This is a genomic window from Chitinophaga jiangningensis (genome assembly GCF_900142605.1).
GTDB classification, from domain to species: domain Bacteria; phylum Bacteroidota; class Bacteroidia; order Chitinophagales; family Chitinophagaceae; genus Chitinophaga; species Chitinophaga jiangningensis.
In genome coordinates, this window is the sequence record NZ_FRBL01000009.1 from 288,358 (window position 1) to 403,700 (window position 115,343).

95 protein-coding genes, 1 tRNA gene and 1 riboswitch (2 of these 97 only partly in view) are annotated in these 115,343 nt (G+C 47.4%); of the genes, 39 read left to right on the plus strand and 57 right to left on the minus strand.

Annotated elements, in window-relative coordinates:
* The 3 genes from BUB18_RS23435 to BUB18_RS23445 form a co-directional block, all read left to right on the plus strand.
* Positions 1 to 1,488: the 3' end of a hypothetical protein gene (locus BUB18_RS23435; RefSeq protein ID WP_073085718.1), read on the plus strand. 4,080 nt of this gene lie to the left of the window's left edge; the window shows 1,488 of its 5,568 coding nt (coding positions 4,081-5,568); the start codon falls outside the window, past its left edge; the stop codon is at positions 1,486 to 1,488.
* 1 nt (position 1,489) lies between these two features.
* Positions 1,490 to 3,349, plus strand: a complete 1,860-nt coding sequence (locus BUB18_RS23440; protein ID WP_073085719.1) for a hypothetical protein — start codon at positions 1,490 to 1,492, stop codon at positions 3,347 to 3,349.
* Positions 3,350 to 3,460: 111 nt separating this feature from the next.
* Complete coding sequence (locus tag BUB18_RS23445; protein WP_245805728.1) at positions 3,461 to 5,344, plus strand: 7TM diverse intracellular signaling domain-containing protein; 1,884 nt, start codon at positions 3,461 to 3,463, stop codon at positions 5,342 to 5,344.
* Position 5,345: 1 nt separating this feature from the next.
* On the opposite strand, the gene BUB18_RS23450 is transcribed toward BUB18_RS23445, so the two are convergent.
* The 11 genes from BUB18_RS23450 to BUB18_RS23500 form a co-directional block, all read right to left on the minus strand.
* Positions 5,346 to 6,212, minus strand: coding sequence for a hypothetical protein (locus tag BUB18_RS23450; protein WP_143160072.1), 867 nt, complete (start codon positions 6,210 to 6,212; stop codon positions 5,346 to 5,348).
* A gap of 60 nt (positions 6,213 to 6,272) precedes the next feature.
* Positions 6,273 to 8,087, minus strand: a complete 1,815-nt coding sequence (locus BUB18_RS23455) for a glycoside hydrolase family 30 beta sandwich domain-containing protein (protein WP_073085723.1) — start codon at positions 8,085 to 8,087, stop codon at positions 6,273 to 6,275.
* 410 nt (positions 8,088 to 8,497) lie between these two features.
* Positions 8,498 to 10,702, minus strand: coding sequence for a peptidase domain-containing ABC transporter (locus BUB18_RS23460; protein WP_073085725.1), 2,205 nt, complete (start codon positions 10,700 to 10,702; stop codon positions 8,498 to 8,500).
* A 1-nt stretch (position 10,703) separates the two neighbouring features.
* Positions 10,704 to 12,005: a radical SAM/SPASM domain-containing protein gene (locus tag BUB18_RS23465; RefSeq protein ID WP_073085727.1), complete on the minus strand. Its 1,302-nt coding sequence runs from the start codon at positions 12,003 to 12,005 to the stop codon at positions 10,704 to 10,706.
* A 70-nt stretch (positions 12,006 to 12,075) separates the two neighbouring features.
* Positions 12,076 to 12,258: a hypothetical protein gene (locus tag BUB18_RS23470; RefSeq protein WP_073085729.1), complete on the minus strand. Its 183-nt coding sequence runs from the start codon at positions 12,256 to 12,258 to the stop codon at positions 12,076 to 12,078.
* Positions 12,259 to 12,340: 82 nt separating this feature from the next.
* Positions 12,341 to 14,704 (minus strand): TonB-dependent receptor domain-containing protein, encoded by a 2,364-nt coding sequence (locus tag BUB18_RS23475; RefSeq protein WP_073085731.1) that lies wholly within the window; start codon positions 14,702 to 14,704, stop codon positions 12,341 to 12,343.
* Between the two features lie 474 nt (positions 14,705 to 15,178).
* Entirely contained in the window at positions 15,179 to 17,971 is a 2,793-nt protein-coding gene (locus tag BUB18_RS23480) for a hypothetical protein (RefSeq protein WP_073085733.1), read from the minus strand.
* The gene (locus BUB18_RS23485) at positions 17,968 to 21,003 is read right to left on the minus strand and encodes an ankyrin repeat domain-containing protein (RefSeq protein WP_073085735.1); all 3,036 of its coding nucleotides are present in this window, start codon (positions 21,001 to 21,003) and stop codon (positions 17,968 to 17,970) included. Before BUB18_RS23485 ends, BUB18_RS23480 begins: the two co-directional genes overlap by 4 nt.
* Positions 21,004 to 21,123: 120 nt before the next feature.
* Entirely contained in the window at positions 21,124 to 21,903 is a 780-nt protein-coding gene (locus BUB18_RS23490) for a succinate dehydrogenase cytochrome b subunit (protein WP_073085737.1), read from the minus strand.
* A 39-nt stretch (positions 21,904 to 21,942) separates the two neighbouring features.
* Complete coding sequence (locus BUB18_RS23495; protein WP_073085739.1) at positions 21,943 to 22,950, minus strand: bestrophin family protein; 1,008 nt, start codon at positions 22,948 to 22,950, stop codon at positions 21,943 to 21,945.
* Between the two features lie 217 nt (positions 22,951 to 23,167).
* The gene (locus BUB18_RS23500; protein WP_073085741.1) at positions 23,168 to 25,912 is read right to left on the minus strand and encodes a glycoside hydrolase family 2 protein; all 2,745 of its coding nucleotides are present in this window, start codon (positions 25,910 to 25,912) and stop codon (positions 23,168 to 23,170) included.
* Between the two features lie 195 nt (positions 25,913 to 26,107).
* Here BUB18_RS23500 and BUB18_RS23505 point away from each other — a divergent pair, with 195 nt between their 5' ends.
* The 8 genes from BUB18_RS23505 (at position 26,108) to BUB18_RS23540 (ending at position 36,967) form a co-directional block, all read left to right on the plus strand.
* Complete coding sequence (locus tag BUB18_RS23505) at positions 26,108 to 26,518, plus strand: VOC family protein (protein WP_073085743.1); 411 nt, start codon at positions 26,108 to 26,110, stop codon at positions 26,516 to 26,518.
* Positions 26,515 to 27,438 (plus strand): helix-turn-helix domain-containing protein, encoded by a 924-nt coding sequence (locus tag BUB18_RS23510; protein ID WP_073085745.1) that lies wholly within the window; start codon positions 26,515 to 26,517, stop codon positions 27,436 to 27,438. The genes BUB18_RS23505 and BUB18_RS23510 overlap by 4 nt, the downstream gene beginning before the upstream one ends.
* A 226-nt stretch (positions 27,439 to 27,664) precedes the next feature.
* Positions 27,665 to 28,225 carry an RNA polymerase sigma-70 factor gene (locus BUB18_RS23515; RefSeq protein ID WP_073085747.1) on the plus strand — a complete coding sequence of 187 codons (561 nt, stop codon included), beginning with the start codon at positions 27,665 to 27,667 and terminating at the stop codon, positions 28,223 to 28,225.
* A gap of 98 nt (positions 28,226 to 28,323) precedes the next feature.
* Positions 28,324 to 29,304, plus strand: a complete 981-nt coding sequence (locus BUB18_RS23520; RefSeq protein ID WP_073085749.1) for a FecR family protein — start codon at positions 28,324 to 28,326, stop codon at positions 29,302 to 29,304.
* 94 nt (positions 29,305 to 29,398) lie between these two features.
* Positions 29,399 to 32,809 carry a SusC/RagA family TonB-linked outer membrane protein gene (locus BUB18_RS23525; protein ID WP_245805729.1) on the plus strand — a complete coding sequence of 1,137 codons (3,411 nt, stop codon included), beginning with the start codon at positions 29,399 to 29,401 and terminating at the stop codon, positions 32,807 to 32,809.
* A gap of 24 nt (positions 32,810 to 32,833) precedes the next feature.
* On the plus strand, positions 32,834 to 34,618 hold the full coding sequence (locus tag BUB18_RS23530) for a RagB/SusD family nutrient uptake outer membrane protein (RefSeq protein ID WP_073085751.1): 1,785 nt from the start codon (positions 32,834 to 32,836) through the stop codon (positions 34,616 to 34,618).
* A 322-nt stretch (positions 34,619 to 34,940) separates the two neighbouring features.
* Positions 34,941 to 35,750 (plus strand): hypothetical protein, encoded by an 810-nt coding sequence (locus BUB18_RS23535; RefSeq protein ID WP_073085754.1) that lies wholly within the window; start codon positions 34,941 to 34,943, stop codon positions 35,748 to 35,750.
* Positions 35,751 to 35,806: 56 nt separating this feature from the next.
* Positions 35,807 to 36,967: a hypothetical protein gene (locus tag BUB18_RS23540; protein ID WP_073085756.1), complete on the plus strand. Its 1,161-nt coding sequence runs from the start codon at positions 35,807 to 35,809 to the stop codon at positions 36,965 to 36,967.
* Between the two features lie 22 nt (positions 36,968 to 36,989).
* Here the strand turns inward: BUB18_RS23540 and BUB18_RS23545 are convergent, their stop codons facing one another.
* The 6 genes from BUB18_RS23545 to BUB18_RS23570 all read right to left on the minus strand — a co-directional run bounded on the left by BUB18_RS23545 (position 36,990) and on the right by BUB18_RS23570 (position 41,416).
* Entirely contained in the window at positions 36,990 to 37,151 is a 162-nt protein-coding gene (locus BUB18_RS23545; protein ID WP_083550660.1) for a thioredoxin family protein, read from the minus strand.
* A 271-nt stretch (positions 37,152 to 37,422) separates the two neighbouring features.
* Positions 37,423 to 38,346 carry a lipase family protein gene (locus BUB18_RS23550; RefSeq protein ID WP_083550663.1) on the minus strand — a complete coding sequence of 308 codons (924 nt, stop codon included), beginning with the start codon at positions 38,344 to 38,346 and terminating at the stop codon, positions 37,423 to 37,425.
* A 28-nt stretch (positions 38,347 to 38,374) separates the two neighbouring features.
* Positions 38,375 to 39,043, minus strand: a complete 669-nt coding sequence (locus BUB18_RS23555; RefSeq protein WP_073085760.1) for a hypothetical protein — start codon at positions 39,041 to 39,043, stop codon at positions 38,375 to 38,377.
* Between the two features lie 244 nt (positions 39,044 to 39,287).
* The gene (locus BUB18_RS23560; protein WP_073085762.1) at positions 39,288 to 39,644 is read right to left on the minus strand and encodes a hypothetical protein; all 357 of its coding nucleotides are present in this window, start codon (positions 39,642 to 39,644) and stop codon (positions 39,288 to 39,290) included.
* 863 nt (positions 39,645 to 40,507) lie between these two features.
* Entirely contained in the window at positions 40,508 to 40,915 is a 408-nt protein-coding gene (locus BUB18_RS23565) for a zinc-binding dehydrogenase (protein ID WP_073085764.1), read from the minus strand.
* 414 nt (positions 40,916 to 41,329) lie between these two features.
* Positions 41,330 to 41,416: transfer RNA gene (locus BUB18_RS23570), tRNA-Leu, on the minus strand.
* Positions 41,417 to 41,520: 104 nt separating this feature from the next.
* Here BUB18_RS23570 and BUB18_RS23575 point away from each other — a divergent pair.
* The gene (locus tag BUB18_RS23575; protein ID WP_083550669.1) at positions 41,521 to 42,423 is read left to right on the plus strand and encodes an adenine nucleotide alpha hydrolase family protein; all 903 of its coding nucleotides are present in this window, start codon (positions 41,521 to 41,523) and stop codon (positions 42,421 to 42,423) included.
* Here the strand turns inward: BUB18_RS23575 and BUB18_RS23580 are convergent.
* Both BUB18_RS23580 and BUB18_RS23585 read right to left on the minus strand, forming a co-directional pair.
* Positions 42,420 to 42,905: a pyridoxamine 5'-phosphate oxidase family protein gene (locus tag BUB18_RS23580; RefSeq protein ID WP_073085766.1), complete on the minus strand. Its 486-nt coding sequence runs from the start codon at positions 42,903 to 42,905 to the stop codon at positions 42,420 to 42,422. The genes BUB18_RS23575 and BUB18_RS23580 overlap by 4 nt on opposite strands.
* Before the next feature lie 46 nt (positions 42,906 to 42,951).
* On the minus strand, positions 42,952 to 43,791 hold the full coding sequence (locus BUB18_RS23585) for a universal stress protein (RefSeq protein WP_073085768.1): 840 nt from the start codon (positions 43,789 to 43,791) through the stop codon (positions 42,952 to 42,954).
* Between the two features lie 188 nt (positions 43,792 to 43,979).
* Here BUB18_RS23585 and BUB18_RS23590 point away from each other — a divergent pair, with 188 nt between their 5' ends.
* On the plus strand, positions 43,980 to 44,204 hold the full coding sequence (locus tag BUB18_RS23590; protein WP_073085770.1) for a dodecin family protein: 225 nt from the start codon (positions 43,980 to 43,982) through the stop codon (positions 44,202 to 44,204).
* Positions 44,205 to 44,230: 26 nt separating this feature from the next.
* Positions 44,231 to 44,677, plus strand: a complete 447-nt coding sequence (locus tag BUB18_RS23595) for an Hsp20/alpha crystallin family protein (RefSeq protein WP_073085772.1) — start codon at positions 44,231 to 44,233, stop codon at positions 44,675 to 44,677.
* A gap of 114 nt (positions 44,678 to 44,791) precedes the next feature.
* Here the strand turns inward: BUB18_RS23595 and BUB18_RS23600 are convergent, their stop codons facing one another.
* Positions 44,792 to 46,396 (minus strand): YbhB/YbcL family Raf kinase inhibitor-like protein, encoded by a 1,605-nt coding sequence (locus BUB18_RS23600; RefSeq protein ID WP_073085774.1) that lies wholly within the window; start codon positions 46,394 to 46,396, stop codon positions 44,792 to 44,794.
* An 18-nt stretch (positions 46,397 to 46,414) separates the two neighbouring features.
* Positions 46,415 to 46,822 (minus strand): hypothetical protein, encoded by a 408-nt coding sequence (locus tag BUB18_RS23605; RefSeq protein ID WP_073085776.1) that lies wholly within the window; start codon positions 46,820 to 46,822, stop codon positions 46,415 to 46,417.
* A gap of 247 nt (positions 46,823 to 47,069) precedes the next feature.
* On the opposite strand from BUB18_RS23605, the gene BUB18_RS29730 reads away from it, so the two are divergent.
* From BUB18_RS29730 to BUB18_RS23625, 5 genes are all read left to right on the plus strand, one after another.
* Positions 47,070 to 47,243 carry a hypothetical protein gene (locus BUB18_RS29730; RefSeq protein WP_178372195.1) on the plus strand — a complete coding sequence of 58 codons (174 nt, stop codon included), beginning with the start codon at positions 47,070 to 47,072 and terminating at the stop codon, positions 47,241 to 47,243.
* 45 nt (positions 47,244 to 47,288) lie between these two features.
* Positions 47,289 to 47,804: a hypothetical protein gene (locus BUB18_RS23610; RefSeq protein WP_143160073.1), complete on the plus strand. Its 516-nt coding sequence runs from the start codon at positions 47,289 to 47,291 to the stop codon at positions 47,802 to 47,804.
* Positions 47,805 to 47,847: 43 nt separating this feature from the next.
* Positions 47,848 to 49,053, plus strand: coding sequence for an NAD(P)-dependent oxidoreductase (locus BUB18_RS23615; RefSeq protein WP_073085780.1), 1,206 nt, complete (start codon positions 47,848 to 47,850; stop codon positions 49,051 to 49,053).
* A 96-nt stretch (positions 49,054 to 49,149) separates the two neighbouring features.
* Entirely contained in the window at positions 49,150 to 49,713 is a 564-nt protein-coding gene (locus BUB18_RS23620) for an NUDIX hydrolase (RefSeq protein ID WP_073085782.1), read from the plus strand.
* Between the two features lie 19 nt (positions 49,714 to 49,732).
* On the plus strand, positions 49,733 to 50,422 hold the full coding sequence (locus tag BUB18_RS23625) for an aspartyl/asparaginyl beta-hydroxylase domain-containing protein (protein ID WP_073085784.1): 690 nt from the start codon (positions 49,733 to 49,735) through the stop codon (positions 50,420 to 50,422).
* Here BUB18_RS23625 and BUB18_RS23630 read toward each other — a convergent pair.
* The 4 genes from BUB18_RS23630 to BUB18_RS23645 all read right to left on the minus strand — a co-directional run bounded on the left by BUB18_RS23630 (position 50,417) and on the right by BUB18_RS23645 (position 55,614).
* Entirely contained in the window at positions 50,417 to 51,139 is a 723-nt protein-coding gene (locus BUB18_RS23630) for a tRNA1(Val) (adenine(37)-N6)-methyltransferase (RefSeq protein ID WP_073085788.1), read from the minus strand. The genes BUB18_RS23625 and BUB18_RS23630 overlap by 6 nt on opposite strands.
* Before the next feature lie 4 nt (positions 51,140 to 51,143).
* Positions 51,144 to 53,267 (minus strand): alpha-L-fucosidase, encoded by a 2,124-nt coding sequence (locus BUB18_RS23635; protein WP_073085790.1) that lies wholly within the window; start codon positions 53,265 to 53,267, stop codon positions 51,144 to 51,146.
* Positions 53,268 to 53,337: 70 nt separating this feature from the next.
* Positions 53,338 to 54,342: a tRNA (adenosine(37)-N6)-threonylcarbamoyltransferase complex transferase subunit TsaD gene (tsaD, locus tag BUB18_RS23640; protein ID WP_073085792.1), complete on the minus strand. Its 1,005-nt coding sequence runs from the start codon at positions 54,340 to 54,342 to the stop codon at positions 53,338 to 53,340.
* 18 nt (positions 54,343 to 54,360) lie between these two features.
* Positions 54,361 to 55,614 carry an ABC transporter permease gene (locus tag BUB18_RS23645; RefSeq protein ID WP_073085794.1) on the minus strand — a complete coding sequence of 418 codons (1,254 nt, stop codon included), beginning with the start codon at positions 55,612 to 55,614 and terminating at the stop codon, positions 54,361 to 54,363.
* Positions 55,615 to 55,718: 104 nt separating this feature from the next.
* Here BUB18_RS23645 and BUB18_RS23650 point away from each other — a divergent pair, with 104 nt between their 5' ends.
* Positions 55,719 to 57,302 carry a peptide chain release factor 3 gene (locus BUB18_RS23650; protein WP_073085796.1) on the plus strand — a complete coding sequence of 528 codons (1,584 nt, stop codon included), beginning with the start codon at positions 55,719 to 55,721 and terminating at the stop codon, positions 57,300 to 57,302.
* A 132-nt stretch (positions 57,303 to 57,434) separates the two neighbouring features.
* Here BUB18_RS23650 and BUB18_RS23655 read toward each other — a convergent pair whose 3' ends face one another.
* The 6 genes from BUB18_RS23655 to BUB18_RS23670 all read right to left on the minus strand — a co-directional run bounded on the left by BUB18_RS23655 (position 57,435) and on the right by BUB18_RS23670 (position 60,969).
* Positions 57,435 to 57,941, minus strand: a complete 507-nt coding sequence (locus tag BUB18_RS23655; protein WP_143160074.1) for a DUF6265 family protein — start codon at positions 57,939 to 57,941, stop codon at positions 57,435 to 57,437.
* Positions 57,942 to 58,042: 101 nt separating this feature from the next.
* Positions 58,043 to 58,360: a hypothetical protein gene (locus BUB18_RS29500; RefSeq protein ID WP_143160075.1), complete on the minus strand. Its 318-nt coding sequence runs from the start codon at positions 58,358 to 58,360 to the stop codon at positions 58,043 to 58,045.
* 281 nt (positions 58,361 to 58,641) lie between these two features.
* Complete coding sequence (locus BUB18_RS29735; protein WP_178372196.1) at positions 58,642 to 58,782, minus strand: hypothetical protein; 141 nt, start codon at positions 58,780 to 58,782, stop codon at positions 58,642 to 58,644.
* A gap of 260 nt (positions 58,783 to 59,042) precedes the next feature.
* Positions 59,043 to 59,867, minus strand: a complete 825-nt coding sequence (gene porG, locus BUB18_RS23660) for a type IX secretion system protein PorG (protein ID WP_143160076.1) — start codon at positions 59,865 to 59,867, stop codon at positions 59,043 to 59,045.
* Between the two features lie 218 nt (positions 59,868 to 60,085).
* The gene (locus BUB18_RS23665; RefSeq protein ID WP_073085802.1) at positions 60,086 to 60,430 is read right to left on the minus strand and encodes a DsrE family protein; all 345 of its coding nucleotides are present in this window, start codon (positions 60,428 to 60,430) and stop codon (positions 60,086 to 60,088) included.
* A gap of 122 nt (positions 60,431 to 60,552) precedes the next feature.
* On the minus strand, positions 60,553 to 60,969 hold the full coding sequence (locus BUB18_RS23670) for a hypothetical protein (protein WP_073085804.1): 417 nt from the start codon (positions 60,967 to 60,969) through the stop codon (positions 60,553 to 60,555).
* A 335-nt stretch (positions 60,970 to 61,304) separates the two neighbouring features.
* Here BUB18_RS23670 and BUB18_RS23675 point away from each other — a divergent pair, with 335 nt between their 5' ends.
* A complete protein-coding gene (locus tag BUB18_RS23675; protein WP_073085806.1) occupies positions 61,305 to 62,231 on the plus strand; it encodes a helix-turn-helix transcriptional regulator in 927 nt (308 codons plus the stop codon).
* Between the two features lies 1 nt (position 62,232).
* Here the strand turns inward: BUB18_RS23675 and BUB18_RS23680 are convergent, their stop codons facing one another.
* Positions 62,233 to 63,327 (minus strand): family 20 glycosylhydrolase, encoded by a 1,095-nt coding sequence (locus BUB18_RS23680; RefSeq protein ID WP_073085808.1) that lies wholly within the window; start codon positions 63,325 to 63,327, stop codon positions 62,233 to 62,235.
* A gap of 133 nt (positions 63,328 to 63,460) precedes the next feature.
* Between BUB18_RS23680 and BUB18_RS23685 the strand changes: the two genes are divergently transcribed.
* A complete protein-coding gene (locus tag BUB18_RS23685; protein ID WP_073085810.1) occupies positions 63,461 to 64,549 on the plus strand; it encodes an AI-2E family transporter in 1,089 nt (362 codons plus the stop codon).
* Between the two features lie 75 nt (positions 64,550 to 64,624).
* On the opposite strand, the gene BUB18_RS23690 is transcribed toward BUB18_RS23685, so the two are convergent.
* The 5 genes from BUB18_RS23690 to BUB18_RS23710 form a co-directional block, all read right to left on the minus strand.
* The gene (locus tag BUB18_RS23690) at positions 64,625 to 67,741 is read right to left on the minus strand and encodes an efflux RND transporter permease subunit (protein WP_073085812.1); all 3,117 of its coding nucleotides are present in this window, start codon (positions 67,739 to 67,741) and stop codon (positions 64,625 to 64,627) included.
* Between the two features lie 12 nt (positions 67,742 to 67,753).
* Positions 67,754 to 68,848 (minus strand): efflux RND transporter periplasmic adaptor subunit, encoded by a 1,095-nt coding sequence (locus BUB18_RS23695; protein ID WP_073085814.1) that lies wholly within the window; start codon positions 68,846 to 68,848, stop codon positions 67,754 to 67,756.
* A gap of 9 nt (positions 68,849 to 68,857) precedes the next feature.
* Positions 68,858 to 70,135 (minus strand): TolC family protein, encoded by a 1,278-nt coding sequence (locus tag BUB18_RS23700; protein ID WP_083550673.1) that lies wholly within the window; start codon positions 70,133 to 70,135, stop codon positions 68,858 to 68,860.
* A 64-nt stretch (positions 70,136 to 70,199) separates the two neighbouring features.
* Entirely contained in the window at positions 70,200 to 71,567 is a 1,368-nt protein-coding gene (locus BUB18_RS23705) for a sensor histidine kinase (protein WP_073085816.1), read from the minus strand.
* A gap of 1 nt (position 71,568) precedes the next feature.
* Positions 71,569 to 72,252, minus strand: a complete 684-nt coding sequence (locus BUB18_RS23710; RefSeq protein WP_073085818.1) for a response regulator transcription factor — start codon at positions 72,250 to 72,252, stop codon at positions 71,569 to 71,571.
* A gap of 115 nt (positions 72,253 to 72,367) precedes the next feature.
* Here BUB18_RS23710 and BUB18_RS23715 point away from each other — a divergent pair, with 115 nt between their 5' ends.
* The 3 genes from BUB18_RS23715 (at position 72,368) to BUB18_RS23725 (ending at position 73,944) form a co-directional block, all read left to right on the plus strand.
* Positions 72,368 to 72,916 carry a GNAT family N-acetyltransferase gene (locus BUB18_RS23715; RefSeq protein ID WP_073085820.1) on the plus strand — a complete coding sequence of 183 codons (549 nt, stop codon included), beginning with the start codon at positions 72,368 to 72,370 and terminating at the stop codon, positions 72,914 to 72,916.
* Positions 72,917 to 72,934: 18 nt separating this feature from the next.
* Positions 72,935 to 73,435, plus strand: a complete 501-nt coding sequence (locus BUB18_RS23720; protein WP_073085822.1) for a GNAT family N-acetyltransferase — start codon at positions 72,935 to 72,937, stop codon at positions 73,433 to 73,435.
* 92 nt (positions 73,436 to 73,527) lie between these two features.
* The gene (locus tag BUB18_RS23725; RefSeq protein ID WP_073085824.1) at positions 73,528 to 73,944 is read left to right on the plus strand and encodes an EamA family transporter; all 417 of its coding nucleotides are present in this window, start codon (positions 73,528 to 73,530) and stop codon (positions 73,942 to 73,944) included.
* A 72-nt stretch (positions 73,945 to 74,016) separates the two neighbouring features.
* Here the strand turns inward: BUB18_RS23725 and BUB18_RS23730 are convergent, their stop codons facing one another.
* Positions 74,017 to 74,661 carry a helix-turn-helix transcriptional regulator gene (locus BUB18_RS23730; RefSeq protein ID WP_073085826.1) on the minus strand — a complete coding sequence of 215 codons (645 nt, stop codon included), beginning with the start codon at positions 74,659 to 74,661 and terminating at the stop codon, positions 74,017 to 74,019.
* A gap of 250 nt (positions 74,662 to 74,911) precedes the next feature.
* Between BUB18_RS23730 and BUB18_RS23740 the strand changes: the two genes are divergently transcribed.
* From BUB18_RS23740 to BUB18_RS23785, 10 genes are all read left to right on the plus strand, one after another.
* Positions 74,912 to 75,238: a HesB/IscA family protein gene (locus BUB18_RS23740; RefSeq protein ID WP_073085830.1), complete on the plus strand. Its 327-nt coding sequence runs from the start codon at positions 74,912 to 74,914 to the stop codon at positions 75,236 to 75,238.
* A gap of 56 nt (positions 75,239 to 75,294) precedes the next feature.
* A complete protein-coding gene (sufB, locus tag BUB18_RS23745) occupies positions 75,295 to 76,740 on the plus strand; it encodes a Fe-S cluster assembly protein SufB (RefSeq protein ID WP_073085832.1) in 1,446 nt (481 codons plus the stop codon).
* 78 nt (positions 76,741 to 76,818) lie between these two features.
* Positions 76,819 to 77,583: a Fe-S cluster assembly ATPase SufC gene (gene sufC / locus BUB18_RS23750; protein ID WP_073085835.1), complete on the plus strand. Its 765-nt coding sequence runs from the start codon at positions 76,819 to 76,821 to the stop codon at positions 77,581 to 77,583.
* Positions 77,584 to 77,636: 53 nt separating this feature from the next.
* Complete coding sequence (gene sufD, locus BUB18_RS23755; RefSeq protein ID WP_073085837.1) at positions 77,637 to 78,944, plus strand: Fe-S cluster assembly protein SufD; 1,308 nt, start codon at positions 77,637 to 77,639, stop codon at positions 78,942 to 78,944.
* 11 nt (positions 78,945 to 78,955) lie between these two features.
* A complete protein-coding gene (locus BUB18_RS23760; RefSeq protein ID WP_073085839.1) occupies positions 78,956 to 80,203 on the plus strand; it encodes an aminotransferase class V-fold PLP-dependent enzyme in 1,248 nt (415 codons plus the stop codon).
* Between the two features lie 10 nt (positions 80,204 to 80,213).
* A complete protein-coding gene (locus BUB18_RS23765) occupies positions 80,214 to 80,636 on the plus strand; it encodes a SufE family protein (RefSeq protein ID WP_073085841.1) in 423 nt (140 codons plus the stop codon).
* Between the two features lie 2 nt (positions 80,637 to 80,638).
* Positions 80,639 to 80,950, plus strand: a complete 312-nt coding sequence (locus BUB18_RS23770; protein WP_073085843.1) for a DUF59 domain-containing protein — start codon at positions 80,639 to 80,641, stop codon at positions 80,948 to 80,950.
* 614 nt (positions 80,951 to 81,564) lie between these two features.
* Entirely contained in the window at positions 81,565 to 84,471 is a 2,907-nt protein-coding gene (locus BUB18_RS23775; RefSeq protein ID WP_073085845.1) for a DUF4132 domain-containing protein, read from the plus strand.
* Between the two features lie 67 nt (positions 84,472 to 84,538).
* The gene (locus tag BUB18_RS23780) at positions 84,539 to 86,113 is read left to right on the plus strand and encodes a beta-N-acetylhexosaminidase (protein WP_073085847.1); all 1,575 of its coding nucleotides are present in this window, start codon (positions 84,539 to 84,541) and stop codon (positions 86,111 to 86,113) included.
* A gap of 249 nt (positions 86,114 to 86,362) precedes the next feature.
* Complete coding sequence (locus BUB18_RS23785; protein WP_143160077.1) at positions 86,363 to 86,611, plus strand: hypothetical protein; 249 nt, start codon at positions 86,363 to 86,365, stop codon at positions 86,609 to 86,611.
* Positions 86,612 to 86,708: 97 nt separating this feature from the next.
* Here the strand turns inward: BUB18_RS23785 and BUB18_RS23790 are convergent, their stop codons facing one another.
* The 7 genes from BUB18_RS23790 to BUB18_RS23820 form a co-directional block, all read right to left on the minus strand.
* Positions 86,709 to 87,647, minus strand: coding sequence for an endo-beta-N-acetylglucosaminidase H (locus tag BUB18_RS23790; RefSeq protein ID WP_073085851.1), 939 nt, complete (start codon positions 87,645 to 87,647; stop codon positions 86,709 to 86,711).
* 468 nt (positions 87,648 to 88,115) lie between these two features.
* The gene (locus BUB18_RS23795; RefSeq protein WP_073085853.1) at positions 88,116 to 89,696 is read right to left on the minus strand and encodes a RagB/SusD family nutrient uptake outer membrane protein; all 1,581 of its coding nucleotides are present in this window, start codon (positions 89,694 to 89,696) and stop codon (positions 88,116 to 88,118) included.
* Positions 89,697 to 89,707: 11 nt separating this feature from the next.
* On the minus strand, positions 89,708 to 92,941 hold the full coding sequence (locus BUB18_RS23800) for a TonB-dependent receptor (protein WP_073085855.1): 3,234 nt from the start codon (positions 92,939 to 92,941) through the stop codon (positions 89,708 to 89,710).
* Positions 92,942 to 93,053: 112 nt separating this feature from the next.
* Positions 93,054 to 94,115, minus strand: a complete 1,062-nt coding sequence (locus BUB18_RS23805) for a FecR family protein (protein ID WP_073085857.1) — start codon at positions 94,113 to 94,115, stop codon at positions 93,054 to 93,056.
* Positions 94,116 to 94,187: 72 nt separating this feature from the next.
* Complete coding sequence (locus tag BUB18_RS23810) at positions 94,188 to 94,799, minus strand: RNA polymerase sigma factor (protein WP_073085859.1); 612 nt, start codon at positions 94,797 to 94,799, stop codon at positions 94,188 to 94,190.
* Positions 94,800 to 95,073: 274 nt separating this feature from the next.
* On the minus strand, positions 95,074 to 95,937 hold the full coding sequence (locus BUB18_RS23815) for a pirin family protein (protein WP_073085861.1): 864 nt from the start codon (positions 95,935 to 95,937) through the stop codon (positions 95,074 to 95,076).
* Between the two features lie 3 nt (positions 95,938 to 95,940).
* Positions 95,941 to 97,248 carry a hemolysin family protein gene (locus BUB18_RS23820; protein WP_073085863.1) on the minus strand — a complete coding sequence of 436 codons (1,308 nt, stop codon included), beginning with the start codon at positions 97,246 to 97,248 and terminating at the stop codon, positions 95,941 to 95,943.
* Between the two features lie 176 nt (positions 97,249 to 97,424).
* Between BUB18_RS23820 and BUB18_RS23825 the strand changes: the two genes are divergently transcribed.
* Positions 97,425 to 98,396 (plus strand): sulfite exporter TauE/SafE family protein, encoded by a 972-nt coding sequence (locus BUB18_RS23825; RefSeq protein WP_073085865.1) that lies wholly within the window; start codon positions 97,425 to 97,427, stop codon positions 98,394 to 98,396.
* Between the two features lie 4 nt (positions 98,397 to 98,400).
* Here BUB18_RS23825 and BUB18_RS23830 read toward each other — a convergent pair whose 3' ends face one another.
* Entirely contained in the window at positions 98,401 to 98,739 is a 339-nt protein-coding gene (locus BUB18_RS23830) for a NirD/YgiW/YdeI family stress tolerance protein (RefSeq protein ID WP_073085867.1), read from the minus strand.
* A 138-nt stretch (positions 98,740 to 98,877) separates the two neighbouring features.
* Here BUB18_RS23830 and BUB18_RS23835 point away from each other — a divergent pair, with 138 nt between their 5' ends.
* Positions 98,878 to 100,104 (plus strand): dicarboxylate/amino acid:cation symporter, encoded by a 1,227-nt coding sequence (locus BUB18_RS23835; protein ID WP_073085870.1) that lies wholly within the window; start codon positions 98,878 to 98,880, stop codon positions 100,102 to 100,104.
* Here BUB18_RS23835 and BUB18_RS23840 read toward each other — a convergent pair.
* The 3 genes from BUB18_RS23840 to BUB18_RS23850 all read right to left on the minus strand — a co-directional run bounded on the left by BUB18_RS23840 (position 100,101) and on the right by BUB18_RS23850 (position 104,209).
* Complete coding sequence (locus BUB18_RS23840) at positions 100,101 to 101,291, minus strand: trans-sulfuration enzyme family protein (protein ID WP_073085872.1); 1,191 nt, start codon at positions 101,289 to 101,291, stop codon at positions 100,101 to 100,103. The two genes, BUB18_RS23835 and BUB18_RS23840, sit on opposite strands and share 4 nt — an antisense overlap.
* Positions 101,292 to 101,461: 170 nt before the next feature.
* Positions 101,462 to 101,568: riboswitch (SAM riboswitch) on the minus strand.
* Positions 101,569 to 101,647: 79 nt separating this feature from the next.
* Complete coding sequence (locus tag BUB18_RS23845) at positions 101,648 to 102,592, minus strand: NAD-dependent epimerase/dehydratase family protein (RefSeq protein ID WP_073085874.1); 945 nt, start codon at positions 102,590 to 102,592, stop codon at positions 101,648 to 101,650.
* 357 nt (positions 102,593 to 102,949) lie between these two features.
* Complete coding sequence (locus BUB18_RS23850) at positions 102,950 to 104,209, minus strand: YdcF family protein (RefSeq protein WP_083550677.1); 1,260 nt, start codon at positions 104,207 to 104,209, stop codon at positions 102,950 to 102,952.
* A gap of 229 nt (positions 104,210 to 104,438) precedes the next feature.
* Between BUB18_RS23850 and BUB18_RS23855 the strand changes: the two genes are divergently transcribed.
* Entirely contained in the window at positions 104,439 to 106,562 is a 2,124-nt protein-coding gene (locus BUB18_RS23855) for an ATP-binding protein (RefSeq protein ID WP_073085878.1), read from the plus strand.
* 4 nt (positions 106,563 to 106,566) lie between these two features.
* On the opposite strand, the gene BUB18_RS23860 is transcribed toward BUB18_RS23855, so the two are convergent.
* The 8 genes from BUB18_RS23860 to BUB18_RS23895 all read right to left on the minus strand — a co-directional run bounded on the left by BUB18_RS23860 (position 106,567) and on the right by BUB18_RS23895 (position 114,661).
* Complete coding sequence (locus tag BUB18_RS23860; protein ID WP_073085879.1) at positions 106,567 to 106,806, minus strand: hypothetical protein; 240 nt, start codon at positions 106,804 to 106,806, stop codon at positions 106,567 to 106,569.
* Positions 106,807 to 106,856: 50 nt separating this feature from the next.
* Entirely contained in the window at positions 106,857 to 107,144 is a 288-nt protein-coding gene (locus BUB18_RS23865; RefSeq protein ID WP_073085881.1) for a DUF6881 domain-containing protein, read from the minus strand.
* Positions 107,145 to 107,150: 6 nt separating this feature from the next.
* Positions 107,151 to 107,450: a hypothetical protein gene (locus BUB18_RS23870; RefSeq protein ID WP_073085883.1), complete on the minus strand. Its 300-nt coding sequence runs from the start codon at positions 107,448 to 107,450 to the stop codon at positions 107,151 to 107,153.
* A gap of 119 nt (positions 107,451 to 107,569) precedes the next feature.
* Positions 107,570 to 108,442: an NAD-dependent epimerase/dehydratase family protein gene (locus BUB18_RS23875; protein ID WP_073085885.1), complete on the minus strand. Its 873-nt coding sequence runs from the start codon at positions 108,440 to 108,442 to the stop codon at positions 107,570 to 107,572.
* A 168-nt stretch (positions 108,443 to 108,610) separates the two neighbouring features.
* Positions 108,611 to 109,633 (minus strand): pyridoxal phosphate-dependent aminotransferase, encoded by a 1,023-nt coding sequence (locus BUB18_RS23880; RefSeq protein ID WP_073085887.1) that lies wholly within the window; start codon positions 109,631 to 109,633, stop codon positions 108,611 to 108,613.
* A gap of 10 nt (positions 109,634 to 109,643) precedes the next feature.
* Entirely contained in the window at positions 109,644 to 111,104 is a 1,461-nt protein-coding gene (locus BUB18_RS23885; protein ID WP_073085889.1) for a cobyric acid synthase, read from the minus strand.
* 24 nt (positions 111,105 to 111,128) lie between these two features.
* Positions 111,129 to 113,744, minus strand: a complete 2,616-nt coding sequence (locus BUB18_RS23890) for a M1 family metallopeptidase (protein ID WP_073085891.1) — start codon at positions 113,742 to 113,744, stop codon at positions 111,129 to 111,131.
* A 341-nt stretch (positions 113,745 to 114,085) separates the two neighbouring features.
* Positions 114,086 to 114,661 carry an HdeD family acid-resistance protein gene (locus tag BUB18_RS23895; RefSeq protein ID WP_073085893.1) on the minus strand — a complete coding sequence of 192 codons (576 nt, stop codon included), beginning with the start codon at positions 114,659 to 114,661 and terminating at the stop codon, positions 114,086 to 114,088.
* Between the two features lie 160 nt (positions 114,662 to 114,821).
* Here BUB18_RS23895 and BUB18_RS23900 point away from each other — a divergent pair, with 160 nt between their 5' ends.
* Positions 114,822 to 115,343, plus strand: partial view of an acyl-CoA desaturase gene (locus tag BUB18_RS23900; protein WP_073085895.1) — the 5' portion only. 390 nt of this gene lie beyond the right edge of the window; 522 of the gene's 912 nt are visible here — the first part of the coding sequence; its start codon is at positions 114,822 to 114,824; the stop codon falls past the right edge of the window.

The window sequence follows — 115,343 nt, forward strand, 5'->3', positions numbered from 1 at the left end:
CAACAACTCAATCCGCAGCGGATTCATACCTGGCGAAATGCCCTGCAATCGCTCGTGGATAATCAACTGAAAGCTTATCTAACGCATATGGATACCCTGTTGTCGGATATGGTGGCTAACCGTAGTCAACAACTCAGCGAAGTGGATCAGCTGATGAATGGGTATGCCGCTATCCTGAATATTGCCGGCGCTGCCGGGCTGCCGCAAACTGGCATCGGCTTTATTTACGAAACAAAGCGCAGTCTCTTCACTTCCCTGCTCACTAAAATAAATGAGCTGGTAACGCGCTGGACGAAAAAGGCAGCCGACTTTGAACAGCTGATGACAGATTATGATGCACTGCCGCTCTCCACTTCTACTGAAGAAAAATTCAACCTGCTGGAACAGGCAAGAGTACTGGTTTCTACGGTAGCCTTAACCTTACCGCCAGACCCAGATACCTATAAAACGCAGCTCATCCCAGTGAAACTGAGCTTCACTGACAAACTGAAAGTATTTCAGGACCTGCTCAGCATCAATACCGACAAGGTATTTGACTTGCTACAGCAAACCAATGCGGCGCTACCAGTGATTGCTTACGATACAGAAGCATTTGAAGTGGCCAGCGTGGAAACAGCTGTTATCAATGCCGTAGAAGACCTGGCAGTAAAGGCACTGGCGCTTTCGACCGACCTGAAAAAACGCCTGCTGAAATCCGGCGACCTGCTCACTGCCTCCGCCGCACTGCCAGACAGCAAAAAGAAAGTAGACCTGTTGCTGGAAGCTGCAAAGCAACTCTTCCAGGAAGATTTCAAACTGGTACCGGAATTTACACCCGGCCATACCAGTGCACAGGAATGGGCCAACAGTCACGCGGCACAAGCCCAGCTGTTGTTGCATAGCCAGGCCAGCACCGACTTCCCGGTAGACGATTGGTTGTACGGTATTGCACGTGTGCGGGAGCATATGCACCATTGGGAAAACACCGTGTTGCTGACAGAAGCATTAGTGAACAAGGAACTGACACTGCATCCGGTGCAGTTCCCCTATAAAAATGCGGACCACTGGCTGGCTGTACCTTACCCGGAAACATACGAGATTGAAAGTGAAAGGTTATTATACACCGCACACTACGCCACCGCTTTTGATGCATCCAAACCACAATGCGGACTGCTGCTGGACGAGTGGACCGAATTGATACCGGCGAAAAAGGAAACTGCCGGCATCGCATTTCATTATGATAAGCCGAATGCGGAACCGCCGCAGGTGATGCTGCTGGCCATGCCGCCGGTGTATACCGGCGCCTGGAATTGGAGCGACCTGCAGGAAATTGTTCATGAAACATTTCAAGCAGCCAAGGCACGGGCAATTGAGCCGGAACAGATAGATACCACCAACTATGCGCGCTTCCTGCCGGCAGTAGTGTCGTCTATGAGTGTGCATCCGATTTCGATTTCACTGAACTACGGGTTCAATAATTCTATTCACGAAATACTGCAAAAGCCCTGATATGAATAAGTATGTAGTTACTGATAACCTTGCAGAAGTATTGGCCAAAAGGAGTCTGCGCACTATTACGCTGTGGAACCGGCTGGAAGGGCGTCCACGTACCGACAACCTGGAACGGGCGCTGAGGGCCGAAGTGCGTGATCCGCTATGGATGCTCACCCGCCAATGGCAGATGGGTGAATTTATTGGCGATGATGCCGGCTCCCCCATATTTTCAAAAATTCATATGGGCAGCACCCACCTCACAAAATACCTTGCCGGAGAAGGGCCGGTACAGGCGTTTACAGACGCCGTGCCGTTGGAAGCACAGGTGGAGCAGCAGCCAATTCCTTTCATTAACGGCACCCAGGAGCTGTCGCTGGACATTCGCCTGCTCATGGGCAGGCAATGGCTGAAGATGGTAGCTGCGGTGGGTGATTACCGTAATTCCTATATTGGTAACTACCCCGTGACTGCTCCGGACAAAGACAAAAAGGAGGATGCTCCCCGCACTGCCCACAAGGAAGTATGGCAGCAGTTTAATGCCGTTGCGGGCAGAAGTATGGATGGCGTTAAGTTGCTATTACACTTGCAAAACCCTGCGCATCATGCATGGGATAATATTCCGGAACTGGCGGGCGACGGAACGAAACAGGCAGCCGTAGATGCGGTGGCCGGGAGGTTTATTGCCTGGTTCCGCAAGTTATTTTATCAACCTGAGGATCCTGCTACCACTGCATGGAAACCTTCCAGCCTGGAATACCAGTTTGCCTGCTCTGCACCAGTGGAGGGCACTGAAAAAGTATTAACGGCTGATCAATACTATCATGGCCACCTGGACTGGTACAACCTCGACATAGACCCCAAACAAACTACATTGGGTGATACTCCACCCCCGCCGCCGGATACAGAGTTGCCGGTTACCAATACCTTTCTGCCAGTGCCGGTGCAGTTCGACGGTATGCCTAACACGCGTTGGTGGGCGTTTGAGGATGGCCGCACAAACCTGGGGAAACTAAATCCAGGCCCTACCGACCTGGGCAAGCTCCTGTACATTGAATTTGCGCTGGTATATGCCAATGACTGGTTCCTCCTGCCCTTTACACTGGATGCAGGTAGTATTGCCCGCATCAAAGGCATGACGGTGACCAATGTATTTGGTGAAAGAACATGGATAGAAGCCGCTGGCCGCGGCCTGGACGATGCCTGGAATAAGTGGAGCATGTTTACCCTGAACACCAAAGGAAAAGGCCCTGAAAAAACGGATAATAGTCTGCTGATACTACCTGTTGCTCCTAAAATGCTGGAAGGTGCGCCACTGGAAGAAATCCACCTTATCCGCGATGAAGTAGCCAATATGGTATGGGCGGTAGAAACCACGGTTCCATTAGCTACCGGCTGGGGCAAATCCGGCGGGGAAGCTGCCGTGGAGCTACGCCGCAAATATCAGCAATTACTGGACGCCTCCGGTCCACTGCCGCCAGCCGTACCACTGATTCCCAATGAAGCGGCCATTCGATATGAGGTGATGAACACCGTACCGGAAAACTGGATTCCGTTCATCCCTGTGCAAAAGGATGCAGGTAAAAGGGCCGTACACCTCCAACGTGCAGCGATGCCAAGAATACTGGATAATGATACTTCCGGTAAACCGGAAAAAATAAAACCACGTACCCCCTTGTTGCGCGAAGGCCTGGATAAAGGGCTGGGCTATTTTATTAATGAAGAAGAAGTACCGCGCGCAGGCAGTAACGTGTACCGGGCGTATCAGCGTACACGGTGGTATAACGGCGGGATATTCACGTGGCTGGGGACACGCAAACAGACCGGCAGAGGCGAAGGAGCGAGTAATTTGGCGTTTGACAGGATATTGAAGAAATAAATAACTTTAAGATACCTGACATGTAAAGGCTCTCCACAAGAGAGCCTTTTTTTATAGCAGAAATCCCAGCGTTTCATTAATTTAGGATTTTAACACAGTTATTCCACGTTCATGATGCTTCCAGGAGTCACGATGCATTCCACCAAAACCGCCCCTGCCATCTCCCTAAAAACCTTTTTAACAGCATTACTCTGCTGCATACTCACCTGCATGAAAGCCCAGCAACCGGTAACTATTCACCCCGGCACCAACGAGTATATCTTTACCTATTCGCAGATCCATTGGCTGGAAGACACATCCGGCAACCTGACATTCCAGGAGGTAAGGCGACTGGATACTGCAGCTGCATTTCAACCCAACACCGGCTATTATCCAAAGAACGTACATCAGTCCTCCGCATACTGGTTTAAAGTAAGAGTAACGCTGACTGACTCTATTGCTGCCAACCAGCGCATCATCGAATTCTTCGACCAAACCATAGACGATCTTACGGTTTACCTGCCGCAGGCCAATGGGGAATATATATCCTCGCACTCCGGTGCCGGCGTGCATTTCAGCTACCGGCTGTACCGGCATAAGAATTTCGAATTTCAGATTCCTGATTTGTCAAAGGGTACCTATACCTACTATGTGCGGGTGAAGTCGTTGAATGAGATCAATTTTATCATGGTTTACCGCAGCATGGTGCGGTTTATTAACTATGCCCTGGTGGAGTATATCACGTATGGACTCTTCTACGGCATGATCCTCGTTTTCTGTTTTTACAACCTGCTGATGCTGCTGGCTACCGGCCTTAGCCACTACCTGTATTACGTGCTGTACATCGTTAGTGTGGGACTCTTTGAAATGAGCACCGACGGGATAGCATTCCAGTTTATCTGGCCGGGCTACCCGGGGCTGAATGTATACATGTATGGCATATCGCTATATTGCATGAGCATATTTGCGCTCATTTTCGCCAGAACACTGTTGCGGGTTAAACGACAAAGCCCTGTGCTATACAGGGTTTTAAACGGGATTATCCTCCTGCGCACCATTTATTTCCTCATCTGCCTGCTATTGAAAAAAGAATGGTTTATCTATAAATTTCTGGATTTTATCCCGCTGTTTGCGTCCTTTATTGCCGGTTTAATCATCTGGTACAAAGGCTTTAAGCCTGCGCGCTTTTTTGTGCTGGGATATGCGTTACTGTTTGCAGGGGCTATTGTAAAACTGGTAAATGTATTAGGACTGGTAAGCGGAAACCTGGCAGTAGCGGCCCACTATGGACTGGTGCTGGGGTTTGTACTGGAAATGGTATTCCTTTCTTTTTCCATTGGTGATCAGGTAAGGTTACTACGAAAAGAGAAAAAACAAGCCCAGGATGACGCGTTTTTCCATATACAGCGCAACCTGAAACTACAGGCCAACATCAACCAGCAGCTGGAAGAACAGGTAGCCGCACGCACCGAACAACTGGCGCTTCAGGCACAGGAAATTTACGAGCAGGCGCAGGAAATTGCCCGTATGAATAAACTACTTGAAAAAGATAACGAAGTACTTAAAACTAATATTGAAAAAATAACGGATGCCCGTATAACCGCTACCGAGCTTACTTTTGAAGAGTTCAGCCATAAGTACCCGGACCAGGAGAAATGTTACCAGTTCCTGGCAGATTTAAAATGGAACAATGGCTTCTCCTGTAAAAAATGTAATTACACTAACTTCAGCAAAGGCCGCAGACCTTACAGTCGCCGCTGCAACAAATGTGCTTACGAGGAATCCCCCCTTAACGACACTATTTTTGAAAACAACCGGATACCGATCAATAAAGCTTTTTATATCGTGTACCTGGTATTCATCACAAAAGGTAATATCTCTTCCTACCAGATTGCTGAAAAAACCGGTATGCGCCAGGGCACTTGCTGGGCATACGCTGTACGGATTAAAAATCTCCTGGATGCTACCAAAAAAAATAAAAAAACCAGTTGGACGGATTTGATCAGGAAAACATAAATCAGAACGCTATGCGCGTACCAACCAAAACTTTCCGCGCATTTGCAAAGGCACCATTGAATCGCGTGGTTTGTACAGCGCCGGAAGCAAGGTACAACTCATCTGTACCAGTCCCGGTAGCAGCATGATTGTACGCACCGGCAATATATAACGACAGATATTGATTCAATTTAAATACCGTGGCAGCATTTAAGCGTAACTCGAATCCTTTAGCCCGTTGCTTAAAACTAACCGGATGCTGAAAGGCGTCAATCAGGTTCCAGTCCGCTTCAGCAGCGTAGTGCATTTGACTGTATTGCAGTTCAGCCTGTACATCCATCCAGGAAGTTACCTGATAGCAACCATTCACACCTCCCGACAATCCTTTCCAGCTGGTTTGATAGGTACAACGCAGATGCTTTTGTCCGGGTACCGGTGCGGTGTAATTAAGCAGCAATAAAGCTTCCCTGTTTGCCGTATAACCGGCAATTGCCGACAGCTGCAGCCGCTTACGCAGCAGAAAATTAAAACCGCCAAAAATACGGCAGGTCCATATCGAACCCTCGTCACTTCTCAATTCCGCCTGGTATGTTGGCAGGCTGCGGTTATTATCTCCATAATCTGTATCAGTAGCACTTCCGGATGTAATAAAGCATTTGGAAACCTCCGCGCCTGCAAACACCCGCCTGACAGGACTAAATTTCAGCCTACCCTGCAGCAGTGGACCGCTTAATGCACGCCACTTCACTTCCGACAGTACGTTCCTGTTGTTTCCCGCAATCGACCAGCGAAGGTTTGTCACCTGATAGCCACCAGATAATTCAACCTCCTGTGACCGTACGGCCATACAACTAACCAATAAAATAGCGGTTAGAAAAAATAATTTCATGGGCTGAAAATTGGTTTACCCACCGCAGTATGCTGCGGTGGGTAAACTGAATGGAAATAATTATTGATTCACACCAAATGCTTCCCATCCGGAAATACTGGTACGGTTACACGTCATAGGCTGCGTTCCATTTTCAGAACTTACATACAGCCCATTGTTGCCCCGCAGGGATATTTTACCGTCCGCATTCACCACCCAGTCAAACTTCTCCCAGTCGCCTATGGTAGTGCGGTTACAGGTGATAGCCTGGGCACCATTTTCGGACGACACATATTTTCCCATGGCCTGCAAGGCAATTTTTCCGCCGCCGGCATCCACCACGGTAAATGTTTCCCAACCGGAAGCGGTAGTCCTGTTACAGGTCATGGCCTGGGTACCATTTTCGCTGCTTACATACCCGTTATTAAAGCCTTTCAGGGTAATACTCTGGCCAACAGGCGCAGTTGGCGTAGTGCCGCCACCGTTACCTGACCATTTGAAGGTAGTAGCGGCCCCACCGGGGATGGTATAGGTAAACGACTGACTTCCCCATTTCACTTTGAAAGAAACGCTGGAAGAGCTGTTGTTGAAAGCCAGTAGCACTTTAGAACCATCGCTGTTTTTAAACGCAGTTGTCTGAATGCTACCTGAACTGTTGGAGCCAATGCGCACGGCGCCCGGTTGTACAAATTTTGACACGTGTGCAATGATGTAATAACCCACCCTGCGGGTAATAGTGCTGCCGTCGATCGTCACCGCACCCCGGGATACCGTACTGCCGCCAGGGGTATGCGGTCCTCCCTGCGAATCGCTCACCAGGTTCCATTCCAATACAGCCTTGGACCAGTTGTTAATAGAGCCGATTACCACATTCTGAATATGCCAGGACAAGTCACCAGAGAAGCTGCCGGTAGTGGAAGTATACTGCTCGGTAAAATATACATTCTTGTTGGTGGCATTTTTCACGGTGGTCATGGCGGAAATATTACCACCATACAGGTGAAACGCGGAGCCATCCACATAGGAGCTGTTGTTAGCCACATAAATCGGGAACTCCGTATTATCACAATTGTGGTCGTAGCAAATGATTTTACAATTGAAGCCGGCACCCCGCAACTTAGGACCCATATAGCTGTTGATCAGTCCCAGTTCATTTTCTTTGGTAAGCGTCATACTGGGCTCGTTATAGGGGTTCAGCGGCTCATTCTGCGGCGTTACTGCCCATATTTCAATACCCTGTGCACGCATGGCGTTCATATAGTCCAGCCAGTACTGTCCGTAGCTTTCATAGTTTTCTGCCTTCAGGGTACCGCCTACAAAGGAGCCGTTGGTTTTCATCCAGGTAGGGGCACTCCAGGGTGTTGCCAGCACCTTGATGGCCGGGTTAATCGCCAGGATCTTCTTTAAAATCGGGATAGTATAAGTAAGATCGGGGCCTGCCAGGCTAAAGGACGCACCATCCCGATAGGTGTAGGAATAGTCACTCAGGTCAGTAGCGCCCACGCCTATACGCACTACGGAGAGGCCTATACCGCTGGAAGGACTGAACAATTCGTTTAACAGGGAGTTTTGAGCGGTGGCCGACAGATTACTGATTAACTTGGCACTGCCCTGGGTGAGGGTAAATCCGAATCCGTCCATACTCTGATAGGTGGTGGATTCATTTACCGTGATGGTAGTGGCCGCGGTGCCGGCATCAGGCGCAAAGGTAACATTGCCCTGCTGTTGCAGCAGCTGGCTCTGGCTGCCGGTAGTTTGCCAGATGCTCACGGATTCATTGGCCCTGACGGTAGTGCTGCCCGCCCCTTCTTCAGGTGTATAGATATTCTTTTTACAGGCAAATAGTGCAATACATAGCATGCCCACGGCGGCAAGCCGCAGATAGTTTTTCTTCATAATGTGGAATTTTTATTGGTTATAAACTGGGTATGTGCTTCATCTTGTGGTGATGGTTATCGGGTGTTTCATCATCGTGGTCTTACTATCAAACTTTTGACTTAACGGGAAAGGCTATATGAACGTTTCTGCTCATCTAATTCACCAAATTTATCAAAATAAAAGGCAAAAAAACAAGGAAATTTTGTCACAAACACATGATTTTCAATATGTAAGAAAGGTATTTAATTCACTTAAATCACATATCACATCAGTAGGCAGGTGCTGAACAGCACCGTATTGCAGGAAAGTTTAGGTGTAACGCCATTAACTTTAATACACTAAAAAAACATGTAAATTTTCCCAATTGTAGTGGACTTGCTCTAACCTTCGCGACATCTTTTGGGATTCAAATCCAGGCCCGGCTGCTTCTACCCCCCCAACTCCAACTGATTCTTTACCAAATCAAAATAATTATTCTTCCTGGCCACCAATTGCTGATGGGTGCCAAATTCAACGATCTGGCCTTCTTTCAAAACAATAATCTGGTCTGCATTTTTTACGGTCGACAACCGGTGGGCAATGATCACCACCGTTTTCCCTTTAAAGAAGGTCTGCAAATTATCGTGTATTACTTTTTCATTCTCGGCATCCAGTGCGGAGGTAGCCTCATCGAAAAAGAGGAACTGGGGATTTTTATAAACGGCCCGCGCAATTAAAATCCGTTGTCGCTGCCCCCCGGAAATACCGCTGCCAGCGGCGCCAATCTTCGTATTCAGCTGCAGCGGCAGCTGCTCCACAAAGGAATTGATGTTCGCGATGCGCATGGCATGTACTAGCCGCTCCATATCAATTTCTTCAGCTCCGCATACTATATTGCGCAAAATAGTATCTCCAAAAATAAACCCATCCTGTAACACCACCCCACTGTTGCGCCGCAGCCATAGGTGCGTGACTTCCTGCAAGGGCCTTTCTCCCAGATAAATCTGCCCCTTTACCGGCTCATAAAATTTCAGCAGCAGCTTCATAAGCGTGGTTTTCCCGCTACCGCTGGCCCCCACTATCGCTGTTACTTTTCCCTGGGGTATATGCAGGTTTATATTTTTTAAAACATAGGGAGATGCTGGTCCCTCGTACTGAAAATCTATACCGGAGAGTCGGAAATCAAGGCCGGGGTCAGTGTATCCACTACCGTTACTATGAACGGATACGGTCTCCCCTGCGTCCTCTTCCTGGTGCTGCTGCACTTCGTTTAGTCGCGCCATACTTAGCCTCGCATCCTGTAAAGATCTGAAGAAGTTCACCAGCTGATTGATAGGCGTATTCATTTGTCCAATAATATAGGACACGCTGAGCAAGGCCCCCAGCGTCATATGGCCGGTTACCACCAGCGATGCCGCCATAAAAGTCACCAGTATATTTTTCAGCTGGTTAAGGAATTCAAAGCCGGACAGCTGCACCTGGTTTAAACGCAAACTGCGGATATTGATTTTAAAAATCTTATGCTGAATCTTCTCCCACTCTGTCCGCTTATAATCCTCAAACTGGTTCAGCTTCATCTCTGTAACGCCATTGATGATCTCAAATATTGACTGCTGGTTTTCACTCCTCAGCTGAAACCGGAAATAATCCAGTATTTTGCGCTGTTTCATCCAGTACAGCGACCATCCAACCGCTACAGCACTGAGCCCCAGGTAAATCAGGAGCAATTGTGGATGGTAATACCACAGCACACCAAAAAACACCAGGAAGGTAATCATGGAGAAAAAAGTCAGCAAACTCTGCGAAGTCAGGAAAGTTTCTATCCTATCGTGATCGGCTATACGCTGGTTGAAATCGCCCATTAGCTTGGTGTCAAAAAATTTAATGGGCAACTTCAATAACTTCCGCAGGAAATCTGATATTATCTGAATATTCACCTTCGTGGCTACCACCATCATCATCCAGTTGCGCAGCAATTCCATCCCCAGAGAGCCCAGGTACAAGCTTAGCTGTGCCAGCAATATCAGCGTAATAAAATGCAGGTCCTTACCATTTACACCACTGTCAATAAGGCGCTGCGTAAGAAACGGAAACGTCAGCGAAATACAGGACCCAAACAACAGCAGCAGCAACATCCAAACCAACGGGCGTTTGTGAGGTACCAGGTAATTAAACAGGTACCGGATAGAGGCATTATTTTCCTTTGGCGGATCAAAGTTATCGAAGGCTGGTGTGGGGTGTAAAAACAAAGCTACGCCCTCCTCCCCGTCTGACAACCACTGCCGCTCAAAGCGCTCTTTGGATAAGGTGATAAATCCATGGGCCGGGTCGGCAATGGTAAACAACAACTTTCCGGTAAATAACTGCCGCTGCACCTTACTTAGTACCACAAAATGATTCTGGTTCCAGTGCAGGATGGCCGGCAACGGTGTATTTTCTTCCGTCAGCATATCCGTGGTCAGTTTCCCTGGCAGTACCTCCATCCCTATTCGCTGCGCTGCCTCGCTGATTCCGAGCAGGGAAACCCCTTCCCTGGAAAGAAAGGAATGTTCCCGCAGGTAGGTCAACCCATAGGTTTTACCGAAATAAGAAGCCACCATGGCCAGGCAGGCAGGCCCGCAATCCATCTGATCATGCTGAGGAAAAAATTTCATCTTATATACTTGTAGTCTGTTGGTCTAAAAACATTTCCAGCACCAGTTGCTTTTTACTGTTTTCATCAAATTCATGTACACAATACTCCTTATCCAGGTTTTCCAGTACCATCTGGCTGCAACCACCGCCACAGATAGGCATGATAGAACATTCCTGACAAGGCTTGTTGGTGAGTTTTGGGGTAAGCCTGCGCGTATGCTGCTCATTCCAGATGATTTCGCCCTGCTCGTTTAACACCCCTTCCTTATTCTTCTGGTTGAAGTCACGGGCGTTACACTTATATACGTCCCCGTTATAATTGATCACCGCTTCGTTTACTTTGTCCGCATAGCAGGAGCTGCGTACTGTATCCGCCAGGATAGCGCTTCTGTGGAAAATATGACGCTGTTTGGCATATTCTTTAAATTCGGCTACCCGTTGTACCAGTTCAGGCGTACCCGGCTCCTGGAAAACTTTTTGCATAGAAAGTGAGATCAGGCTTTTTTCCTCCACCGTCAGATCTTCCAGGTCGTTGATCACATCTTCCAAGCCATTTAAATTGGCTGCGGTGAAATTGATGCGCAGGGTCACAATAAATCCATTTCTCGCAAGGTCCTTTATGTTGGCAATAATCTTATCATAAGAGCCCCTGGATTTAGATACAAAGCGTACCTGGTCGTGCTGATCGCGGTTGCCGTCCAGTGTAATCTGAAACCCGGAAACGATATATCCTTTCAGCTCTTCAATGATTTCCTTGTCGATCAGCAGGCCGTTAGAGGTGATGGATATTTGCAACTCCTTACCCAGCCTGTCGGTAATCGCTTTGGCCCGCTTCATTAAAATACTCATCTTATCGTAAAACAGCAAGGGTTCACCACCGAAAAACGAGAGACTGAATATTTCAATACTGGGGTTTTGCTGAAAGATATTTTCTATCAGCAGTTCAATCTTATCAATCACATCATCTGTTATTTTTGATTTCCGCTCGTGATTTTCATAGCAGTACCAGCAGCTGAAATTACAGTTCATGGTGGGGTTTACAATCAAATGGAAATAGTGATTCTGGTTGTCAATACTGCTGATCAGATCGCGGGCACGCTGCAATTCGTCTATTTCCTCTTCCACAATAAATCCCAGCTGTACCAGGGCGTCATAAAAATCTTCATGAATTTCGTGGAGTTCTTCGAGGTCCGCCGGTGTTTTTACCACCATCAGCATATCATACAGGGAGCTATCCAGCAACAGAAATTTATTGGCAAAGGAATTATGATAAACAATGGCTTCACCATATGGAACGGCGGTGTTAAATCGACTTAATTTCATACGATTGGGTTTAGAAGGCTTACTTAAAGAGCCGGTTTTAGCATGCTAAAACCGGCTTTAACGATTGAAATCATTTGCAAGCGCAAGCACAGGTATGACCAGAAGCCACATCCACGTTTACGTTTACTGGTTCTGTTTTAATAGGCTCAGTGGCACCAAATGCAGAGAATCCACCTTTCAGTTTGCCCTGTTCGTTCTGTTTCAGCGGAGTTACTTTTTTCTCCAGACCTTTTAAATTGTTTTTTGCTTTCATGGTTTTAAGTTTTAAGTATCATGCTTACTCTCTTCAGGATTTTCAGCAATCTCCTTGTTGCAACGAGTTTCACTGTATAGTGCTAAAGTCTTTGTCGGCTTTCATTATCCGTACTCACGCGCTGGTTACTTACTTTCCGCTTGTTGTCGAAAGTATATTGTACGGAAAATAGTATGCTGCGGGTGAGGCGTTTCATGTAGAAGTAAGAAGTAAAATCCCGGTAATACGACAGGTTCTCATCAATGCGGGTATTAAAAATATCATTGCCACGCATCATCAGTATGAGTCCAGCCCGCGGAATAGTCTTCCTTAATACCACATCTGTCTTGTATTTCGGCTCTCCCAACAAGTTTTTGTTACGATACCGGTGCTGATAGTTGTTAAACAAATCAACTGACCAGCTATTGGAAAGATTAAAATGGAAGTAGATATTATTGTAAAAAGACAGGCCGGCGGTATTCACCCCATCGATCGCTTCAAAGTCATTATAAAAAATACCGGTACTGATGCTGGCATAAAACCATTTGGTCACATTACCGCTGTAATTATGGTCGATCCCCGTTTCATAAAATCGTCCAAAGTTTTGGGGCTGGAAATAATTCACCAGGTTATTGTCCGTATAGTAAGCGCCCTGAATAGTGTTCACCGTTTTTCTTCCAAAAATGGTCAACGATTGGGCGGGCAAATCCAGGCTCAGCTCACCTATATCTGTCAAAAATGGTTGCAGGTAAGGGTTCCCTACCTGGTACAAATAATCATTTTGCTTAACCGTATAGGGGTTTAAATCCGCAAATGAAGGACGGGTAATGCTACGTTTATAATTAACGGAAAAGCTCTTATTATCTGTCCAATTATATTTATAGTAGATGTTAGGGAACAGCCTGGCATAATGCTGACTCACCTCTTGATGATTTATCCTGTTAAACCCGTTAACAGCCGTACGCTCTCCTCTAAGCCCGGCTTTTATAAAGTGGTGCTTCCATTGCCTGCTGGCCATGGCATATCCGGCAAGAATGCTTTCCTGGTTGTCGAAGTCCTGGTGCTGATTTTGGTCAATCACCCATTCGTTATCTTTGAGGAACTGCGGGATTAATACGTTGCTGCGCCGTACGTTTCCATATTTTATCCCAGCCTGCAGGTCCATACCATTGCTCATTTTCCGGGTCCAATCCAGCTGCAGGGTATAATAATCGGATAAAGCAGTAGTATGGTAGATGTAATGGCCGTTTCTGCTCGCATCCCCGGGATAGCTGGTTTGTACGTTGTTAAAGGGTACGCTGTTATCTCTTCCAATATCACCAATAAACTGCAGGCTACTGCCCAGGGTATCGGGTTTATAGCCATAGTTCAATGTAACGTACCAGGGCTTATTCTCAAACCCGGAAACGGAATGGATATTACTATTTACCGGCGCTGTATTCTTCACCGTCAGCTGCTGGGTACCGTACTCATTGAAGTTGAAGTCGTTTTTATTAAAGTAGGCCTCTGCGCCAAACTCATTTCTGTTATCCGGATAGTATACCAGGCCGGTTCTGAGGTCCAAACTGTTATCCTGCTGCACAAAGGTGGCTGTATTGGTATTGGTAACGCCGGATTGATAGGCAAAAGTTCCGTTTGTTTTACCGAGGTCACGGTTACGGCTATATCCAAGTACCGAATATACTGCCAGCTTTTCTGAACCGTAATTCAGGTTCAGGTTACCATTATAGGTACCATAATCCTCTTTCCGGAACAGGTAGGAAGTTTTAGCAATTGCTCTGAAGCCGTTCAGCTTCTTTTTCAGCACGAGGTTTACCATGCCTCCGCCTGCATTGGCATCCTGCTCTGCCGACGCGGCATTTTGTATTTCGATGCGTTTAATATCTTCCGAATTAAGACCTGACAAGAAACTGCCCAGCGCCGCACCCTGTAAGGTGGATTTCCTGCCGTTGATAAGGAGCGTCACCCTCCTGTTGCCCATGATCACCTCTCCGTCAGCTCCTACTGTAAGCTTAGGGCTACGCTGCAATACTTCCACCGCACTAAATCCTTTTGAGAGGAAACTGTTTTCAACATTAAAGATCAACTTGTCGCCCACCTGTTCCACCAGCTTACGATTAGCCGTAATAGTTACACCTGATAGGTTACTGCCGGCAACGGCAAATATTCGTATATCCATGACCGTATCCCGGCATATCTGCATTGTATTTGCCCAAATTTTATCACCCAGGTATTTCACCACCTGCTGATATTTGCCAGGTGAGATATCAGTGAGTGTATAACTCCCGGTACTATCAGCAAAGCCAATACGAACGGGGATGCTATCCTGCAGCAACTCGACAGTAGCAAAAGCAATAGGGTGGAATGTGCTGTCTGTAATTTTACCGGCAATGCGGTGCTGGCCCCAAAGTGGCTGGCAGCAATACATCACCAGTACCAGTGTAACTAGTGCCGTCTGTTTACTCATTATTCGAATATTTACATGGTTATCCGGCTGGACTTAACACCAGGAAAAGTTAGGGCAAAGAATTACAGGAGGAGTGTTCACTCCAAAAAAGTGCTGTTAGTAATACTCGACAAAACTGTAACCCGAAAAAGTGAACTAAACTCAGTTAGCCGGACAGTCAGAATGATTTTAATTTTAAATAAACAGGTTAATACTAATGGTTATTTGAGTCCTTTGATTCGTCAGCCGTTTCTAGGTAGTAGGAGGATTAACGTTGGGTCTTCACTACTTTCTCTCCTTCAGATTTTCTTCTATGCAAATGAAGATAAAATAATTTTTTTATTATATAGAAATTTTTCCTGCTGAATTTTTTATTTTTTTTTGCAGCATGCACCTTACATAATTTGCGGCAGATGTAATACCACCGCAGTTATCAGCAACCATATGATAAGTCGCAATCCTAATCAATGTATCACTGCAATATGCCAGCAATACCTATTTAGGCTCCCACACAAAAATCATTACATCCCTCGGATTTGACCAGGCGTAGGAAATAGGCCGGTTATAAAAGCTGGCTTCCGGGCGTCCCAGGAAAAAGCTCGTCACTCTTGGCAACTTCAATCCTGCGTATGCAGCGCCGCTGCTCACATCTTCGCAGAGGGATGGCATACCAATAGCCACATGACCATGCGGGTTACCGGGACTCACATACACCACTGCCCTACCCTGACTGGCATAGAATGCAGCATCATAGAGGTTTTGCTGCATAGTTGCCGGGCCAATCATCTTCCAGCCCCTGGGGTCACCAGTCAGGTAATTATAGATTTCATTTGCCGCCATATAGCGTTTGGTTCCGTTAGGATTGGTGGTATAAAAACCTTCCAGCCCATACACACGATTCAGTGCCAGCGATACATACAAATTACAAGGCGTATCGCCATTAGCATCCGCTGCATTACAACTATTACCAAACTCTTTCAGCATGTTGCCAATCTCATAGGCGTAGAGCTCCGGATTGAGCACGGATGCGTCATTCAGCACCGCTTCCGGAATTAAGCCCTGACTATAGAGGCGGAGTAATTTTAAATTATCAGTATGATGCTTCGCGGCCATTTCACATTGCAGCGGGAATTTGGTATAGGTACTGGACGATTTGTCGTTAAACACCGAGGCATAGCGACTCACCTGGTTCACCCGTTGCCCAAACGATTCAAAATCTGCATTGGAGGTAAATACAGGATGTGGCTTCCCCTGCCTGTAATAATCCAATATTTCCAGCCTGATTTTGGTAATGTTTAAATCACGTTTAAACATTTCATACTGCAGCCCGTCGTTTGTCAGGATTTGCTTTAACGGATTATCCGCACCAATAGTACCCACTCCCGGAATACCCTGCTGCAAAGCAGGTGTGGTCATTAACCGGAAGGGTATTACATTCGGCAGGTTAACCGTCTGGCTACCATTATTCCCCCACTCATGCATCACGCGTGAGGCATTATAGTCATATTGCTTCAGCATCTTAGCGGAGTAAGCCAGCTTTTCCGTCAGTGCTGCAGTATTTCTTTGCTCCCATTGGGTGGTAATTTCTTCCAGCTGTTGTTTGCGCTGTTGCAGTAATTCCACCCGTTTGTTTATGTTGCTTCTGGCTTTACCTATCTCCGTTACGCCATAAGGGCCACCCCGGTTATCCGTAGAAAAGCCGCCATCGCGAACAGAACCGAGGATGTCCGTCAATGGACTGGCGCCCCCGTTATTCAGCTGCTGGTGATAAGTACCATAACTATAACCCAGGCCAAAATTGGAACCATCGTAATTGATGTAATAAAACCCGGGCCTGTCGGAAATTTGCGCTGTCATCGGTATAACCTGCTGGAACCTGAGTACCGGAGCTACCTTCATTTTTTGCTTTGCCACCTGTTTTTCAACCATCTTATTTATCATCACCAAAGCGGCATTATTGTCTTTCAAAAAATGCCCGCTCACCAAGCCTGCCCTCACATCCACACTATCTTTTTCCAGCTGCACCTTCAGGAAATTCAGGTAACTGGAAATAGGGATTAACTTACGGTTGCTGATCCATTCATTTACTAACAGACTTAATTTCTCCCTGTTTTGTTCATATTGATCTAACCGGAGAAAGTCCTGCTGGCTTTTGTTAAAGCCACGCAGCGCATCACCTTTGAATTGCTGCAGCTCGCGGTAGCTCCTGCTGGAATATAGCAGCACTTCATTAAGCAGCGATTGATCAAAGATGGCTTTAATACTATCTGAAATATTATACTGTTGTTCGATGGCTTTGAGCTTTTCAGCAGTCAGGATATGCGCAGCCGCATTGTTTCTGGCATTGTTATATACGATTGCCTGTTTCCAGTGCATAGCAAGTGTATCCAGGAAAAGCGTTCCCTGGGTAAGAAAGGGTTTCCTCTTTTCATATTCCTCGTAAAATATCCTGTTGGAGAGGCGATGCAAACTATCAGCCTGAATGATCTTATCTTTCAGCATATGCAGGCCGTCAAACACCTTCTGCATCTGCTTCAGCTCCTGATCACTCTGATAAAACTGGTAGGCCATTACGGCTACAAAAACATAGGGGAAATAAGTAGCAGCCGCCTCAGCACCGTACATGGCCACCATTTGATTGTAGTAGAAAGGCATAGAGGCAAGAGCGGCACTACCGATGTTGTTGGCATTTCCTGACCATTCCCCGGAGCTGCCATCCGAACTTTCTGTATAGCTGGCAGATGCTGATACGGCAAATTTATCACTGGCGGTATTGGCTACATTATTACCCATTTTCAGTACCGATTCAAATAACAGCTCGCGGCCTGCATACACTAAGCCGGAATGAATAAAAGCAGGTATGGTAACTGCCGAATCAATATCCGTAATGATTCGCCGCGCTCGCAGCATATAATAACCAATGTCGTTTAACTTTATCTGGTTCTTGCGTGCATCTTCATAGCGTTCTATGGCCAGCTGCAATTGCTGCGGCCCTGTTTGTGGCAGCTGCTGTAAAGAGTCGTATGCCGCCTCAAATGATACCATGCTCACCTGTATGGCATGCAGGGTGGAGTCGATATAATCTATTAATTCCAGGCGCATTTCAGATTTGGCGTTGAAGAAATTCATCCATTTTACATGCACATCTTCATCGGCCAGCTTGTGGGACTGACCGCTTAAATCCTTCTTCACCCAATCCAGGAATTCATCTCCGTATTTGGAATTTTGGGCAAATACGCCAACAGTGATATTGACCAGCAAAAACAATAAAAATATCTTCTTCCTCATTTTTTGCCTACTAAGTTTTTAATGATAACACCTCCCTTCCCATCGATATCATTCTCTTTAAATACGACATTATTGGCATTCCAGATTTTACTGTTCTCCGGAATTTTCAACTGGTTATTAAACAGCTCTTCCAGGTGTTTTTTGGTCAGCATCTGGCTCAGTTCAAAAAGTAAAGTTTGTACATGCACCACGGAATAATTCACCGGGCCAAATACTCCTTCCTTCAGGAAAGTGGCTACCAGGTCAATAATAGCGATACTATCCGCACTGCCTTTCACCTGTTCCCGCAGCACCTGCAGCTTTTGCTTCAATTCTGCACTGCTTACTTCGGAGAGCAGTTTATCTAAGAGTTGCAGCAGCTGGGATTTGTCGCCCGGATTCACCAATACCTGGTTCAGGGCATTATAAACGCTTTTCAGCTGTGTATTGTAGTTACTAATGCCGGCCAGTTCCTCTTTCAGCTCCTGCTGAATTTTATACAGGAAGTTTTGCTGTGCGGCGTATTCCGACATTACATGCAATACTGTCTGAAATTTTTTATGTTCAAAAGTATGGCTATAGCCATTTCCTTCTCCCAGGCTTGACTTGATCAGTTGTTTATTGATGGCGTCTATTTGCTGGTAGTATTTCAACCGGTCGATGAACTGGTTGCTCCGCGGGGTGTCGATACTGTATCCTTCGTGCATGTTGATCCCGATATTAATCAGGGCCGACTTGTCCGCCACAAAAGGCATTCTTGCAATTACCTTATCCGTGCTCAGGTCAAATGTGTCCTTCTCGGCGCCACTGATCACGATTCCGGTATCTTTCCCGTGAATAATCTTTATCAGTGGGCTAAGGGTATTATAATTGTCGTTGCTGATAGTAGCAATGGGAAACGTAACGGGGTACAGGGAATCATAAGGGATAAATGGCAGTTCGAAATCCAGTTTGGTGTCTGTGCGTAGCTTTGCTTTTTGTAAATCTGCCGGTGAAAGGCTGCCAAGATCTATAAACGGCCGGTAACCGAAGTCCGGGATATAGGTGGACAGGGAGAAATACCGGGACGTCGTTTTTTCATTGTATGCGCGTAGATAGTCGAGCTCTTTAAAGGTCAGGCTCATCTTCCCTAATATACCAAATGAAACCTCCGCATCCGGCTTCATTTCATCCGGAAAGCCCATAGCCAGTTTAGCAGGAAGCTGCCTTAATAACATGCGTACATTCACCGGCTTAAGATTACGGTATTGTTCATATTTAACCAGGTCGCTCCTTCGTTTAGTCAGCGGTTTATTCAGTGGTAAATCATCTGCGGGGTTAATAGTGAGCATTTGTTTTCTCAGTAATTCCATGGTCAGGATATACTGCAATACTACCGGCCTTTCACCGAGGTAGTCGGCCGACTCAAACAATATATCTATTTCATTAGGAGCCAGGCGGGCATCCTGTGCCAGGAGAAACTGTGCCATTTCGAGCGCTCCCTGTGCAGCGCAGGCAAACAGCAGGGAATAGGTGGCACCGGGATCATTCACCCTTGCGCCATTTTGAATTAACAAGCGTAAAAAATCCCAGTTCTTCGCATGTGCAGCGGTAATGGTTAAACGCTCCATATAGGCGCCAGGTTGATTCAGGTCGGGTTTCCATTCCGCCACTACCGGCCACAAAGTGACCGCATCCGGCTGCTTTGCCAGGAAAAACAAGGTGGCCGTTCTGTCAATGGCGGACCTTAACAACACTGTTTTTTGCTGACTATTGAGATATCCGTACCAGCCCTGGAAGGTGGCGGTAGTCAGTGCGGTATCCCTGACATGGGTCAGGAGGTGGATGAAATATTGCATCGTTGCCGGTGAGGGCTTCGTTTGCTTCACATAATTATATAGTGGCTCGAGATCAGCCGCATCGTTGGAGTAGCGAAAATTATTTCTTTGAATCATCTGGGCGATGAACCTGAATGTTCCGTCTGTAAAAGATATCTTTTCATGCTCCTGTGAAAGTGTGGCTATCAGGGGAAATACTTTTGAGCTCACACCCGCCGTATCCAGGTAATGGCCCAGCAGCATCTCCTTAAACGCGTCGTTTCCATATACCACGGCGGTTTCGAGGCCGTTTAATCCACTGGTATCTTTTTGCATCATCAGCGGCAGCAGCAGTGTATGGTGCTTTTCAAAAAAGCGCGTACAATTACCGATGGCTGCCAGATGAGCAGCGTTCCTGCCGGCAGGTGTGGTGAGTGCGGGGTTGGCCCCCATGGCCAGCAGGGTATCAGCCAGGCGGTCGTTGCCGGATAATAAGGTGGTATGCAGCAGCGGATGGCCTTTGATGGTGGCGTTGATCACCTGTGGACTCTTTTGCAGCACACTGATCACGAAAGAATCATTTTTGGCGAGTATACCCGCATATGCCAGCTGGGAAGGGCCCACGCCTGCCCTGGAGGGGAATTTGCGCTCCATCAGGTGTAATAGCATGGGCAGCCGGGGATAATCCATCGCGAAACAAAGGTCCAGGGCCGTCTGCCCTTCCTCGTCCACCAGGTCCGCTGGCACCTGATATTTCAGCAGGGTGTCCACAGCGGCAATCGCGCGTTTGGAGTCGTTTGATATCCGCAGGTATGGCAGGGCTTCCGGGTCAGGCGATGTACCGCCTGGCATATAATCCTCCAATATCCACCTGGCGGCCTGGATTGGAAATTCTTCCACCACCCCGTGGTACGGCAGAAACGTTTGCCAGTTGGCATTGCGCATATGGGAAACATACAGCCCTATCACATCGGCCATCCCAAACTGAATAGCGTATTGTAATGCCTGGTAATTTTGTGCAGATATGGTGGCTCCCTTATCGATGAGTAACGCGGCCATTTTCCGATTGCCGGTTAGGGTCGCAATCGTAAGGGCCGTTTCCCGCTGGTATACCCCGTTAACGGCGGTTCCTTTATCAATGAGCCCAACTACCTGGTCATAGTTGGCGGCAACAATTGCTTTAAATAGTTCTTTGTGCTGACTATAGGCACAGTTCGACAGTAAAATAAACAGCAGTACAGAGATAATTCTTGTCATATTTTGGTTGATATAGCTACCTGCATTGTATCGGGGCCACGCTGATCTGATCGTAACGAATATAGCAGGAGCAAATATAATGGACACTTTTCACATGTACTGCAGAATTTTATTTCCCCGTTACATCAAACTCTTTATATAAAACACAATAGGCATAGACGCAAATGCCAGCGGGATAATCACCGCAAAAAACCAGATACCTATCACCTGAATCATCGGAGTGTAGCGACCATGCGCCACACCTACCGTCCTGAAAGCGCTTTGGAAGCCATGATACATATGATAAGCAACGGCCACCATGGCTACCAGGTAAAGTAATACGTACCAGAGGAGGCTAAAGCTATGGGTTACGATCGCGTAAAGGTCTTTTACGCGCACCACTTCCACATTGCCTTCCCGGGTAACTGCATATTCAAATGCGGGCAATTCAGGGACGTATAAAGAATTCGTGATCTGGCCCGTCATCAGATCTTTCCGGTACTCACGATAACTGCCCTCGGTAAATTTATATCTCCCCCAAAAATTACTCATGTGTATGACCAGGAACAGGAAAATGATACTCCCTAACAGGCCCATATTCAGGGAAGCCCAACGTACCGGTGCTTTGGAGGCTACGGCATATTTTACCGGACGCGCCTTGCGATTGTTGACAGTTAGTACCAGCGCGTAAAAAGCATGCACCAGAATAGAAATGTAAAGGGTGTAGGCGGCTATTTCAACCGGTGGGAAGTGCGTCATAAAATGGGCATAGATATTAAAGGTATAGCCCTCATCGCCTGCAAACAACGTAAGGTTGCCGCCCAGGTGCACTATCAGGAACAAGCAGAGGAACAGGCCTGTCATTGACATTATCAGTTTTCTTCCAATCGTGGAGCTGAAAAATTGTTTGAAATTAATCATGATTCTATTGCGTTAATGGATCTGTTTTGTGTTTGAATTTTACACGAGGATGTCGTGCTGCGGAAGAATCGGCGCCGGCAACTCCGTTTCGCCCAATATCTCCCTGATATCTATTTCAATGGCCCTGCAAATCTGTGAGATGGGCACATCGTTCGCGCTCCCTTCAAACGGATTTTCGGTGCTCTCCCCTACCTGCTCCAGGGTGGTATACAACCAGGAGATGATGACGCTGAAAGGTAGCAGCAACCAGATCATATGCCCTTTCATCATGCCGGAAACGGTGTCGTTAAGCATATCAAACTCCCGCAACAAACCAAACGGCAGCAGGATACAAAACATGGCAACGAAAATATTATTGATAATAGCGTATTGACGGGGATACGGCGTGTCTTTCAGCGATTCACAATGCCCCTGCTGCGCCAGCAGATTATTGACCGTGCGCTGCATCTCCAGGTATTGCAGTGGTACTATCTGTTGGGCATCAAAGGCCTCTTTAATCGCTTTACTTTGCAATGCCAGGAGTTGGGTAGCCTTGTTTTGGGTCCATGATATGGCGGCTAATTCATCTGCCGGAAGATATGGAAGCAGTGCAGTTGCAAGCGGTATTTGTCGTTCCGGAATACGGTAGTAGCGCTGGTATTCGGCATTATAGCCTGCATCAGCCACCTCCCAAACCCGGTTTTCCCGCATGCTGTAGCGTAGGGCGGTAAGCCAGGCGAAATGCCGGTTGAGCAGTACTTTCACAAATTCCTTATCCTGAAAATAATCGCGGCACATCATGCCCCACGATTTACTGAGGTTACTGATATTGGCCCATATCACATGACCATGATCGGTACGATTATAGGTCTGCGTATTTTTAAATCCTACAATAAAAGCAGTGGCAGTACCTAACAGCGCTACTACTACCCATGGCAGCGCTATCCACTTCATTCCCAGCAGCTGATAAAAAATCAACGGAAGGGTATCCAGGATGAGGAGGGTATAAATTCTGCTTCTGGTCCAGAAAAGGAAGTCGGTGATTTTATATGATTTACCTATGTGCATGTATTGTTTATTATTGTCCACACTGGGCATTTCAATGCACATGCCAGACTAACAATACACTTAGAATCAATACATTAACTGAAAATATTCATATATCCGTTCACGATATATAGTGAGATCACGATGGTATTCACCAAATATGGTGAATTTGACGGGCATAAAAAGGGCAAAAGCTGAATTGGTTGCAGCTTTTGCCCTATAAATAGCTTACATTCTATTATGGAATATCGATCCAAATTGTCTCTTTCACCGGCGTATAATTCAGCATGCTGTTATTTTGACTTTCAGGTCCCATCTGCGCTGCATCCTGAAACTTGGTACCAATAGGTGAAATCGCGTTCAGGAAGCCGATATCTCCTTCCGGAAAGGCGGGGTTGGTATTGTTATTGGCGGCCCCTTTCGGAGGCGCGGGTTTGAACACCTGCAGGAATGTACCTGCATTGCCGGTATAGAAAGTAATGGGTTGTTCAGTAGTGTGGAAGGTGGCTTGGTATACGTTGGCATGATACCCTTTAAACTCAGGATACACCCAGCTTTCACCGGTTACGGTATTATTATAGGCTTTATACCAGCTGCCGAATAAATTACCCTGCAGGCGGTTTTTCCATACGCGGTATGGCCCTTCACCCTGCCATGATAATCCTGTTACCTTTTCTTCCGGGTAGCGGAAGGTGATGCCCATGTAAGGCGCTTCGCCTTTAATGCTATAACTGTAATCCAGTTTTGCCGGCACACCAGGCTGGAAAGTCCATTTTACATAAAGAAATCCATTCCCATCATAGCGTGCCCAAACAACAAACGCGTCAGCATCATTACCTGCTTTAAATTCCTTTAATTGCTGGGAAACGCCAGCCAGTACAGGTCCTCCGCCTAAGGAAATTTTTCCTTTTGGGGTAAGTATATGTAATAAGTGTCCGCTGCTGCTACTGAAATAATAGGTGGCTTTACCATTATCTACTGCCATGGTATCGTTATTAGTGACCACATTCACTTTACCACCTGTTGCTGTAAATAGCTGTTCCACATTGGCAGGCAATTGCAGCGGCCAGCTGCGGGTAATGATTTGCCTGCCATGATTATCCCAGGCAGTAACCAGTAATGCATCTGCCTCCCGCCAGCCTTCAGGCAGCTGTAGTGATAAAAAGCCCTTGGTATGTGGAGCCAGCTCAGGTGCGGTAATGGTGCCGGAGGCAAGGGTGTCTGCTTTTTCTTTTTTTCCGGGAGATGTAAACTTCAGCAGTTGCCAGCCGAAACGGCACTGGGATAGTGAAGTGTAGTCGTAGCGGTTTTCGACCGGAAGGAGACCGTTGAAATTAGCCGGGATAGCCGCTAAGGTTATATGCACCGGCGACCAGATCTCGCGGATCGTATAGAAGCTGCCTTCCTTTTCCCGGTGGGGTCCCACAATACCGTCAGGCGCGTGATTGCCATCGGTATCGATGATCCCGTTTTTATCGGTACGCACCAAGCCTTCGTCCGCAAAGGCCCAGAGGAATCCACCTGCTCCACGCGGATGCATTAACATGCGATCCCAGAAATCAGCCAGGCCTGCTCCCATACCGCCATCATAAAGGCCATGCATAAACTCGGTGGGTAGGTAGATGTCCTGGTCGTACAGGCTCGCATTTACCAGGTAATTAAAGTTGGGATAATGTTTGGTATCTACCCCGTTATATCGCTCCCATGGATGCAGCACCGGCCGTTGTTGTGGATCATGCATGGCATAGTCGCCATCTAGTGCACGGTTAAAGCCACCTTCATTACCATTATCCCAGGCAATTACTGAAGGATGATTGACATCCCGCTCCACTAACTCCCTTACCAGTTTGTGGCCCACAATGGTATCATAGGCAGCCTGCCACCCGGTTAGTTCATCCAGCACAAAGAGGCCCAGCGAGTCGCATACATCCAGGAAATGTACATCCGGCGGGTAATGCGACATTCGCACCGCATTCATGTTCATATCCTTCATCAGATTTACATCCTCTATGCTGATAGCTTTGCTGAGTGTTCGTCCTGTTTCGGGCCAGGCACTGTGCCGGTTAACGCCTTTGAAAATTACTTTTACATTATTGACGTAGATGCCATCATGTGGTCTGATTTCAACGGTGCGAAAGCCAAAAGGCTGTGTGATGCGGTGTATGGTTTGGCTACCCTTTTTTATGGTGATGACTGCCTGGTAACGATTAGGAGCTTCTGCGCTCCAGGTGGCAGGTTTGTCAAATGATTGGTGCAACGTATATACGCCGGTGTTATTTCCCTGGATGGAAACCGGTTCTTTCAGTGGCCTGCCGCTCATTGTCTGCACTTCCGAGGTAATGCTATAACCGGCGGACAACGCCGTCGTATAGGCGTGCACGGTAAACTGGCCGTTGGCACCAGCATTAATGGCTACCCGGTTGATATGCACAACTGGTTTTACTTCCAGGTACACCGGCCGGTAGATGCCTCCCAGCACCCAGAAATCGCCATTCCGCTCTGCGCGGTTCACGCTCGCGTTCGCCGACATCTTGCTTACCTTTACTTCCAGCTGATTGCTACCATTGTGCAGTAACTTACTGATATCATACCTGAACTGATAAAAACCTCCCTGGTGGATGGGGCCTGCGAGTTTTCCGTTTATCTTTACTTCCGCATCCGTCATTACCCCTTCAAATACAATATCTACATGCCTCTCCCGCCAGTTTTCCGGTGCGGTAAACTGGCAGCGATATACACCCTGCTCATCCGCTTTCTCCTTGTCGTGGCCGTAGTTATAGCTGCCAAAGCCCTGCTGCTCCCAGTTGGAAGGCACTGGTATGGTGGTCCACCGGCCACTTTGCCGCCCGCCGGAACAATAGAAGTCCCAATTCACAGTATGGTCTTTGTCGGTACCTGAAAGATATTGATATTGGCTTTCCTGGGCGAAGGCCGTTTGCAGGCATAATATACCTGTAAACAGCATTAGGATTCTTGCGTACATAAGTGGAATTTAAAATGCTGCTAAAAATATAAAAAGAAATGAGGGAATTATAATTTTTGGGAATGAGATGTAGGGCCGCCTCCGGAAGGCAAGCCCATTCATTGCGTATTTCCCCGCTTTGACTAAATAAAAAGTTATTTTGACTAAATTGATCTCCCCTGGTTGTTGCATTTTTGCATCTATAAAAAACGAAGGATGAATATAGTTTCAATCAGAATTATTACGGCTGATGTCAGCAACCTGGTAAGGTTCTACGAGGAAATCACCGGTTTATCCGCCATCCGGTACACGCCGGATTTCGCTGAAATTAAAACCGGACTGGCTACCTTAGCAATTGGCAGTACTAACACTTTGCAATTTTTCGGTGGCGAAGCTGTTGCCCACGCTGCACAAAACCGCTCGGCAATCATAGAATTCAGGAGTGAGAACGTGGAGGCAGATTATGAACGGCTGAAGGAGTTTATTTCCCCTTATTTAGTGCAGCCGCCAACTGTGATGCCCTGGGGAAATCAATCGCTGCTATTCCGTGACCCGGATGGCAATCTGATCAATTTTTTCACGCCCGTTTCCCAGGCAGCAGTTGAAAAGTTTGACGGTAAAAAATAGGAAACATGACGCCATATCGTGTAAAAACAATTAGCGATTTTCATCAGTTACGGGGTTTACCAAAGCCGGTACACCCGCTGATAAGCATTGTACAGCTCGAGGAAATACAAAAATTTCCTGACACCATATCAAGCATGGTGCTTGACTTGTACTCCATTTCATTGAAAAAAAATTTCAGTGGCACGTTCAAATATGGACAAAAGGAATATGATTTTAATGAGGGAACCATGTTTTTCATGGCGCCCAACCAGGTATTCAGTATTGAGCATAACCCGGCTGAAACGGCAGCAGCATCCGGCTGGAAATGGGTGCTGCTCATTCATCCTGATTTTTTCTGGAACACAGCGCTGTCGAAAAGTATTAAACAATACGAATTTTTCGATTATTCAGTAAACGAAGCGCTGTTTCTTTCCGAAAAGGAAGAAGCGATTATTGATAGCATAATAGCCAATATCCGGCAGGAATACTACACCAATATGGACCGGTTTAGTAAACAAATAATGGTTTCCTATATTGAAACACTGCTCAACTATTCGGAGCGTTTTTACAACCGGCAGTTTATCACAAGGGAGAAAGTCCACCATCAGATTTCAGAGCGGCTGGATGAACTACTGACAACCTATTTTAACCAAACGGACTTGGCTTCCAAAGGCCTGCCAACGGTGCAATACCTGGCAGAAAAGCTGCACGTTTCGCCAGGTTATTTAAGCAGTTTACTGAAAACGCTAACCGGCCTTAATACACAGCAGCATATACACGAAAAGCTGATTGAAAAAGCTAAGGAAAAATTATCCTCCACGAATTTATCCATTTCCGATATCGCATATGAGCTGGGCTTTGAACATTTACAGAGCTTCAGTAAACTCTTTAAAAGTAAAACTGATCTATCCCCATTGGCGTTCAGGCAATCATGCAATTGAAATTTTAAATTTGAATACGACCCGGTACACTTTTTAAATAATTTAATTATTTGTCTCCACGACAATTATTTAAATTATTAAGTAATCAGCTACATTCTACACTATTTTTTAACCTCTGCTGAAAATACCCCCTCCCCTCACCACTACCCATATACTGTATAATTGTACATCAGACACTTAATATTTAACCATTTGCGTCTTTATATAATTTGGGTATTTTTACTTCATGCGCAACGATATTCCCGAATTACAAAAAAGAATATACGGAGGTGACACACAGGCATTTAAAGAATTATACGACTGTTTTTGTACACCCTTGCTGCAGTTAGCCTTGGCCATCGTTCATAACAGGGAAATGGCGGAAGAAATAGTAGCAGATGTTTTTATTGCCATATGGAAGAAAAAAGAAAACCTGCATCAAGCCAGTAACCTGAAATGGTACCTTTACGCAGCTACCCGCAACATTGCGCTTAACTACCTCCGTAAATATGCGCATAAAAAAACGCTGCACCTGGATGAAGCCTGTTTACCCGAATATGAGGTAAATCCTGAAGCTCAGCTTATTAGCCATGAAATGATGCAGCATATTAACAGGGCTATTGGCGAACTGCCGCCGCAGTGCCGGCTCATCTTTAAGCTGGTGAAAGAAGATGGACTCAAATACCGGGAAGTAGCCATCCTGCTGAATATTTCTATTAAAACGGTTGAAAACCAGGTAGGCATCGCCCTCAAAAAACTAACTAAAATGAAAGCATTCTTAATTGCTTCTTTACCTGGCGCCCAATAACCCTTTCTCAAAAAATTTCATCTCCCTTTAGGGGTATTAACGCTTACCTGTTGTCTTATACCCTCGGATGCCATTCCTCCATCATTTTCTGTAATACTATGAGCAACGACCGTATATGGATATTACTTGGAAAACAGTTCAGTGGTGAAATATCTTCTGCTGAGTCAGCTGAGCTGGAAAATTTACTGAAACAAGATCCGGGTGTGGCCGCATCCAGGGAATTTGCCGCCAACATCTGGCAAACACCTATCCGGGAAACAGCGGACGCTGAATGCGAAAACCGCATTTGGACTGCCGTGCAACCGCAGCTACCCCCACGCCGGCATCGCCCGGTAATTCGTGTATTACTGGCTACCGCTGCTGCCGCTGCCGTATCAGGCCTCATATGGCTCGGATGGCCACTGCAACGCTCCACCACTCCTGTACTGCAACAACACAGCGTAGCTGCCGGCAAATCAAAGGTAACCCTCCCCGATGGTTCCATCGCATGGCTCAATTCCAATACCCAACTCCAGTACGACGAAAATAGCTTTGGCAAACAATACCGCGAAATCCGGCTGACAGGTGAAGCCTTCTTTGATATCGCCAAGAGTGAAGGCACTCCCTTTATTATCCATGCCGGGAAAATAAAGATACACGTACTCGGCACCGCATTTAACGTGAAAGCCTATACGGATGACAGCGCTGTGTATACCACACTGGTACGTGGGAAAATTGCAGTATCATTCCAGAACAAAACAGTGGTACTGCAACCGGAGGAAAAACTGACCGTACCAGTCACCCAACCTGCAACAGATTTTCAGCAAACACACCTGGATAAAGACAGCAGCGGGCAGCTGCCTGAAATATCCTGGCTAAACGACAAACTGATATTTGACAATGACGCCTTTAGCACCCTGGCTAATAAAATGAGTAAGTGGTACGGCGTCACCTTTCATTTCGAATCTCCCGCCCTGCAACAGTTGCGGTTTTCCGGCATCATCGATACAGAATCAATCGACGAAGCATTGAAAATGCTCCAACTCTCCAAACCCTTTCATTTCCAGATAAGCGGTAAAGACATCTATATCCGTAATTAATATCATATTCTTCATCTTCAAAAACACACGTTATGACTTAAAAACACTACTCAACCGGTTACGAACTTTCCTTCACCCTAAATCATTCCATGTTATGAAATCAAAGTTTCTATGGGCTTTTGGTAAAAGTCTGCATAGTGGTATGCCATGTTTGCTCATACTGGCCTTACTCATTACTTACATCATGCCTGCTAACGCTACAATTGTGCCGCAGGAAAAAATTAATATCTCCCTGGAAAAAGTCAGTATTAAAACAGTACTGAAAACGATACAACAGAAAAGTCATTACCGGCTTATTTACAGCGACGACATCCTGCCTGAAAAACCGCCAGTATCCATTCATGCAGAGAATGCTACTGTGGAGCAAGTGCTGGCTCAAACATTTACCGGCACCACCCTGCGATATGCCACAATGGATAACAATGTTATCATAATAGCTTCCAGAGATGCCAGTGCCATTAAAATAAGCGGCACCGTAACCAATGAGCGCGGCGATCTGCTAATAGGTGTATCTGTAAAAATAAAGGGCACTAACATTGGCACTATGACCAATGAAAAAGGCCATTTTGAGCTACAGGCTACTGCCGGAGTCACGCTCGTATTTAGTTACGTAGGATACGAACAAACCGAAATCGTAAGTACCGCCGATCCCATCAACATCACCCTGAAAGAAAGTGCCAGCGGTTTAAATGAAGTAGTGGTAGTGGGCTATGGCACCCAGAAAAAAACATCTTCCACCGCTTCCGTATCTGCGGTGCAGGGAAAAGAACTGGCTAAATCGCCGGTGACCAACATTTCCAACTCGCTGGCAGGAAACGTGGCCGGTATCAGCATGCGCCCCAACGGTGGCCAGCCGGGAAGAGATAATCCCGATATTCATATCAGGGGTATTGCCACTACCGGGAATAACTCCCCGCTCATTGTTGTGGACGGTATCATTCGTAATAACATCAACGAAATTTCACCCAGCTCCATCGCTTCCGTGACGGTATTGAAAGATGCCGCCGCGGTAGCACCTTATGGCTTGGGAGGCGCCAACGGGGTAATCCTCATCACTACTAAACGTGGACAATCAGGTATCCCGTCGCTTTCGCTCAATGCCTACTATGGCTGGCAAACGCCCACCTATTATCCTAAAATGCTGAATGCACAGGACTACATGCGCCTGCGTAATGAAGCATATATGAATGAAAACCCCGGTGGCACCCAACAACCTTTCGCGGACGATTACATTAACAACTATGCCGCCATGAATGCGAAAGACCCTGATAAATATCCGATCAGCAATACGAAAGACCTGGTACGCATGCAGGCACCCATACAAAACTATAACCTGCAATTAAGCGGTGGTACTAAAGTAGTCCGCTATTATGCCGGACTGGGCTTTCTCAACCAGGATGGTATGTTTGCACCGGTAAACTACAAACGCTACGATTATAACGTGAATATGGAAGTAAGTGCCACTCCAACCACGCTGGTGTCTATGACACTTATCGGCGCCATCCAAAATACCAACAGCGTGGATGCGGCTACTACCCCGGGGCAGCTATTCCGTAGTGCATACAAGCTGATACCCATTACCAACCTCTATTACAGTAATGGTTTATGGGGTGAATTTGCCGGTAACTCGCCAGTGGGTATTCTGAATGCAGGCTACTCCCACCGCAATGCAACCTCCCTGCTCACCACACTGGCGGTAGAACAACAACTTCCATTCATAAAAGGGCTGAGCATTAAAGGAACATTCAGCTACGACCCTAACGATGTAATGGTAAAAGGATGGCACACGCCATTCTACTTTTATTCGCAGAATACGGCCACTACCCCTTACACCTATACGAAACAGGTATCAACTTCGGAAGGTAATGCGGCTCCGTACACCTGGCTCAACCAGGAATATGCAAAAAACCAGTTCTTTACCTACCAGGGATTTCTCAACTACCATAATACATTTGGTAAACATGACATCACCGGTTTGCTCGTAGCGGAAGCCCGCCGAAATGATTCCACCGGCTTCTCTGCCCGTCGTAATAATTTCGCCGTTAACATCGATGAACTGGGCATGGGCAGCTCCAATAAAAACGATTTCGACAACAACGGTTCCACTGTTACCGGTAGTCAACTCGGATTTGTATACCGCCTGGGTTACATCTACGACCATAAATACCTGTTTGAGGCAGCCGGCCGTTATGATGGTCACTACTATTTTGCTCCCGGCAAGCGTTGGGGCTATTTCCCGGCCTTCTCCGCCGGATGGATCGTTTCTGAGGAAAAATTTATGGCAGGCCGTTCTTCGATACTCAACTACTTAAAGCTGAGAGGATCGTGGGGCAAATCCGGCAACCTGGCAGGGGCTGCATTCCAATACCTGAATGGCTATAATTTATATGGCAACGCTTACGCTTTTGGAAACGGCAACATGGTACAAGGCTCCAACATCACCCTGGAAGCCAATGCCAACATCACCTGGGAAATATCCACTAAAACGGATGTCGGACTGGATGCCTCCTTCTGGCAAGGACTACTCACCCTGGAGTTGGATTATTTCCGGGAAAGAAGAACAGGCATGCTACTGCCTCCGGCAGTAACGGTGCCGGTAGAATACGGCCTGAACCTCTCTGACGAAAACCAGGGTATCATGGTAAACCATGGTTTTGAAGTGGTTGCGGGCACCAACTATCGTTTTTCAAATGGGCTGCAATTTAACCTGAGCGGTAATTTCAGTTATGCGAAGAATAAAATGGAGCAGATATTTGAAACCGCTGCCACCCGCGATAATCCCAACCGTAGCAGAACAGGCAGACCTTTCGGCACACAGTTCGGATATCATGCACAGGGCCTGTTTTCCCAGGCAGACGATAAGAACCAGGATGGCATCATCAACGGCGACGATGGTTACAACGTTACCCAGTTCGGCGTGCTTCACCCCGGCGATATCCGCTATGCAGATATCAGCGGCCCCGATGGAAAACCCGATGGAAAAATAGATGCCAACGATGAAGTAGTCATAGGCAACCCTGTATATCCTTTCATCACCTACGGTTTTACACCCAGCGTATCATGGAAAGGTTTTGACCTCAGCTTATTCTTCCAGGGAGCTGCCTTGTCCGGTCTGAACTTCCGCGGATTTCAAACCGTGCCTTTCAACAACAACAATAGTAATTCATCCTATGAATACTTTAATAACCACTGGACGCCCAGCACACCGGATGCAAAGTATCCGCGTGCCAATCAGTCGCCCTACGCCAATAACACGCAGAACTCCGATTTCTGGATCATGAAAACAGGTTACCTGCGTTTAAAAACAGCGGTATTGGGCTATACCTTACCTGCACGCATTTCCAAAGCGATGAAGATGCAACGCCTCCGTTGCTATTTCTCCGGACAAAACCTGCTCACCTTCAGCAAAATGAAATTCATGGACCCGGAAGTAGGTTACACAGATCTGGAAACGGCCTACCCTAACCAAAAGGTGTTCGTGTTCGGACTAAACGTCACTTTTTAGATTCATCCTGTTAAACGAGCTAACATGAAACAATATATCAAGCTGTTACCGGTTGCCATACTGTTATTCGGTATGCTCTCCTGTAAAAAAGATTTCCTCGAAAATACCAATAAAGCAAAACTGACGGATGCTACGCAGTGGAGTACAGAAGGGAATGCCGATCTCTTTCTAAATGATATCTACAGCGCATTACCCAATTACTGGAACCAGCCCGAAAACCTGGACAACTTCACCGACGATAATGATGCAGGCTTTTACTATACTTCCTATAACTGGAAACAAGGGATTGTAGTGCCCTCCTCCAACGACTATACCGTTTGGGGAGGTATCACCGGTTCCGGTGACCTTACCAACTGGACCACCACCTTCACCAACATACGCAAATGCAATACCTTCATTACGGAGGTTCGTAAAAACGCCGGCAACTTCTCCCCGGAATGGCTGAACAAACGGCTGGATGAAGCCCGGTTTATCCGCGCTTTCTTTTACAGCGAACTGTGGATGCATATCGGTGGCTTACCCATTATTACGGCTCCGGCTGACCGACACACCATGGACAGTGCCGCGATATACACTCCCAGAAGCACCTTCGCTGAAACGGTAGACTTTATCACCACTCAACTGGATTCCATCGTAAAAGGCGGCTACCTGGCACCTAAATATAATAAGGGAGATGCCAATGCCGGCAGGGCTACATTGGGTGCTGCGTTGGCATTAAAAGGATGGGTAGAGCTATATGCCGCCAGTCCGGCGTTTAACGATGCACAGCCTGCGGCAGGCAACGACCCGCACAAGATTGCAGGCTACAATAACTTCGATGGACAACGCTGGGCCAAGGCTGCTGCTACTTTCAAACAATTTATAGATCTGTATGGCAATGGCAAGGTATACGAACTGTTTCCCAATACCGCCTCCATCTGGTACGAAGCAAACGAATACCATTCAGAGGTGATATGGGACCGCCAGGTGGTAGCCAATATTATGGGTTCTTCCTTTGAACAGTATGGCGGCCCTGTATGGATCAACGGTGTTTATTATACCTGGGGCAACTATTGTCCCACACAGGAACTGGTGGACCAGTTTTACATGGCAAATGGCAAACCCATTACAGACCCCACTTCTGGCTACGATCCGCAACATCCGTACACAAACCGTGAGAAACGCTTCTATGACTGGATCGTATATGATGGCGCTCCTTATAAAATGGACTGGATGGATAAAGGCGATACGATATATACCCGTATCGACAAGGTACGTCCTTCTAAAAACCAGATTGATTTCGGTACAGATGATGTAGGCAATACCGCCTATTATTTTAAAAAGCGCCTTAACCCGCTGGTACGGCCCGGCGGCGGTGCGGTGAGTGGCGCAAATTTTATTTACTATCGCTATGCGGAAGTATTGCTGGGATATGCAGAAGCGCAAAACGAAGCAGTGGGGCCCGATGCAACTGTATACGATGCCATTAACCAGGTCCGCAAAAGAGCCAATCTCCCCAACCTCACACCTGGTCTGTCACAGGCAGATATGCGAAAGGCTATTTACCAGGAAAGAAGAGTGGAACTTTGCTTTGAAAACAAACGCTTCTACGATATCATCCGTTGGAAAACCGCCAACACTGTTATGAATGTAGATAAACATGGCATGAAGATCTCCAATACAGTCCCCGAAAATAACTCGGGTGTATGGAAGTACGAAATTGTACCACTCAACCATCCGCATGTATTCACCCAGAAAATGTACCTGAATCCGGTGCCGCAGGATGCGATAGACCGGAATCCAAGGATTGTGCAGAACCCGGGGTATTAAGCGGGAGAAACTTTTAACGAAGGCAATGCAGGAGTAGCGCGCTATTCCTGCATTGTTTTTTTTTATACGTGTGTTTATCCCCTAACAACATTATTGATTCTTGCCGTATTCCATAATACAAAAAATGAACAAAATGAACAATTGAACAAAAATGAACAACAATGAACAGTCTGTGTATAATGGCATCCATCAATTTCCATGCACCATCTTATTAATTTAAACTCGAACTTTTCTAATTAAATAATGTTAGGTATGCTTTCAATAAAAAACATGCAGGAAATATTATTAACACCTTATATAAAATTTAATAAATTAAAAATCCATGAAAAATCAAGTTGTATTTACAGACAACAACAACCGTAAGCTAAGACTTTTAGAATTGGCAGATACTGCAAAAGTCGACTTAAATGACGCCCAAAAAGATTATAAAGAATTTGAAAGTTTACTTACACAAGTAAATGAATCGATTGCAACGGCGTATAAAAAAGCAGGTCTTAAAGCTCCGGAAGTCTCAAAACTTACAATATTGGATAAGTCTCAGACAGGAAAAAACGAACTGACTGTTACAATTACCAAAGCCCTTTTGGGCGTTGTAACTTGGGTTGGTGCCGTGAGATATTTAACCCCCGGTGCAACAAAACTTTTAGTATCATCGGGAGTTATGGCAGAAACAACTGCAGCTAAAGTTTTAACAGAATTTACTATTCCTCTAATTGAAAAGCGGATCACTTTTACAATTGGGAAGATTGCTGGAAGTGCAATTGGATTTGCGCTTGGTACAGCAATAGTCACGGCAGTCGAAATCGGAATTGTAGCCATAAAGGAAAGCCAGGATCGCGACGAGCTTCGCAAAGGAATTAAAGAGGTTTTCCCCTTCAGAGCAGGAACAAGATTATCGAAAAGGAAAGCTGAAACTTTGTTAGATTCCTTACGGGCATTAAAAACTACATTTGATGTGCTAAACAGGAGGCAGAGCACCAAACTCACTGAAAAAGAAATTGAGGATATTATAAAGGAGGATGTTGAACCGTCTGTTACTAAAGCAAATAAAATTACTGCGGCAAGTATTGCAGAAGAATTAAAAAAAGACGATCACGATAATCATTCATGGACCAAAGAGGATCCCCAATAGCCCCAGGTCTTTATTTAAAAAAGCAACCTCAATAAATAACCATAAATAAATATAAAATGACATCTTCATGGCTACCTGATTTTTTTCCTGACAACAAATATAGAGAGGCTCGTTTGGCCGAGTTGTACACAGATACGCAATTAATTCTCAAAGAGGCAAAATCCACATATGATAATTTCATACAATTATTGAAAGTGGTAAATAAAGAGATTGCGGAGGTTTACAAAAAAGCAAATCTTACAATACCCCCCGTCACCGATAGAGATATCTTTGAAGGAAAAAAAAACCTGCTAAAAGTTAATACGACCAACACTGTTATCTCCATCAGTAGTATTGTGTTAGATGTTGTAGGGGTTGCAGCCGTTGGTTATTTAGCTCCTGCTGCCACAATCATGCTGGTAGAAGCAGGCGTATTGGCAGCCGAAACGGCAGCCACTGTACTAGTATCTGTATTGGGTATGGAGTTATTGACTGTTGGTGGACTTTTGGGAGGTATTTTTGGTGTTCTTATAGTAGGAGGAACTATCGTTGCAGTAACGTTTGGAATTAAAGCACTTGCTGATTGGAAAGCTCGAACCCAATTAAGGAAAGGAATATATGACATGGGGCAACTTAGAATTAAAACCAAAGTAGCTTTAGATAGGTCAAAAATACTATGCGATTCTTTAGCATCAGTGAAAACTACCTGCCAAACGCTGACAAAACGGTTAAAGGGAAATGATAAATTTTCTGATAAGGATATTCAGAATCTTATTAAGGATGCAATTAACCCTGAAATCATAAAAATGGAAAACATCACAGAGGAATCAACAAAACAAGAACTTGAGAGACTTGATACAGAAAGAAATTCGTGGACCAAAGAAGATCAGGAAGGTAAAGATATTATTAGTACTGAATCAATACCTGTCTTCTTAAATATTGCGGTAGGAGATCCCGAAAACTCAATTCCTATTACCCCTGAGGGTTTAAAACTTATCGAGATAAAAGGCCCGCATCATTTATATCCAGGTATGATAACAACAAATAAACAACTATGGCCTTTTTGTAAAACTGATAATGAGGCATCTGTCATCGTTGTTGCATTTGATAATAACGGAAATATCCTTAATGAATATCCGGCCGTTGCTGAATCCTCGGCACTGGATAGACTCACGGAGGATAACACTTTTACGCTTATTGGAAATGCTGACAATCAGCCTATATTAATAAATTTTTAATGCTAAAGATTATCCTTTTCTTTTATTTGCACCTAGCAATATTCCTGAATTTTGCCAGATCTCCAATGACAAGCCCCATTGCGGCACAAGCACCACACCATTCTGCCCAGAAGTCAACAACAGCGAGTTTATCAGATTTCAGCACTTCAGTCTCGAAATTTTCATCTGTTAGTATGAAGGCCATATACTATGCATTTAGTTTATAGTGAAAAGGATTGTAGTTCAAGCGGCATAACAGTAAAGATCCGGAAATTGTTGTTATATAGATCACAAGTTTCACCTGCCCAGCGGGATTCACCAAAAACTTACAAGTCCTTACACTGAAGAATTTATTCTTTGTATTTCACTCATGAACACAGTCCGATTTTCAAAACGAAAAGCTAACGTTAAAAGTATTGAAGGCACTCTCCATTTATACAAACTCGCTAATAGAACTGTAGGATGACATGGGGTAATCATCTTCTTACACTTACGCTTCTATTTGTGCTGTAAGAGGGGAAATAAACACCATGTTTATCGCCAAAGATATTTTTATCTCTGTTAAAATCCTGGATCGCTACATAATAGGCATTCAGGTCATTTTGAGATGTATTAATTTTTGATGGGGCGGGCTTTACCCTTTCCCTATTATAGGTAGTGTTATCAACATTTACGGGATAATATTTTCCCACAGATACATAATTATAAGATGCAGAAGGTGCAAGATCCGCAATTAAAACATCTGTATATGAATTGGGGAGCGTAAATTCATCATGAGATAATGGTAGGTGGGGGATTAAATCACCAAACGATTCCACTCTGAGATGATCGATATTCTTATCATTTTCATAGTTCCTGGCAAATTTCGCATCGCCTACCCGGGGTGCACCAAATGTATATACGTTCAGCTTGGTTCCTGGTGCTTTTAAAGAGATCATTCTGGCTAGCAAGGTCGCCAAAGCGCCCCCTTTACTATGCCCGGTCAGATAGATCGGCGCTTTACTTTTTATAGCGTCCATCACTATCCTGTCATGCCAAATATCTGGGAATAATTCCGTAATTGCCGTATAAAAGGCGCTATGCACATTCGACCCATCTTGAAACTTTTCCCAGCCAAGCAGTAGGTTATTCGCTCCATCCAGCTTTCCGTCCGTTCCTTTGAAAGAAATAACAGGAACATTCCCTGCTGCGGTTTCTGCCGTTGCAACAAACCCCATATGTGGTACAAGCACTTTGGGACGTATCAAATAAACATTACGTGTAAAAGGCTTCAGATCTGAATACACTGTTTTAATGGCAGGACTATTATCTCCGGAATGGCTGTTTTGATCAATTTGATTATTTTTAATGGTTCCTGCCAGGGAAGAAGCATCCCACATATGTAATATCATCTTTTCCATTGAGTAGTTGAATTTAGAGGTGATCGAATTAATAAAATCCTGTTAATGTCACTTTTGCTCCACCCACATTGAAATACCCGGAAACAAGTAATGTTACTTTTCCATTTACGTTATAGGAGTAAAGACGGGATTCTGTTCCTCCCAATATAGATTCGTAAGGTTTTTCCTGAGCTAAAGAGCCATCGGTTATCAATTGCATACGAAAACGATTGACATTAATATGGCCCGGATCAAATTTAGCGCCTTCAATTTTCACCTGGCATCTTTTCCATGTTTCTGATGCATCAAGAAACAAGTTTTGCATAATTGTTACAGCGCCTGTGTCTTTCCAGCTGACAGATTTGGATTTAAGCACGCTTGACTCATTGTAAGTACATTCCACAGTAACAGAGCCATCTGCTCTATGTGTCAGCGCCACCACCTGATGTGCCATATCTCCTGTAATGTTAAATCCGTTATAGGAGTTAATCGTCTTTTTAATTACTTTTTTCCCAAAGACTACCTCAGAAAAGATTCTTTCTCCATTAAGGTAAATAGTAAATGATTGTGCGGTCGCTTTCAAAGGCCAGGGGCCTTCCCCTCGCCCATGGATGGTTATTGTGCATTCTTCCCAATAACGATCCCCATCAAAATTTAGCCCCTCTATTTTAGAAATACCTATAGTTTTGTCTTGCCATGTTTTCACCTCTGTTTTCATACTTTTTTTTGTTTAACGAAAAAATAATAATGAATGGCATATATCAATTCAATGCAGGCCCCACTGACTTTAATATTCCGGATCATATACCTGTTCATAATTCTTGTATTTTGTGAAATTGTAGCCTGCCAGAGCCCAATCTGCCAGGAAAGCGCATTACGGGGAAGTAGGTATCATCAAAAACAAACTCTTCTTCCGGGCGTCAGGGATAGCAGGCCTTACCTACAGCAATCTTATAGTTGTTTTACTGATTAAGCACACTTGATTCTTTGTAAGTGCATTTTACCGTTACAGAGCCATCTGCGCTACTTGTCAGCGCTGCGACCTGATGTGCCATATCTCCGGTAATATTAAATCCGTTTTTGGAGTTAATTGTCTTTTTAATTACCTTTTCGCCAAAGAGAACTTCAGAAAAAATCTTCTCCCCATTGAGATAGATTGTAAATGATTGGGCGGACTCTTTTAAAGGCCAGGGCCCTTCTCCTTTTCCTTGGATTGTTATGGTGCATTCTTCCCAATAACGATCACCATCAAAATTTAGCCCTTCAATTTTAGAAATACCCAGAGTTTTGTCTTCCCATGTTTTTACATCTGTTTTCATACTTTTTTGTTTTAGTGAAATGAATAATAAATAGAATATCCTTCTTTATCTTGTATGAAAGACCGTTGTCTTATGAAATGAAAATTCTGCCTTCTGAACTACCTGTCCCGCATATCAATTCAATGCGCAGCCGCCCCGGACAGTGATAGTCCGGAAAAAACCTGTCATTATTCTTGTAGTGTACGTGTAACCTGTCAGCGCCCCCTGAGCCAATTGCGGCTCACGGGGAAAGTATATATCTGGAAGATACATACTCTTTTGCCTCGGCGTCAGAAATAGCAGGGATTTACCTACAACAACACGATGAATGTTCTGGTGATAATGCTTTCAATGAGGTTAAAGCATCAGATACTTTTGGATTGCAATTCATTTTGGTTATTTTCTTATGAGAGAATAATTTTGGTGCTTATGGGAAAGCAGCGGCTGAATTCTTCCATTATTTCAGCCCCGCCTTTTCTATAAAAAAGGTATATTGAAGTATTATTACAATTTTAATAATAAATTGTTTTAAAAACAAATAATTAGCAATCCTACCTACCATACTAATAAAATATCTGGCGGTTAAAAAGTCAACAGCAAGAAATACTGACCTGCCCCAAAACAAAAAAGGCCTTCTTCTGAGAGCCCTTTCGTTGTGGTAGTCGCTGTGCCCAGAACAGGAATTCCATAGTCCTGGTATCAATATCTTGTATTAATTGCTTATCAAATACTTGTCAACTTACGGTGACGGTTACGCTGTTTCTCTCAATCAACCTGTCAAGCCACGCATGATGCTCCAGCCATTAAAATTCTGTCCTTCATTTGTTTTGCTTAATATCGCGCAATAGTGGTCATTATTTAATACGTTTGTTACATAACACGCCTTACGCCATTGATACCACGACTTTCCCCTGATATTGCCCTTTGAGGTAATAGCGATACGCCTCCGGCGCTTCATTAAAAGGAAACACACTGTCTATAATTGGTCTGAGCTTATGAAATGCCACTGCGTTGTTCATCGCCTGCTGATGCCCCCGGTGACCAGCGGCAATAACACGAATGGTAGTGGCGGTAGTTAGCAGCATATTCAGGTTTATCAGGGGATCCCCGGCAGCCATCGTTCCTATCAGGCTAATTTCTCCAGTCAGGTATACCGATTTCACCGACTGCGCCATTGTTCCGCCACCACCGATTTCTATCACGTGATCTACTCCCCGGCCACTGGTAAGCGCCTTCACTTCCTTATGCCATTCTGGATTTTCTTTGTAATTAATCACTTCGTCGGCGCCCAACTTACACTGGCAGGGAATTCACCGTTTAGCCAATCCAGTTAGTACTGACAATAATAGATTTAAGTGATAAAATAAGAGTAGGCTAACAGAATGCCGCTACATGTTGTATCCACCACTGCGGCAGGCTGCAGGAGAGAGTGTAAAAAGGTGATGGAAAGAATTTTCTGGTAAGATTCTTAATTGAAAAAGTGCCAGACACATTTTGGCAATCTGAATGATCAGATATTGGTGTCTAAAAAACAGCTTTTTTCCTGGGAAATAACTGCGAATGAAACGCTTTGTAGTAGCCGTTATAAGAGATAATTTCTGCTTGCCATTTGTCAACAATAGTGGTTGAAAGTGGGAAAAACCGGTAAAATTTGACAATTATACAAACAAAAAAGGCTTGTAAGTCAATACCTACAAGCCTTAGTATGGTGCCCAGAACAGGAATCGAACCTGCACTCCGTTGCCGAAACAAGATTTTGAGTCTAGCGCGTCTACCAATTCCGCCATCTGGGCAATTGCCTTTTGCAATGCGTTTCCGCCGTAGCGGGATGCAAATGTAGAAATAAAATTTTAATAAACAAATATTTTTTTTTGCTCAGGTATAAATATACCCCAGAATGACCTCAATCAGCGATGCATTTGACCACCGTCATAATCATATCATCAAAAAATTGGGAAATTTATCCAAGAAATTATTTATTGTGAAACGGATAATACTTGCATTTGACGGGCCGCATTATTCAGATGGCGCATTTGAATTTGTTCGGCGGCTCAATGAGTACCAGCCTGTTTTCGTAACGGGGATCTTTCTACCACATGTTGATTTCAATACTGCCTGGACCTACTCCTATAGTAACGCCGCAACCTGGCTACCCCTGATAGAAGAATACAGTACAGAACTACTAAATACAAGCATCAGCCGGTTTGAACAGGCCTGTAAACACTATGGCATCGCATTTAAAGTATGTAGTAAACACCTGGACTTTTCAATACCTGAGCTACAAAAAGAAACTCGTTTTGCGGATTTAATGTTATTGGGTAGTGAACGTTTTTATCAGAACCTGGGTGTGGCATCGCCGAATGAATATCTTCGAATGGCAATTCATCAGTCAGAATGTCCCGTTATCGTTATCCCTGAAAAATTCAAATTTCCTCATAGTGTGGTCCTGGCTTATGACGGGTCCGATGATGCCACCTTTGCCATCAAAAGCTTTGCCTGCTTAATGCCTGAATTAACCTCCCTGCATACTGTTTTGGTATATGCCACCAATAAGGACGCCGCTATTCCCGAATCTAATAATATTCAAGATTTATGCTCCAGCCATTTTCCGAATCTGACGCTGCAAGTCCTCGGAGCCAAACCCACAAAATATTTCGGAACCTGGATCAATGACATAAAAAATCCGCTCCTCGTTTGCGGTGCCTTTGGTCGTACAGCATTATCACAGCTTTTTAAATCCAGTTTCATTACAGAAGTAATCAGTGATCACAATATTCCAATTTTTATTGCTCATCGTTAACTTTCAGCCATACCATGACCAGTCATTCCTTTTTCATATCGCCCTGTCTTTTCTATTACTGTAATCTTAAAAACTATCGGACGTATTATTGGAGGAGCCTCACCCTGTATATCTAATCCTTTACTCATTTCATTTAATACGGCTAATTCACTGGCATGATACTGCTGTAAATGTCCAACAAGGAATTTCATCAGGTAGTACTTCTCCCTGGGATCAGTAACCTCCTGGTATCGCCCTCTTACGAGCACTGACCGCCAATTTACCAGGTCATCAATTTCATCTACCTCAAAACAGACCGCAGCATTTTTGCGCATAATATCTATTTTCAAACCAGGCTTAGAATGGGCAACCAGGTAAGTTCCATTATACGCATAGCTAACAGGTACTATATACGGTTGCTGTCCGTCTGTACAACCAATGCGTCCGGTGACATGCCTGGTGAGAATGTCTTCAATCTGCTCTGGTAAAAGATTTCCTAACATAATTCAATAATTTAATAGACATAAATATTCGCCAAATTCCTTGCCCCTAAATATTACTATGAGCTATAAAAACAGGGTAAGGCAACGCCTTAATAATTAAATCTGCATGGCTGTGACGAAATAGCCGGGACAACAAACTTCTTCCATACGCCCCCATTACTAACAATACATTTTTCTTATTCTGCAGATAGTCTATTATAGCAGCTTCGTCCTCACCCTTTAATGCCACATAGTTCGCATTACTATAGTGCAGGCTCAGCCACTCCATCAGCTCCTTGGAGTCTCCCGCCTGTACCTCTTTCTTTGCAACCTGTACCACCGTTGCCACCAAATCCTCGGCACTTAATAAATAGCCCGCCTGTTTCATGGCAAAAATTGAAGAGGGACTACCATCATAACAAAAAACTATTTCGGATATCTTCCCGGCAGTAGCCGGAGCAATCACCACAGGACAATATGACAACGATAATATCTGCTGCACCATATCCTCCGGCATTCCAACACTTCGCTTATAGGCTGATATGTTTGTATCTATAACAATTAAATCTGCAAACTGACTAGCGATAACAACGCTCTCAACAGTGGCCTCTGTCCCTCTATGCACGGACGACAATACGCCTTTCACTTCACAGGCATTTAGAAAATTTCGGATGTTACTATCCACGTGTTTTCTGCTAACCTGATTCTCAGGTAAATCGCCGGCAACAATAGTTTCTACATATGCAGCGCCTAAAGTGGCCTTGAGCCTTGGGGTTTCATCATATTTGTAATCTTCAAAAAAATAGGAAGTCATACGCGCCCGCGTCTTACCTGCCAGATTGCAGGCAAACTCAAGTACCGTAGCCGCAGGTATGGTACCAGCAATAGCCAATAATATCTTTTCCATTGCATGTAATTTTAAATAAAATTAATGTTGATATCTCCCTGCAACAATGACAATAATCATCAAGGACTATGATAATTATGCATGACTATAATCAGTTTTATCGCTGAGCATAATCACCATTTATTATTTTTCTTCTTTCTAATTTCGTTATGTGTACAGTTGGTTTTATTCACCAAAAATCTTGTAAAATGAGCACGTTAAAAGTCATAGAAATTCTCGCCAACTCAAAAGAAAGTTGGGAAGATGCTGCACGAAATGCAGTAGAAGAAGCATCGAGAACTTTGCAAAACATCAGATCTATTTATATAAAAGACCATAGCGCAGAGGTTGAAAATGGAAAAATTGTAGAATACCGAATTAATGCAAAACTTACATTCGAACTGGAACATAATGGTAAAAAAAGTAAGAAATAACCCTAAATAAAAAAAGGAGGCTTCATATGGCAACTCAATCTTTAAGCAGAACAGCCCGCCTGTTCCCTTCCGTATTTGACGATTTTTTCAAACCATGGAATGAATGGTTTGACGGCAACGGTAATGGAAACCTGGAACTTACAATTCCAGCTGTAAACGTCAGCGAGAATAAAGAAAATTTTAAAATGGAACTGGCTGCTCCAGGACTAAAAAAGGAAGATTTTAAAGTAAAAGTAGAGAACAATGTATTGACAATCAGTGCTGAAAAACAAGAAACACACGAGAAAAAGGATGAAAAAATGAGTCGCAGAGAATATAACTATAGCAGCTTCTCCAGGAGTTTCAGTCTCCCTGACGCTGTCAATGCAGACAAGACGGAAGCTCATTATAACAATGGTGTGCTGACACTTGTACTTCCCAAAAAAGAGGAGGCTAAAAAAAGTATCGGCGGAAAACAAATTGAAATTAAATAAATAACAACCTCAGCCGTAACGGAAAGAGCCCTGAATATGATTCAGGGCTTTCCGATTTGGGGCTAATTTATCACGCTTAGATTAGATTGAATAGTATCATAAATATATTGACGGCTAATACCAGGTAATAGCAGCTATGCCGCCATGGAGATCTAAAGCATTATCTTCCACAAAAAGAACCTGTCCACCTTTTTTAATCACCATCCTCATAATTTCTTCCGGGATGTCCATTTCGATATGATGGGGCTTTTCAGGAGCTCGTAGATAAATTTTTCCATTTTTGTCAGTAAAACCACTACAAGCGAAATTCTTTTCAATAAGTAATTTAGCCACCTGACCATCCCTGGCCGCTTCCCAAACCGCTTTTACGCCTTCGACCGTATTCCCCTGCCCGATACTTTCCAGGAAGCTGGAAATAACCTGCCTGTCCCTGCCATCCAACCATTCCCTGACAAGAGGCCAAACTTTAGCTGCCAACTTATCCCTGCCCACATGAAAGTAGTTGCCTGGTATCCTGGCAATGATATTCTTAGAATGATGGGTCACTTCTTCCAACTGGGCCATATCCTTTTTCGGCCCAGCCAAGACCAGCGGCAATTGTCCAAGGTAAGCTGACAACGCTTTGTCGGCCTGTATGAAAAAACGCCTGCGCCTATCCGCCTGTAACAAACTCTTATCCTTTTCAAAATTCTTCTCCCCTGCATAACCTGCAAGTGAAGAACTCCTGGAAGGCTTTGCATACTCGTACTCCTCCTGGTATAACCGTGGAAAGTTATGATCCTGAATTTCTTCCAATTCTTCAAGTTTCCCCTTATAACACATAACGCGCTTGCTATCTGCATGTAAAAGGATATAGTCAACACTATACTGCTCAAGCTGCAATGCCTCCCGTACTGAAAATTTACCGGCAATCACTACTTTTTCCTTAACAGGAAATGGAAACAATAACAACTTTTTATACCGGGCGGATACATATAGACCAGCCCCCTGCAGGGCTGGTCTGTCATCGGCCTTGAGCAATGCCGCTAATTCATAGAGGTTAGCTAATAAAACAGCCGATTCTTTCATAGGATACATTTCATGCAGGAAACCTGTAACCTTGCCCACCATCTTGTCCAGGACATGCGCATCGGCCTCCCTGGAGTAGCCTGCCACAGGTTGCAAAGGGATAATTAATGTTATACATGCAGTACTCTCCTGCGTATATATATCTTTGAATGTTATCGTCGTCATCGCAATTTTATTTTCAGATTTGTCATAATAAGCGGACTTCGTAAGTGCAATGCAGTCGAAAACTCCAGTTGCCAGTACATGCCCCGCCATTTCAATCCGCAAATCATCCCAGCTCCCGCCTGGTCCAAGATTCAGCAGCTTTGCCAATGCAAAAACTGTAAAATGGTAATGATGCAACATCTTACCAGGACAAAAGCCCGTATATCTAACCTGACCAAAGTCATTTTTACCCAATATAACCGGCGTGTAATTTTCACAAATCCGGTGACTAACCGGCATATTCCAAACTAACCAGTGCACCCATTTGCCTAGCGGTGCATCCATATCCTCCAGCACCACAGCTATAGAAGCCGCACCAGGTGGAATTCCATTCACTTCCAGCGGAGGATTGATATTCTCACCGGCGCAGCTATATTTATATGGAATAATGTTTCCCTCCCTGCATACCCTGCTGCTAATCACCAGCTGTCCATTTGTCAAACTCATTACCAGTACATCTACCTGTTAATATTCATCATCCAGAAAGTCATTACGCGTTCCCGGAGATTTCTTTTCCACCGCAGTTCTTCCTATCTCATTCTGCTCTCCCAATGTAACGAGATCACTGCCAGACGTCTGTACCCAGCCAAAGGTATTTCTTCGACAAACTTGTACATTCAGATTAAAACGATCGCGAAAAGCCCTTTCAATACTATATACCGTATCATCCGGATTAATGGTGAGCGTACCGCTATGGTGAAGATTGCGTACCTCCCGTACCAGCATCCTAGCCGAAAGCTGATGCGATTTCTCCGTAGCCTCTAAAATGCCATGGGGTTTATCATAAAAAGATAATTTCAAGAATGGATAATTCGATGAAAATTCCTGCTGGAGCAATCCCAGCGATTTATGGTCGTTGATTACTAACAGCATGGTCGAAAGTTTTAAATGGTAATTATGAACATTTTCAATATAAAATTACCTTGAACCTGCACACATTTTCATGACCACGGTTATATTGACACATGATTACCATCATAAAGTTCTATCAATTTCCAGGCACACCATTAACTGTTTATAATATGTTCTTTTCAGCACAGCTTTAACATTTTTCCATGGCAAAAATGCTCAATCCCTCCTTGGCACAAAATTCGTAGCTTTGCCCCGTAAATTGAACCACATGAAAAAAATCCATATTCTGATAGCTACCGTAGCCGTTATGCTGTTTAGCTCCTGTTACACCACCGTACATACCGCCGGCAACAGCGGTAAAGTACCTCCCGGACAAGCAAAGAAAATGACCGGCTCCAAGTCTGCCAAGCCTTATGCTCCAGGTCAACAGAAAAAATATTAAGATTTCCTTAGCATTATTCCAGCAAAGGATGCTTACCTTCATAACATGTTACGCACCATCATTTTTTCAGCAATATTGATGTCAGCCATGGCTGTAAAAGCCCAGCTGCCTGTATTTCCGGGTGATCAGCATAACTCCGCATTCGCTCCCGGCAACCAGGAAAAAGATAGCAGCCATATTCAAAAGAAATGGTTTGTAACCAAATACACCGGCCTCTCCGCCGGCTTCGTGGGATTTAAAGGTGGAAGCGGCACTTACCTGTCCGCACCCATGGCCATACAACTCAACCGTCAGCTTACCCCTAACTTGTTCGCTTTCGGCAGCCTCTCCGCCACGCCTACCGTGATGCGGTTCAGCGGACCAGCTTACCAGCCGCTCTATAAGAATTCTGGCAACATGCAGATGAACAGCTCCGGCATATTCCCTGCCGCCAGAGCTGGTGTCATGTACATCAGCAACGACCGCACCTTCTCTGTATCCGGCAGCGTAAGCGTCAGCAGAAGTAACTACTACGGCTACTCACCATTATACAATCCTGCCAATTCCTTCATGCAATACTAAGCCACCCACACCGCCATTATTTATTTTTTTCGTAAATTAAATAATGCAAAAATCAGTGCACATAGGGTTAATTAGGGAAGAGAAGCACCCACACGATAACCGCGTGGCCTTTACCCCTAAACAATGCCAGTGGATCATGCATCACTTTCCGCATGTAGCGCTGTATGCACAGCCCTCGCCACACCGTTGCTTTAAAGATGAAGAATACGCCAAAGCCGGCGTTACCATCTCCCAAAACCTGGAAAACTGCTGTATACTTTTAGGTATAAAAGAAGTGCCGCCAACGTTCCTGCTGCCCAACAAAACCTACCTCTTTTTCAGCCATACCAAAAAAAAGCAGCCGCATAACCGCGACATGCTCAAAGCTATCCTCGAAAAAAATATCCGCCTGGTAGATTATGAATGCCTCGTACACCCGGACGGACAACGCATCCTCGGCTTCGGCTTCTTTGCCGGCGTAGTAGGCGCACATAACGGACTGCTGGCCTATGGCCAAAAGACCGGATTATTCAAACTCAAACCCGTCCACCAGTCGCACGACTTCCAGGAACTCATCTCCCACTATTTCGGTGTAAAACTGCCACCCCTGAAAATAGTTGCTACCGGCTCAGGACGCGTAGCCGCAGGCGTACTGGAAATCATGGGACTCCTCGGCATCAAATACATTCCACCGGAAGAATTCCTGATGAATAGCTATAACTACCCGGTATACACGCAGCTGAAAGCAGGTGAACTGTACCTGCGCAAGGATGATAAAACGTATAGTCGCGCCGACTTCCACGCCCACCCGGAGCAATACGACTGCAAGTTCCTCCCCTTCGTAGCCGCCAGCGATATCCTCATGAACGGCATCTACTGGGATAAAAATATCCCCCCGCTGTTCTCCGCCAAAGACCTGCAAAAGGATAACTTCCGCATCCAGGTGATTGCTGACATTACAGATGATACCAACGGCAGCATCCCCTGCAACCTGGGCGACAGCACCATCGACGATCCGGTGTATGGGGTAGACAAACAAACCATGACCCGGACCGCACCTTATCTGCCAGATACAGTGGATATGATGTGCGTCAGCAACCTCCCCAATGAACTCCCCCGCGATGCTTCCCAATATTTCGGGGACCAGCTGATGAAATATGTATTCGAAGACCTGCTATCCGGCAACAGCGAAATGATCAAAAAGGCCACCATCGCCGAAAATGGGGCACTCACCTCCTATTTTGATTACCTGCAGGACTACATCGCGTAATCGATAATTGTCTTGATCACTTTTTGTTTTGCACGTATCCCCGTTTGCCGTAAATTAAAGGCATATACCAAAACTTCTACACTAAATAACTTACCCATGCCACAATACCTCCGCCTGCTCCCATTGTTGTTTGCGTTGCATACAGGTACCGCCCACGCACAGGAAGCCACTAAAAAAGATAATTATACCGTACAATTCCTGCTCGTATACAATGAACACCACCAACTGCTCATGATGCACAATGCTATGGGATGGCATATGCCAGCAGTACGCTCCAACGATTCCCTGGATATCCGGGAGGCACTCCACCAACTCGCCGGCACACTGGGACTCACGCTGGAAAACATACGCCTGGCGGGTTTATACACGCATAAGTTCGAAGGTCTGCCGGACCATAAGGAGCTCTCCTTCCGTACCTATTACACCGCAAAACTGAAATCGGGCACCTTAAAACAACCGCCCGCTTCCAACATTTACTACGAATGGATGGCGCCGCAGGAAGGACTGCCGAAACTGCATTTTGAGTTTATGCGCCAACAGCTGACGCCCATTGTAACACAACCCGGAAAAGTATGGGGTGGTACTTATCTAATTGTCTGGAAAGATGATAATTATGTAGGGTCAAAAGAATTGGAAGCGCCGTATTTGCTGGCGGACTAAAAGTCGCTAACTTCACACCATGTCCCACACCAACTTCCTACAGCTCCCTTTCCACTTTTATCCGGAGGCGCTCCTCCAGGATCTGCACCAATGCCAGTCCCTGCAATGGGCCGCGCACTTTCACCGGGAAGATTACTCCGGCGAATGGAGCAGCATTTCCCTGCGCTCCACTTCAGGCGCTATCACAGATATACACTCCCATGCAGGCATGCCCTTTCAGGATACGCCTCTGCTCAAGCAAACGCCGTATTTTTCATATGTGCTGCAAAGCTTTAAATGCCCGCTGGAAGGGGTGCGACTCCTAAAACTTAAATCCGGGGCCATCATCAAGCCGCATAAAGATATAGGCGCATCTTACGAAGAAGGAAATTTACGTATACACGTCCCCGTTATTACACATCCGGAAGTTGAGTTCCTGCTCGATGGCATGAAACTTCCCATGCAGGCAGGCGAATGCTGGTACGCTAATTTCAACCTCACCCATGAGGTCATCAACAACAGCCCGGTGGACCGGGTACATCTGGTCATTGATGCGCTGCGTAACGAGTGGACCGACGATCTCTTTGCCCAACAGGGATTTCCGGTTCCGCCGCCGCCAGGGCAGCTGGATGATACAACTAAGTTGATGGTGATTGCAGAACTTGAACGCCAGCAGAATCCGGCGCTGCAGGAATTGATCGATCAGTTAAAGGCGGAATTGGGGTTATAACTTCAGGTAATAGGCTTTCAATAGGGCAATAAACGCAGGAGTGTACTGATTTTCCATATCGCGTATATCCATATCCGTTATAGAAGTTTCCCTGGCAGCAGCGGAAAAAATACCCACCGCCCTGAAATAGCCATGTTTCATACTTTGCCGTACCTGCAACAGCTGATGCAGATGATAGCCCTTCGACGCTGCCAACGCCCTGAATGCCTGGAACTCTACATAAGGCAGTAATATAGAAAACGATGCCCCAGGTTTCAAATGCATACCAATCGCCTCCAGCAACTCGCTGTACCCCAGACTGGTGGCATGCATCGCCTTATCCTTCTGCTGGTGCCCGCTCTTCAGGGCCGATTCATAAAACGGCGGATTAGAAATAATAAAATCAAATTTCTCCGAAACCGGCAACTGCCTTACATCCACTTCCTGCACATCCAATCGCTCCTGCCACGGAGAAGCATTAAAATTTTCCCGGGCCTGCAAAGCCGCGCCAGGGTCCAGTTCCACAGCGGTTATGGCAGCAGGGTGCACCTGCGCCAGCATCAGGCTTAGCAAGCCCGTGCCCGTACCAATATCCAGGATACGTTTCACCGCCACCCCATGATGCACCAGGTACTGCGCGGTGAAAGCTCCCTGTATACAGGCATCTGTACACACTTTCATCGCGCAGTGCTCCTGGTTTACGGTAAATTGTTTAAACTGGAAATACGTATTGGCCATGCCGCTATTTTGCCTGCAAATATAAGGAGAGATCAGGCATACGCAGATTCCGGTGTGGCGAAACCGCCCTGGCATCCCGAATGGTAATGCGGTTTATCCCACTGCCACCTTTTACTTCAAGCGATGTTGGCTGCTCGTATAACTGCTGTGGCACCTGCCTGTTAATCGCCCATTGCAGCTCTTTTGCAAAGCGCGTATACAACTTCACCACCAGCTGGTTCTTTCCTTTTTTCAACTGCACCAGCAGCACTTCCGACTGCGTAGTACCACGCTCCGGATTGTTGTGAATCAGCTGCTCCTCCCCGTTTACAAACACCTGGATGCCATCCCCGCTGCTAAATCCAAGCAGGTAACTGCCATCCTTAGGGGCCGTCACTTCCTGTAACACATAATAGTTGGTGCTGCGGCCACCGGCAAAAGTATGTAGCGCATCATTATTGAAATCGGGCTGCAAAGTCCAGCTCTGCCCGCCCGCAAAAGGTTTTGTAACATTCACCTGGTGCAGGTCCCCTGCACTGCCACCTATACCGCCGCGCATAGCGCCCGTAGTATACACAGGGCCCCATTGCAGTTGCGATAGTTCATTTTTCAGTGGCACCGGCTTTCCTGTTGTCAGCGGCAGCTCATGCATGCTTCCATTCAGTTCCAGGGCCACCGTTCTGCCCTTTTCTGCTTCACTGTAGCGCAGGGTAATTTTTTTGTTTTTGGGAGATGTAAATGCCCATGTTTCCCCAACTTCGCTTCTGTAATAGCTTTCATAGTCTGCCCCGGAGAAGCTGAACAAGGACACGGCATTGCTGCGATCCAGCACTACAGGTGCTTTGAGCAGGTGCACCGGTGTGATATCCAGTTCCCCTTCATAATTGAGCACAAGCACAGGGATATGCTTACCCGCCATCGCGGATGCGGGCAGTTTCACATGTAATCCGCCGGCAGCTGCATTCACCTTGCCTTCCACGGGTACATTACCGGCTACCAGCCGCATATCAGTAATTTTGTTATGAAATCCGGGGAGATAGATATTGCCGTCCGCCGGTACATCCAGTAAGTGCAGGAACAACTGCCCTTTTTTAGCGGTCACTTCACCCCATGCAAACGTAGTATCAAAAGGGTTAGGGCCGGCGCCATAAATAGCGTCCCCGTTCTGCTGTAGCCATGTTCCGTTCAGCAGCAATACTTCCTTTTCAAAATCCACCACGGAGCCATCTCCGCGAGGGCCTATATTCAACAGAAAGTTACCTCCCCTGCTCACTACTTTAATTAACCCGCGCAGCTTTTCATCAGCCTTGTCCGCCGCTTTGCCATGCTGCTGCCAGGAGCGGTAACCCCAGGTTTCGTCATATACCGACGCCGGCGTTTGCCATGGCGACGCAATTTTATAGTCGGGATACTGATTATCTCCCATTACACAAAAATCCCCGGCATCATTACCCAAACGGCCACTCACCATACAACCCGGTTGCAGGGAATGTACCAGCGTTGCCAGCTCCCGGCTCTGCTGCGCCGTGAGGGAACCCATATCAAACCATATTTCGGATACCGGACCATAATTGGTCATCAGCTCCCGCACCTGTTGCAGGTTATAGGCGTGATGCTCCGGTGTAATAGGATCACTGTTGCTGCTGCTGATCGGATATGCCTGCGGGAAATGCCAGTCGATCAGCGAAAAGTACAAGCCAAACTTCAGCCCGTGGCGCCGACAGGCATCTGCCAGCTCCTTCAGCACATCGCGCTTGTAAGGCGTGGCATCTACTACATTGTAATCGGTGTAAGCGGATTTAAACATGCAAAAGCCGTCGTGGTGTTTGGAGGTGATCACCACCGACTTCATACCCGCGGCTTTGGCCAGTAATACAATGGAATCGGGGTTCCACTGCGCGGGGTTAAAACGATTGGCTACATCGGCATATACGTCACTGTAAATGCCTGCATGCGATTGTATCTGTTCACTGTATCCACGGGTTACCGGCTTGCCTTCCCATACACCACCCAGCGTGCTGTATATCGCCCCCCAATGGATAAACATGGAGTATTTCTGGTCCTTCCATGCTTTCAATGCTGCCGGCTCCTGTGCGCGGGCACCCGTTGCGCCTAACAGCAGCAACGCAAAGAAAATTTTTTTCATCATACAAACGAGTTGGCTAAACGAATAACCAATATAGCGCTAAATCGTTAAAGCACTACTGAAAACTTGATGATCAAAAGGCTGCCCTGGCGGTAGGCACAGCGTCCAGCGACACGAAATCACCTGCCAGGTATTTGTAATAAGCAGTGATAGCAATCATACCGGCATTATCCGTACAGTACTCAAACTTCGGTATAAACGTACGCCAGTGATGCTTTTTGCCATATTCTTCCAGCGCAGCGCGCAAGCCACTGTTGGCACTTACGCCACCGGCAATGGCCACGTCACGCACACCGGTTTCTTCGGTCGCCTTCACCAGCTTGTTCAGCAGGATGCTGATAATTCGATGCTGAATGGATGCACAGATGTCGGCCAGGTTGTTTTGGATAAATTCCGGATCTTTCTGCTGGTTCTCCTGCAGGAAATAAAGAATGGAAGTTTTCAGGCCACTAAAGCTGAAATTCAGTTCGGGAATACGGGGCTCGGGGAATTTGAACCTTAAGGGGTTACCCTCTTTTGCATATTTATCAATCAACGGACCACCAGGGTATGGCAGGCCCAATAATTTGGCACTCTTATCGAAAGCCTCGCCGGCAGCATCATCCAGCGTTTCGCCTATCACCCGCATCTTCAGCGGACTCTCGCACAGCACTATCTGGGTATGGCCGCCGGAAACGGTCAGGCAAATAAACGGGAAATCCGGTTTTGGATCGTCAATGAAATTGGCCAGCACGTGGGCCTGCATGTGATGCACACCTATCAGCGGTATGTTCAGCGCCATGGCCATGGATTTGGCAAAGCAGCTGCCTACCAGCAATGAACCTATCAGCCCGGGTGACTGCGTAAAAGCAATGGCACTCAGTTCTTCCTTTTTTACTCCTGCCATCTGCAAGGCTACGTCTACCACGGGAACGATGTTTTCCTGGTGGGCGCGACTCGCCAGCTCCGGCACCACGCCGCCATACTCTTCATGTACTTTCTGATTGGCAATGCGATTGGATAAAACTTTCCCGTCTACTATCACTGCCGCCCCGGTATCATCACAGGATGATTCTATTGCTAATATTTTCACTGACATAAGCGGCAAAAATACAAATTAATTGCTTCTTATCGCCACCACAGGGTCCAGCTTGCTGGCACTGTAAGCAGGGATAAAACCTGAAATCATGCCTACACCTGCGCTTAAACTCAAGCCAAATATGATATTACCAGCGGTCATATATAACTGGAAGCTGCTGGTAGCAGAAATAATGGTTGCCAGCATTACCACCAGCAATAACCCTATTATCCCGCCAATTAAGCACAACATCACTGCTTCCAGCAGGAATTCCATCAGGATCACCTGCCTTTTAGCCCCTATCGCTTTTTTCAGCCCAATGATATTTGTCCGTTCCTTCACCGTCACAAACATGATATTGGCAATCCCGAAACCACCTACCAGCAGCGCAAATATGGCAATTAGCCCCCCGCCTAAATTGATGGCAGAAAAGATGGAATTCAGATTTTCATTGGCAGAAGTGATTTCATTCATTGCAAAATCATCTTCCTCCGTAGGACGTAGCCGGTGCGCCGCACGCATCACGGAACGAATTTCATCCTTGAGCTGATCCAGTGATACATTAGGCTTGGCTTTTACCAGCATGTACGGACTACCGTTACGGCGCTCGTCCACCAGGGTACGGCCAAATTTATAAGGTATGATAATGGCATTGTCGTAATTAGGCCCGCCGATCATGCTTTCCCCCTTCTTTTTCATGACGCCTACCACTTTCACATCCCGGCCCATCAGCTTCACCGTCTTGCCCAGTGCTGCCTCTGCTGACCCAAACAAGCCTTCCCAGATGGTAGCTCCCAGTATCCCTACGGGTGTACCGCTGTTGCTCTCCGAATTTGCAAAATAGCGGCCGTCTATAATCGCCAGCTGCTGAATCTGGTCAAAATCGTGGGTTACCGCCATCATGGTCACGCCATCCATATAATCATCACCCAGCTCCAGGCGCCGCCCGCTCACGTCGAAGTCGAACGAAACAAAGCTGGCCCCCTGCACCTTTTCCTGGATCAGCTTCAATTCCTTATACTCCGGCTCCGGACGGTTCATGTATTTCCACCAGGGATATTCCCCGCCACCGCCCCAGGGCCATTTCTGGACGTAAATTACGTCGTCGCCCAGCTCACTGAGACTATTACGCACATTGCGTTCCAGGCTGCTGGTGAGGGTAAAAACGGAGATGATACAAAATATACCGATAGTAATGCCCAGTAACGACAGGAAAGTACGCAGCTTGTTCACCCGCAGTTCCTGCACGGCCATTTTTAAACTATTCCATAAAATTTTCAGGGTAGCAATCATATTTCAAATTTAGTGGATTTATTTGCAGATTAACACCCGGTAAACACTAAATATAGCCGGATAAAAAATTTAGTTACCTTTGCTGCCATTTTTCGGACATAAATATGAAGTACGCTAACGAGATTAATAAAAGAAAATCCTTCGCCATCATCGCTCACCCGGATGCCGGTAAGACCACGCTGACAGAGAAATTCCTCCTGTTTGGCGGTGCTATCCAGACGGCCGGTGCGGTGAAATCCAATAAAATCAAGAAACATACTACCTCCGACTTCATGGAGATAGAAAGGCAGAGGGGTATCTCGGTTGCCACCTCTGTTATGACCTTTGAATACCGCGATGTACTGGTGAACCTCCTGGATACCCCTGGTCACAAGGACTTCGCTGAAGATACCTACCGTACCCTCACCGCAGTGGACAGCGTAGTGCTGGTAATCGACTGCGTAAAAGGGGTGGAAACACAGACAGAAGCGCTGATGGAAGTTTGTCGCATGCGCGATACCCCGGTTATCATCTACGTAAACAAAATGGACCGCGATGGTAAAAATCCATTCGACCTCCTGGATGAACTGGAAGAAAAACTCTCTATCCGTGTACGCCCGCTTAGCTGGCCTATCAATATGGGTAAGGACTTTAAAGGTGTGTACAACCTGTACAACAAAAGCCTGGTAAACTTCCTCCCGAATAAAAAGGCAACAGATGAGGATGTAGTGGACCTGAAAGACCTCAGCGACAGCTATGTAGACGAGCATTTCAACGAAAAGGATGCCGCCCAGCTGCGTAACGACGTAGAACTGATCGAAGGCGTATACGATGAATTTGATAAACAAGCTTACCTCGATGGCAAACTGGCACCGGTATTTTTCGGCTCCGCAGTGAACAACTTTGGTGTGAAAGACCTGCTGGACACCTTCGTGGAAATCGCACCTACACCGCGCAACCGCCAGAGCAGCACCCGCGAAATCGATGTAAACGAAGATAAATTCAGTGGCTTCATCTTTAAGATTCACGCCAACCTGGATCCACGCCACCGCGACCGTATCGCCTTCCTCCGCGTTTGCTCCGGTAAATTTGAAAGGAATAAATTCTATAAACACGTACGACTGGATAAAGACGTCCGCTTCAGCAACCCTTACAGCTTCCTCGCACGGGAAAAGAACATCGTGGACGATGCCTTCCCCGGCGACGTAGTAGGTTTGTTTGACACCGGAAACTTCAAAATTGGTGATACCCTCACCGAAGGTGAGAAATTCTATATTACCGGTATCCCAAGCTTCTCTCCTGAGCTGTTTAAGGAACTGGTAAACAAGGATCCGATGAAAACCAAGCAACTGGAAAAAGGTATCCGCCAGCTGACAGATGAAGGGGTGGCACAGCTGTTTACCCAACATGGTGGTAACCGTAAAATCATCGGTTGCGTGGGCGACCTTCAGTTCGAAGTTATTCAATACCGCCTCCTGCAGGAGTATGGCGCTGCTTGTCAGTTCAATACCCTGCCGTATTACAAGGCATGCTGGATCACCGGTCCTAAAAATAAGATCGAAGATTTTATCCGTTTTAAATCCGCCAATATCGTGGAGGATAAGGATGGACACCTGGTATACCTCGCGGAATCAGAGTGGTACCTGAATACAGAGCGGGCTAATAATCCTGAGATTCAGTTTAATTTTACTTCTGAGATTCATAAATAACAGCCAATTTCCACCCTGCAATCGGGCGGAAACTGCCCTGAGTGACCTACGCCGCAGGCAGCGATCACTCAGGGCACAAAAAGAAAGCGAAACCTAATACTGGTTTCGCTTTTTGCATTATTGAAGGAGTTATTATTTATTATACTTAAAGATATACTCTTCCACCGTCCCATCCCTTGTACCCTGCACACGCGCTTCCAGCACCGTTGGAGCGGAGAACCGGTAAGTCACCTTTTGCGGAAAATCATTTTTCAGGTCCTCTGCCACAAAGCCGATCGGCTTGAGCACTCTAACCTTCAGTTTTACCGGTACCAGCGTTTCATGGCCAGTATATACGGGCATAAAGTAAATGGCATCACCCTGTTTCACTAAACTTACCGACTGCTGCAGGGAACTATCGCCTTCGGCTACACGCCAGGTACGGCCGTACCAGGTGGAGTCGTTTACCTGCTGCCATTGTTCTACTACGGAGCCTTTCCGGGTGTTCATCACCCAGGTACCCTGTAATTTGCTGAGATAAGGAAAGTCTTTAACACTGGCTTGTGCACTGGCCGCCTGCCAGGCGCATGAGGCGGCAAACACTAATAGTAAGCGTGTTGCCGTTTGCGTTAGTAATTTATGTAGATGTTGATGATGCATATTTGTTAGCTGACAGGTACAAATGTAACCATCCCGGTCATCAATAAAAAATGCCACCCGTTTTATTCCGGGTGGCATTTGAATTTTTCATTTTTCAGTTATCAATTAACGATGGTAACACCTGCGCTGAAGGCCACTCTGGGTCTTGCCACAGGTACGGGCACCGGGTACACAGCCACTGGTGGTGGCGGCGGCACCGGTACGTAATAAGCTGGTGCGTATCTTGGTCTGTCGTAAACCACTACGCGGCGTGGTCTGCAATCATCATAGCGGCGGTAGTCGCAATGTCTGCGTTCATAGCGCTCATATGACTTATAGTGCCCATTGCCATGGCCTCTGCCGTGACCATAACCTCTTTGCGCATAGGTGGTGATTACGGCTCCGCCCATCAACACTGTCAGAAGGATTAGTTTTTTCATTTTTTTGGTTTTTAGTTCAAGATCGGTTGGTACAAATTATTACAGGTGCTAATCAAGCGCTGTGATTCGGCTCGTAAAAGCCACTGATGGCAAACGTTCCGTAGGAATTGGTCATGACAGCATTGGCGTAACGATGATGAATATATTTATAGTTATAAGAATGCGGTGGTATTGGTGGTTTTGGTGGACGAGGCGGCCGCGGTGGCTTCGGTGCGTTATGCGGTACCGGAGGCTTAGGCGGTGGCGGAGGTTTATGTCCGGGATGTGGTGGCCTTGGAGGCTTAGGCGGCAACGGTGGCGGCGGTAAATGCCGTGGTACCGGTGGCTTTGGCGGTGGTGGTGGCAATTGAGCGGAGCTCGTGTTTATCGTGCCTGCCATCACTATCATTACTGCTAAGGCAATTATTTTTTTCATGGCACATCTGATTAGGTTATGAATACAGGTGGTTGCACACCAACTTACTTCTTCCGTTTTAATGCTACTCCTCTCCGCGATTCGTATTTTTCCACCTGGTTATAAGCTGGTGGCTGCATTTTTACCTGTTTAAACAGATAAATTCAACATCTGTGCCAAAAAAAAATCCTCCGCAGCATACGGAGGATTTAAATATAAATTTTGACGCTTTCCGGGAGAATAAAAAACCACTGTTTCCGCCAAAACGCTGTGTCAGTATTGTTTTTATCAGAAGCGAGGACAACGCGTTGCGTTTACCCTGCCCCATGGATTGCCACCATTACCGAGGCGGTAAGTAATGGTGAAGCCGGTAAAGCCATACCAGTCTTTATGTTTATCAGAACCTCTGATAGTACCATCTACCGGATAGGTACCAGGTGTTAATTTGCCACTCACCTCATCGCCGCGGTAAGCCATATCTATGGAAGCCTGTCCACGATAAGCCAATAAAGTGTTCTGGTCTACATAAGTTTTACTCACGTCATCCAGGTAATCAGTGATAGTTGGACGAAGGCCAAGTTCGAAGCCGAGTGTCCAACGGTCACTCAGGATAGCCTTGAAACCTACACCAAATGGTATGGACACGGTAAACATATCATAAGGCAAACGATCAGGGTATTGCGGTAAGCCCTGTCCTTCAGTACCCAGGCGGCGGAGGCGTACCCAGTTGCCCGACTGGTCTTTGGCCTGCGGATCAAACCCAAAGCCTGCTATACCCGCAAACACATACGGCGTAAAGCCTTTTTCATCTATATCCAGGAAATTTAATTCTCCGATCAGGGCAAATTCAATCATGCGACTGCGGAAGCTAAGGTTACGTTGTCTAAGGTCTGTCTTAGCATTGGTACTGTCCGCACCGGCAGCCACTCCGTATGTAATGGCCCCCCTGAGAGAGAAATAACGATTAAAATCTTTTCTGACTAAAATTCCCAGCGCTGGCCGGGTGTACTTCAGGTCTACCTTCTGTTCCACGAGATCTCCACTGTAATTGCTGATTCCCAAAAATGCGCCGACATGCCAGTCCTGCGCCATGCTGATAAATGGGATTGCCAAGAATAACAATAGTATTCCGGTAGATTTTTTGATTTTCAAGGTGTCAGTTTTTAAGAGGTTAGTCCGGTATAATTGAATAATCTATATAACGCAATTTGTGATCGTTTTATTTGCTACACAAGTACTAATCGTGTAGCTATTCACGTTACGCCGAACAAATATTAATATTTAAAATGTAAAAATAAACTAATAATACAAATCCTCCATAAAGAAATCCATTAACATCTGATATAGGCCCATCCCTCCATTTGTCGCTCTACCAGATGCCCCACTCCTGCAGGTACCATTTTCACAAAAGGCAATAACCGGGATTCCGTTAAGTAATGACTGTTCATCGTATTGCTGCATATCAGCCACTCCACCTTATCCTGTGCCAGGGCAGTTACCCGCTCTTCAACCGCCCCACCGGGGATCAGTAAGGGCCAGGCCTCACCATGTACCACCACCTCTATCTTTATCTCCTGCCCTTTGTTGGCGGCATAAGTCAGCAGGTTCCGGATCTGGCCCAACATCGCTTTATGCGCATCCACTCCGGCTGATGTGATCTGAAACACAACTTGCATATTGTAAATATAACAATAGCAATCAAATATGAAATAAATAAATATTACAATGAAAAAAACGTGGTTACATGCTTAACAGCAGTAACGACAGAGATGTTGAAAATTTCGGAGAAGAAAATCTATCAGGGCTCCTGGCGGGCCTTGCGCAATTCAAATAAGGTTTGATTCAACTGCGCTTCCAGCTTACGGCATTTTTCCGTGGCTTCGTTTATACGATGACGATAGGTGACCTCTTTAATCTCGGATTGCAACAAACTGATATTGGCTACCTGCAATTGTTTACCCAGCTTGCCCAGCATCAGCCAGCCCAGGTATACCAGCGTGCCCAATACCATTACGACCAGGCCTACGGCCAGCAACAGGGATATACTGACGCCTACCGGCATCACCACCCTTCCCATTGCAAAGGCGTTGCGACAGGCGCAACCCCAAAACAGGATGGATAGGACAAATACCTTGATGGAGTTAAGAAAATAAACGAAAAAGCGCCCAGGACGCTTAAACGGATGTACCTCTTTACGATTGCTTTTGGCTTCCATGACAATCAGAAATGACAGGTTATTTTTTAGCTACCCTCCGTGCTTATAGGACCAAAATATGTACAGAAGTGGTTGCTCGGCTAAAAGTATCTAATCCAATCCATTTTGATTTGTCCATTTCAGCTTTTTTGTCGCTGAAATAAAAAAATTTAACATTTGGCAAAACCCTTCTTCTAACATTCCATTGAAAATCAATTCAATTATTGATTCGATAATCATATTATTAAAATAATAATTAAAAGAAAAAAATATTTTGTCTAAATTGTACTATTCGTGAATACAATAGGACCAAGATTGTACCATTAATCCCCGTGAAATAACCTAATTAGGTTGCTATGAAAAAAACATCCACCCAAACCAAAGAGCAACTGGAGGCACTTGCCTTACAAGGCCTGTGCTACGCCGATGATAACGTTGGTGAACCTTTTAGCATCAAAGAAGTTTCTGAACGCCTCGGCATGTCATACTCCTACTTCTACCACACCTTTGCAGAGGTTATAGGAGAACCCTTCTGGCATTATGTGAAACGCCACCGCCTGGAACTGGCAGCAGGGCTACTCCGGCACAGCGGCTATAATATCAATGAGATTAGTGAAATGTGCGGATATGCCACCACATCCGCTCTCAGCAAAGCTTTTAAACAACACTTCCGGGAAAGCCCCATACAGTTCCGCAAAATTCAGGTGCTGCCCAATGAAAAAAGAACACTCGACATCGCCGTTACCATCACACACAGCGGCAGCGATACACCCCTGAGCAGCTTTTTTCATGTAGAACGTTGTGAGAAAGTTACAGTGCCGGATACCATCCTGTATTATTCACTGATTTCACGCGGACAAAATCCGGTGGCGGAAATGGTCGCGAAAATGACGCATTTCGTGGGGTTGTTTCATAAAATGCAAACGCTGTATGATATACCTAACAGCCGAATCATAACAGGTACTTTGGATTCCGTGCCGGTAACCGACTATGAAAAACTAAGTATGTACGCAGGAATCGCCATTCCGGCAAACGACCTTAAAATGATTATTCAAATCGAAGGGCGTTATCCTTACCTGCTTAAAAAACGCATCCAGGGTGGCTCCTATCTTCGGTTGCCGCTGCCTATGGACTGGGCCACCGCAGGCATCCCCATGTACGATTTCATTAGTCGCAACTGCAAGGAAGGGATATTTAAAATGAGTGGTAATCACTTCTTCATATCCCTTTCCCTGTCTAACTATTGCGAAATTTTCATTCCTACTTTAAGAAAGCATTACTAAATCACTTACCCACCACAGGAAATAAAGTCCTGAAGCAATTCGACGGCGTATTGTTATTCGGCGTTGCCCCTGCTTTAGGCTTGGTCACTCCATAATACTCGTCCAAAAATGAACCAGCGTCGGACCAAACGGTTTGCATCATTCCCTGGAATCGTGGCTTCATGTCGGCAGTCGCGGTGTTGCGGTAGTCGTACATATCCTTCAGCTGCAATACGGCATTGTTCGGCATGCGCCACGGACAGGTGATCACACTCAGTCCCTTCATGGCAAAATACACCGGTGTTTTATCAGGGCGCTCGTAATGCCAGTCGCACACCATGATATCCTTTGGTACCAGGTCCACTGCACGGTGGGTATTATTCATACTACCTTCCCACATACCAATACCGGTTGTTTTACCGTCGATCAGCCTGTCGCCCCAGATCCATAACTGCCGGCCTTTTTCCGCCAGGTGATTGCGGATCTTCCATACCTCACCGGCATACAGCTCCGCTTTGTCGCGGCCGCCGCAACGCGGACACTTGTCCTCACCGATATAAAACACTTCATCCATACCGGCATGAAAAGCGTCGGTTTCAAAAGCATCACATACCTCATCCACCAGCTCAAACACTACCTTGTGCACACCAGGATGTAACGGGCAATAGCTCTTGCAATACAAACCATCCGCATTAGGCCATACATACTTTTCCGGCATCTTTACCCAGGGGGTTTCGTCAAAGTCGGGGTAAACCTTTAACAGGTTAGTGGTTTGACTGGCCCACGACTGATGCCCCAGCAAATTGATCTGTGGAATAATCCGGATCCCGTTTTTACGACTGGCAGCCACCAGCTGTTTTACCTGCGCATTGCTCAGCGCATCCTTATCCCGCAACTCGGGATGTGAAGTATATTGATAATTAAAATCTACCCGCAACACAAGTGTATTGATGTGTCGGGGGGCCAGCTCTTCATTAATAAACTTGATAAAAGCCTCCACTCTGCCAGAAGATGGAGCGCCGATGCAGAAGCCTCTTACAGGCAGGGAGTCAATACTCGTTTGGGCAAATCCGTTCAGTACGAATAGTAATAAGAAAAAGGTTGATAATCTTTTCATGTAAAAGAGGGTTTTAAATCACTGGCCACAAAATAGCTATTGAAAAGTTGTGGTCCTATGCCGTTCGCGGAATTGCTAAATTCCTAATGCAAAAGAGGTTGATTTTTAATATATTTGAATAAATACTATCTGCATGAACGATTTAAAACTACCCTTTTACGCTAAACTCGCCTTTACCTTATTGTCATTGGTATTGATTGTTACGATAGCGCGGACTGGGAGCGAAATCATCATTCCATTATTGTTTGCTCTCCTGATCTCGATTATGCTGCTGCCCATAGCCTCACTCCTGGAGCGCTGGCGCTTTCCGCGGGGATTGGCCGCCTTTACCTCACTGCTGCTGTTTATCATTTTCCTAATGATCATCATCATGGTGCTCACCAAACAGATGCAGGCCTTTATTTCGGATTTACCACAACTGGAGTCAAAGCTAATGGACACTGTTAGCTCCTTACAGAACTGGGTTAACGTACAGTTTCATATCGACAGCAGTACACAAATGACCTACCTGGAAAAACTCGCGATGGGAACCCTCGGTACCGCCACCAGCTTTGTGAGCTCTACCCTGCTCTCGGTATCCTCGCTGATCATCTTTGTCGTTTTCGTACTGCTGTATACGTTTTTCATTATGCTCTACCGCCGCCTCCTGGTGAAGTTCCTCGTGGCACTGTTTGCAGAAAAACATAAGGAAACCCTGCTGGGCGCCGTAGAACGTACCCGCTCCATCATCAAAAGCTACGTAGGTGGCCTCATGATTGAAATGGTAATTGTAGCAGTACTCAACTGCACCGTGTTTGCCATCCTTGGGATCAAGTATGCCGTGCTGCTGGGTATGATGGCGGCTATCTTCAACATCATCCCCTACATCGGCATCTTTACGGCGCTGGTGCTGTGCATGGTGGTCACACTGGCAACCAGCACTCCTATTGCTTCACTGCAGGTGGGCATTGCGCTGTTTCTTATTCACCTCGTGGATAGTAATGTCCTATTCCCAAGCATTGTAGGGCGACAGGTAAAAATCAATCCACTCGTCACTATTATCAGCGTTATCCTTGGGAATATGCTCTGGGGCGTACCCGGAATGTTTCTGGCGATACCGGTAATTGCCATCGTGAAAATATTATGCGAGAGCGTGGATAATTTGCATCCATGGGCTATTTTGTTAGGGGAAGAAGAGAAACCGAAAAAGTTGAAGCTGACGCGTAAAATTTTAAAAAAATAACCTACCATGAGAAAGTGCCTTCGGCACTTTCTCATGGTAGGCTGGATCAGCGCCGCAGGCGCTGATCCAGCCTACCTACCTCTTTGCAGTAACCATCTTCCGGTAACTCCAATAAAACACTACCGGAAATATAAACAGGTTAAAACAAGTATCCGTAATCAACCCACCAATCACCACTCTAGCCAGCGGCCTCGCCGTTTCCGAACCAATACCCATACTGGTAGCAGCCGGCAGCAGCCCGATAGCCGCCATCATAGCGGTCATGATCACCGGCCGTATGCGCGACTCCACCCCTTCGTGTATGCCTGCCATTAAGCCCGCATCCGTAGCCGCAGGCAGGGTGCGCAGGTTGGATTTGAAACGCGACAATAATATCACCCCGTTTTGCACACAAATGCCAAACAAGGCAATAAATCCAATGCCTGCGGATATACTAAAGTTAGTTCCTGTTAACCATAGGGAGAAGATACCGCCAATGATGGCAAACGGTACGTTACCGAGTACCAGCAAGGCATCTTTAAATGTCCCGAACAAAATAAAAAGGAAGAGGAAAATCAGTACAAGGCTAATCGGCACTACCTGTGCCAGTCGCTTTGTAGCCCGCTGTTGATTCTCGAAATCGCCCGCCCACTCCAGGTTATAACCTCTCGGTAGCTGAATTTGTGCCGCTACTTTCTGCTGTGCCTCTGCTATCGTACTTCCTAAATCGCGCTCCCGTACCGAAAACTTGATGGCGCCATAACGCTGGTGTTTATCTCTGTAAATAATACTGGGACCAACAATATGACCGATGTCCGCGATCTCCTTCAGCGGAATTTTATTGCCGCGGATCGTAGGAATGATGAGGTTTCCAATGGCCGTTTCATCCTCCCGGAAAGATTCCGGATAGCGAATCCGCAGATCAAAATATTTCTCCCCCTCATAAATACGGGTAGCCGCCTTGCCCCCAATAGCCATCTCAATCACTGAGTTGGCGTCTTCCGTAGTAACGCCGTACAACGCCATCTTCTGCTGATCCAGGTTAATGCGCAGCTCCGGCTGGCCTAAGTTTCGTAGGATGCCCAGGTCCTCAATCCCCCTCACCCCTTTCAGGATTTTTTCTATCTGCTCTTCTTTTTCTTCTATCACCTTAAAATCATCTCCAAATAATTTCACCACCAGTGAGCCTTTCACACCGGATACTGCTTCTTCAACATTATCCATAATGGGTTGGGAGAAATTGAGGGTGATCCCGGGAATACCATCCAGTTTATGTTGCATTTTATCGATCAGTTGTGCCTTCGACAAACCGCTTTTCCATTCATTCTGCGGGTAAATATCCACGTGCATTTCAATATTGTAAAAGCCTGTAGCATCTGTACCATCGTTCGGACGCCCCGTTTGGGACATCACCTGTCGCACCTCCGGAAACTGCAACAGCTTGCGGCGCATATCATTGGAGAGTTTTACCGATTCATCCAGCGAAGTGCTGAGCGGCCCGGTAGCCCTGATGTATATGGCCCCCTCATTCAGCTGGGGTAAAAACTCCGTACCTAAAAATTTAAAACAGTATAATCCTGCCGCCAGCACTATCATAGAACCGAAAAACACAAGCCGCCGCCGGTGAAACGTAAAATGGAAAATCCGTAGCGTAAGCCGCTGCACAAATTCCAGGAAAAAATTTTTCTTCTCCCTGACATTCCTTTTTAACAGTACACTGGCCATGGCAGGCACCAGCGTAAAAGTCAGTATCAACGCGCCCAGCAAGGCAAAGCCCAGCGTCCATGCCAGCGGCGAAAACATTTTACCCTCCACTTTCTCAAAAGTGAAAATTGGCAGCAGACCAGTGATGATAATCAATTTCGCAAACAGGATGCCCTTGCCGTTCTCCATACAGGCTTTGCGGATCATGCCCAGCTTACTGAGTTTATTAAAACGCTCCATCCCTACTTTATGCGCCCGCTGATCCAGCATCACAAAAATACCTTCCATCATTACCACGGCCCCATCGATGATAATGCCGAAATCAATCGCTCCCATAGATAACAGGTTAGCACTCATTCCTTTCAAACGCAGGCAGATAAAGGCAAAAAGCAGCGCCAGCGGAATCACGACCGATACAATCACGGTGGTGCGCCAGTCGGCCATAAAAAGAAATACGATCACCGTAACAAAAATGATCCCTTCCAGCATATTGTGTAAAACCGTATGCGTACTGAATGCGATGAGATCTTCGCGGTTATAGAAGGGTTTTATTTTTACATCATCCGGAAGAATTTTACTGTTCAGCTCCGCGATTTTATCTTTCAACGAGGCGATCACATTTGCGGGATTCTCTCCTTTGCGCATCACCACAATGCCTTCCACCACATCGTGGTCGGCATCCCGGCCCACCTGGCCCAGGCGTGGCAGTGCTGCAATGCTGACATCTGCCACATCCTTTACCAGGATCGGGGTTCCATTAATATGGTCTACGATGATATTCCTGATTTCGTCCGCGTTGTTTAAGACACCAATGCCGCGGACTACGTAGGCCTGTGCATTTCTGACAATTACATCTCCCCCAACATTTATATTACTTTTAGTGAGCGCCTGAAACATTTCACCGGCCGTGATATCATACTGCACCGCTTTATCCGGGTTGATGGTGACCTGATAGATTTTCACCTCACCGCCAAAACTCACAATATCCGCCACACCGGAAACAGCCAACAGATTGCGTTCCACTACCCAGTCCTGCAGCGTTTTCAGCTCCGCCACCGAACGCTTGTTACTCTCCAGCGTATACCGGTAGATTTCCCCCGTAGGCCCGTACGGCGGCTCTATTTCAGGATCTACGCCGTCAGGAAGGTCCGCGGAGGTAATGTTATTATTGATCTGCTGCCGTGCGAAAATATCATCCACCTCATCATCGAAAATCACCTTCACAACCGACAACCCAAACAGCGAAGAACTACGTATATGCGTCTTCTTTTGCGCCCTGTTCATGGCAATTTCAATGGGGCGGGTCACAAACTTCTCCACTTCTTCCGCGCTGCGGCCCTGCCATTGGGTGATGATGGTAACGGAAGTATTAGTCACATCCGGAAAGGCATCCACGCCAATCTGCTTAAAGCTGATATAGCCTGTCACCGCCATGGCTGCGGCTGCGAAAAAAATGAAATATTTATTGATCAGGGAGAAAGCAAGGACTTTCTTCAGGAATTTGTTCATACTATCAGCGGTTTATTGCAGGTCCTGCAGGGTTTCATAAATAAATACCTGTCGAGATGCGATGATTTTATCACCTGCCACCAGGCCCGCAGTCACCTGCGCGCGACCTTCCACCGTGCTGGCCACCTTAATTTCCCGGATGGCTACCCCCGGCTTTTTATCGGTAAGTACCAGTACAAAATATTTGTCTTTATCGAAGATGATACCCCTGCTGGGAATGCTGATGCTGCTGGTATCGGAATGCCGCTGTGTTTTAATGCTTACAAACATTTCAGGCTTCAGGAGGTAACCCGGATTATCGATCACTACACGGGCTTTCATGACTTTATTTTCGGGGTCCAGCACGTTATAGATTTTCTCAATTTTCCCGCTGAAAGTTTTATCGGGATACGACAGGGTGCTCATCTCCACTTTATCACCCTCACGAATACCCGCAATATCGGATTCGAAAATATTGATGATGGCCCAAACATTATGCAGGTCCGCCACTACAAAAATAGGATCGCTGTTATCCGGCCTCCATTGCATATTTTCAGCTGCCCGTTTGATGATCACAAAGCCAGGGACAGGAGCTTTCACGGCATAGGTGCTCTGATGGGCACCACCATTGATATCCACAATAGCGGATGATTTATGCCAGGCCGCCACCGCTTTATCATATTCATTTTTCGCGGTTTCGTATTCCTGTTGTGAGTTCAGCCCGCTCGTATAAAAAGATTCCGCTACTTCCAGATTTTTCTTTGCCGTTAGCATTTCCTTTTCGCTGATCGTTTGATCGGCAGTATAGGTGGCCATTTCAGGACTTTTAATGAGCGCCAGTACTTGTCCTTTCTGCACATAATCGCCGGAATGGACTTTCACATTCGTGACAATACCACTGACCATCGGGAAAATTTGCGCCATTTTATCTTCGTTGGCAGTAATTTTTCCGGTAAGTGAAACCTGGTGAGCAGTGGGCGTCACCGCGGCGGTATCTACTTCCAGGCGTTTAAGCAGGGAATCATTCAGCTCCCAGGATTGTTTTCGTATAGGCTCCACCGTGTTTCCACAGGCATATAGCGCAGTGAGAAAATATATAACCAGAGCGGTTTTAAATAACGTTTGCATGCGATTGTTTTAAGGATGGAAAATTTGTGCGCCGGTGGTATAGTTGATTTTTTCCAGGGCGCTGAGGCGACTATAACGAAGCGCATTCATCTTGAGCACATTGCTGCGGTAGGCATCGTAGAGATCAATAAATTCCAGCAGTCCGATGTTATGTTGGCGGTAATTTTTCTCTATTTCTCCCATCATGCGGCTGTAGTCCTGCTCAAAAGCGGGGTCTATATCCCCTGCCATCTGCTCCGTTTGCACAGCTTCCCGAAAGCTGTTCATCACTTCATGGGCCAGTTGATCCTGCCGGCCCTGCAGCTCCAGCCTGCTGCCTTCCAGCGTGGCCCGAGCCATGCGTATGTTGCCCTGGTTACGGTTAAAGAAAGGCAGTGGCATGCTTACCCCGAGGCCGTTATAGTTACGTTCGAAGTTGCCCTGTTTATCGTACGAAAGACCCACCTGGATATCGGGAATGGCCAAAGCCTTTTGCAGTCTCAAATTGATTTCATTATAGTTCACATTTTCGTTGGCTGCTTTAAGGTCGTAGCGGTTTTGCATAGCGGTATCCAGCAAGAGCTGGTAACTATAGGCAGATGCCAGAGGCAGCTGCAGCCCTGCCTCCACGGCAGGGACAATGGTAACGGTGGGCGGTACCCGGATCAGCAGTGCCAGGTCGGACTGGGTTTGCTGAACGTCCTGGCGCAGCTGAAGCTCGTCGTGCTGCAGGTCGTACAGCAGCGATTTAAGCCTGATAATTTCTTTCGGTGCAATATGCCCCAGCTGTTGCTGTTGCTCAAAAGCGCGTACTACCTGTTTGAGGAAAGCAATCTGACCCGAATAGGTTTGGAGGGACTGCTGTTTGTAGTAGAGATCATAAAAGTTATCCGCCAGTTCAAAGCGGAGGGTGCGGAGCAGGTCATAAAACTGGTATTCACTCAGCTTCACCCCGCTGTGTGCCAGCTGAATTTCCTTGTTACGCTTGCCCGCCAGCTTGATCAGCTGCTGCACCTGCAGCGTGTTTTGCCCTTCGTAACCGAAATCGAACCATTTGGCGGTGGTATGGTTATACAGCACATTTTCAAAGGAAACTTCCGGGTTATCGTATAGTCGCGCCGTTATAACTGCCGCCTTTGCCGAATCAATATTGTAGCGTTGCGCCAGCAGCGGAATATTTTGCCTGAGCAGCATGGTGGTGGCTGCCGGCAGGGTGAGCTGGAGGGTATCCGTCTGTGCAGTGGCGGTACCTGGTGTTAAAATTTCATAGAGGATAAGTAATGCTAATACAGATAACCTGTTCATCATACAACAAGAATTTTTCTTGCTGGCAAAGATGAAACGCTGCTATTAGCGGGTAGTTAGAATCGTATTAAAACGAAGTTAGATTTGAAAACCAGCAGTGAAAGGTAGTACCCTGGCCGGCTACGCTGCTAACGGTGATGCGCGCCTGGTGGAGCTGGAGGATTTTGCGGGTCATGGCCAGGCCTATGCCATAGCCCGTGTAGGCGTGTGCGTTAGACGCCCGGTACAACGGCATAAAAACACGTTCCTGTTCTGCTTCCGGGATGCCGATACCGTTATCGGAAATGGACAGCAGCAGCCCTTCGCTGGTGATTTCCAGTGTAGCCGTTACCGGTGTATTGCCGGAAAACTTAAATCCGTTTTTAATAATGTTATTGATGGCTACTGCCAGCAGCTGCGGATTGCCCTGCAGGGTAAGCTGTTCGGGGGTAGTGTTGGCAGGGAGTTTTACGATCAATTCATTCGCAGGTGCCTGGTGGCTCCAGGAGATACGGAGGGCTTCCAGCATTTCATCGAGGCGGATAGGTTCCAGCTGGGAAGCGTCAGGAACGGCATCCACACGGGTGAGTTGCAACAGGCCATCGGTAATGACTTTGAGCTTTTCCGATTCGCCAAGGAGGGTTTCCAGCGTTTGCTGGTATTCTGCTGCGCTGCGTTGTTTTTGCATGGTCACCTCGATTTCGCCGATGATGGTGGTGAGTGGCGTACGTAGTTCGTGCGAGGCGTTGGATACAAAGGAACGCTGCATTTCAAAAGCGTTTTCCATATGTGCCAGCAGCTCATTGAAGTGAAGGGCCAGCTCATCGATTTCGTCTTTGTTGCTACCGCGCTGTACCCGTTGGTGCAAACTGGTAGCACGGATCTTTTTTACTTCGCGGTTAATGTTTTGGATGGGGCGCAGCGCTCTGCTGGCGTACCATTGACTCATTCCATACGTAACGGCGAGGGCAATCAGCCCCATAATCACCAGGCTCCAGAGGAGGTAGCTAAGTTGCTGTTCACCAGCGGCGTTGCGCGCAGTAACAATGACCACAAAATCGCCCTGGTTGTCCGGATAATAAATACCGAGGCCGTATTTATCGCGGAAGCTGAAGCGGTAGGTTTGGTGCTTGCGGATATTATCCAGCAGTGATGCGGGCCAGTCGTACTTAGCCTGTTCGATAAACACCGCGTGGTTGTTGCTGTCGTAGATATTACTGGATTCTCCCGGAATGCCTTGCTGGTAGCTCTTTTCTATTTCCAGGAATTTCATTTTTGTGAGCTCGTCTTTTTCCAGGTATACTTCCGCCGTGAGCAGGGCCCTGCCTTCCAGTTGTTTGTAGAAGTTGTTGCGCACAAAGCGTGCGGACAGCAGATAGATGATCACAAACACGGTGGTGAGGATGATACCGCTGATAAGGGTAAACTGTAGCGACAGGCGATGGCGGATTTTCATATCAGCTCTTTATTTTCATGACATAGCCCATACCTACCACCGTATGGATCAGCTTATCGCCGCTGAATCCTTTTTCAATTTTATTGCGGAGGTAGTTGATGTATACATCGATGGTATTGGTACCCGTGTCAAATTCCAGGCCCCATACTGATTCGGCTATCAGTGCGCGGGATAATACTTTCGCCGGATTTTTCAGGAAGAGTTCCAGCAACGCGTATTCCTTGGCGGTGAGCACAATTTCTTTGCCTTCGCGGTGGGCAGTTTTGGTACCGGTGTCGAGGCTCAGGTCCGCCAGTGTCAGTACAGCGGCATCGTTGCGGAACTGTTGGTGGCGGCGACCCAGTGCATTTACGCGGGCGAGCAGTTCAGAGAAGTGAAATGGTTTGGAGAGATAGTCATCTGCCCCTGCGTTCAGTCCATCGACGATGTCGGTAGTGTCGTTGAGGGCGGTGAGCATCAGGATAGGCGTTTGCACGCCCGATCCGCGCAGGTGCCGGCAGATCTGGATACCGCTGATGCCGGGCAGCATCACATCCAGGAGAATAAGGTCATAATCTTCCCGGAGGGCGAGTTGCTGCCCCTGCGGCCCTTCGGTGGCTACCTGCACCTGATGCTGGTGTTCCTCCAGTCCTCTTTTGATAAAGGCCCCTACTTTTATTTCGTCTTCTATAACCAATATCTTCATAAGCAAGCCAATTGTTCCGTTGATCAACGAAATTAGTCAATGTTGAAGAGAACGTTATTAAAGCGGGATTAAAATGCTTAGCTTTACGCATCATCCAAAAACGCATAACATTTTTATGCATGTACCCGAAATCACTGTTGGGGAGCTGGTGCTCCGGCCATTTAAAGATAAAGATGCGGCGGCCCTTTTCAGGTTGTTTAGCAAAGATGAAGTGACACGGTTCATGGACATTGCATCTTTCCGCAATATCACGGATGCCACACAGATCATTACTTATTTCAGGGAACTGCAGCAGGCAGAAGAAGGTTTTCGTATGGCCATTATGCTGGGTACGGAACTAGTGGGCACCTGTGGCTATCATAAATGGAATAAGCCTCATTTCAAAGCGGAGATCGGCTATGATTTGTTGCCGGAATATTGGGGGAAGGGCATCATGACGGTGGCCGTAGGAGCCTTGCTGGACTTCGGCTTCCAGGAGATGGAGCTAAACAGAACCGAGGCATTCGTAGATCCGTTGAACACGCCATCTTCCCGGTTATTGGGCAGGTTAGGGTTTCAAAAAGAAGGATTATTGCGCGATGCTTTTTTTGAGAAGGGGACGTTTGTGGACGCGGAGATTTACAGCCTGCTGAAGGCCGATCATGTGCGGGAATACATCTGGTAACACTTATGAGATAATATAATGAGTTTAACTTACAGACACGCTACAATCGATGATTTGCCACGCATCGTGGCTATTTACAATACTACTATTGCGGGCCGGATGGTAACGGCGGATACAGAGCCGGTAACGGTGGAGAGTCGCCACAACTGGTTTTACGCCCATGATGAGTTGCGCCGGCCTTTGTGGATGATTGATGATGCCGGCGGACAAAACATTGGCTGGATGAGTTTTCAGTCGTTCTACGGCCGGCCGGCATATAACGGCACTGTGGAGGTAAGTATTTACCTGGATGAGTCAGCGAGGGGTAAAGGATATGGCGGGGAGATATTACAGTATGCTATTATGGTGGCTCCGAAATACAGCGTGGAAACGTTGCTGGGATTCATCTTTGCGCATAATTACCCCAGCATTAAGTTATTTGAGAAGACGGGATTTACCGAGTGGGCCAATCTGCCTGATATTGCGGAGCTGGATGGGGTGAAAAGGAGTTTGAAGATTTTGGGGTACAAGATTAAGTAGGCGTCGTTCATTAAACGCAGGCTTAAAATCAGGGTCGAAAAAGAAATGGAACCGGACGCTGCGCTCCGGATCACAAAGTAAAAATACATCATATGTGGTGGATATATGCCTTGCTTTCCGCTCTCTTTGCGGCCCTTACTGCCATCTTTGCGAAGGTGGGGGTATCGGATATTCCTTCTAACCTGGCTACCGGTATCCGCACGCTGGTGATCCTGGTGCTGGTATGGTCTATTGTTTTTTTCCGGGGTGAGTGGAAGATGGCGGGCGGATTGAGCCGGCATGGGTTGTTATTTCTGATCCTTTCGGGATTGGCAACGGGCATGTCGTGGTTGTTTTATTTCAAGGCCTTGCAGGTGGGTAAGGTGAGTCAGGTAGCGCCGGTGGATAAGCTGAGTGTAGCGTTGACGATCATTTTGGCGGCCGTGTTTTTACAGGAGAGCATTACGTGGAAGACGGCATTGGGTGCAGGGTTGATTATTTGTGGGACGCTGGTGCTGATATGGAAGTGAGCCCCACATCTCCCTAAAACAAAAACAGACGCAATCACTTGCGCCTGTTAAAGTTATAAACAAAGTCGACTATTAAATGGTAGGAGTAATTTTATACACGCATCTGCGTGCGCCATTGATAATATGCTCCTGTCTGCTGACGTCCACTTCATTTCCTACGATGGAAACGAAGGTATTCATTTCGGAGGTGCAGATGTTATCGCACTCCTGTGCCGCGCAACATATAGGACAGTGATTTTCAATGAAATAGTAAGTACCATCTTCTTTTTTCCATTCAGCCAGGTAACCTTCTTTACTACGGATGGCTGCGAAGGCATCCAGGCGGTTTTCCAGGCCCGCTACCCCATCGAGGGCGGCATGGTATTTTTCCTGCTGATTTTTTTCTCTGGCGGACACTACACTTTCCAAAGCATCTTTGCCGAGTACGTTTTTGATGGTCTGGATCAGCTGCAGGGTGAGCTCAGTATGGCTGTCCGGGAAGCGGGCATTGCCGACGGCGGTGAGGCTCCAGATCTGTATCGGGCGACCTACCCCACGGGAGATGCTTTCGGGCTGTACCAGTCCTTCTTCCTGAAGTTTAACAAGGTGGAGGCGAGCTCCCTCACTGGTAATACCCAGCTCATCCGCCAGCTTTGAGGCTGGCAGCGGTCCTTTGGTCTTGAGCAGGGTCAAGATCCTGTCGGCAGCATTTCTGATTCGCGTTGGATATTTTTCCAAGTTATTACTTGTTTTATTATCAAATGTCGTATTTTTGTGTCAGCAAAAAAAAAGTTTTTTGAAAAATTGCCGCGGTACACGGGGCTGAAACTCAGCTTAATGCTGAATTTTCCAGGTAAAGGTTGTAATTTTGCATTCCTTATAAAATTTCGCCCGCCTACTGCAATCTTAAATACCGGGCAACAGAACAGAAAAGTATACAATATTTCGGCCGGGCAACCGGCTTCAGTTATTTAAAAAGTGCTGATTTATGATAACCGTTTCAGAAAAAGCAGGTGAATATATTAAAGCATTGATGGAAAAAGAACATCATGCACCAGGTACTTTTGTTCGTGTAGGCGTAAAGGGTGGCGGATGCTCCGGCCTGGAATACGTCATGAAGTTTGAAACAACAGAAGAAGAAGGGGACCAGGTTTTCGAAGATAAAGGCATAAAAGTAGTGGTGCAGATGAAGAGCTTACTCTATCTCTACGGCACCCAGCTGGATTATTCCGATGGGCTGAATGGCAAGGGATTGTACTTTAACAACCCGAATGCTACCAGAACCTGCAGCTGCGGCGAAAGCTTCGCAGTATAGGCCAGGATTAGAAAAGCGATTTTCTAAATTCCCACAACTCAAAATCACAAAATTGTATGATGAATAGTAACGAAATAATAGATGATATAGCCAATAAGGAGTATGAGTTTGGCTTTACCACCGATATTGAAATGGATATAGCACCTCCTGGGCTAAATGAAGATATCATCCGTTTTATTTCGGCGAAAAAGAATGAGCCGGAGTGGCTGTTGGAATGGCGACTGAAAGGCTACCAGGCGTTTAAAAAACTTAAATTTCCTACCTGGCAGCACTTCGATCTCCCTGAAATAGACCTGCAGGCACTCTCCTACTATGCAGCACCTAAGAAGAAAAAACAGCTGAATAGTCTGGATGAAGTAGATCCTGAACTGCTGGCAACATTCGAAAAACTGGGTATTCCGCTGAACGAACAGAAAGCACTCACCGGTGTAGCCGTGGATGCCGTATTCGACAGCGTTTCTGTAGCTACTACCTTTAAGGGTAAACTGAAGGAAATGGGTGTGATTTTCTGCTCCTTCGGTGAAGCGGTACAGGAATATCCTGACCTCGTTAAAAAATATCTCGGTACGGTAGTACCACACTCTGATAATATTTTCGCGGCCCTCAACAGCGCCGTATTCTCTGACGGTTCTTTCGTGTACATTCCCAAAGGCGTTCGCTGCCCTATGGAACTGAGCACCTACTTCCGTATCAACGCACAGAATACCGGCCAGTTTGAACGTACCCTCATCGTGGCAGACGATAACAGCTACGTGAGCTACCTGGAAGGCTGTACCGCTCCTATGCGCGATGAGAACCAGCTGCACGCCGCTGTGGTGGAAATCGTAGCCCTGGAAAATGCCGAAGTAAAATACTCCACCGTTCAAAACTGGTACCCTGGTGATAAAGACGGTAAAGGTGGTATCTACAACTTCGTAACCAAACGCGGTATCTGTAAAGGCGCAAACAGTAAAATCTCCTGGACACAGGTAGAAACCGGTTCAGCCATCACCTGGAAATATCCTAGCGTGATCCTGCAGGGCGATTACTCCGAAGGTGAATTCTACTCCGTAGCAGTGGTTCGTAACAAACAAATCGCTGATACCGGTACAAAAATCCACCACCTCGGTAAGGGCACCAAAAGCCGCATCATCTCTAAAGGTATCTCTGCCGGCCATGGCGATAACAGCTACCGCGGACTGGTATCTGTTGGCCCACGCGCAGAAAACGCCCGTAACTTTACCCAGTGCGACTCCCTGCTGATCGGTAACCAATGCGGATCTCATACCTTCCCGTATATCGAGTCAAGGAATAAATCCGCCATGATCGAACACGAAGCCACCACTTCTAAAATCGGAGAAGACCAGATCTTCTACCTCAATGCACGTGGCATCGATACCGAAAAAGCCGTTGCACTCATCGTAAACGGTTACGTTAAAGAAGTTCTGAACCAGCTGCCTATGGAATTTGCCGTAGAAGCACAGAAACTTTTATCTATCACACTCGAAGGAAGCGTTGGATAGTTGGGAATTGGTTACAGCAATTAACCAGTAACTGATTACTGACAACTATTTAAACATACAGAACACAATAAAACAATCATGCTGACGATTAAAAATCTGCACGCAGAAGTAGAAGGGAAAAAAATTCTGAAAGGCATTAACCTGGAAATTCCGAAAGGGGAAATCCATGCTATTATGGGACCTAACGGTTCCGGTAAAAGCTCCCTGGCATCCGTGCTGGCGGGCCGCGACAACTATACTGTTACAGAAGGTGAAGTTTGGTTCAATGGCAAAAATCTGCTGGAAATGTCTCCGGAAGATCGCGCCCGTGAAGGTGTTTTCCTGGCCTTCCAGTATCCTGTTGAAATCCCTGGTGTATCCAACATCAACTTCCTCAAAACTGCAGTAAACGAGGTAAGAACCTATAAAGGACTGCCTCCTTTGGAAGCAAAGGAATTCCTGAAGCTGACTAAAGAAAAACAACAGCTGGTGGATTTTAATACCAACCTGATGAACCGTTCCCTCAACGAAGGATTCTCCGGTGGTGAAAAGAAACGTAACGAAATATTCCAGCTGGCCATGCTGAATCCTTCTCTGGCTATCCTGGATGAAACCGACTCTGGTCTGGATATCGACGCCCTGCGCATCGTTTCCAACGGCGTAAACAAACTGCGCGATGCCGAAAAATCATTCGTAGTAATTACCCACTATCAACGTCTGCTTGAATATATCGTTCCTGATTTTGTACACGTGCTGTACAACGGCCGCATCATCAAAACCGGTACTAAAGAACTGGCCCTGGAGCTGGAAGAAAAAGGTTACGACTGGCTCAAAGAAGCAGAGCACCAGAAAGAATCAGTATAATCAAATTACGACAGCCCATCATCTCTCGTAATTTATTAAAAAGCGTTAGCAAAATGACAAGCGATACCATCATGATACCTTTTTACCAGGCTTTAACGGAAGACGTAAATGCACTGACGGCTCCGCAGGACTCCCTGCAGGAACTCCGCCGCAGCGCATTAGAACGCTTCTCCGCCACAGGACTCCCTACCCTGAAAACGGAAGCATGGCGTTTTACCAATATCCAGCGATTCCTGAAAGAGTATCCATATGAATTAACAAGTACACCGGCTACCACCACCGCCGATGTGGCCAACGAAGCCAACATCCCCGGACTGGATGCTTACCGTATCGTACTTGTAAACGGCCATCTGCAGGCAGACCTCTCCAGCATTCCGGAAGGGAAAGGCATCCGCATCGGCGCCATGAGCGCCAGCACCGACGCCCCAGGCTTCGCTAAATGGTTCAATCAACATACCCAGGTGAACGGTGAACCGCTCGCCAATCTCAATACCGCCCTCTTTGCCGATGGACTTTTCATCGAACTGCAGGCAAACGTGAGCATCGATAAACCTATTCACCTCATTCACGTATACACGTCCGACCGTCACGCATTTGTACAGCCACGTCACCTGTGGGTATTACAAAAAGGCGCTACGGCTACCGTGATCGAATCCACCGTACACCCTAAACAGGAAGCGGTAGCATTCTCCAACTGCGTAACCGAAGTAGTAGTGGCCGACAACGCTGAACTCTGGCACTATAACGTACAGCAAGGCGCGGAAAACTTCCGCCAGGTAAACACCACCGCTGCACAACAGGAAAGAGACAGCCGTTACCACCACTTCAACATCACCCTGCCTAATACCCCGTTCACCCGTAACAACCTGAGCGTAGTATTGCACGGCAGCAACACGGAAACCAATCTGAAAGGCATCTACCTGGCAACTGGTAACCAACACGTGGACAACTACACGTTCATGAATCACCTCGTTCCTAACTGTAACAGCAATGAACACTATAAAGGTGTATTGCTGGAAAACGCCAACGCGGTATTCACCGGTAGAATCCATGTGCACCAGGAAGCACAGAAAACTAACGCCTTCCAGCAGAATAACAATATCCTGATGGGCGATAAAGCGACCATCAACTCCCAGCCACAGCTGGAAATTTATGCCGACGATGTAAAATGCAGCCACGGCTTTACCGCCGGCCAGTTCAGCGAAGATGCCCTCTTCTACCTCCGCGCCCGCGCCATCGGTGAAGAAGCAGCTAAAGCCCTGCTGGTAAACGCATTCACCCACGATGTAACCGACGAAATCGCCGTACCTGCTTTACAGGAATACATCCAGGGTCAGATCGAGGCTATCATGAACAATTAAGACGATACAACATGGAACATATTGCTAACATAGGAACCGCTGCACTCGATGTTGCCGCCGTCAGGAAGGACTTCCCCATCCTGCAGCAACAAGTGCATGGCAAACCGCTGGTATACTTCGATAACGGAGCTACCACGCAAAAGCCAAAAGTGGTAATTGACACATTAGAACGTTACTACGAAACATATAATAGCAATGTGCACCGTGGGGTACACCATCTGAGCCAGGTAGCCACAGACGCATTCGAGAAAGCCCGTAACATCGTAACCGGCTATATCAATGCGCCCGACAGCAGCCAGGTCATCTTCACAAAAGGTACCACCGACGGAATCAACCTAGTGGCCAGTGGCTTCAGCCGCCGCTTCCTGCAACCGGGCGACACCGTCATCATCTCCGCTATGGAACACCATTCCAACATCGTTCCCTGGCAGATGGCCTGTGAAGACAATGGCGCCACCCTCAAAGTAATCCCTATCAACGATAAGGGTGAACTGATCATGGAAGCCTTTGAAGCCATGCTCGATGATACCGTAAAAATTGTATCCGTCACCTACGTCTCCAATACGCTGGGTACCGTAAACCCGGTGGAAGATATTATCACCGCAGCGCATGCACGTAATATCCCTGTGCTCATCGATGCCGCTCAGGCTATCCAGCACATCACGATCGACGTGCAGGCGCTCAAACCGGATTTCCTCGTGTTCTCCGGCCATAAAATCTACGGCCCTACCGGCACCGGTGTGCTCTACGGCTCCGAAGAATGGCTGAACAAACTGCCCCCTTACCAGGGCGGTGGAGAAATGATCAAAACCGTTACTTTCGAAAAAACAACGTACAATGTACTGCCCCATAAATTTGAAGCCGGCACACCGAATATCGCCGGCATCATCGGACTGGGCGCAGCCATCGAATACCTGCAGCAAACCGGTATTCCGGCCATTCAGCAATACGAAGAAGAACTGATGACCTACGCCATGGAACAGCTCCGCCAGATAGACGGTATCCGTTTTATCGGCGACGCTGCCAACAGAAGCGGTGCCATCTCCTTCCTCGTACACAACATTCACCCGTTTGATATGGGCGAATTGCTCGACCGCCAGGGAATAGCCGTACGCACAGGTCACCATTGCACCGAACCACTCATGAACCGCTTTAATATTCCGGGTACCGTGAGAGCATCCCTCTCCTTCTATAACACCACGGAAGAAATTGATAAACTGGTGGCAGGTGTGAAACGCGCCAGCGCTATGCTGCTGTAAACAGGGGATTATGACGATTAAAGAAAAACAGGAAGAGGTAATAGACGATTTTTCCTTTATGGAAAACTGGGAGGATAAATATGAATATATTATCCAGCTTGGAAAAGAACTGCCCCTCATTCCGGAGCAATTCAAAACAGACGATAACCTGATCAAAGGCTGCCAGTCCCGCGTGTGGCTGCACACCGAACTCAAAGACGGCAAGCTCTTTTTCTCGGCCGATTCAGATGCTGTCATCACCAAAGGCCTCGTAAGCCTGATGATTTCCGTACTCTCCGGCCATACACCTAAAGAAATCGCTGAGGCAGAAATATTTTTTATAGACGCCATCGGCTTGAGCAGCCATCTCTCTCCCACCCGCTCCAACGGCCTGCTGAGTATGCTCAAACAGATGAAACTTTATTCCGTAGCCTACCAGGCTAAAAATAATTAGTCATGAGTGAAGTAACCTTAAGAGATCAGATCGAAGAACAACTCCGTACCGTATATGACCCGGAAATTCCGGTGAATATCTGGGAACTCGGACTGGTATATGCTATTAAGATCAACGATGATAACGCCGTAAACATCGACATGACACTTACCGCACCCGGTTGCCCTGTGGCGGGAGATATCATCCGCGAAGTGGAAGAAAAGGTGCGCAACCTGGAATCCGTTACGGATGTACATGTGCACCTCACCTTTGATCCGCCATGGACCAAGGAAATGATGAGTGAAGAAGCAAAGCTGGAACTGGGGTTCCTCTAAAATATTACAAAGACTGATACGGAGGTGTCAGTCTTTTTTTTGCCCCGGACTTCCTCCGGGCCTGCGGCCCGGAGGAAGTCCGGGAGATGTGGGCGCCGCGGCGCCCACATCTCCCGGAAAACAAAAACCTGCACACGGCCATAAATTCCCGCGCACTACTACGGCCGACGCGTAATTCGTATAGGCAGCACCGGCAGTATATCCCCAACTTCGAAAACACATAGCCCTAACAATGGCGCCGAAGGTGACATTGGCATTCGCTCAACTCAAAAAAGCATCTCCCTCCAAAAAGCCTCCTGCGCGCAGCGCAGCACCCTCCAATGGCACCGAAGGTGACATTGGCTCTCGCTAAGATCAAAAAACATCTCCCACAAAAAGCACCCTGCGCGCAGCGCAGCACTCCTCCAATGGCACCGAAGGTGACATTGGCACCCGCTAAGATCAAAAAACACCCCACTTTTTTATAAATGCCACTGATATTTAGCTTTTTATTTTTCGATTTTATTTAATTTGTGCCGGAATTGCAAACAGAAACCACATTATTCACTTTTTAAAAATCCGCCCTTAGCGGAACCAGGCAGAGAATACCACTAAACTGAATCCATTTAAACCTTATGCCATATACAGCGGAAACGACACAACCAATAATTGAAAGGCTGAGAAAAAGGTTCCACCATGCCAATGAAACCACGATCGTGTCGATCCATCTGTTCCTGACAGGCGCACAAACTTCCGTACCGGTACTCAACACACCTGACGAAACAGCCATGGCAGGCTACTTTATCCCCCTGCTGCAACTGCCCGATCAATGGAATGACAACGACCGACTGGTGCTTCAGTTACTATCCGATCCACAGGTATGGGAGCAAAATGAGCATGATTTCCTGACGCATATCGTCCCTATGCTGGATATGCCAGGCAGCTCCTCCTCTATCGTACAGCGATTCAGTACATTCACTCACTTCCTGCAGCAACAGGGCTACAGCCCTGAAAAAATAGGCTCCATGCTGATCCGTTATTCCAACTACGGCGAAAACATGGACCTGCTACCGCTGAAATTTTCGCCCCTGCGGAAATTCCTGCAAGACCTGCTCAGAAGTACCGATGCACACGCTATCCAACCATACCTGCAAAGGTGGTATCAACTTAACTGGAACTCCCTGTTTTTCAGGTTACTGGCCAAAAGCCATCCGGACCTGGAACTCCCTTACCTTGAAAAAAAGCTTTCAGGCCCTGTCCCGGGCTATTTAAACAGCGATCTGGCCAACGCCTTATTGCAAAACAACTTTGCCAAGTACGAGCCGCTATTGCTCCAAACAGGCAATCCGGCTGCCGCCCCCGTGGCTATGCAGCTGGGCGTTCAACTGGCACTTACCAATTACCAGCCGGACACCTACCAGGCCAACCTGCTGCCCCTGTTCCGGCAATACCTGCAGGAATTTTCCCAGGCACCCGTTGCCACCGAAGGCTACGCCAGCAGCATCCTGCAGGCTGATACCACGGGCAACTACCCGCTCAGCCTCATCGCGCTGCACGGTTTGCTGCAACACAATGCCGCCGAAGGTATGGATTACCTCCTCCAGTTCGTCCGTGAACAAAGGGAAATACATCCTGCCTGCTTCGAAATACTGGGCCAGCGCCTCCAGCAACAGGCCGTACCTATCCTGATGGAAGCACTGGAAAAAGGCTACGACATTAAATTACTGCTGCCGGTAATGGAACATGTCGAATCCACCCAATACTTCGAACAATTATGGCCTTACACCCTGCACAAGCTGAAGTCGGTGCGTATGGCCGTAGCCGTTATACTCGCAAAAGACCCGGACGCCTATACGAAAGCGGCCGAACTACTGCAACATAAAAAAGCCGAGCAACGCCTCACCGCCACACTCATCCTCTGCAGCATCAATACGCCGGAAGCACGCCAGCTGATCAGGGAAACCCTGCACAACGAAATCAACGACGATGCCCGCGACCTGATGCTGGAAACACTGGGTAACCTCATCCACTACGAGGCTGATATGGAAACGGTAAACCACCTCATCGCCTCCGCCAGAAGCAGGTATAAACTCAACCGCCCGCTGGAAAAATGGATGGACGACCAGTCCCTCCCGCTGCTGTGGACGAAAGACGGCGAACAGCTTCCGCTGGAAGCCACCCGCTTTCTGCTCTATCGTATGTCGCGCATCACCGAAATGGGCGCCGACGTAGAGGCGAAACCGTTATTAAAGCTGCTGGACCCGAAGCGCAACGACGACTTTGCCATGGGCCTGTTCAACATGTACGAGCAGCACGAAGGCGATACCCGCCTGAAGTTCCTGCTGGCAACAGCTGCCCTCACCGGTCATAATAAACTCGCTGCCGCCCTCCAGGCCAACATTGGCAGCTGGATCAACGAGCGCCGCCCACGCCAGGCAGAACACGCCCTCGCGGCAATGGCCCTGCAGGCGAATAGTAAGTCGCTCCAGATAGTAGAATACTACGGTAAAAAATATACCACCCGCCGCGTACTACTCGGCGCCGCCGCCAGGAATGCACTGGTACGCGCTGCGGCCGAACTGGACCTCACTTTCCACGAGCTGGGCGACAAAGCCGTGCCCGACCTGGAATTTGAAGGCAGGTATAAACCTTTTGAGATGAATGGCGATACCTGGAAGGGTTTTGTAGATAATAACTTCCGCATCGCCTACCTCAACCGCAAAGGCAAAAGGCCCAAAACGCCTCCAACCGCAGCTTCCAGGGAAACGAAGAAATTCTTTAAGGAACTGCAGAAACAACTGCCCGCCATGGCAGCCAAACAGGCGGACCGCCTGCAGCAGTTCCTTGTGAACCAGCGCAGCTGGAAAGCAGCCCAATGGCTGGAACTTTTCCTCCACAACCCATTGATGTTTGTATTTGCCAACAGACTCATCTGGGCAGTGTACGATGAAGAAAACCAGCTGATGACCAGCTTCCGCTGCACAGAGGATTCCAGACTCATCACCATCAGCGGTGCTGCCATTGAGCTGCCACCCTTTGCCAGCGTGCGTTTACTGCATCCGCTGCAAATGGATGCCCAGGCCATGCAACAATGGAAAGAGCACCTGGCAGCCAATAACATCATCCCGGCTTTTGAACAGCTGGATCGCCAGGTTACCACCCTGCAGCCGGAGCAAGCGCTGCAAACAGTGATGGGCGACTTTGAAGATATCGCCGCTGACATGGAAGTGATGCAACAGCACCTGCTCAGCAGAGGCTGGCAGCCGCAAACAAATGAAGAAGGCGTGGCCCATACCTGGTATAAGTCCAACGACATACAACAGGTAGAAGCCCGCATCGCCACCTATAATATTTACCAGGAGTCAGGTATCCGCTGCAAGCTCGGCAACCTGTATTTCACCAGGCAGCTTACTACAGCACAGATCAGCAGCGCGGTTACCGCGCCTGCTGACGTGCTGCAGCTTTGCAAAGTGCCGCCGGTATTCTATTCAGAGGCAGTAACCGATATTGCCATGTCGAGGGTAAAAATGGAACTGGTGTAATAATCCAGGCATTACCGGGATTTTATTCGTAATTTTTCCAGCATTGGAAACGCAATAAAATCCACTTATGCAAACAATTTTTCAGCGGCTGGCAGCACTCAGCATCCTGCTTGGTGCCACCATCCAGCTCTACGCAGTGAACATTATTCCAATGCCGGCGGAAGTAAAAGAAAACGGCACCATTTTTACCCTCTCCCCCAGCACTACTATCTCAGGAAACAGCCCGGCAGAAGCAGCGTATTTACAGGCAGCGCTGGAACAAACGACGGGCCTGCATCTCCCTACTAACGGAAAAGGACAAACGAACAACATCAGGCTGGAAGTAAACAGCAAATTGCTCACACAACTGGGCCAGGAAGGCTATACCCTTCACAGTGATGCCAAAGGCGTGCTGATACGTGCCGCTACCGCCGGCGGCGTATTTTATGGCGTGCAGTCGATGAGACAACTGGTTGCCACTAACGGTAACGTACATACGATAACTGGAGTGGACATTACCGACAAACCCCGCTTTGGCTGGCGCTCCTTCATGCTGGATGAAGCCAGGCACTTTCAGGGTACAGCAGCAGTGAAACAATTGCTGGAGGAGATGTCGGTGCTGAAGATGAACACCTTCCACTGGCACTTAACAGACGATCAGGGCTGGCGCATAGAGATCAAAAAGTACCCGTTACTGGCGCAGGTGGGCAGTCACCGCGACTCCTCACAAACAGCCTTTAACAGTAAAGTATACCGCGTGGTAAAGCATGAAGGCTTTTATACGCAGGAGCAGATCAGGGATATTATTCAATACGCTGCCGCCAGGCACATTACCATTGTTCCGGAAATAGAAATGCCCGGGCATGCCAGCGCCGCCATAGCAGCCTATCCCTGGCTGGGCACGCGTCATGAACAGATTGCAGTGCCTGCGCAATTTGGCGTGCATTACAACGTGTTTAATGTAACCGATCCTAAAGTAATTACTTTCCTGCAGGATGTATTGCAGGAAGTGATGGGATTATTTCCGTCGAGAGTGATTCATATTGGTGGGGATGAAGTAAAGTATGATCAATGGAAAGCGGATTCCGGGGTGGTGCGTTATATGCGTGCGCATCAGCTCAATTCTCCCGCCGATCTACAGATTGCTTTTACCAATAGTATTTCCAATTTCCTGGCCGGTAGAAACCGCCGCATGATGGGCTGGAACGAGATTATGGGTATCAAGCTGCATGAGTATAATGATGCAAAAGATGTTGCCGGCAAGGAAAAGCTGGCGCCCGGTACCATTGTACAGTTCTGGAAGGGCGACCTGTCACTGATCCGCGATGCGGTTTCAAAAGGTTATGACGTGGTCAATTCCTATCACTCATTTACTTACCTGGATTACGATTTCAAGTTGGATAAAGCATATAGTTTCGATCCTGTTCCAAACGGACTGGAATCGCAATACGAAAATAAAATTCTGGGCAGCGGCTGCCAGATGTGGGGCGAGTTTTTACCGGATGTGAAAACCATGACCAGCAGGGTGTTTCCACGCCTGGCAGCTTATGCAGAAGCCGGCTGGACCAGCACCGGTAACAAAGATTATGAGCGGTTTAAAAAGGGGCTGCCGTTCTTTTATGAGCGCTGGGAAAAAGCAGGGATTATTTTTCAGCGGCAATAAATATTTTCAGCAGAACATTGCTGTAGAAGGGCCGGAACTAAAGGTTCCGGCCTTTTCTTTATTTACTAGCGAAAAAAAGCAACTTAACCGCCCCGTATTGTTGGGGATACTCCACACCAACGAATCGTCCTAAAACCGCCACCAGTGGTGCAAATCCGTTACTTTCAGGCAGTTATAAGATTGGCGAAATGAGGCATTGAATTCAGCATGAAATTGGAATTAGTTTGATTGAACCATTCATAAAATTTTATGAGGAACCTACCCGCAACAATCGGATTGATGATGGTATTATTTATCGCTGCATTTTTTATCCGTAGGGATGACCATCAGGTGGATGCGCAAACCATGCCGGGTTTAACAGCAACATGGCAGGATACGTTTCCGCCCAAACCAAGGCCAGACACTGGTAAATGGCCACAGCACCATCCTAAGAAGGATAAGAAACATGACCGTGATACTACAGGTAAAAGAAGAGATACCCTGGGCATCAGGCAATAGCAACCCATCATTAATTAGTAAAGCAGAACGCCGCATCAGACATACTGATGCGGCGTTCATTTTTCCATTACCTCCTGGTTAAACGATTAGCCATCACTCAAGGCGTGTAGGTAATAGCACTTCCGTACAGCACATTGGATACAGCAGAAAATAAAGTCGCTTTATTAGTGCTCGTCAGATTATACCACAGGTAGATACCATAGCCGTTGTTCTTGGTTTGGTTCGCCAGGTTAACGCAGGTACTCTGGCTGGTGCTCATGATATTTACAGCAGCCGGACCTAAATTAGCCTTGGTTAAACCTGCCACATTAGGCACGGAGTAAGTGCCGTAGATGGCATTCCAGCTGTAGTTTACAAAGTCGCCCGCCTTTTTGCCGCCATAAGATAATCTGCTAGCGGCCGGACCGTAATAATAGAAAGAAATAATCTTGGAAGGCATCAGCGTACGCAGTTCTTCCAGCAGAAATACGAAAGAGCTGTCGTTTGGCTGCGGCAAACCATTGTTACCATAATCTGCATACTCATCGTCGAAATCAATCCCATCCAGGTTGTAGTAGGAAACAGTGTCTGCCAGTTGCTGGGCAAAGTCATGCGCTTTGGCCCTGCTTGTAAAGTTACAGAAGCCCGCCCCCTGGTGGTTTCCCAGGATAGAGAGCAGTACTTTCATTCCCTTGTTTTGCAAAGGAACAATCTGGGTAGCCCTGTTTACCAATACATTGCTTACCTGCGGATTGTTGTACAGGTAGGCTTTGCTGGTAGTGGTGTTGTAATTGATATTGGCCGCAAAGATGATGGCAATATCAAAGAGCTGCTGACCGCCGGTGGTCAGCGTATATTTCCCGGCATTCAACATACTGTTGCTGTTGACCTCTACATACACTACAGATTTACCGCCTGCTTTGGTAACTGTTTCTGTTTTGGGAGTGGAACTGGTGGCAGGTGTGGCGGCATCTTTTCTGCAAGAAGCAAAACTAATCGCTGCAACGGCTGTAATGACCAGCATTACATGCTGCACGGCGTGGAATCTGGATGTCATGTTACTACTTTTGAAGGTTTAAGAAAACAATAAAAAATAAAGGGTCGGATCGTGGAATGGGCTATGGGTCTGACAGTGTTGCTAAATCATTCCGACCAGAAAATAATGGAATGCTCATTGAATATAGGGAAAAATCCAGATTTTCACTAAAACGTTTAAGCACAGTACTGCAAAGGATTTGAAGGCTGTTTAGCAGAGGAGTTACAACGCTGGCTGGGATTGCCCGCAGCGGGTTGCTAAACTTACGGGATCGTACATACGAAATAAGCACCCTGCTTAGCGACGCGTATGTCCGAAGCCCTCTGCCACCGAAGGTGGCAGAGGGCTTCGGAGAAGCAGAGGCCGAAGGCCTCTGCTTCTCCGAAATAGGAAAAACAAGTGCTACCTAAGCATAAAAAAGTCCGGCACCTTGGGTACCGGACTTTAGAAATTACGGGGGGCCGAAGGTCCCCGGGAATTGCTAAATAACTAATACAAATAATTCTGCTCCATATTCGGATTAGCCAGCATCTCGCTCAACGGAATCGGATAACGCACATCCCTTTCCGGATTGCAATTGCGCGTTTCTACCAGCGTAGGCTGCCCCGTCCGCGGATCATTGGCCCCATACACCTGCCCCGTCATCACCGTACCCAGGATCTTCCACCTGCGGATATCGAAGAAACGGGCACCCTCGAAACACAGCTCCGACATGCGTTCCCGACGGATCAGCGCACGCAGGCTCTCCTGCGTATTATATTTGGCTGCATCCACAGCCGGCATGCCTGCACGATTACGGATCTGATTGATGTAAAGCAACACATCAGGATTTTGCCAGTCGCCGGTTTCCACGAGCGACTCCACATAATACAGCAGCACTTCCGCATAACGGATGATCATGTAATCCAGGTTCTTGGTGCTGGCATTACGATCCTTCGGGTCCAGGTATTTATTCACCCAGTAACCGGTGGTAGTAGAAAACTGTGCACCTATTTTATCGGTACCTACATCGCCAAACGGCTGCAGGGTTACACCCTGGTACACCTGCCCCGGCAGCAGCACTGTGGCGGCCAATCGGGGATCACGGTTGTTTTTGTAGTTAGGCGTTTTCCGGTAGATCTCCTGCGAATCGGCAGGCAATTCTCCCAGTGTTTTACCCTGGAGGGTTTCGAAGTTATTCACGACCACGCTCGTGGGCGACACTACTGTCTTCCCCCCTACCCCTGCCGGTGCAAAAGTATTCCATGCCCCGGCACAACCGGCATCCTTGAAAAAGATGCGCTCCTTGTTCAGCTCACCGGCATATAAAAACAACTCGGCATAACTGTTCACCTTCGCATTACTGCTCTTATACAGGGCAAATACACCCTGGTCCATCACCGCTTTGGCATTGGCTTTGGCTACGTCATAGTTACCATAAAACATGGCCAGCTTAGCCATCAGGGCATAACATACACCGGATGAAATACGCCAGGCTTCTTTACTGTCGTAAGAAGCAGGCAAATTAGGTGCGCAGGCCGCCAGCTCGTCCATCACGAATTTATAAACCTCCTCCTCGGTATTTCTTTTCAGGTCATCATCCAGCGGATCTACTGATTTTGTTACAATCGGCAGTCCGCCAAAAAACATCAGCAGCTCCATATGATAGTAGGCACGCATTGCGCGGGCCTCATTTTTATAACGCTGCTTCAGGGTCGAGTCCATAAAGCAACGATCCACATTCTCCAGAAAACGGCAGGCACGGCGGATATCTTTATAATCATCCCGCCACACACCCAAGGCTACATCCCAGTTGCTGTTGGCCAAACCTTTGGCGTAAATTTCATACGACCCACGGGTGTCCTGACGTGCCACTGCCTCGTCGCTCAAAGCAGAAAGGAACATCAGCTGCCGGCCATCGGACCCGCCAGGCAGGCCCGCATATACGGAGCCTAATGCTCCTGTGGCATTGGCTTCTGTTTTCCACCAGCTCTCGTCCGTCACAGAATCCGGATCATCATGCGTCAGAAACTTGGTGCAACTGCCGAACAGTAGCGCAAATAATAATATCCAGGATTTATTGATATGCATGATTGTACTATTTAGAATTGAATGTTTACACCAGCAATAAATGATTTCATAATACCGTACGTCCATTGGTTACCCTGGCTCTCAGGGTCCATCAGCGTCATGTCCGTCAGTGTCCAGATGTTCTGGGCATTCACATAAGCCCTGATACGACTGATACCGGCGCGTTTCAGGCCATCGGTCATAATGTTATAGCCAAGCTGAATGTATTTCAGACGCAGGTAAGCACCGTTTTCAAACCAGAAATCAGAACTGGGTTTGTTGTTGGCCGGTGCGGAATTCAAACGCGGGAAACGGGCATTGGTGCGCTCCGGCGTCCAATAATTGGCCGCATAGTATTTGGTAGGTACGCCCCCATCCTTACTCAGGTCCAGCGGCAATGCCAGCATCCCCTGCAAGTAGCCATCGGAGCTGTTTACGCCTTGCAGCAAAAATTCAAGGTCCAGCTTCTTCCAGCTCAGGTGCACGTTTGCGAAGTAATTCATGGTAGGCAGGTTGCTCCCAATTCTGCGCTGATCACCGGCGTCAATCGCCTTGTTATTGTTCAGGTCGAGGTACTTGATATCCCCCGGCTTAGCGCCTGGCAATACCGGCACCAGCGGATTACCAGCAGCATCAAAATCAGTGGCCTGCAGCAGGCCATCGGTACGATAACCAAACCAGGCATCAATAGGGCCGCCTACTTCATTGATTTTGGTAGTGGTTGCCTCGGTGCCTTCCGCCAGTTTCAGGATACGGTTTTTGTTACCCGTAACACCAGGGCGTACGCTTAAGCTGATGTCCTTCGTGAGTTGTGCATTATAGTTTAATGACACCTCCCATCCCTTGTTGGACACCTCACCGATGTTGAAAGGAATATCATCTTCAAAACCTCCGGTATACGACAGCTGTGGCAGCAGGATCATACCGGTGGTTTTCTTATCGTAGTAATCAGCCACCAGCTCCAGCTTACCGCCAAACAAACCGAGGTCCAGCCCAATATCCAGCATGTTCACCGTTTCCCAACCGATTTCAGGATTACCATTCGTTTGTTCGACCCCGTTACTATTGGAAATAGTAGTCTGGTACAGGTAGAGACCTATACCTTCATTTCCTAATTTGCCGTAGGAAGCACGGAGCTTCATATTACTCACTGCGCTTATGCTTTGCATAAATGGCTCTTTGCTTACATTCCAGCCCACTGCAAAGGATGGGAAGAAACCATATTTTTTAGCGGGGCCAAATTTGGAGCTACCGTCTGCACGGCCTGTCAGTTCCAGCAGGTATTTATCTTTATAGGAATAGTTTGCTTTCGCATAGCCGGACATAATAGACCAGATGCTGAATGTAGTTTTATCATCGGAGCCGGAACCCTGGGAGCTGCCGTTGTTTTCTTCCTGCGAGTAACCACCCATTACAAACAGGTGATGATCGCCTTTGTCCAGCGTATATTCCGCAGTACCACCTAAATAATAGTAGGTGGTACGCGCCAGTTTATTAGAGCGTTGCTGTGTCCAGGTTTGCAGCAGCTGACCCGTATAATAATCCAGGAAATTATAGTTGTCGCGGGTATCGATGGACATATCACTGTTCAGGCGGAAGCTAAACTGCCCGCGCAGGTATAGGTTTGGCAGCACTTCCCAGCGGGGTTGCAGGTTGATACTGCTTTGGCCAAACTCACTTTTCCTGATTCCGCCTTTCTCCGCATATGCGAGCGGGTTCACGATATCGGCAAAGCGACCATAAATTTCAGTACCATATTGGCTTCCGGGGTATTTTGGTAAGATGGTAGGTGGCACACGATATACGTCTTCCAGTATCCGGTTACCGCCGGAACCACTCACCCTGTTGGGCTGCGAGGTATTGCGCTTGATGGCCAGCAGGTCGATATTCACCAGCAGTTTTTTGCTGAGGGTAACAGAAGTATTAGCGCGGATATTGTATTTCCGCTGTTTGGATAAGGGGATCATCCCCTGCTGGTCCTGGTAGTTTACGTTCAGTGCAAAGCGCCCCATGTTATTACCACCACTCACTCCGATGGATTGACTGGTGATCGGAGAATATTTATCGATGATCAGGTCCTGCCAGTTGGTATTGGGATATTTAACCGGATCTACGCCGGCGATGGTATTGGCAATGGCACTATCCGCGTAATAAGGCTGATTGCCGGCATTTACCTGCGCTTCATTATAGAGTTTCATATATTCCCCTGCATCCACCAGGGAGGGCATGAAAGTGGGCGATTGCACGCCGTAATAGCCGTCATACATCACGCTTACTTTACCGGGTACGCCGCGGCGGGTGGTGATCAGGATAACGCCGTTGGCGGCACGTGCACCGTAGCTGGAAGCAGCGGCGGCATCTTTCAGCACTGTTACACTTTCGATGGTGAGCGGGTCGATATGGTTCATATCCATCGGTACACCATCTACGAGTACCAGCGGGTTGGAGTTGTTGAGCGTGCTGATACCGCGGATTTTTACCGTGGCTGCATCGCCCCCGGGCAATCCACTTCCCTGTTGCACCTGCAGGCCGGTAACACCACCCTGCAATGCCTGGGAGATGGTGGTGATCGGCTTGCCGCTCATGGCCGAAGCTACATTCAGCGTGGCTACGGAGCTGGCTATATGTTTTCGTTGCTGCTCCGTGAGGCCGGTTACTACTACCTCATCGAGTTTGGAAACGTTTTCTTTTAAAGCGATGGTGAGGCCGTTGTTCCCATTGCCGGAGCTGTATTCCTGCGGCAGGTAGCCGATCTGGGAAAATACCAGCAATTTATTTTTTGGTACACGCAGGCTGAAATAACCATCCGGATCGGAGGTGGTACCGATGTTGCCGTCTTTTAGTTTTACGGTTACACCCGGCAGTCCCTGTGGCGGTTCATGGGTATCATAGATCCGGCCTTTTACCAGTACCAGGGTATCCTCAGTGGCGTTGCTGCTTTTGCTTTGCCTGGGAGGCATGGCGGCCTTCGGCACAATGGTAACCTGGTTACCTGAAATCGTATAGCCGAGGGAGGTAGACTGTAAGCCTTTGTCGAGTATATCGGTGATGCCTGCGTGCATAAACAGGGTGATATTTCTCGCATCTGCTACCAGGTCATCTTTGTAGAAAAAGCGCCAGGCACTTTGTTCCTGGATTTGTTTGAACAGTTCCGTTACCGGTGCGTTTTTTAGTTTAACGAGCAGCTGCCCGTTCTGCGTGGCCGAAGCCGCCTGTGTTGCGGCAATACACAGGCATAGGAGCAGACTAACGTAGAGTTTTCGCATACATCTATTTTGGATGGTTTAGAAAATAGTGATCCCTTCCGGTTTCTGCGCATAAAACCGGCTGGCAGCAACCGTTACGGCTGCTGATTGGTATTTGATAAAAGCCTATTTATTATTTAATGTTCACCCTTCCATCGGCATACTCACAATGCATGGACGTAGCGTTGGCAATTGTATGCAGCACCACTTCCATCTTATTTTGCAGGTCAAGGTCTCCGGAAAATGTTTCTTTGGCAGCCATCGGGCTGATATCAATTTTTATATTATAGTACCTCGCTAATTTTTTAAGAATTTCATCTAACGTGGTGTGATCTGCCACCAGGTGATGTTCTTTCCAGGCGGTGTAATGGCGGGTGATTACCTGGCTGATTTTCACCGGTTCGTTTGGTTGTAGTTCCGCCAGCTGTCCGGGTTTCAGCAAACTTTCCGCACCACCGGCGGCCAGTAACACGCTACCGCTGCAGAGTACCAGTTGTTGCTTTTCATTTTTGTAAGATGATAAGTTAAACGCTGTTCCAAGTACCCGTACCTCGGCATCTCCGGCGTATACCTTAAACGGATTTGCAGCATTGGCAGCGATCTCGAAATACCCTTCCCCTTCCAGCACTACTTCCCTGTTGTTGTTATTAAAAACCGTAGGATACACCAGTTTAGAACCTGCGTTGAGCCATACGCGTGAGCCATCCGGCAGGGTGATTTGTGCGGTGTGAGCGTAGGGTACCAGTACAGTATTAAAAGTGGCTGCTTTGTTTTGTGCCAGCGTTTCATTGTTCACCTGAAGGGAATCGCCTTGTAAATAGCTGATTACAGCGTTTTGCTGGCTTACCTGCACGCCCTGTTGCTTACCCAGTAATAAGCGTGTAGCCGATAAGGTGTCCGCATCTATATCGGGCATAGCCGCCGCGTAGCGCACGATGGCAGGTACAGGTGTACGGTTGATTTGCAGCCATACCAGCGGTGCCAGCAACACCAGCAATGCGGCGGCTACCTTCCAGCCATGTACTACCAAAAACGGTTGCTTAGCCGGCCGGTTCATATTTTGATGTATGCGGTTCCAGAGCGCCTCCCGCTCGTCCGCGCTCATGCGCTCATTGCCCGCTGCTTTAGCGAGCGCAGCTACGCTGGCTTCAGTACGTTCTGGTGCAGGTTCTTCCTGCTGATCAAATAGGTCCATGTGTGCAATTCCGGCTATAATGAATAAGAGTAGGTAGTGAAAAGAATATAGACTCCGTTTTAAAAATATTTTTTACAGGTGGCGGAAGAACTGGCCAATAATAATGCTGAAGGCAGTAGCAGCCGAGGCGTCCAACGCCTGGCGCATCTGTTTTACCGCCCTGTAGGTAAGGGTTCGACAGGTAGGAACGGATATCTGCATGATAGCCGCTATTTCTTCATAAGATAAATCACAGTGGTATTTCAGGTAAATGATTTCTTTCTGGCGGGCTGGCAGCTGGTTCAGCTGTTTTGCCAGCTGTTGGTACAACTGCTGCTCCTGCTCTGATGCGATGATGACGGCTTGTACGGACTCTGTTTCAAAGTCCACCGAAAATTGCATCATATCCCCCCGGAGACTGGTTCTGGAAGCCTTTTTCAGGGCAGTGTGCAGTTTACGCCGCATGGAGGAAAGCAGGTAATAGCGCACGTTTACCTCTGCGGCAAGGTTGCGGTGCCAGGTATGGAGGTCGATAAAAAGGTCGTGTATACAATCGAGTATGATCTCCTTATCTTTTGTATACCTGTTGGCATAAGCAAACAACAGGTCGGCGTATGCCTCATACAGCATCTTAAATGCAGGTTGCTCTCCTGCAATAATGCTTTTCCACAGCGTGTTTTCGTTTACTACCTGTATATTTTCCAAAACTGATGAAGTTAAAGTGGCAATACCATATAACTGCCGCGTACATTCTTCCGGTTGTTTTTAGCTGATATCCTGCAACTGCCACCTTAGTTGTCAGTTGGGAGATGCCGCGCTGCGCGCGGCGGCCGGAAATTTAAAAGGATTAAAATTACTTATCCTGGCAAAAAGGCTACGTTATGAAATCTTTATCTTCTGGTTGCTGGCTTCCTATCATTGTTTCATTAACAAGATAGGAATTTAGTTTTAGTTGTAATACAGGTAGTAAACTTAATTTTTATTTTTCGAGGGTACCGAAAAGGCCGGTTTTGTAATCTGCAAAGGCCTGTTCAATTTCGGCAGCGGTGTTCATTACAAAATTGTCTTTAGCCGCTATTGGCTCATCTATAGGAGTGGCGGAGAGATATAATATTCGCGTGATCTCTGTGGCCTGCACATGAATATCTGTATTTGGGTCGTCCTTATCGAACACCACCAGGTGATAGCCATCAACGGAAGTGCCGTTTACCAGCAGGTTCCCGTCGATTGCGTAAAGCAATGTCCAGTTACCGGGAGTGGCCTTAAAGGAAAATTCTTTATCTGCATGGATAGTGCCCCAGATGGCCGTGATAGGCGTAAAGTTGGTAAGCGGGCCTGTCTGGCCTTCATAGTCGCCCCCGATCAGGGTCAGGTGTACGCCGTTTTCATCTGCAATGACAGGCATCCTGTCGCCCGTAATATATTGATAATACGGATCACCGAATTTTCGTGCAGCCGGTACATTGAACCAGAGCTGCAGCAGTTCGTAATTCCCTCCTTCCGCCAGGAACTCCGGCGAAGGCCCTTCACTATGCAGGATACCTTTACCGGCAAACATCCACTGCACGTCACCGGCGCTTACTGCCATGGCATTGCCGGCATTATCGCGGTGGTACCCCTGCCCCTGTAACATAAACGTTACCGGTGCAAAGCCGCGGTGCGGATGCGGATGCAGGCGCTCCTCCGGGGAGCCTGCGGGGTAAAATTTAGGAGGCATGTGGTGTACCACAATAAAAGGATTCGCAAACCGGAACTGGGCGGTGGGCAGCGACTGCCGTACCGTTTCTGTTTCGGTAATCTTTTTTTCGCGCCCCTCCAGTACATGCAGGATTTTCTTCTCCATAAACTAACTATTACTTGGTTCTTCTGGTAATACTTTCAGCCGGGCTTTTTCAACAGAACTGCGGAACATCTTCAATATGAGCACTTCGTAGTGATCGATATTTACAATTTCGCCTTCCCGTGGAATATTCCCGTGCACGTAGTTTATTAAACCCGAGAGTGTTTCATAATGTTCGCTCTCCGGCAGCGGTACAGGTAAAAATTCGTTCAGGTCCGCCACATTTTCATGTGCGTGTACGATATAGGTGGTGTCGTCTTTTTTCTCTACAATCGGGGCCTCCTGGTCATGTTCGTCCTGGATGTCGCCTACCAGTTCCTCCAGGATGTCTTCCATGGTCACAATACCTTCGGTATCCCCAAATTCGTTGGTCACTACCGCGATCTGGGTGCGCTGCAGCTGAAAAGTACGCAGCAGGTCTTTAATCTTCATGCTGTCCGGCACATAAAACACCGGCTTCAGGATGGAGTTGATGTCGGTCAGTTTTTTCTCATGCACACCTTTTACCAGGTCTTTGGTGTAGATGATACCTTTCAGGTCATCCAGGGAAGTGCTGTACACCGGGTACCTGGAATAACCGTCTGTGATCACCTGGTTTACCAGCTGGTCAAATGGCAGGGATATGTCGAGGGCGGAAATATCCTTACGGTGGGTGAGAATTTCTTTGACGCGACTATCATCAAAATCGAAAACATTCTGAATCAGCTCTCTCTCTGTTTCTTCAATGGCGCCACCTTCCTGGCTTTCAGAAATGATCAGTTTCAGTTCTTCCTCAGAGTGTATTTCCGACTCGCCGGCAGGCTGTAAGCCAAACAGGCGCAGGATGCTGTTGGCCAGGCCGTTGAGCATCCAGATGAATGGACGGAAAATGATGTATACAAATTTCAGCGGTACCGCTACTGCCAGCGTGGTAGGCAGCGGTTTGCGAATCGCCATGGATTTAGGCGCCAGCTCTCCGAAAACGATGTGCAATACGGTGATGATAAAGAATGCAATAGGAATGGCAATAGCATGTGCCGCGCTGGGCGTAATGCTCATACCGATGCTGGACATGAAATTCAGTACCAGCGTGGTTACTACCGACTCACCTACCCAACCCAAACCAAGGGATGCCAGGGTTATACCCAGCTGGGTGGCGGCCAGGTAGCCGTCCAGGTTATTCAATATATGTTTAGCAGCTTTGGTAGCACGTTTTGAACCGGCGCCACTGCTGTTGATTTGAGATGATCTGACTTTAACTATGGCAAATTCGGCTGCTACGAAAAATCCATTCAGTAAAACGAGTATGATAGTTCCAAGAACTTGTAGAAACATTATGTGGGTAAATTGGTTCGCAAGCCCAAATATAGGCTAAAGAAATCTTATACGTTAATCAATTTTTACCCGTCTCTTCCTGATGTGCTTTTCGAAAGCCAGAACATTTTTTTTCCAGTAGTCTACTATTTTCATAGAGTTTATGTATTTTGTGGAGAAATAGACAGGAAATATACATGGAGAAAGTTATACAATCACCCGCAGCCGCTACCGCCAAAACTGCGCCTATAGAGCCACCAGCAACAGTTCCTACTGCAAAGTTGCCGGCAGGAAGGGCCCGGTTGATCTGGTGGACAGCAGCTGTTTTGTCCCTGGCAATTTTACTCATTACCGCCTGGCTGCAAATACCAGGATTCCGCACCCATGTGGAGGAAGTGCCTGCTACCTTTTATTATTTCCTGATAGCGGGCTTTATTTTTGCCATGATCGACGGCGCTATCGGCATGTCTTATGGTATCACCTCCACTACCTTTTCCCTGTCAATGGGCATTCCACCCGCCTCTGCCAGTACGGCCGTACATATTTCGGAAATCCTCAGCAACGGGATTGCAGGCTGGATGCACTTTAAAATGGGGAACGTCAACAAGAAGCTGTTTAAAATGCTGATTATTCCGGGTATCACCGGCGCTGTAATTGGTGCTTACCTGCTTTCCTCCCTTGAACACTACTCTACCTACACCAAACCGGTGGTTTCGTTATATACTTTCATTCTCGGTGCCATCATCCTGAAACGTGCGATTAATATCAAACGCAAAGCCAGCGCTGGTGAGTCGCATAAAAAAATCAAACGCATCGGCATCCTGGGCTTCTTCGGAGGCTTTATTGATGCGATTGGCGGCGGTGGCTGGGGTTCTATCGTGCTGTCGTCCCTGATTGCCGGTGGTCGTCACCCTCGTTTTTCATTAGGTACGGTAAAAGCCTGCCGCTTTTTCATTGCCATGCTGAGCTCCCTCACCTTTGTAACGGTATTATCCCATGTACACTGGGATGCAGTAGTAGGGCTGGTAGTGGGCAGTGCGATCGCTTCCCCAATTGCGGCACGCGTATCCAATAAAATTTCAGCTAAAACTATTATGCTGGCAGTATCGGTAATCGTAATGCTCGCCAGTGTGAAGAGTATCTATGGGTTTATATTAAAAATGCTGTAGGTATTTAAAACTCTGTTACAAGCCTGTTTGCCCTGAGGGTGACAGGCTTGTTTTGTTCGTACTGGACCCAGGCATACACCACCATTTGGATACGGTCATCAAAAGGCTTGGCAGGCAGGTAATTATCGTCGATATAGACTTTAATTTCCGCGGTTTTATCTTCAAACTTGTATAGTCCCTTGCTGACTTTCCCGGTAATATATCCGATCAGTTGTACCGTGGTGCTGTCGCGATCCAGCTGCCGCGCCTTGCGCAGCACCTCCCCTACAGTTAACTGCTCCTGCGGAGGAATAACAAACGCAACAGTGGTGAATAAAAGGATACTGGTCAGCAGTTGTTTCATGGGAGATGTTACTGGTTTCTCTTGTGTAAACAGCCGGCAAAAAGAAATGTTCACATCACAGCGGTTTCGTACGTCCGTCCCGTTTACTTTGGCATGTTAAGAATTACTCCTAAATTGTAAGCTGAAAATTAATCCTGCATGGGTTTCCTCAAAAATTACAGCCATGTACTATGGCTGCTGGGCGGCATCATCGCCGGTAGTATTCTTGGATTGGTACTGGGCAGCCGCGTAACGGTGCTGAAACCCATCGGTGACATCTTCCTGAACCTCCTGTTTACAGCCATTATTCCACTTGTATTTTTTGCCATTTCCAATGCTATTGCTCAGGTAGATGCTGGTAAAAAGTTAGGTAAAATTCTCGGGGTAATGTCCGTGGTATTCCTCTGCACATTGCTGATAGCGGCTTTTCTGACCATCGTATGTGTATGGATGTTCCCTATTCACCAGGAAGTGGTTTTAACGCATCAGGCGGGGGATATTTCAAATCCCGGCAACATTGGGGCGCAGCTGACCCAGCTGCTGACGGTAGATGAATTTTATGCCTTGCTGTCCCGAAAAAACATGCTGCCTTTCATTATATTTTCTGTAATCACCGGTTTTGCGGCAATGCGTTCCGGCGCTGCCGGCACTGGTTTCCGTCAGTTTCTGCACTCCGGCAATGAAGTGATGAAACAGGTATTGCAGGTAATTATGAAAGCGGCACCCATTGGATTGGGTGCCTACTTTGCTTACCAGGTGGGAACATTGGGGCCTGAACTATTTGGTACCTATGCACACTCACTGGGCATCTACTATGGGTTCGGTGTGGTTTATTTTTTGGTTGGTTTCAGTTTTTACGCTTTTATAGCCGGCGGTTTCAGCGGGGTTAAGCGTTTCTGGAAAAATAATATTGTTCCTTCCCTTACGGCGGTTGGCACCGGCAGCAGCATTGCCACCATCCCAGCCAACCTGGAAGCAGCTCCTCCCATGGGTGTGCCCAATGATATCGCGAGTGTGGTTATACCATTGGGCGCAACACTGCATAAGGATGGTTCCAGTATCAGTTCCATCATTAAAATGGCCGTGGTGTTCGGCATGTACGGCAAGGCGTTCGACAATCCGCAAACCATACTGATGGCGCTGGGTGTAACGGTGATTGCCAGCATTGTGGAAGGAGGTATTCCTAATGGTGGTTACGTAGGTGAGCTGCTGGTGATGAGCGTGTATGGTTTCCCGCCGGAGGCCCTGCCTGCACTAATGATCATTGGCACACTGGTAGATCCGCTGGCTACCATCCTCAACGCCACCGGCGATAATGTAGCAGCTATGCTTACCACCCGCTTCCTGCGTGGTTCCCTGCAGACTACCGATCCGTCCCCCGCTTAATTACTGGCGGCAGAAGCGGTAGCTGCATGGGCAGCCTGTTGCACGGCCAGCTTGTCAAAAGCCTGGCGAAGGTCTTCCAGCAGGTCACCGGTTTCTTCCAAACCAACTGATAAACGGATTAAACTATCACTCACGCCGGCGGCTCTACGTTTTTCATCGGGAATGGATTTATGGGTCATGGCCGCAGGATGCGCTACGAGACTTTTAATCCCTCCCAGACTTTCCGCCAGTTTAAAATATTTGGTGGACGTTACAAATGTGGTGGCGGCGGCGGTAGTGTCTTCCTTTAAAGTAAAGGAGATAATACCACCAAACCCTTTACTCTGGCGTTTTGCCAGCTCATGACCCGGATGGGATTTCAGCCCCGGATAATATACTTTATCTACCAGCGGATGCTGCTCCAGGAACTCCGCCAGTCGCTGCGCATTATCATTGTGCACACGTATGCGCAAAGGCAGGGTTTCAATACCACGGATCAGCAGGAAGCTGTCGAATGGCGACAACACTGCACCACTGGCATTTTGATAGAACTTTATTTCCTGGGCCAACTGCTCCGTTTTGGAAATCACAACACCGGCAATCAGATCGCTATGGCCGCCGAGGTATTTGGTGGCACTGTGCACTACCAGGTCCGCACCCAGTTCCAGCGGCTGCTGCAGGATGGGTGATGCAAACGTATTATCCACGCACAGCAGGATGTTATGCGCTTTGGCAAGTTTTGCCACCGCTTCGATGTCGGAAATTTTCAGGGTCGGATTGGTGGGCGTTTCCAGCCAGATCAAACGAGTAGCCGGAGTAATGGCGTGAAAGATGGTCGACACGTCGGTGGTATCTACATAATTAACCGTGATACCAAATTTTTTGTAGACTTTATCGAATAACCGGAACGCACCCCCGTAGATATCATCCACCGCAATAATTTCGTCGCCGGATTTGAGCAGCTTAATTACCGCATCTATGGCTGCGAGGCCGCTGGCAAAGGCAGATGCGCCAGCACCGCCTTCCAGGCCTGCAATAATTTTTTCAGCTGTTTCGCGGGTGGGATTATTGCTGCGCGCGTAATCGTATCCTTTATTGACACCGGGAGCATCCTGCACAAAGGTGGAGGTTTGGTAGATAGGTACTGCAATAGCGCCGGTTTGAGGATCTACCGGAATTGAATGAATCAGTTGTGTGATAATACTCATGGGAATAAAGTTTTTAAAATGAATAATGGGTTCCTGCGAGGTACTATCAAGTGGGCATACGGGGGCCTGCAGCTGCGTTTCGTTTGCGCACAGGCACAAAAAAAACTCATCTGACAGCCAGATGAGTTTTAATATGTTGATTCCGGAGAATACTGTAAAACTTTGAATCTGACTTATCTTTCCTCCTATTACAGAGGATGGATGCAGCACCTTTCACCGGGTGTGAAGGTTGCTAAGGTATCGACGGGCCATGTCCCTACTCCTTTCTTGATAAGTAACTTCTTAAAGAACTGATGCAAAGATACAGCGGAAAATCAATTCTCCAAATTTATTTCCTACAAAATCAGTAGACTAATCTATTTTTCTGCGGCTACAGTATCCCTGATTCCTTGCTGGTAGCTGATTGGCGTGTAGTTGAAAAATTTTTCAAATTTCCCGGAATTGAAGTGATAGGGGTAATTATTCTGGTACAACATCTCTACGATCTCTTTTACGGTGGTATCAAATATTCCCGTAGCACTCAGCATAAATTTACCGAGGTTGAAATGTTTGGCTTTAACGCCCATGGCGTTGGCGAAAATTTGCACGTAGGCCTTACCGTCCGGCGCAGGTGCGGCGGTGGGCAGGTGCCATACCTGGTTCCAGGATTCGTTATTTTGGGAGAGTAAATACATGCCATGCCCAGCATCAGGTGTATAGGTGTAGCTATGCGGCATATCGTCGCGGCCAATCCACATGGCGGCGCTTTTCTTTTTGAAGCGTTCCATGATCATCAGGTTGAGGAAGCCCGTCTGGTTGGCATGTGGTCCATAGAAATCGGCTGCCCTGGCGATGGTAGCTGTGATGTTACCGGCTTTTACTTCGTCCATCAGCTGGGTGGCAATTTTTGCACGAACGGCGCCTTTCCTGCTGGCAGGGTTATATGGCGTGGATTCGAGCATCTGCCCTTCTACTAACCCATACGAATATACGTTATCGAAAAAAAGGAGTTTGGCGCCATTGGCTTTACAGGCGCGGATCACATTGTTCATGATAGCCGGCCAGGCCACGGACCATATTTTAATATCGTATTTGAGTCCGGCGCAGAGGATAACCACATCTGAGCCCTGCACCGCGCGCAGGGTATCTGCTTCGCTGGTGATATCTGCGGATAGGAGGTCCGTGATGCCATAGATGGATTTTGGGTTGCGGCTAACGAGCCGTACCCGGTGGTTGTTGGCGGTCAGGTGTTTTGCGGTTTCATTGGCGATAACGCCGTTGGCACCGAGGATGGTGTACAAGGGTTGGATAGCGGGTTCCATTGTTTGTGCGTTTGGATAAAAGTAGCAAAAGGATTCGATTCTGTTTTATCTTTTTGCTCATACGGGCGCAAGGATATCCAGCTCACAAAGACTTATTGGGCTTTAGGCGCCTTCGGCGCCAGAGAGCGAACTTTTTTGCTCGCAAAGCAGCCAAGCAGGTAAGCAGCTAAGGCTTGCGTTTTGTTGTTTAAAGAAGGTATATGGAACAAAAAATAATCTTTTGCTGCTTATGCTACTTGGCTGCTTTGTTGTTTAAAGAAGGTAAATGGAACAAAAAATGATCCTTTGCTGCTTATGCTACTTGGCTGCTTTGCGAGCAAAAAAGACCCCGTCTTTTCGTCCGAAGGACGAAAAAGATCAGGGATCCAGCGGATCACGGCTATCCGCCTGCAATGAGTTCAAATCCGGCAGATACGAAATACTCGTTTCACTTACGTTCTGCGGCTTTTTCATAGGCAGGTAACCCAGTTCCTGCCTGCAACGCAGTTCGAATAAGCGGGTGCTGATATAGGTGAGATGCATATTGTCCGACACACAGAGTACGCGTTTATCAACGGGCATTCCGGAGCGATATATGATTCGGTTGGCGTTCCTGATATTAGTAGTGGTATGGCGCGCGTATGGCTCCGCGATGACGGCGTTGGAAGGCATACCCAGGCTGTCGACCAGGTACTTCTTCATTTCCAGCGCTTCTGCAAACGGGGTCAGAAACGGATGCACGTGGCCTCCGGAAACGATAATAAAAGGTGCCTGGCCTTGTTTGTACGCTGCTACACCATATTTACAACGGAGCTTACCGGCATCGCTGATATTGCTTTTATTGCCGGGCCCCGCCCCGAGGATCAGGATGGCAGTGTATTCAAACTTTTTCCAGGGAATGCTTTTCACCCGTGCATAGGCCTCTTTGTTCAGGCTCGACATAGGCTCGTACCTGCCGGCTTCATCGTGGCGGTTGAGGGATAGCAGCGCCAGTGCCAGGTCCAGCGAAGGTTCAAAAAACAAGTTTGTTTTCAGGTCTTCCGACTGAAGTTTATCCAACACACTGTTAACACTGGCGAAGTAGTCGGGCGATTTCACCCAGTAGGCAGCCGAGTCGATGTTGGGATAACGGAAGCCCTTGCCTTTCGTATAGGCGTCAATGATATAGTTCACCCCTTTGGCGGCATCCTGCCAGGCTTGTGTTAAAAAGGCGGTATCACTCATGCGGCTGTACAGTTGAAACAGGCCGCTGTTGCGCATAGCATGAATCAGTGGGCTGAGGGCTTTAGGTTCCTGCCGCAGCAGTTGGTTCAGGCGGTAGCCGATACCTTCCACTTCCTCGTTGGAGAACAGGAAGGGCTGTACCAGTCCGTTAGCATCACTGGTATTTTCATTTACCGGCCCTGCGAGTCGCTCACTAAATTCCGCTGAAATCTTTTGGAGGTAAGGGTCCTGAACAATCACCTTTCGAACGGCAGGCATCTTTTCGATGAGCGTGAACAGGTAAAAATTCCTGTCCTGCACGGCACTCGCACCGGAGAAAAAGCTGTAGTGCGGGTCTGGCGGGGCCATTTGTGCCTGCGAAACAAAGGCCGACAATATTAAGGATATAGTTAATAATCTTCTGAAGTAATGCATAATGCAAGATTACAAGATTTCTTCAATTATAACCTAAGGATTTCAAATTTGTTCAAATCATAATCTAACGAAATTTAATAATACATTAATTACACTAATGCATAAATTACTTATAGCTAAATTACTGCAAAACAATTACTTATCATGAAAATCTAGTTAACTTTCCCCATTTAAAATCCTTAATTTTATCTCTTAAATACGATAGCAGCCAAGCGCCAAACAACCATTCATGCACAATAACCACGAGCGAAAAACATTTGTCCGTTTTGCGGTCCTGATCCTGTTGGTATTGATATTAGTCAGCCTGTTTATGCTCCTGTTTCTCAGGAAGCGGACCTCCCAGCAGCTAAGCCATACTATCCGGGAAATGGGCACTGTAATGGTTACCCCAATGCACCTGGATAAAGCCATGCAATTGCTGTACCGTGCGGACAATCACTTCAGGTTATATACGGTTACCTGGGACAAGCAGTTTTACAGCCGCTACCAGGAGGAGTTAAATGGGCTAAGTGCGGAGCTGGATACGTTACTAACGGACAGTACCAGCAATGGGGCCATTCACCGGTTGCTGGCAGGCAAAGCGGCTAAGATGCAGGTATTTATTGCCTGTCGTGAACAGCTGGATACACTGCTGGCACTGCAACAGGCTTATGTACCGCCAGCTATATCACTGCCGGAGCGGGTAATAGGCCAACTAAACAGGCAGGCAGGCGCCCAAACGGATACGGTGGTGACCACCAGCGAAGTAACTACCCGTAGCAAAAAGAAGTTGTTCGGGAGATTAAAAGACGCCATTGCCAACAAGCCCGCGTTGCAGCAGCAGCGCAGCCAGGTAAATGTGGTACACCATCATCCCGCCGCTAATAAAGCCCAGCTGGAGTATATACAGTCGGCCTACGATCAGCTGTTCAACGATGCCGCCAAAACCAAGCGCAACATGAACCACGCCGAGCAGGACCTGGTAGTGGGCAGCACGCGGATTTTCGCTACACTGGATTCATTATTACAACAGGCACGGGAAAATATACTCGCTGCCGCCACCGAAGAGCGGCAGGCGCAACAAGCTGCCGCCACCGGCGCAGTGCACCGTATCTGGCAGCAGAGCTATTGGGAAATACCGTTGGTGCTGCTGCTGGCAGGCCTGATTGTATACGGTATTATGCGACTATATCGCTACGACCTGGCGCTGCTGCGAAGTCAGCAGCAGGCGGAGCGCCTCGCCCGGCAAAAATCCGAATTTGCCGCCACTATCAGTCATGAGCTGCGCACCCCTATTCACAGCGTACTCGGCTACACCCAGCAGCTGAAGCAGGAATATAAACCTGAAACGGTGTCGGCTATACGCACTGGTGCAGAAATGCTGCTACAGGTGGTTAATAACGTATTGGACTACACGAAGATAGAAACGCATAAATTGGTATTAAAACAGGAAAAGTTTTCGCCAAGGGCTGCCATTGAAGAAGTTTGCAATGCCCTGCTGGTACAGGCGGAGATGAAAAACCTGCAGATGACGGTCAACATCTACTTCCCCACTACCCTGCTGGTGTGTGGCGATGCCTTCCGGCTAAAACAGGTGATTACCAACCTGGTGGCCAATGCCATCAAGTACACTGAAACCGGTGACATTACCATTACCGCTTCCATGCGGCAAACCGATACCAGCGCCCACCTGATGGAAGTGGCGGTAACGGATACGGGTATCGGCATCCACAACCGCGACCTGCCCCAGCTTTTCGATGCCTTTACCCAGGCGGGCACACCGGATGCATCTTTCGTAAAAGCTGCCGGCAGTGGCCTTGGGCTTCATATTGCCAAAAAGATCATCGACCTCCACGAAGGTAAAATCTACGTAAAAAGCATTCACGGTAAAGGCTCTACGTTTTATTTTGAAATTAAATACCCGCCTGTGGAGCATACGCCTGCTACCAGGAAGGTGACGGTGCCGGTAAACGTGGGAGATCTGGAGCGCCACAGCGCCCTCACCCGCATCCTGGTGGTGGAAGACAGTGTGCTGAATCAGAAGTTATTGTCGCTCATGCTGGACCGCATGCAGGTGCACTATAAAGTAGTATCCAATGCCGAGGAGGGCCTCCTGGCATTTGATACCTTCCGCTTTGATATTGTATTAACAGACATTGACCTGCCGGGCATGGACGGGTTAGCCATGGCGCAGGCGATACGGAACTGGCCTGACAAGGAAAAGGCCGCGGTTACCATTATAGCGATTACAGGAAATGTATTGGAAGAGGACCTGGCATTGTACCTCAAATCAGGTTTCAGTGATTATATCATGAAGCCCTATCGTGAGGAGGATATACTTGAAAAGTTACAGCTTTTCGGGATGCCGGTATAGCGGACTATTCCTGCTGTGCTTTCGAAAAGAAGCCGTTGATACTGTCGGCGATGGTGTTAAGCAGGCCCATGTTGAGGCGGTGGCCGGCGAAGGTGGCACCGGGTGCGCGCATGTAACCGTCATCATCCTTTTCCAGGAGTACTTCCTCTCCGTTTACATCAACTACAAAGCGTTCATGGTTGTTTGTACCGGCGGGTTTCACATAAAAGCGGCCGGAGGGTGTTTTAATCATAAATGGCTCCATATACTACATATTTTAGGGTTATTCAGCGCAAATGGCAGGCCAGGGGAAAATCAGGACGACAAGAAGTTGTAGTATTTGTACCATACATCTTCAAACTCTTTCTGAGAAAGGATTTCCGCTACCGGACGCGACTTGTCATCCAATCCGTCCGGTTGAGGTAATGGTTCCACACTGAGGGCGGTCCCCCCAAAATTAAAAGTACTGTCTGCGATGCCAAAACTACCGTCCGGATAGATTTCTATCTTCCTGCGTTCAAAGCGGCCGTCATCCAGTTCACTAAATTGGATTTCCGCTCTGTCATCTTCCGGGTTTAACCAATATATTTTGACATACTGCATTGAGTATTAGATTTTTTCGAGCTTGCATTCCCATACCTGGTCATGCTGCTGGGGACTTTCAGAAATCACACCTTTGATTTTATAGGTGTGGCCTTCCTGTTGAATCTGGTCCCCTACCTGTGGTATGCCGGCATCATTGAACCGAACCGTAGCCATAATGCCGAAGGACTTATAGCTGTTGATCTTTACAATGGCGGCAGAGCGCAGCACTGCAGGGATGGATTTCTTTCTGGAAGATACTTTGTAAATAAAGATAGCTCCGCCTATGGCGGCAATGGTCAGGGTGGTCAGGAATAAAGGATTCACAGTTTACCAGGTTTAGCTTTTTAACGTTGACTTAGGTTCAATCAAATTAAGATTTTTTTCGCAGATTGAACCCAAAAATTCGTTAAATCCTGCCCCCCCTTAGCTGACCGGCCCCGGGGTTAAGCCTTAGCTCTTCCCTCGCCCGAAGGCTGGGGAGCCAGGCTACCGGTTGCCTCAAAAAACTCCAGCGGGTTATCGTATTTAAAAGTATATCCCAACATTTTTTTCAACTTGGAATTGGACACGATCTTATAGGATTCGTCGTCCGGGGTTTTGCGCCTGGGGCGCAGGAAACCGAAATGTGCGGCAGCGGCCACGTGGTAATTAAACTTCATCGGGTGGGCGCTGGCGCAGGCGTTAAACACTTCATTCCAGCAATCCTTTTCCAGCACTGCGTCTATCACGCCTATGCAATCTATCCGGTGAATGAGGTTTAAAGGCTTATCCTGGCCCTTTCCTTCGTTTACCTTACGCTGAGTTGCCGGCAGACGATCGTAGCCTGCAAGGCCACCAAAACGCAGCACAACAGTATCCCAGCCTTTTTCTGCCATCAGCAGCTGCTCTGCTTTGAGCAGGGCCAGGCCATTGGGCGTATCGGGTAACTTCGTACATTCTTCGGTTACCTTATCGTTTACGTTCGGGTATACGGAAGTAGAACTAATGAAAATTATTTTGCTGATCCTTGTTGATCGGAGGTGTGCAATGAGTGTGTTCATCTCCCGCACAAATGCACCTTCTCCGCGCTGCATCCTGGGCGGCACGTCAATGATGAGTACATCCGCATCCCAGAATTCCGGGTCAGCAGTGATCTTTGTTTCTTCCAGCTTTACCAGGCAACCCTGTACACCTAAGCGATTCATTTCTTCCACGCCCGCAGCACTCGTCCGGGAACCTTTCACCCGGTAGCCTTCTGACTGCAGATGCTGCGCCAGCGGCTTTCCTACCCAGCCGCAACCCAGAATACTTATAGCGGGAAACTTTGGATTATACATGGTTTTGCTTACTTATCTCCTCTAATTATGATTCAAAACAAAGATCATCATTTTCCGGACAGTAATTGATTTCCTGCTACAATTTATAACTTTTGACGGATATGTTTAGTTCAGTAGCAGCCGAATTTTTAGCGCTTTTTGATATATAACGTTTATGAATATACGGGCTTATTGCAGGGCCCATTTCTTCAGCGCCGTTACCAGTAATTTGTTGTCTTTTTCGCTTTGACAGGCCACTCTGCAAAATCCGTTGGAGAGTCCTTCGATATTGGATGCATCGCGTATCAGAATGCCGTACTTATCGATCAGCCACGACTTTAATTCCGCTGCTGTTCCAGTCAAAGTTTCAAATAAGAAATAATGCGTATACGTTGGGTAGACTTTCAATTCCGGTATGGATTTCAGCTTTTCTCTCAGCTGAAATGCATCTCCAAGCAGGTCATCCAGCGGAAAATCAAATATGGCAGGATTCGTAATTAAAAAGGTGCCGGCCGCTAATGCCAGCTGGTTGATAGCCCAGGGCATCTGGAAGGCACGAACTTTATCCAGCAGTGTCTTTTGAGCTGCAATGTATCCGAACCGTAAGCCTGGAAAACAGGCGGCCTTGGTGGGCGACCGTAGTATCAGGAGATTGGGCAGGCGGTGAAGGTGTGGCAATAAGGAAGTTGTTTCGCGTGTGAATTGTATATATGCTTCATCCACTACGAAAATACGTTTGCGATTGGCGGCAATGAGCTGCTGCAGCTGATCACCGGGGTATACCTGTCCGCCGGGATTATTGGGATTGCAAATAAAAAAGATATCGGAATCAATGTGAATCCCATCCTGCAGGCGGTCCCAGTTGATATAACGCACCTGGTGTCCAAAGAGCCGGCTTGCATCGGCGTACTCCGGATAAGTAGGGCCTACCACGGTGGTAGTAGCGCCGGCAAAGGCCTGGGCTATGAGGTAGATGCCTTGTGTGGCGCCATCAGTGAGCAGGATATTACCGGCACCCAGCTTCAGTTGCTTTTCCATGAGTTGCTGCAATTGCTCACCTGCCACCTGCGGGTAGTGCCCGATGGTATCCAGCATGCCTGCCAGATGGGTTTTCAACTCAGGCCGCAAACCGCCATACCAGAGGTTGCTGCTGAAATCGGCCACTATTTTTTTATTGAGTAGATATGCATCATCCCCATGCCCTTGTTTCATAGTTTATAACTCATTGTTTTGCCAATGAACTATAAACAGCATTTAAATCCAGATGTTCACGCATCAGTGCTGCCAATTTATCATACTGTTGCTGTCGAAAAGCGGCATAGTCAAAACCAGTGCTGATCTGGCGACCTATTCCATGAATCACCTGTTTTACCACTACCTCATTATCGAGGATCCCGTGCAGGTACGTCCCCCAGCATTTGGCGGAACCCCAGTATCCATCGGCAGTTCCATCTTCCAAAATATTAACCGGGCTCACCTCCTTACTGCTGGTAGTACCCATATGGATTTCATAACCCACGCAGGTTTCCGGCTGATCCCTGAAAGTAAAATGGCGTTGCTTAGTAGTTTTTTCCTGCGCCAGCACCGTGGTTACCGGCAGCAATCCCAGCCCCGGCACCTCTTTAATCTCCCCTTCCACCCCATATGGATCAGCCACGGTAGTGCCCATCATCTGGTAACCACCACAAATACCTATTACGGTTTTACCGGCAGCCGCGGCCTGCAATACGGCAGTAGCAGTACCATTACTACGGATCGCCACCAGGTCAGCAATCGTGTTTTTGCTGCCCGGCAATATCACCACATCGGCTTTTATAATGTCGGCGGGATTATCCGTATAAAACAGGTTGATTTCTTCGTATTTCTCCAGTGCGTTAAAGTCGGTGAAATTGGACATGTGCCGCAGCAGCACCACGGCGATGTTCACCTTATCATCCGCAAGGCGCCTGTATTTAGCTTCGAGGGCTACGGAGTCCTCTTCTTCGATATGGATATCGCGAAAGTAGGGCAATACGCCCGTCACCGGCACGCCGGTTAACTGTTCCAGCTGTTGGCGCCCATCCTCGAACAACTTTATATCTCCCCGGAATTTATTAATGATAATACCTTTTACGAGCGCCTTCTGTTCTGGGGGTAACAGCGCCAAAGTGCCGTAGATACTACCAAAAATACCTCCCCTGTCGATATCCGCCACCAGGTATACATCCGCATGGGCGTGCATGGCCATGCGCATGTTCACGATATCCCTGTCCCACAAATTGATTTCGGAAATACTGCCGGCGCCTTCCATCACTACCGGCTGATGCTGCGCAGCAAGGCGGTCGTAGGCCAGCGTCACCTCTTTGAAGAGCGACAGATGATTGTCTTTGGTAAAGTATTCCGCTGCGCTGCGATTGCCCGCAGGCTTGCCGTGCAGTACCAGTTGGGCCGACACATCACTGCCTGGTTTCAGCAATACGGGGTTCATATCCGTACTACAGGGAACGCCGGCGGCTTCGGCCTGTACGGCCTGTGCACGGCCTATTTCGAGGCCGTCAGGGGTGGCGTAGCTGTTGAGCGACATATTCTGCGCCTTGAAAGGCGCCGGCGTATAGCCATCCTGTTTGAATATGCGGCAAAAACCGGCGGTGATCACGCTTTTCCCTACATCCGAAGCCGTGCCTACAATCATGATACTTTTCATGCGGCAAAAATAATGGCTTCGCTGCTATGGTTGAAAGGTCTTTTTGAAAAGCTGTTGTTTGGTGAGGTGTGTATTTACCAGTGCCTCTTTTACCTGTTGCCGCTGCTGCATACCATTGATCATGGTCACCTGCTGGAATGGCAGCTGGAAGCCGTTTACGGCTTTATAGACTGAGTAGTCCGTTTGTATTTCCGGGCTTTCGGATTCCTGCGCAGGCAGTTGAATGGTCCTGAGTTTGAGTCCAGTTTTAGCATCGTAAAAGGATTTAAAAATAGTGCCGTTGGTAGTGGCCACGGTTACGACATTTGTTTCTACACCATTGACCATGGCTGTTTCCGGGGCCAGTTCCATTTTCACCTCATCGGGGTGCGAGAGGTACCAGGCCTCCGGAAAAATCCGGTTTTTATCCGCCTCCGAAGCCTTTTCGGCGGCCGTCAGTATTGTTTCCTTCCCATTTCGCTCGCAGTAGAAGGAGTCGCCTGCTGCCTTCAGCACAAAAACGGTTTTATTGATTGCGGGAATAAATACTTCTTTGTAGAATTTATCCGGCTGTATGGCACGTATCACGATGTCCCATTCCGTACCATCCGCATCTGCAATGGTATTCAACGACAGGTCTTTGAGGTCTGACAAATGTTTGTTTCCAGCCACGGCCTTTTCATACTGCTGTAGCACGGAAGTGGCCGTAGTGCCCGCGCTTACCGGCTTTTCGGCTACTTCTTCCCAGGTATTATTTTTCAGGTTGAGATCCGGGAGCTGCCCTTCGGGGTCCAGCTGTACTTTTACCAGTTTCGTGGCGGAGGGGTAGGAAAACGTCCAGGTGTCGCCTCGCTGCCATATTTCCACCGGGAGTTGAACGGTATCGGTTTTACCGTTGGCCTGCGTAATGGCAACAATTACCGGCATCGGCAGCTGGTTGTAATTACGGATGGTGATGAGCGCGCCTTTCGACGGGTCGTCGTTCCGGTAAGCTACTTTTTCTATGCCCTGATCCAGCTTCCAGTTGTTGAAGAACCATCCTCGCCAGAACCAGCTGAGGTCTTCGCCGCTGCCATTTTCCATGCTTCTGAAGAAGTCGTATGGCGTAGGGTGTTTGAATGCCCATGCATCGATATACTTGCGGAAGGCGTAGTCGAACCGGTCGTTTCCGAGGATAACGTTCCGCAGGAGGTTGAGTCCCATAGCGGGTTTATAGTAACCTGCGATACCAATATAGTTAAGACCGATCACATCCGGCGTATTCATCAGTGGCTCTTCAAATTTGGAGAACATCCTGGGGGCCTGTTGCTGCACCGATGATTTCGTATAGTATTCGCCGTTATTAAAATTCTGTGTGGCGATGCCGTTGATAAAGGTATTGAAGCCTTCATCCATCCAGGCGTATTTGCGTTCGTTGGAGCCAACGATCATGGGGAACCAGTTGTGTCCGAATTCGTGATTGGTTACGCCCCATAGGCCGCCATTACTGGACCTGTAGGAGCAGAACACGATGCCGGGGTATTCCATACCTCCTACCATACCGGCTACGTTGGTAGCTACCGGGTAGGTGTAGGGATACCATTTTTCGGAGTAATGTTCGATACAGCCTTTTACGTATTCGGTGGACCTTGCCCAGCCACTGCTACCGGAATTTTCAGCGATATATACGGATTGTGCCAGGGCTTTTTTATTTCCCGGCAGGTTGATGCGGGCTGCATCCCAGATAAATGCTGCGGAGGCGGCCCAGGCTACGTCGCGGGCGTTTTTGCAGGAGAAGCGCCAGGTGCGTGTACCCGTAGCCGTGGTATTTTTCATGGCGAGGCTGTCGCGTATAAACACCGTTTTATCGCTGTTTTTAGCGGCGGTAAGCTGCGCCTGTTCTTTGGCGGACAATGCCTGGCCGGGGTTGGTGAGTTCGCCCGAACCGGCTACAATCATATTGGCCGGAGCGGTGATGCTGTAGGTGAAGTCGCCATATTCCAGGTAAAATTCACCGCCGCCGAGGTAGGGCAGGTTATTCCATCCCAGCACATCATCGTATACGGCCATGCGCGGATACCATTGGGCGATTTCGTACACCCAGCCGTTGCGGGATTTCATGCGGCTGGTGCGGTCGATGCCGTATTGCGGGATGGTGTATGCGTAGTCTATTTTAAGTTGCAGGCTGGCGCCGGACTTCAGGGGTTCTGCGAGTCGCACCTGCAGGCGGGTATCGGTGGTGATATAGTCTGCATTCGACTGCTTGTTTCCCTGCGTCACTTTTACGGCGCTGAGTTCAAAGCCTTTGGTATACTCTTTATTTGAAAAGCGTGCGTTGCCGCCGGGAATGGTGGCGGTACCGCGGGAGTCTTCCCGGAAGTGCTGCTGATCCAGTTGTAGCCAGAGGAAGGGCAATGCCTGGGGGCTGTTGTTACGGTAGGTAATGGTAACAGTGCCGGTAATGCGGTGGCTGACCGTATCCAGGGAGGCGTCGATATTGTAGTCGGCCGCGTTTTGCCAGTAGCGTGGGCCTGGTGTACCGTCGGCCGCGCGGTATTCGTTGCCATTGGATGTATAAAACAGGGGGGCGAATGCCTGGCGATGGTCATAAGCTGGCGACTGTGCGGAGGCTGCGGCGCTGGCTGCCAGCAGCAAAAGCGTAAGCGGGTATTTCACTGTCATGTATGCGGTTGATGATTGATAGAAACTAAATATACGAAGGACGCGGGTTTTTCAAGCAAAGAGGTGTAAGGATTTTGTTTTGTCTTTTTTTCTCGCAAAGCAGCATAAGCAGGTAAGCAGGTAAGACCTACAGTTTGTTCCAATAATTTTGTTTGATTTGGGAGAGACCGAAGGTCTCTCCCAAATCGTTTAGGGGTCCACCTTCGGTGGACCCCTAAACGATTTTAACAACAAAACACAATCCTTGGCTGCTTACCTGCTTATGCTGCTTTGCGAGGAAAAAAGATCGCCAGGGGCGCCGAAGGCCCCTTCGCTAATTCTTATACATTGTGAGAAAACAATCATACTAATTTCTTAAACTCCTTTTTCACATGACGCAGCCGGAAGGCGAAGATGATGGCGAGCACGCCTGCCATCCAGAAAGAAGCGGCAACGATTCCAAGGATAGTGGCTACACCCAGGGCGGGATTATCGAGTATAAATACAGCGAGCATGATGAGGATGATTCCTCCTACGAGCAGCCAGCCCCAGTTTGGAATTTTTTCCATGCTGAGCTGGATGGAAAACACGATCAGGCTGATACCGCGAAACAGGAACCAGAAGCCGAGAAAAATGGGGATTACGGCCATGCTAACGGAAGGGTAGATCATTAGCAGCAGCCCCACTACGAGATCGATAATACCGGAGGCCAGTGACCATCCCCAACCGTACATATGTTGGCGGTTGCTTACCGCGAAGATAATTTCCGCAAAACCGGATACAAACAGGGTAACGGCAAAGAATATACTGAGCAGTACATAGCTGCTGAACGGGTTGGAGAACACCACGAACCCGGCGATGAGGAAAATGATCCCGTTTACCAGGTACAGCCACCAGTACTTTACATTACTTCTGATCGCGTTGAAGAGGTTAGACATAAGATAAATATTTAATTAAAACATAGTTTCCTGATACAACCCTAACACATCATAATGTAAAATGTTCAGCCGGAGGGTAACCACAAGCCTAAATAGATTAACTTTGCGCGATCTGATTTAAATCATATTTATAACAAATTCTGGAAACTATCTTTGTGAGATGAACAAGGCGATTAAGCAACAGAGAGCACGGCCGAACTGGTGGGCTCAAGTAGATTTCCTGGGCATACATTTGGTGCCCTTTCTTGCATTTTTTACCGGCACAACAGCATTTGACTGGATTTTGTGCGCGGCACTGTACGTAGTGCGTATGTTTTTTGTGACGGCGGGCTATCACCGTTATTTCTCGCATCGCGCATTCAAAACGTCGCGATTCTTTCAGTTTATCCTGGCTGGTGGTGCGCAGAGCAGTCTGCAGAAAGGCGCTTTATGGTGGTCAGCCAATCACCGCATTCACCACAAGCACAGTGACACGCCTGAAGATCCGCATTCTGCCAATATTTATGGTATCTGGTATGCACATATCGGCTGGATCATGGGCCCTGAATATAAACCTACCCGTTGGGATCTGATTAAGGATCACAAAGCGAAGGAACTGTTCTGGTTAAATAAATGGCATATGGTGCCTGCTGTAATTCTGGCTATTGCCGTGTATTTTGTAGGTAATAAAGTAAACGGTACC

What these genes read in the sequence shown, in the direction of transcription:
- BUB18_RS23440 (WP_073085719.1), top strand. Translation starts at nt 1,490, where the DNA reads ATGAATAAGTATGTAGTTACTGATAACCTTGCAGAAGTATTGGCCAAA.
- BUB18_RS23445 (WP_245805728.1), top strand. Translation starts at nt 3,461, where the DNA reads ATGATGCTTCCAGGAGTCACGATGCATTCCACCAAAACCGCCCCTGCC.
- BUB18_RS23450 (WP_143160072.1), bottom strand. Translation starts at nt 6,212, where the DNA reads ATGAAATTATTTTTTCTAACCGCTATTTTATTGGTTAGTTGTATGGCC.
- BUB18_RS23455 (WP_073085723.1), bottom strand. Translation starts at nt 8,087, where the DNA reads ATGAAGAAAAACTATCTGCGGCTTGCCGCCGTGGGCATGCTATGTATT.
- BUB18_RS23460 (WP_073085725.1), bottom strand. Translation starts at nt 10,702, where the DNA reads ATGAAATTTTTTCCTCAGCATGATCAGATGGATTGCGGGCCTGCCTGC.
- BUB18_RS23465 (WP_073085727.1), bottom strand. Translation starts at nt 12,005, where the DNA reads ATGAAATTAAGTCGATTTAACACCGCCGTTCCATATGGTGAAGCCATT.
- BUB18_RS23470 (WP_073085729.1), bottom strand. Translation starts at nt 12,258, where the DNA reads ATGAAAGCAAAAAACAATTTAAAAGGTCTGGAGAAAAAAGTAACTCCG.
- BUB18_RS23475 (WP_073085731.1), bottom strand. Translation starts at nt 14,704, where the DNA reads ATGAGTAAACAGACGGCACTAGTTACACTGGTACTGGTGATGTATTGC.
- BUB18_RS23480 (WP_073085733.1), bottom strand. Translation starts at nt 17,971, where the DNA reads ATGAGGAAGAAGATATTTTTATTGTTTTTGCTGGTCAATATCACTGTT.
- BUB18_RS23485 (WP_073085735.1), bottom strand. Translation starts at nt 21,003, where the DNA reads ATGACAAGAATTATCTCTGTACTGCTGTTTATTTTACTGTCGAACTGT.
- BUB18_RS23490 (WP_073085737.1), bottom strand. Translation starts at nt 21,903, where the DNA reads ATGATTAATTTCAAACAATTTTTCAGCTCCACGATTGGAAGAAAACTG.
- BUB18_RS23495 (WP_073085739.1), bottom strand. Translation starts at nt 22,950, where the DNA reads ATGCACATAGGTAAATCATATAAAATCACCGACTTCCTTTTCTGGACC.
- BUB18_RS23500 (WP_073085741.1), bottom strand. Translation starts at nt 25,912, where the DNA reads ATGTACGCAAGAATCCTAATGCTGTTTACAGGTATATTATGCCTGCAA.
- BUB18_RS23505 (WP_073085743.1), top strand. Translation starts at nt 26,108, where the DNA reads ATGAATATAGTTTCAATCAGAATTATTACGGCTGATGTCAGCAACCTG.
- BUB18_RS23515 (WP_073085747.1), top strand. Translation starts at nt 27,665, where the DNA reads ATGCGCAACGATATTCCCGAATTACAAAAAAGAATATACGGAGGTGAC.
- BUB18_RS23520 (WP_073085749.1), top strand. Translation starts at nt 28,324, where the DNA reads ATGAGCAACGACCGTATATGGATATTACTTGGAAAACAGTTCAGTGGT.
- BUB18_RS23525 (WP_245805729.1), top strand. Translation starts at nt 29,399, where the DNA reads ATGAAATCAAAGTTTCTATGGGCTTTTGGTAAAAGTCTGCATAGTGGT.
- BUB18_RS23530 (WP_073085751.1), top strand. Translation starts at nt 32,834, where the DNA reads ATGAAACAATATATCAAGCTGTTACCGGTTGCCATACTGTTATTCGGT.
- BUB18_RS23535 (WP_073085754.1), top strand. Translation starts at nt 34,941, where the DNA reads ATGAAAAATCAAGTTGTATTTACAGACAACAACAACCGTAAGCTAAGA.
- BUB18_RS23540 (WP_073085756.1), top strand. Translation starts at nt 35,807, where the DNA reads ATGACATCTTCATGGCTACCTGATTTTTTTCCTGACAACAAATATAGA.
- BUB18_RS23545 (WP_083550660.1), bottom strand. Translation starts at nt 37,151, where the DNA reads ATGGCCTTCATACTAACAGATGAAAATTTCGAGACTGAAGTGCTGAAA.
- BUB18_RS23550 (WP_083550663.1), bottom strand. Translation starts at nt 38,346, where the DNA reads ATGGAAAAGATGATATTACATATGTGGGATGCTTCTTCCCTGGCAGGA.
- BUB18_RS23555 (WP_073085760.1), bottom strand. Translation starts at nt 39,043, where the DNA reads ATGAAAACAGAGGTGAAAACATGGCAAGACAAAACTATAGGTATTTCT.
- BUB18_RS23560 (WP_073085762.1), bottom strand. Translation starts at nt 39,644, where the DNA reads ATGAAAACAGATGTAAAAACATGGGAAGACAAAACTCTGGGTATTTCT.
- BUB18_RS23575 (WP_083550669.1), top strand. Translation starts at nt 41,521, where the DNA reads ATGACCTCAATCAGCGATGCATTTGACCACCGTCATAATCATATCATC.
- BUB18_RS23580 (WP_073085766.1), bottom strand. Translation starts at nt 42,905, where the DNA reads ATGTTAGGAAATCTTTTACCAGAGCAGATTGAAGACATTCTCACCAGG.
- BUB18_RS23585 (WP_073085768.1), bottom strand. Translation starts at nt 43,791, where the DNA reads ATGGAAAAGATATTATTGGCTATTGCTGGTACCATACCTGCGGCTACG.
- BUB18_RS23590 (WP_073085770.1), top strand. Translation starts at nt 43,980, where the DNA reads ATGAGCACGTTAAAAGTCATAGAAATTCTCGCCAACTCAAAAGAAAGT.
- BUB18_RS23595 (WP_073085772.1), top strand. Translation starts at nt 44,231, where the DNA reads ATGGCAACTCAATCTTTAAGCAGAACAGCCCGCCTGTTCCCTTCCGTA.
- BUB18_RS23600 (WP_073085774.1), bottom strand. Translation starts at nt 46,396, where the DNA reads ATGAGTTTGACAAATGGACAGCTGGTGATTAGCAGCAGGGTATGCAGG.
- BUB18_RS23605 (WP_073085776.1), bottom strand. Translation starts at nt 46,822, where the DNA reads ATGCTGTTAGTAATCAACGACCATAAATCGCTGGGATTGCTCCAGCAG.
- BUB18_RS29730 (WP_178372195.1), top strand. Translation starts at nt 47,070, where the DNA reads ATGAAAAAAATCCATATTCTGATAGCTACCGTAGCCGTTATGCTGTTT.
- BUB18_RS23610 (WP_143160073.1), top strand. Translation starts at nt 47,289, where the DNA reads ATGTTACGCACCATCATTTTTTCAGCAATATTGATGTCAGCCATGGCT.
- BUB18_RS23615 (WP_073085780.1), top strand. Translation starts at nt 47,848, where the DNA reads ATGCAAAAATCAGTGCACATAGGGTTAATTAGGGAAGAGAAGCACCCA.
- BUB18_RS23620 (WP_073085782.1), top strand. Translation starts at nt 49,150, where the DNA reads ATGCCACAATACCTCCGCCTGCTCCCATTGTTGTTTGCGTTGCATACA.
- BUB18_RS23625 (WP_073085784.1), top strand. Translation starts at nt 49,733, where the DNA reads ATGTCCCACACCAACTTCCTACAGCTCCCTTTCCACTTTTATCCGGAG.
- BUB18_RS23630 (WP_073085788.1), bottom strand. Translation starts at nt 51,139, where the DNA reads ATGGCCAATACGTATTTCCAGTTTAAACAATTTACCGTAAACCAGGAG.
- BUB18_RS23635 (WP_073085790.1), bottom strand. Translation starts at nt 53,267, where the DNA reads ATGATGAAAAAAATTTTCTTTGCGTTGCTGCTGTTAGGCGCAACGGGT.
- tsaD (WP_073085792.1), bottom strand. Translation starts at nt 54,342, where the DNA reads ATGTCAGTGAAAATATTAGCAATAGAATCATCCTGTGATGATACCGGG.
- BUB18_RS23645 (WP_073085794.1), bottom strand. Translation starts at nt 55,614, where the DNA reads ATGATTGCTACCCTGAAAATTTTATGGAATAGTTTAAAAATGGCCGTG.
- BUB18_RS23650 (WP_073085796.1), top strand. Translation starts at nt 55,719, where the DNA reads ATGAAGTACGCTAACGAGATTAATAAAAGAAAATCCTTCGCCATCATC.
- BUB18_RS23655 (WP_143160074.1), bottom strand. Translation starts at nt 57,941, where the DNA reads ATGCATCATCAACATCTACATAAATTACTAACGCAAACGGCAACACGC.
- BUB18_RS29500 (WP_143160075.1), bottom strand. Translation starts at nt 58,360, where the DNA reads ATGAAAAAACTAATCCTTCTGACAGTGTTGATGGGCGGAGCCGTAATC.
- BUB18_RS29735 (WP_178372196.1), bottom strand. Translation starts at nt 58,782, where the DNA reads ATGTGCCATGAAAAAAATAATTGCCTTAGCAGTAATGATAGTGATGGC.
- BUB18_RS23665 (WP_073085802.1), bottom strand. Translation starts at nt 60,430, where the DNA reads ATGCAAGTTGTGTTTCAGATCACATCAGCCGGAGTGGATGCGCATAAA.
- BUB18_RS23670 (WP_073085804.1), bottom strand. Translation starts at nt 60,969, where the DNA reads ATGGAAGCCAAAAGCAATCGTAAAGAGGTACATCCGTTTAAGCGTCCT.
- BUB18_RS23675 (WP_073085806.1), top strand. Translation starts at nt 61,305, where the DNA reads ATGAAAAAAACATCCACCCAAACCAAAGAGCAACTGGAGGCACTTGCC.
- BUB18_RS23680 (WP_073085808.1), bottom strand. Translation starts at nt 63,327, where the DNA reads ATGAAAAGATTATCAACCTTTTTCTTATTACTATTCGTACTGAACGGA.
- BUB18_RS23685 (WP_073085810.1), top strand. Translation starts at nt 63,461, where the DNA reads ATGAACGATTTAAAACTACCCTTTTACGCTAAACTCGCCTTTACCTTA.
- BUB18_RS23690 (WP_073085812.1), bottom strand. Translation starts at nt 67,741, where the DNA reads ATGAACAAATTCCTGAAGAAAGTCCTTGCTTTCTCCCTGATCAATAAA.
- BUB18_RS23695 (WP_073085814.1), bottom strand. Translation starts at nt 68,848, where the DNA reads ATGCAAACGTTATTTAAAACCGCTCTGGTTATATATTTTCTCACTGCG.
- BUB18_RS23700 (WP_083550673.1), bottom strand. Translation starts at nt 70,135, where the DNA reads ATGATGAACAGGTTATCTGTATTAGCATTACTTATCCTCTATGAAATT.
- BUB18_RS23705 (WP_073085816.1), bottom strand. Translation starts at nt 71,567, where the DNA reads ATGAAAATCCGCCATCGCCTGTCGCTACAGTTTACCCTTATCAGCGGT.
- BUB18_RS23710 (WP_073085818.1), bottom strand. Translation starts at nt 72,252, where the DNA reads ATGAAGATATTGGTTATAGAAGACGAAATAAAAGTAGGGGCCTTTATC.
- BUB18_RS23715 (WP_073085820.1), top strand. Translation starts at nt 72,368, where the DNA reads ATGCATGTACCCGAAATCACTGTTGGGGAGCTGGTGCTCCGGCCATTT.
- BUB18_RS23720 (WP_073085822.1), top strand. Translation starts at nt 72,935, where the DNA reads ATGAGTTTAACTTACAGACACGCTACAATCGATGATTTGCCACGCATC.
- BUB18_RS23725 (WP_073085824.1), top strand. Translation starts at nt 73,528, where the DNA reads ATGTGGTGGATATATGCCTTGCTTTCCGCTCTCTTTGCGGCCCTTACT.
- BUB18_RS23740 (WP_073085830.1), top strand. Translation starts at nt 74,912, where the DNA reads ATGATAACCGTTTCAGAAAAAGCAGGTGAATATATTAAAGCATTGATG.
- sufB (WP_073085832.1), top strand. Translation starts at nt 75,295, where the DNA reads ATGATGAATAGTAACGAAATAATAGATGATATAGCCAATAAGGAGTAT.
- sufC (WP_073085835.1), top strand. Translation starts at nt 76,819, where the DNA reads ATGCTGACGATTAAAAATCTGCACGCAGAAGTAGAAGGGAAAAAAATT.
- sufD (WP_073085837.1), top strand. Translation starts at nt 77,637, where the DNA reads ATGACAAGCGATACCATCATGATACCTTTTTACCAGGCTTTAACGGAA.
- BUB18_RS23760 (WP_073085839.1), top strand. Translation starts at nt 78,956, where the DNA reads ATGGAACATATTGCTAACATAGGAACCGCTGCACTCGATGTTGCCGCC.
- BUB18_RS23765 (WP_073085841.1), top strand. Translation starts at nt 80,214, where the DNA reads ATGACGATTAAAGAAAAACAGGAAGAGGTAATAGACGATTTTTCCTTT.
- BUB18_RS23770 (WP_073085843.1), top strand. Translation starts at nt 80,639, where the DNA reads ATGAGTGAAGTAACCTTAAGAGATCAGATCGAAGAACAACTCCGTACC.
- BUB18_RS23775 (WP_073085845.1), top strand. Translation starts at nt 81,565, where the DNA reads ATGCCATATACAGCGGAAACGACACAACCAATAATTGAAAGGCTGAGA.
- BUB18_RS23780 (WP_073085847.1), top strand. Translation starts at nt 84,539, where the DNA reads ATGCAAACAATTTTTCAGCGGCTGGCAGCACTCAGCATCCTGCTTGGT.
- BUB18_RS23785 (WP_143160077.1), top strand. Translation starts at nt 86,363, where the DNA reads ATGAGGAACCTACCCGCAACAATCGGATTGATGATGGTATTATTTATC.
- BUB18_RS23790 (WP_073085851.1), bottom strand. Translation starts at nt 87,647, where the DNA reads ATGACATCCAGATTCCACGCCGTGCAGCATGTAATGCTGGTCATTACA.
- BUB18_RS23795 (WP_073085853.1), bottom strand. Translation starts at nt 89,696, where the DNA reads ATGCATATCAATAAATCCTGGATATTATTATTTGCGCTACTGTTCGGC.
- BUB18_RS23800 (WP_073085855.1), bottom strand. Translation starts at nt 92,941, where the DNA reads ATGCGAAAACTCTACGTTAGTCTGCTCCTATGCCTGTGTATTGCCGCA.
- BUB18_RS23805 (WP_073085857.1), bottom strand. Translation starts at nt 94,115, where the DNA reads ATGGACCTATTTGATCAGCAGGAAGAACCTGCACCAGAACGTACTGAA.
- BUB18_RS23815 (WP_073085861.1), bottom strand. Translation starts at nt 95,937, where the DNA reads ATGGAGAAGAAAATCCTGCATGTACTGGAGGGGCGCGAAAAAAAGATT.
- BUB18_RS23820 (WP_073085863.1), bottom strand. Translation starts at nt 97,248, where the DNA reads ATGTTTCTACAAGTTCTTGGAACTATCATACTCGTTTTACTGAATGGA.
- BUB18_RS23825 (WP_073085865.1), top strand. Translation starts at nt 97,425, where the DNA reads ATGGAGAAAGTTATACAATCACCCGCAGCCGCTACCGCCAAAACTGCG.
- BUB18_RS23830 (WP_073085867.1), bottom strand. Translation starts at nt 98,739, where the DNA reads ATGAAACAACTGCTGACCAGTATCCTTTTATTCACCACTGTTGCGTTT.
- BUB18_RS23835 (WP_073085870.1), top strand. Translation starts at nt 98,878, where the DNA reads ATGGGTTTCCTCAAAAATTACAGCCATGTACTATGGCTGCTGGGCGGC.
- BUB18_RS23840 (WP_073085872.1), bottom strand. Translation starts at nt 101,291, where the DNA reads ATGAGTATTATCACACAACTGATTCATTCAATTCCGGTAGATCCTCAA.
- BUB18_RS23845 (WP_073085874.1), bottom strand. Translation starts at nt 102,592, where the DNA reads ATGGAACCCGCTATCCAACCCTTGTACACCATCCTCGGTGCCAACGGC.
- BUB18_RS23850 (WP_083550677.1), bottom strand. Translation starts at nt 104,209, where the DNA reads ATGCATTACTTCAGAAGATTATTAACTATATCCTTAATATTGTCGGCC.
- BUB18_RS23855 (WP_073085878.1), top strand. Translation starts at nt 104,439, where the DNA reads ATGCACAATAACCACGAGCGAAAAACATTTGTCCGTTTTGCGGTCCTG.
- BUB18_RS23860 (WP_073085879.1), bottom strand. Translation starts at nt 106,806, where the DNA reads ATGGAGCCATTTATGATTAAAACACCCTCCGGCCGCTTTTATGTGAAA.
- BUB18_RS23865 (WP_073085881.1), bottom strand. Translation starts at nt 107,144, where the DNA reads ATGCAGTATGTCAAAATATATTGGTTAAACCCGGAAGATGACAGAGCG.
- BUB18_RS23875 (WP_073085885.1), bottom strand. Translation starts at nt 108,442, where the DNA reads ATGTATAATCCAAAGTTTCCCGCTATAAGTATTCTGGGTTGCGGCTGG.
- BUB18_RS23880 (WP_073085887.1), bottom strand. Translation starts at nt 109,633, where the DNA reads ATGAAACAAGGGCATGGGGATGATGCATATCTACTCAATAAAAAAATA.
- BUB18_RS23885 (WP_073085889.1), bottom strand. Translation starts at nt 111,104, where the DNA reads ATGAAAAGTATCATGATTGTAGGCACGGCTTCGGATGTAGGGAAAAGC.
- BUB18_RS23890 (WP_073085891.1), bottom strand. Translation starts at nt 113,744, where the DNA reads ATGACAGTGAAATACCCGCTTACGCTTTTGCTGCTGGCAGCCAGCGCC.
- BUB18_RS23895 (WP_073085893.1), bottom strand. Translation starts at nt 114,661, where the DNA reads ATGTCTAACCTCTTCAACGCGATCAGAAGTAATGTAAAGTACTGGTGG.